A 115343-nucleotide genomic window follows, 5' to 3' on the forward strand; every position below is an offset into this window, starting at 1 on the left:
GATGTAAATAATACAAATCGATTACATCACGACCCAATCGTCTTAAACTTGCCTCACAAGAACTTTTTACATACTCAGGTGAACCACTTAGTTCTCTCACCTCCGGTTTATTCTTATCTCGTACAAATCCAAACTTTGTAGCCAGCACCAAATCATTCCAACGGTCACTATAGGCCTTTCGAAGAAGCTCTTCGTTAGCTCCTATACCGTAAACATCTGCTGTGTCAATAAAATTGACTCCAATATCTAATGCTTTATGTAATGTATTAATGCTTTGTTTTTCATCAGTTTTTCCGTAGAATTCCGACATGCCCATGGCTCCCAGGCCAATGGAAAATACTTTTAAATCACTTTTTCCAATTGTTCTTGTTTTCATTTTTTCTAGGTTAAAATGTTAATAACTCATTTCTATGATTTTTTCGGCATCGGAAGGGGTTAGGGTTTTATGTTCTCCTAGGCCAGTCCATCCACGATCTGTAAAGCGTTTTGAAACAATCCTTCCCGTTTCCAAATAGTCATCGGTGTATTCCGAAAGCTTAGTGTCAATTCCTAAAGAGTGAAAAAATTCTTCGGTTTTTTCAATTCCAATATTGGCTTTTTCCTCGACTGTTCCTTCTTCAATATTCCAGATACGTTCTGCATACTGTGCCAATTTCACTTTTTTACTTTCGAAATTGTATCGATAATGGTTTGGACCCACAATGGCCAATGTTCTTGCATGATCAATGCCATACAATGCCGTTAATTCATGTCCCATGGCATGTACTGCCCAATCCCCAGGAACTCCTTGTTGGATTAGTCCGTTCAGCGCCATTGTACAGCTCCACATAAAATTGGATGCCGCTTTGTAATCCGCTGGGTCCTTCATAATAGCAGGTGCAATTTCTACCAACGTTTGTAAAATACTTTCAGCAAAGCGATCTTGCAATAATGCTCCTGTAGGATACGTCATATACTGCTCTAAAACGTGAGTAAAAGCATCTGTAATCCCGTTGGCCAACTGGCGTTTCGGTATGGATTGTATTACTTGCGGGTCAAGAATTGAGAATACAGGGAAAAGACCTGGTCCTCCCATGGCCAATTTCTCTTTTGTTTCTTCCCTTGTGATGACCGCCCCGGAATTCATTTCAGAACCGGTAGCAGGCAAGGTTAAAACCGTAGCAAAAGGCATTCCCTCGGTTATAGGTTTATTATCGGTCAATAAATGCCAAGGGGTATCGCCTTTGTAAAGGGCAGCTGCCGATAAGAATTTTGTACCATCGATGACAGACCCTCCTCCAACAGCCAGTAAACAGTCGATATCTTCATTCTTGATCAGTTTTAAGGCTTTCATCAAGACGCTGTATTCTGGATTAGCTGGAATTCCGCCAAATTCCACCACTTCATAATTTGAAAGAGCTTCTTTTACCTGATTATAGATTCCGTTCTTCTTGATACTTCCACCTCCGTAAAGCATTAGTATTTTTGAGTTTTCGGGAATTTCTTTTGAAAGATTCTCTATTTGGCCTTTGCCAAATAATATTTTTGTTGGATTTTTAAATTCAAAATTGTTCATGTTACTTCTGTTTTAGATATTTATAAATTAAATAGATCTTGTTGATTGTTTTTTTAATGGTAACCAACCTGTCCTCGAAATAAGTTCATTCCAAAGAGGAGTAGGTATCTTCAATACATCTTGAGCACTTACATCCAGTTCTGTACTGATTTGATCAACTTCATTGTTTTTTACTTTAGTCAACCAATGCGGTTCCATTAAGAGTTCCCGGCCCATTGCTATTAAAGGGATGTTAGCAGAAAAAACTCTATCTACTTCTTCTGGTGTATGGATACTTCCTACACCAATAACAGGCAGTATATGACCTACTTTAGCTGCAATTATCATTGCACGGGCTGCTGTATCATTTTTATCCCGCATTGAACCTGCCCAAAAATCCATTACAGAAACATGTAGATAGTCTAATTGTTTTTTTGAAAGTGCTGCCACGAAATGAAGTGTATCTTCCATTGTGATACCTGGATTTTCCATTTCCTCAGGTGAAATTCGATATCCAACAAGAAATGGATGCAATGAATGTGTTGTCGCTTTTATTACAGCATCAACTATGGCTAAAGGGAAAGCCATTCTCTTTTTCAAATCTCCTCCCCATTTATCTGTTCTACGATTGGAATGGGGCGAGAAAAACTGTTGTAATAGATACGTGTTTGCACCATGTATTTCTACCCCATCGAAACCAGCCTCTATTGCCCTACGGGTAGCTTCACCAAAAGCTACAATTGTTTCCTCTATTTCAGTTGCCTTCATTTCTCTAGGAATTTGCGCACCTTCTCTCACGGCTGCTACAGCACTAGCACTTATAGATTGTCCATCAACGAGTTCTTCGGGAGGAGACATTCTTCCCCCGTGATATATTTGAAGTACAGCTTTATTCCCATTTGCTTTCAAAGCATCAGCTATCCTTTTCAAACTTGGAATTAATGCATCAGAATCGGCACCTATCTGACCATGAAAACCTTTACCATGACTTATTACATAGGCACAAGCGGTTATTAAAAGCCCAGCCGATTCGTTCCGTTCACGATAGTAGGCCACTTCGGCATCTGTAGTTGTTCCATCATCATTACCAGAAAAGGTGGTCATTGGAGCTAGTACTATCCGATTCGAGATTTCTACACCAGAAACGGGAAAAGAATAAGGAGAAAATATATTTTTATAATTTGAATTCATATTTTTTTTTATTTAAATAATTCAATCATGTTATGACTATATTTTTACAATCATTTTACCTGTATTTTTTCCTTCAAAAAGGTCTATAAATGCTTGGGGGATTGTATCAAAACCTTCAACAATAGTTTCCGTATAGGACAGCTTTCCTTCCTGAAGCCATTTTGATAATTGTTTTATTCCTTCCGGAAACTTTTCCGCATAATTTCCAATGATGAAACCTTGCATGAGTACACTTTTCCTAATCAAAAAATGTTCTACCCTAGGGCCTGTTGGTACAGAGGTTTCATTATAGGCAGAAATGGCACCGCAAACGATAATTCTACCAAACCTATTAATGTTGGCATGTACATTATCTGAAATATCACCCCCAACATTGTCGAAGTAAACATCAACTCCCTTGGGGCAAGCAGTGGCAATTGCTTTGTTTATATCTTTAGTTGTGTTATAATTGATGGCATCATCGAAATCCAATTTTGATTTTAACATCGCAACTTTTTCATCAGTACCTGCAATTCCAACTACGTGGCAACCCAGTATTTTTCCAATTTGACCAACAACACTACCAACCGCACCAGCAGCACCGGACACCACTATGGTTTCACCTTTTTTTGGCAATCCAATTTCCGTTAACCCCAAATAGGCGGTTAAACCAGTCATTCCTAAAATTCCTAAATAAGTGGATAACGGGGCTATCGACGCATCTATTTTTAAAAGGTCATTGCCGTCTGAAACTTGGTACTCTTTCCATTCTAAAGAACCAGATACAAAGTCTCCTTTTTTGAAGGATTCATTTTTGGACTCGACAACTTCGGCAATACAACCAGATGAAATAGGCTTATTCAATTTGAAAGGCTCCACATACGATTCTGCATCACTCATTCGTCCTCTCAAATACGGATCCACCGATACGAATTTAGTTTTCAGAAGAATTTCCCCCTTGGCTATCTCAGGCTTATTTTCATCTGTGAATTTAAAATCGGAGGCTTGGGGTTTTCCAGTAGGGCGATTGTTTAAAAGGATTATTTTATTCATGTTGATAATTTTTTATACTAAACTTAAATTAACTTCAATGTTGCCTCTGGTTGCATTGGAATAGGGACACACTTGATGCGCCTGTTCAAGTAATTTTTGTGCAGTTTCTCTTTCTATTTGAGGAATGGATACGGAAAGATCGACAGCAAGCGAAAAACCTCCATCATCATTTTGTCCTATACTGACGGATGCAATTACTTTAGTATCTTTTAGCTTTATTTTCTGTGTACGAGCCACAAGGTTTAATGCACTATCAAAACAAGCAGCGTAACCTGCAGCAAAAAGTTGTTCTGGATTGGTAAATGCCCCACCGCGTCCTCCCATTTCCTTGGGGATCTCCACTTTAAAATCCAACACTCCATCATCCGATTTGACGCGACCTTCTCGACCACCCGTTGCAATTGCATTAGCTGTATATAATTTTTTCATGATTATTATTTTTTATAATTGATTATTAAACTATTTTGTTGCTATGTCTCTTAATAAGCTATGTTTTACTGCCTATATTTGAGTTGTTAAATAATTTGCAACACCGACGTTATTTATCAAGCTAATTTGTTGTTTTAGCCATCTTGTATGCAAGTCTTCATCCTTTAGGAAGTCTTCGAAAACCATTCTGGTAGCACCGTCGTTTTCGGATAGTGCTATTAACTCTTCCAATCGTTTTATGGCAATAAGCTGTTCGGCGAGCTCTTGTTCGAGTTGATGCGCTACATCCAAATGGATAGGCAGGGTTTGATGTTTCGTGTTTGGTGTTCCTCCCAAATCCAAAATTCTGTTCATCAGAATTTTGGCATCCAAAATTTCCTCTTCAAATTCTGACCGCATACGTTGCGCCAATTTCGGGAACCCGTTGTATTCGTTGATCGTTGCATGTACCAAATGCTGTTCGGCCCCAGCAAAAGTTGCGGAAAGAATTTCTTGTAGACCGTTTAAAAGGATTGTGTTGTTTTCCATTATTATATTTATAAATGAATGTTCGTTCTTTATTTTAGGTAAAAAAATATCACAATTTTATGGCATCCCAAGCAGCTTGAAAAGTTTCGTCTAAAACTTTTGTGTTCAACGTGTACAGGTTTCTTTGCTGCATAGCCATTAAAAATGTCAAGGGGTATATGGTATAAGCGTAAAGGACAAAGATTGAAAGAGGTTTAATGATACCTTCCTTTTTCCCTTGATCCCATAAATCGAGTAGGGGCTGTAAATGCTTTAACCCTTCTTTCCTAATCTCTTCATCTATCATGGGAGTATTATCGCATTGCGATAAAAATGCAGCTTCATTTACTAGATTTAATTTATAATCCGCAATATTGTACCAAATTATTTCAAAACCTTTTTTAACAGGCATAGTATTATCGTATCCCTTAAAAGCACAATCACTAAAAGATGCCTTTACCTCAAGATATAGGTTGTTGATCAGATCCTGTTTATTTTCGAAATAAAGGTAGATGGTAGCTGGTGCTACCCCTGCAAGTTTTGCTATTTTGGACATTGGAGCATCATGAAAACCATGATCATTAACCAATGTTAGGGTAGCGTTCAGTAGAGCACGTTTTTTATCCGTTATTTTTTCTTTCTTAATCATATGGATATTCATTATACTTTTTTAATTGATAACATGCTATAGACTTTCCAAGACAAAGCAATTAGTACAAATTGGATCGGTAGTCTGATCAAGGCGGCGTCATGACTACCGATCGCTGGTGTTTCGGAAAACACGTCCCAGATGTGGATTGGTAAAAACAAAATCATTAAAACCAGGACGCCCAAAGCTGCCAATTTAGCGTATTTTTTGTTTACTAACAATGTAAAACCTAGGACAATTTCAATGATGCCTGAAACATAAATTACAGCTATTGGATATGGTAAAAATGAAGGCACAAACGGCATATAAAAATTCGGTTTCACAAAATGTTGTACACCTCCATAAATCATAAAGAGCGCAAGAATAATTTTAACAATGTTCCAAAATAACCTTTTCATTTACTTAACTTATTTAGTTTTACAATACAAATATATAAAAAAGAATGAACATTCATTCATGCTTTATTTTTTTAACAATTTTTTATAATGTGCGGATGTTATTTCGAAGTAATCCTCTTCAGTGAAAACGGTAGCAAATTGTTTTGCAAATAAAAATGTTGTGGCTATGGCTGGCTATTTGAAAGTACGGAATCTTCGTAATATGTTAACCTAAAGAGAGAAGTATTTGACAAAATCGATACCCTAACTACTATCCCCGGGGCTATATGTGCATATAGAAAGAAGTGATTTAAACTTTTTTCTTCTTTTTGTTTTTGAATTTTTTGAGTGTTATTACAATGAACACCAAATAGTTGAAACCCTTCCAGCTTCCCACAGTGGTATCGAACCTATTGAGCAAGGAGCGGTAGCTATCCATCCATGCATTGGTTCGTTCCACGGCATATCTTTCATCGTATAGGTCTTTGTCGAAATGTTCGTCCCTGTTCGGTATTGCCATTTCGTTTATTGAAACATATGTTGGCATTGATTTTCTTTATCTCGCACACTCTTCTGAAATCATTGGATCGAATCCGGCATCCGCGTTCAGGAACAGCCCCTCCACGGGAATATCGGCCTGTTCGATCGTTCCCGTAACAACCTCGTACTGCACCTCTATATCGTAATGGTCGTTGTGGTTGCCCGCTACGGGTTCGGACATGGCCAACGGCAATCCCTGCCTATCGGTCAGGTAGAGGGCGTTGGTGGTCTTGCGCTTCTTCCTTCCCTGATATTCGATCGCCTTACCGCCCCTGATGGCGGGGGTATGGCTGCCGTCAAGATCCACACTCGAAAGGTCCAGTCCGGCCCTGTGCTTTTTTAGGAACTTTATCCAACAGTCCTTCCATGTTCTGGAAAGACACCACTTCCGATAATGGTGGTAGACCGATTGCCAGCTAAGGCACACCTCTGAAAACAGGGCCTTTACGGGCAACTGGTTCCATTGTACCCCCGTTTTGAGCTTATATAGAATCGCGTTGATGATTTCCCCAACGGGAACCGTTGGAGGGAACCCTCTTTTTGTTTTCGGAATAAATGGCACAATTTCCATTTCTATCATATCTTTGTCAAGTACACTGTACATAAAGGGTTGTTTTGTAGTTATTTATGTTTCGCAACACAAATATCCGCAACCCTTTCTTTCGATCCAAAAAAAGTTTAAATCACTTCGAAAATAAAACTCAGTCAATACAATGGTTATTGTTAAATAAAAATATGAATATCACTCTTAGGGCAAATGACATCTTTAAATCTTCCATAGATGCCGTGGAGTCTAGGGTTAATGAAGTTTTTCAAACAGGGCGTTACTACTATGATAGTAGATACTTACAATTTTCCTTAAGTTATAAATTTGGGAATAATGATATAAGTGTAAAAAATCGAGGTACGGGTAATGAGCAAGAAAAAGAAAGAATACTAAATTAGAATTCCGTTTAAATTAGTCCTATTGGGGTTATTGTAGTTCATCTTATGCTCAATAGTAATAATACAAATATGTAGCTTCCCGAAATCTATTTATGTACCCTTGCTTTAGCTACGGACTAAGCAAGAATAGAAATGTAAATTTAAAGACATGAAAAGTAGGTTCACCGAGATTCAAAAGATTAAGATTTTAAATCAGCACGAAGAAGGTGTTTCAGTGAAGGAGTTGTGCAAGGAACATGACATCAGTGTAGCTACATTCTACAATTGGAAGGCCATATATGCAGGCGTGGATACCTCACAATTAAGAAAATTAAAGGAAATGGAAGTGGAATTATCCCGCTATAAGCAGATGTACGCAGAGTTGGCCCATCAGAACTATGCCTTGAAAGAACAGATCGAAAAAATGACCTAGGGGTATCATTTCTGTTTTTTAAAACGAATCATGTAATGTTCGATATGTATTTGTACTTAATTGATTGGGAAAATCAACTATTACTTTAATGATGCATTTAAACTTGTAGAGATTTCAATTGTTCCTTAACACATTCTAATCCAGATTTAATATTCTATAAACAATATCTTTATTTTACCAATTTTCAATATGGCTTTTATAAATTTACTCACTTATGTAAATTAAGTACCATGCAAAGACACTTTCTGACAATAATAATCGTATTGGTGCTGTTTTCTTGTAGTAAGGACCATAACATTTCCATCGATGATAGGAGCGAAGCGATTTTGGGTCAATGGGAATATGAGGCCATTGATTCTGATACTGCCGTTGACATCAATGGTGACGGCACGGTGAATATTGACCTGTACAACACAAACGAAATTCGTCAATGTATAAAGGACAATTTGACTTTCTTTGCATTCAGGGGCGAGGGGAAACTAAATGCATTTACCATCAATGAAAATGGGCTATCTTGCGGAGAAGTAGATTCATATAGCACTGTTGAAACCGACAGATATGAATTGGTCAATAACGAAATTCTACGCTTCGAGAACAGAAATGATATGCGGATCATTGAGCTTACCAAAAACCGACTTGTATTGGAACAAGATGATTTTTTGGATGATCAGGATGTTGTCATCACCTACACTTATAAACGGAGTTGATTCCTTACTTAAATGTAAGGGGCAATTGTTCCTTTTCCATTTCTATACCCTTACAATGGTGCCAGAAGTCCAGTCGCTCCATTGGCCATCGCTGTCCCTGACCCGTACATCATAGTTCTGATCTAGGTATTTCAACCTACTTTCACGGGGTTCGGTCTCCATTTCAAAATATCTGTCGACACCACTTCCCTTGGCTTCACTGTAGTTCAACAGTTTTGTATCCCAACGATTGTCCTGTCTGTTGAAAATGCGAACCTCGATCTGTTCTAGGCTTGCTCCATTATAAGCCTCCGAACAGTTAATGCTAAAGCAGGTATATATCCTGACCTGATAATCGCACCCATTCAGGCCACCACAATTGATATTGTGTTTTTCACCCTTGGCCGCAACGGTCGGCAATTTCAACATCTCAATCGATTCGCTCTCGGTCTGGGACTGACCGGTGGAATTCTGCACCAAGAAATTGATTACAAAGCTCTCATCCGTTTCGGGAAAGAACTGCATGGGTGCACTTCCATAATCCAGAGGAACGACCTCCCCTTCATTATAGGTGATTCCCTTATAACGTATGGTTCCTGCACTTGCCCCGGTAAAGGTGAACACCAATGTGTAGTCAACGCTCTGGTCATGACCCGAGGTGGCATTGGTTATGGCAGTGATATCGAATGGGTCGTTGATGTACTTATCTTGGGCCGATTGGCTGATGTTGAGTGTGAACGGTTCCTGGTATACCTCATAATTCACATTGACGTTGGCGGTCTTCTCCACATCGGAAGAGGATCGCACCGTAAAGGTCAGACTATGGTTGCCCTCGGTAACGCCGGTATATTTTCCGGAAAAAGAACCTACCGGTACCGTAAAACTTTCCCCAGCTGAATAAATGTTGCCATTATACCGGAAAGAACCGTTATTGCCACTGACAGAGAAATACATTTCATAGGTGTCCCCGCCAATGCCGATTTCGGAAATATTGAAGTTCATATCGATTTCCTCCCCGGTGTATGCCTGTTGAGCAGTTCCGGAAGCTGTGAAATTATAGTCCTTGGCCGAAACGTCCACAGCGATGTTCACCGATTTTTCAAGCCCAGTGTCATTTTTCGTATAAAAAGTCATGCTTACCGTTCCATCATCGGTTCCCTCAAAGCTCCAATTGAAGTTGCCCTTTGGCACCCCATAGAGGTTCCCCGGACTCACCACATTGCCATTGTTGTCCTTGATGGTGGCATTTCCGTTCATGCTGAAGCGCATGGTATAGTCGGAGGATCCCACGCTCTCGGAAATATTAAAGTTCAGGGAAGTGCTTTCCTCCACGGTGACGTCGGAACTCTGTATGCCCCCCGTAAAGGTGAAATCGACCTGATCAAAGGTGATGGTCGCATTGGCTGTTCGGGTAACGTCAGAACCTGATTTGACACTCAGGACAATGTTGTGCTGCCCTGGTTCAAGGCCTGTATAGGTGATATTGTTCGATCCAGGGCCCAATGGGAAATTCTCCCCTGGTCCATAGGAAACCCCATTGACCAACATGGACCCGTTCTGGCTCGACGAATAAAAGGCGGTATAGGTCTCGTTCGCCCCATCCGGGACTTCATCGATGTTCACGATGACACCAACGGGATTGTTTGAAAACTCAGTTGCCTTTGAAGGGGTCATGGCAATACTGAAATCATTGTTGCTCACCACCACAGTGACCTGTTCTTCCAAAAGCTGTCCATTGCTGTCCCGCAATAAAAAGGAGATTTCATAGGTCCCTGCCTGCTGCCCTATAAAATCATAGGAGAAACTTCCCGGTGTAACGGTGAAATATTGACTGGGCGTTATCGGGGAATTCCCATTATAGAGTTGGCCATCCCCACCCGTAATGAAATAGTTGAGCTCATAGGAAACCCCGTCATAATCCCCTTTTTCGATAAGGCTCAGGGCTACGGCCCCTCTTTGGCCCACCAATACCTCACTGTTGTTGGCAGAGGCATTGAAATCAAGTTCCAATTGTTTTGCATCCAGATCTATTTCGACGGGCCCGACCTCTTGCCCAAAATTGTCGGTCACAAGAAAACTGATCTGATGGCTCCCAAGGCTTTCCGGGGTATAGAAAAGGGAAAAGTTTCCAAGGTCGACAGGGTAGTCCGTATTGTTCTGGATATTGTTCCCGCCCGTCCCCGTAACCTTGCCATTGCCCTCGGTTATGTTGTAGGAAATGAAATAATCGATATTGGAGGTATTTCCGCTGGATCTGATGTTGAAATTGAGCTGTGTCCTTTGGTTGACAAATACCTGGTTGCTCTCCGCATTGCCACTAAAAGTGAACGGAATATTGGCGACCTCGATTTCCACACTGTCCCTTTTCATCTGGCCGTTGCTGTCGCGAACATCAAAGTAGATCTTCCGTTGTCCGAGCACATTGTCCTTAAAGGTAAAATTGTAATTGCCCGGGAATATGGATCTAAAGGCCCCGGCGTCCATTACGCCCCCGTTTTGGTCCCTAACGGTCCCACCACCCTCACTGCCCGGGGAAAAGGAATGTCCGATATCGTAGGTGACATCACTTTCCCCATCCTGTGTCTGGAGGTCGATATTGATGGCGATGTTGGTGTCGAGTTCCACTTGGGTGGAAGCGCCGGTGGCCCGAAAGGTAAAGTTCAGGTTTCCCACATCGAGGACAAGTTCCCTTGTGATGGTAGCGCCATCGGGGGCCTTCGCCACCATGGTCAACTTGTGTTCGCCCAAGGTCTCAGGAAGGTATTTGAGGTCGCTGACCCCTTTGGGGAGCGCAAAGACATCCCCAGGATCATAGGCGGTATCACCAAAATAGACCTTACCGGTCCCGTTTTCCAATTGGTAGGAAACCTCAAATTCCTGATTGCCGTTGTTTGCAGGATCTTCGGTGTCCTTGTCCCTTAACAGGGTCGCACTAATGGGGTTTTTACTGTTGATGATAAATTGGTCGGTCCCTTTGCCCAATAAAAAACCAAAGCTTGCATATGTGGTATTATAGACCAGATCCAGTTCCTTTTCGATCTTGTTGGAGTCCCAGGCAAGGACCTTGACCTTATGTGCGCCGGTATCGATGGGCATATAACGGAACGACACATCAAGATCTTCAATAGGGATGGTATCGTTCTGGTATATTGTGTCATTCCCTATGGACAGGTAGTATCCCTTACCGTTCTCGATACGGTACTTCATATAATAGGAGGTCGTGGTGACCACTTTTTCCGGTTCCAGGGAAAAATCCGTCTTGACCGCCTCAAAGACAAAGCCATCATTATTGTGGTCTTCCGTAAGGGTAAAATCAAAGGAATCCTGGACGATGCCGTCAAAATCCTTACTGCATGCCAGAACAAACAAAAAGCACAACAGAATTATGGAAACAAGGCGTAGTGGAGTAATTTTTTTCATAGTGTCCGGTTGTGTTCTAAAATAAAAAGTAGCGCAGGCCGATCCCCACATAGGGATAAAAGTTGCCTACATCCGAATTGATATGGTAATACTCATTGGCCTTTACCAATAGCGAAAGGTCGTTCCCAAGGATCATCTCCCCTTCGACACCTGCATATATTCCATAGATGAACCTGCTCTTGCCATCTATCACGGCCCCGGTATCCAGGGTGTTGTTTCCGTTGTTGATGACTTCATATCCAATGACCCCGCCCCCACCGATGTTCAGCGCATATCTCCTAAAATTGGGTTGTTCCCATACCTTTACGAAACAGCCAGGCTGGACCGTGAAAATGTTATAGGGGATATCATAATCCCCCTTGTCCTCTGCAATGGCGGCAAAAATGCTCAACTGGGCATAGGTGTTCCTGTCCAGATGGTAATTGTATGTTGCCATGATCCCCAAACCGTCCTCTGCATACCCGCCACTGAGACCTATAGAAGAGGCATAGTTCCCGCCCCGCTGCGCTGAAAGGGATATGGCCATAAACAAGAACGGAAAAAGCACCAATGATCTTCCCATAATCAAAATCGTTTAGGATTGTTTATAATGTCCTTGCCAATGGACATGGACAGGTTACGATTTCCTCCCTCTTCATCGAGCTCTACCAAAAGTTCCTTTTTATTGTCCAGGGAGAATTTCTTGAGTACGATGACAAAGTGGTTCTCGGTTCCCCCCTTTACGATCTTGGGGACCTTGTACTCAAGCAGAAGACCGTTATTTTTATCAATCGGGATTTTCTGTGCAGAAGCGTTCCTGTACGAACTTTTGATGAAGAATTTGATAAAGTTGATATCGAGGTCGACTCCCTCCTTATTTTCCAGCCTGAACTGGATAAAGAGCTCGTCGTTGTTATAGTAGACCCCTTTGAGCCACAGGAAGACATCGCCTTTCCGTGCAAAATAACGGGGGATCAGGGCTTTATCGAACTGCATGTAATAACTTCTCAATCGATAGTACTCGTTGGGGTCATGGGCATAAAGGTCGGGTGTGGCCAATTCCAACACCGAGTCCTTCGGTATTTTCACGATCTCTTGCATGGTCAACGAACGGGATTCCTCCGATTTTGGTAAAGATCCGTTATTGGATCCGGGTTCCGGACCTTGCACGGCCTTTGATCCCTGATAGGAAACAGCCCTGTCATCAATATTGGTCACCGCCATTTCGGGCCCTATGGTCCAGGTCAATTTTTTGGGGCGGGCATCCAGTTTCAGGATAAAATCAAAGAGGTTCCCGGATCTGGTGATGACCGTCAGGTTGGTGTGGTTTTCCTTTTCGGTGGCCAGATCATCATAGTATACTTTTAGGATACGAGGGTTGAACCGGCTCCCGATCTCCTTTGGGAAGTCCACTGCAAATCCGATATCGCTCCCAATGATACTTTCGGCGATATCCTCCGGAAAGATCAAAATGGTCTTGAACTTTCTGGAAACCTCGATGGTGTCACGGATTGCCTGTGCGGAAAGGCCATGGTTCATCAATAAAAAGAAAAGAAACAATAGTAGTTTTTTACCCATAGAGTGCCGTTTACGTTTTTAGGAATACCTTGTACCCGTTGATCAACAATATTTCGTCGCGATCCTTCCTTTTTTTATTGGAGAAGAACTTGCCGAATGCCCGTATCGCATTTTCCGTCATGGGAAGGTCGATCCCGTTGGAGAGTTCCCTTGAGATGTCCCCCACGGCACCCTCCTCCACATCGGCGTAGAATTCTGTGAGCAGTTTCCCAGCCCTTTCATTGTAGATACCGAGACCGCCGTCCTCCTGGTCATATGCCTTCAGTGCAATTGGAAAATTCCCTATGTTCGAAATATCCATCAACAATCTGGACCCTTGGATGTTCACGGTGGCATAGACAAAAGTGTTCTTGGGGAAAATCCGATCGGCAACCCTGAGTTCTTCCCGTAAGATCAGGGTCACCCTACTGCCGGGAACGACAAATTGGTCCCTATATACAGTGGCTTTCGCCCTTATATTGGCCAATAGGGCACTATGCTGTGAAACGCTTTCGTTCGGGGCGGAGAAATCCTGGCTTCCCGATTTGCGTTCCTCCCTGGCACGCTGTAGCATTTTTCGGTATTCGATGCGCTTTTCGGTCTCCGAAGGCCCGTTTGTGCGGGAAACATCCGTACTGTTCGGGACAGTATTCCCCATTGGTCCCGTTTCAGGTTTGGATAGGGAATTGCCATCGACCAATGAGAAACTTTCAAGGTCTTTCAGGATCTTTTCAAGGGAATCGTTCTCTTTCTCCCTGTCCACTAGGTTTGCAGGCCCATCTTTTTTTCGGGAACTGTCCAATGAATCCTTGATCGACTCCTTATAGTAGGTGTTGGGATCTTTTATTTCCAACCCGTTGGATCGGTCAGGAAGGGAATCATTATAGCCATCGGTAGTTCCTTCCTCTTGGATGGCACCCTTCAATCCATTGAAACTGGTGGACAGAAAATATATAAGGAGCAGGATGGCAACGGGAAGGGCGAGCGCGAACCCTTTATGGTCCCTGATCCAATCGTTCAATTTATGGGTGTTCAATGCCATAGTAAAATTTCTTTACCCGATAATCGAGATCTGAACGTACCGGGTTATGTTGTCATCAAATATCATTTGCGTAGGTCCCTGTTGTCCAATACATCGAAACGGACGATCTTAAGGCCGTTCAGATTATTGGGGGTTGATTTGGTCTCCATCAAATAGCCGGTCGTGACCAGGTTCCGATATTCGGTCTCGCCGTCCCTTTCAATTTTTTGCTTTCCGATGAACCTAAACCTGAACGGATAGGACGAATAGTCAATGATGATACTGTCCTTCTCCAGTTCAATGGAATAGCCACTTTTGGCGATATCCTCGTAATAGTCCTGGTCCACCAAACGGTTATAGAGCCGCATGCCCGAACGATCGACCATGAAAAGCGCCTTTCCCTCGATATTCCTTTTTATGAACCCCAGGTCCGGCTCCAGGCCAAAGAAAAGTTCATGAAAAATCCCCACATGTCCCTCGCACAGTATATCGATGGCCCTTTTGTAGTCCTTGACCCTGACAGTGGCCAATTTCTGGCCGCTGTCCAAAAGGTAAAAGTTGTTCTTTGCACTTTCATTGACCCTATGGACAACGTAGGTACAGCACAAAAAACTAAAGAGCATGAAAGTTAAAGATAGGACAACCAAGCGGTTGGATCTTTTCTCTGCCCTTGTAATATCGTTGAAAACCCTATAACCTTCGTTGAATTCCATATTTCTTACTGAATTAATGTTCTTACACCTTTTGTAGTCCCGCCTGTTTTTATATCAATGGCCGTTTGTGCGGCCTTTTTGGCATAGTGCTTGGTCCTTTCCTTCAATTGCCCGGCATTCACGTTCATTCCCTGAACAATAAAATTGGAAAGGGTAGGGGCCTTGAGATACACGAACAGGTTCATCAGCATCAAAAGGGCACTGGTCAGGACCAGCCCCAGATTGGCCTCGGTACGCAACAATAGGGAGTCAATGAGCTTTTCCATGATCTTGAGCATAAAATTGTCGATCAAGTGCAACATGGGGATCCAAAGGCAGACGGACATGAATTTCTGCAACCAGGCCTTCCACATCCCCGATAGGGCGGGGATGAAGGACAGCCCAATATTGAGGGGGCCGAAAACGATGAGTACGAACAGATAGATCACGGACATGGCCTTTATCCCGATGAAGACCACGGTGGAAACAATGGAGGCGAAGGTGGTGATCCCGGAGGTCATCCCGCTCAAGATCAGGGATTCCAGCGCCGACCAGTCCATATCGAACAGGCTCCATGAGGAACCGATGTCCCCCATGGCCCTTGTCTGGGCATGATATATCTTCAACTGTAGGATGTCCCATGAGACATCGTTGCCTTTCAACGAGTTTCCGATACCCTCATAGAATTGGAATATCGACCGTGCGAACACCTTGTACTTTAACAGGATGAACTCCAAGGGGACCCATTTGAGATAGGCAAAAAAATCGGCCCGGGTCTGTTCGTTCATGAACACCTTCAATGCGATGATGCCTATTCCGATATAAGCGAATTCCTGTCCAATGTCCATGATGGGATCCACCGCGTCAAAGGCGTCCAGGATATATTGGTCAAAGAGTTCGTTCACCTCTTCCCGGATACCCGCGTCGGTCATATTTTGTGTCAAGGCCAGCAAGGTCATCGGTTCAGGTCTATCAATGTTCTTCGTATTTCCCTGCTGGCATCGAGCTGTTTCATCCGCTTGTTGTGTGCGATTAGACCGTCCAATACCCCGTTCAACTTAACGGTGATGTCGTTGATCTTCTTGAGACGTTCCTCGGGGTGCATTAGGGATTTTGTGTTCAGGATGGTCCTGCTCTGCTGGAAAAGGTCCTTTGTCCTCAACAGCGCATCAGTGGCAATGGCCAGGAATTCCTTGGTCTCCTCGGTCTCCAAATTCTTAAGGTTCCCGATGGTTTCCTGTGATGTCCTATAGGCTTCCAAGATCTTATCCTTTAATTCTGTGATGTTGGATAGTTCCGTGGATTCCAGCACATAGTCCGGAGCGGTCTTCATGGCATCGAGTTCCTCTTTTAGGATTTCCCTTGACCTAGTGGTCTGATCGTTGTTCTTCTCCATCAGGTCGATCAACCGGTCCAATTTTCGGTTGGTGGTGGCCAATCGGTTTCCCAATGATCGAATCTGAATATGGATCTGGGCCAATTGGTTGTTCGCGATCCCGAGGGAACCATTGGTCGCCACATCGGTCACGGGGATCTGGCCCAGGGCGACCAAGGGGACCAAATTGAATAGGTAGATAAGTTTTTTCATTTTTTCTGTGTTTTATGGGAAGACATTAGGGAATAATCCTTGGCCGTCAGTTCCCAATTGTTATGGTTCTTTTTATACAGTTCATTGATCTTGTGCGATTCCATCGGGTTGGTCTCATAGATGCATTTTTCCACCAATGAGGTATCCACTCCGTAGACCTTCACCCTGTCCTTCCAACAAAAGGCCACTTCCCGATATTTTCGTTCGAGAGGCAGATCTCTGTTCAGGGAAAGGATGGATTGTCTCTGTTTTTCACTGAGACCCATCATTTCCTGGATGTTCTCGAATGCATTCTCAAAATCCCCCATGTCCAGGAAGACCTTGATATGGGAATTGACCACAATGGCATTCTTGATGACCTCGGAGGCGATAAAGTCATCCACCTTCTGGGAAATGAAGATGGGCTGGCCACCATATTTTCTGGCCATTCTGGACTGGCTATTGAAATAATCCTCGAACTCCTTTCTGGAAAGGGCCTTCCATGCCTCATCGACCACCATCATCTTGTTGATGGCCAGTTTGTCCCTATCGAGGAGTTTTTTGTCAAAAATTTCCATGACCATTAGGGCGGTAATGGGGAACAACAGTTCATTGTCGATGAGTTTCCCCAGTTTGAAATAGACCAACCTTTCCTCGCCCAGACGGGCGATCCTTTCATCCTCCCGGTTCAACAACCTTTCCCTTGGTCCGCCCTTATAGTATTTCTCCAAAAGGAACAGAAAGACATCGGGGTCGAACACTTCCTTGGAAATCCTTTTTGCACCGACAAGGACCTTGAGATGTTCTTGGCAGTATTCATAAAAGGTATCGAACCGGAAATCGTTGTTCCCGGTCTCCAACATATGGGAATAATATCCGGGCAACAGGTTTTCAAGAACGGTATTCTTGACCTCGTGGGATATTGTATCCCTAGAAACGCCACGGTCGTCACCCGTTATCAATTTCAATAGGGTGACCAGGTTGATGACCTTGGCTTCGCTTAATGCCCTGGATCCATCGTCCTTTTCAATGGTGTCATATGCGTCCAACTTGAAGGGGTTGAAGGTAAAGGGCCGCTTGTCGTCATGTTCGATGATGGTCCCGCCAAACACCCTTGTAATCCGTTCATAGGAATTGCCGTCCTCCATGATGATGGCCTCCGCCCCTTGACGGAGTTCCGAGGCAATGTAATGGTTGGCCACATAGGACTTGCCACCGCCGGATCCAGAGGCGATCAACATGCCGCGATTGAATATCCAATGGTTTCTCTCGGGTTCCCGGTAGACACTGACGGAAAGGGGCCTTCCACTGACCCTGTCGATCAACCGTAGACCATCGATTCCTTGCGAACCGTCACGATATCCGCCCTCAAAGTATACCAATGAGGCGGCCATATCGCTGGACATGGGCATGTACATATCCGAAGGGAGGCCCACGGCATTCCCCGGGACCCCTGCGAAGAACAGGTTCTTTCGGTCAATGTTGTTTTCCTTGGCATTGATCTTGAGCTTTTTGAAACCGTCCGCCACGGCGCTGCACATTTTTCCATGGTTCCCATCTGCGCTGTTGAACCCTAAAACGTTCAAATGGTAAAAGACGATCTCCTTATGGTTCTCCAAGATGTCGGTATTGAACTCCCGGATCTGATCGGCATAAATCCCGTTACTGTCATCTTTCTTTCCATTGCCGAACTGATCGAAGCGCTTAGCCTTTTTCCTCAACCCCTTAAGGGCCCTTTCCTGCTCCGGAATATAGATGTACTGGTTGATGATGTGTTCATGGGGTATCTTGAACCCAATAGAAAACAGATTGCCGACAGGGAACCGGTTGTGCCGCGTCGTGAATTTTCCGTACAGTTCATAGGGCCCCAAATATTCCTTGGTGAACTGGTCCAGGTTCTCAACGGTAAAAAACCGGGCCAGTTTTTCCCCGATCCTGATGGAATTGTTGGAAAAGTCGATATCGGGCAGGTTTTTATTGGATGCGGAAAGGCTGAAATATTTTGTGTATAGCCCTTCGTTGTCAAATAACCCATCATATCCCATTATCTCCGACCGGATAAGGCCCGACCCATTCAACAGGTTCGAGACACTTTCCACCTTCGCCTCAAAATCCAACAGGAGATCCCGGTCAAGGAATTCTTTGGGAATTGTCCTGTCCAAAAAGAAATCCCTTTTTTTCGAGAGAAAGGAATTGACCCTGGTGGGGCCATAGTTGAAGTACCCCTTCGGTGCCAAGCTGATAAACAGGTAATGCTCGGCCTTTAGAAAAGGACGCTCCTCAAAATACCGTTCATTGCCGATCTCCATAAAATCACCGTTCAACCTTTGCGGGATGGGGCCGTACCTTTCCTCAAAGAAATGGTCCTGTCGGTGCAGGATCATGTTGGGCCCCAATATGTCGATGATATTGAAGAAGATTCCGTTCAAGGTGTTGTAATCCCTTTGGTCCAAAGTGAACACCTCTGGGAGTTCCAATTTCAAGGGAATGGTCAAACAGCCCTTTTCCTTGGAAATGAGGGATTTTCTTTCATACCCATAAATGGGGAACACGTCCATCATATCGGCTATCCTTTCCATAGGGGCATATTTTTGTGCGGTCTGGAAATCTTGATCTTGTCCGGTCTGGAGGCATCGGCCATCTTTTTGATGAATCCCCTGGCCCCATAGGTCCTGGAATGGAACAATAGGGTGGCGAACATCGAAAATAGGGCACAGGTGGTCACTACTAGGGCCATGAGCGTGGGGATGACCATGGATAAAATGAACCCTAGGGAGAGTACACCAAGGCCTATATAGATGCAATGATTGATGTACCTGGCTTTAAGGCCTAGGAACAGGACCTCCTTCTGGAGTCCTTTCCGTATAAGGATAAACTTATCTTCCATAACGGCCTTTTTTAGGAACGCATGCTGTCCCCAACGGACAATAGGATCCAGAAAATGGCCAGGCCAAGTATGACCTGCCCCACCTTTTTGGTCAGGTCGCTCTGTTGGTCCCTTAAGTAAAGGAATACCAATCCACCCAGAATGGTGGATGTTCCGGCAATGGTCTTGACGGCACTGATGACGATATCCGCGATCCTGGAGAGATCACGTTCCCCTTGTTGGAGTTCTTGGGTCAGTTCGTTCAGTTGTCCAAAGGAATCATGTGGCAGGCAAAGGCCCAGCCCGATAAGGAGCAAGAGTTTAAGTTTTCGGGCCGGGACCCTTTTTGTCCGTAACATCCCTGTTACGGATGATCTTGAATTTTTCATTTTCTGTACGAGTTAAGGAATTGTTCAATGTTTCACTTGAAGAGCCTTTATTTTTGAAAGCCTCCAGGAGTTTGGAGTTGTTCTCGACTTCATCCACCTGGCTGAGTATGGTTTCCAAATCGGCTTGTTCTTCTTGTGAATTATTTACAAATTTATTATTTAAATACAAATAATCATCATTTTCTTTGATTTTTTTGCTGTCCCTTTTCTTTTTTACCAACAGGACCCAGGCCACATATATGTAATACATGGCCGTAATGCCCAATGTTATTTTCCAGAAAAGGTTCAAATACAGTTTATTATAGTTTTTCTATCAGTTTCTCCAATTTGGCCCCATTCTTATGGACGAATTCTTCCAGGACCTTCCTTAGAATCTCGTTCCGGTTGATCTTTTTTCCCATTTTATAGCCCAATCCAAGGGCCAGCCTTTCATAACCGGCGAGGCATTCCCCGCTCAAGGACATCTGGAACACATCTTTTTTGTCCCTATAAAACTCAGATTCAACGGTTTTATTGAATTCCTGCCAAATTCTTTCCTCGGATTTTGTCATTTTTTTCCGTTTGGCTGGACGGTTCGCGTTTTCCATGGGCCGTACCACGGTTTCAGCCTTCGGGGTTTCGGCACCATCCGGATCTTTGCCCAACGGTACTTTCTTCTCAGGAGTTCCCGTTATGGCATCGTTGGTAAGATCGGCCGTTTCCCCAGTTTGATCGGTCTCCATTCCGGAGGATCTTTCCTTTTTTAACCTGTCCAACATGCCATCCGTTTTGTCCATGTCCATCGTTATGGCCTTTATCAGTTGGCCCGTATCTTTACTTTTTTTCATTTGTTCATTGCTTGATTTTTGGTCATTGTCTTTTGTAGCCATATTTGGTCCGTCCTAAAAAATCCCTCATTGAGGGTTTCATGGCCATATCAATTATTGGATAATTTAAGGACTTCCTCAAAAAAGTTCCTGATATCCCGTGGTCCCGTCTCCATTTGTTCCGGGATGGGATGGAGGGTGCTCCTGTACTGTTCCCGGTATATGGTCTTCTCCTTGACCACATGCTGCATAAAGGGAAGGCCTGCCGTCAGGACATCGCCCTTTAAGTTCGCGAACTTGTTCTTCTGGACTTCCCGATATTTGTTGAAGAAAAGATGGACCGATCGCAGTACCCGGTCCCCATTGTCCAAGAAGTTTTTCTTCAATGTCCTGTAGAAATTGAAGGTACTGTCGATTTCCAGCTCGTCATGGTCGAAGGGTATGAAGATATGTTCGACGAACATAAGGCCCTGTACCATTTCGAGGCTCAGGCTTCCCGGAAAGTCGATGATGATGTAGTCCACTTTTCCATAATGCTGCAGGATCTTCTCCTTAATGGTCCTTACCGTCACCCGGATTATCGGATATATCGGGATATTGTCTTCTTCGTTTTCGCCGATAAGGTCCAGTTCGCGCTGTCTTTTCTTGAAAATGGAGAACTGGGGGTCGTCCACATCCAAAAGGACGACCTTCTTTCCATAGGTATGGAACAGGTTGGTGGCCAGCATGATGTTGAGGGTCGTTTTGCCCACGCCGCCTTTTTCCCCGGCGACTGAAATGATCTTTGTTTTCATGTTGATATGTATTTAAGTGAGTAAAGGAATATTTGTATATAGGGTCAATTACATAGGCATTTGTTCAATGGTTTGGATATTTGTTCATATGGATATCTGTATGTCCATACAGTTGGATGATTATTTAATGAAATGTTTATTTGTATAAATGAATAAATGAATAAATGAATAAATGAATAAATGAATAAATGAATAAATGAATAAATGAATAAATGAATAAATGAATATTTCAATATAGATGTCCAATGACGGTTCGTGTCAGTTTTCCATCGTTGCTTAAATTTTTGATTTGAACCCTGAAAGGGCTTCCAGGATATTGGACTCCAAGGTCTTGAAACTTTCTTGGATCCCTTCCTGATAGACAAGGTTTTCCCCGATATTGCGCTTCGGGATGAACTCATTGTCCGTGGCGATGATCCACATGGGGTTGTAGCCCAAGGAATAATAGTACAGGATCAGCTTAAAGGTGGTGGGCGATATCGTACCGCGTTCCACATTGGTCAAGGTCGAATAATCGACACCCAATCGTTCACAAACATTTTTCCTGGAATAATGGGAATTGCGCTTGTCCGTGGTATCGTCCGCTTCGACCAGATCGTCCCGGATTTCCCTGAGCCTTTTTCCGATATAATAAAAATCCTCCGCTTTCGCGTTCTTAAGTTCGTCGATGTCCTTCATGTCTATAAATTTTGAACGGGGTAGGAGGAATAGGGTTCTTCCTCGAAAAGATCGGCCCCATCCCATAGGGCGGCCATACCTTCCCCTTTGCTATTATCTTCCTTAAAAGTAGGTCTTTCCTGTGACCCGTCCATATCCTCGAACAGGTCTGGGCCGGACATTTGGTTGAAATCCTCCAAAAATTCCAGGGCGATTTCCCTGTTCGCGTCCAGTGAAGACCCGATTTCATCCGTTATCTTATCGGGATCGAAGATCGAGGACTTGGGATGTTCCCCCTTGATCTTGAAATATTCGTCCTTGACCAGATCATCAATGTCCCCGAGTACCTTGTGGAAGGACTCGTCCAGGACCCGTTCCATTTCCCGTTCCAAGAACATCCTTCCGACAAGGTTTTCCATGAAGGCCCTTATCTGGGAGCCATAGGCTCCTTTATTGTCGACCAATTGCCCCAGCTCCTTTAAATGATCGTATAGTTTCAGGTCACGGACCAAGGAAGTGAACTGCATTCGCTCCATCGGGCCATCGCAATTTTCCTTTGTGAAGCTCTCCAGGTAAACGTTATAGAATTCGATGTAATCGTTTTGGGCGAGATCAAGTCGGGCCACTTTGTCAAAAAAACCGATATCCTCCATCAATGCCAGGCGTTCCCTTATTTTTTTGTCATGGTCCGGGGTCCTAAAGTCCCTAATTACCGGAAGGGGGAATTTGTCCTGGTGTTTCTTTGACTCCATGTTCGGTCTCAACAGGCCAAAGCAAAGTTTTTGTTTGATGGGATGTTCAAAGGTATCGGCCACGATACCTCCAAAATATCCGGTTGACATCCCGGTTATCTTGCTCTTTGGCATCAGTTCCATCATTTGGGTGCCCATACTGGTTGTCGTGTCGTTCCTTGAGACCGTCCTGGACAGTTTTTCCTGGTGGATCTTCCCAAAAATGTCACTGATACGTCGGGCCGTTTCCCCCTTGGCAGCACCGCTGAAGACGTTCGCACAGTTGTCAAAGATCACATCGGCCAGTTCCTTGCCGTAATCGGCGATGAGCTGGGAGACGCTTTGGATGCCAAGGACAGTGGCCACCAAATGGGACCTCCCCGTATCGATGATCTTTCTAAGGCCCATGATGAAAATCGTGGGCACCTCGTCAAGGATCACGCCCATGGGCCTGCCCCCGGGCCTGTTGACCACCTGTAGGGCCTTGTTGATGATCAGCCCGATGGGTGCGGCATAGATCTCCGATCGGTCCGGATTGTTCTGCACGCACACAATCTTGGGCCTGGAAGTGCTGTTGATGTCCAATTGGAAATCATTGCCGGTCATCACATAGAATATCTCCTTGGTGGCGAGCATGGAAAGTGATATCTGTGCACTGGCGGTCTGACCGGCCAATTGTTGTCCCGCTTCCCGCTCCAGGGCATCCTTGAAGGGGATCATCAGGTTGCGGACCTCCATGTCCCGCAGGATAATGTCCAAGAGCACCTGTATGTTGACCGTTGAAAGGATGATGACATGGGGAAGGGTACAGATATTGGTCCCGGTCTCCTCCGCTTTCTTCTTCAGGTACCAGATGAGCCCCGAAACAAAACTGATGGCACTCCTTGAAAAAAAATCGTTCTGCTTGATCCATTCCTTATTGAGGTTCTTCATGATGATGGTGGCCGCATCCGAGGCATCGATCTGTGACTTCATCAAGTAGGGGCTGATGGGATTGTTCCTATGGGTCCTTTCGGGATCATCGAAGGAAATGGTGTAAAACCCGGGCAGGGAACCCAGCTGTTCCGGATCATCTGTGCCGAGTTGTTCCTTCTTTTTCAGCCAATGGTTATAGGCGATACGGGAGAGTGTATCGAACTTGAAATCATAGATGAGCAAAGTGAACATCTTGCCGATAAGCTGTTCGATGATCTCCTCAAAAAGGGCAAATGACTTCCCACTTCCCGGTGTGCCAATGATCAACAGGGCCCTGAAAAGGTTGACGAAGTTGACCCAGCCTTTTCTGATCTTTCCCTTGAAACGGTAATCATAGGGAATGTTCACCGAATAGGGGGTATCGATCTTTTGTTCCATCTGTTGGAACGTCTCGTTCCCGTCATTGAAAGGGTCTTCTTTGGAGAGGTCGGTAAAGGACAGCACCTGAAAGAGATGGACACTGCCCGATAGGGAAAACAGGAACCCCAGGAAATAGCACGGCACCGAAGACCAATACAAAACGATATGGGGAACCTTAAGGACATCACCGGCACCAAAGAATATAATTCCAAGGGTCAGATAGGACACTCCCTTGGTATAGGTCTTTCCCGCTACCTTTTTGGGGTGGTACAACATGACCGCCGCCCCAATGGCCATGAGCAATAACAGTTTGCTTAGGTACTTTTGGTGCAACGGCCCGAACTTCATAAAAAATCCATAGATCCATCGGAGTATCGGGCCATCGATCCCATGGTAGGCCAATAGCGCATAATGATCGATATAGCCGATCACCGTAAAAAGTGCCACGGAGAGGAACATGGCCGAATGTGCCAACCTTTTATCTTGCATGGAAGGGAAGAATATTGTCCATTAAGGAATCAACCAAAGGTCCTTTCCCTCCATCCCTCCAAAGCGATGTCGGATGCCTCCTGAAAGGAAATCCCCTTCTCCCGTACCAATTCGATGGTAGTGTCCATCAGGACCTTGGATTGGTCCCGGATGAACTGGGTATATCCATCCCCCATTTGGAGGCGGTTCTTGAGTTCCATATCATTCTCTTCGATAATTGCATCCAGCAGTTCATAGTAGTATTGGTGGTCCTTCAACCCTTCCGATAGTTCTTCCATTATTTTCATTTGTTTAAATTTAAGTCAATACATTGATATTTGTTTATTCCCCCTTTCTATGGATATTGGTGTTTGATATGTCCCAAAAAATCCCTCCGTGAGGGTTTTATATTTTTAATTGTGCGATGTTCTCCTTTGATGTCTTTTTGTGCCTAAGGTGCGCCGCAATGGCCCGAAAGGGGACCATATAGGAATACCGGAGCCCAAAATCGGCCAAGACCCCAGTGGTGCGTATTTCCTCCACGAAGCCCTCATTGGGGGCGCCCTCCGGTCCGCTGTTGGTCTTGAGGACGATCTTGTCCCTTGGGCGTATCCTATCCGGATCCACGGTCCCAAGTTGTTTGTACCTTTCCTTCTTGCTGCTTTTCAGGTCGTCGTTCCAATCCTTGCCCATCGATTTCATGATCTTGGCCCTTACAGGAAGGTACAGTCCGCCCAAGGTGGTCAAAAATGACCGTAATGTCTTGGCCATCTGTGGATCCAAGATGGTTGTGGATCTGGATTCCGAGATGGAAAATTCAAGGGCCAACTTGTCCGAAAAAAGGATGGTCTTGAAACCTTGGCCCTTTGGGAACGCATTACCGACCGAGTCTTCGATCGTACGGGCATCATGGGCCATTTGACCTCGACGGTCCTTATGGTAGTGGATGTTCATCGATACCCTCTCCCGGTTGATCCTGTTCTCGACATAGACCCCTTTTGCCATTCCATTGATGAGCTTGGTGAAAACTTGGACATCAAATCGGTGTCCCGTGGCATCGTTGTCGAAAATTGAAACGAGCTGGACCCCTTTTCTTGAAAGAAAGGGGGTGATGAGCTCATAAAAGAAATCCAGTTTTTCGGTATAGACGTTCCCTCCAAAGGAAATATAAAAATCCCCCTTTTTTCCCTCAAGTTCATGGAAGGACAGCAGGTCCACCCCGCTTTCCCCAAAAACGATCCGTTGGGTCCCTTCCTTCGGGGGATTGGAACTGAACAGAAAATGGTCTTTTCCGTTGAGCACCAGGCGGAATTTTTTGGATTCCCCCGTATGCCTGTCCCTATAGGGCCTGTTGTACAGGATATAGTTCCTGGGGGTTCCGCCGATATCGAATTTTGGAAAGGCCACATTGGCGATCTTGCCTCCATTGTCGCTATGGTGGAAGGCATTGAAGATCCTGCCCCTAAAGGGATCGGATGCAAGGGTTTCCATCGCAATGCCCCTTTCCTTGGTCAGGTATATGGCATTCCGCATTGGTACTATGTTGTAATTTTCCTCCAAGGATCTCGTTCTGCCCCTTTTTTGGGGGACCTTTGCGTTTTCTGCAACATGTTCGTGGGCACTGTCAATGATTTCCAGGCCCTGTTCGACGGCCCTGTAAAAGTTCTCCTCCCTATTCTTTAGGAACGAAAAGAAAAGTCCCTTGTCCTCCGAGTCATTGCGGTTGAAATAGGAGATGGGGTCCCTTGAGGTCATCAGGACGATCCGGTCGCCCTCCTTGGCGAATTCCATCGATCCGGCACTTTTTTTGAGCAGTACATGGCCCGTGCGCAATAGATGGCCCGCAAAGTCCACTTCCCGGTTGATCTTGCCGATCAACCGTTTATAATATTCTGGGTCTTCTTTGTAACTGATAGTGTTCTTCATGACTGATAAGATTGAAAAAAGCCGATATATCTGAATATGCCGGCTTTTGTTCATCAAATGGACCTTTTGGCCCCTATTTGCTCATGACATTATGCCGTTTCTTTTTTTTTTCGTCCCCGACCACAACGGCACCCTTGGTTTCCAGATTCTTTACATTGGCCTTTTCCGGGGATTTTGTAATGAACCTTTCTGCCCTTGGGCTATAGGTGACGTTATAGGTCTTCCTGCCCTTTTTGGTGGCGATGGAAATTTCCACGGCCTCTCCCTTGTTCATGGCATCAGCCTGCTGTTTGGTCAATTGCTGCCCATAGAAATAAGTATTCTCTGAAAGGGCGGTCTTCGTCCTGATGTCATTGAGCTTTGGTTCGTAATAGGCCAGCTTCGGGAACATTTCCCCATCCTTGGTCACCCCATTGAAGACGATGGATCTACCGTCATTGACCATGGCCTCGAACTCTTCCTTGGAGAACTGGTGGTTATAGGCGGTGGCCTGGGCAAGGGTCACGGGCTGGTTCCTTTTGATCTGGACGTCCAATTTGGACCCGCTCTGGGAACTGTACATCAATTGGACGGCCTTGACACTTTCCTTGAGTTCCCCTTCGTTGACATAGGTGGAGCGATGGATGTACTCCTCTCCCTTGACAAGGGCATCCTGTACGTTCTCGGGAAGCTTGTCAAAACTGATATAGGCACCCTCCAATTTTTCCTTGGTCTCCCCATAGGCGAACCGTTGGGCGGGGGACCGCATTTTCTCCACATAGGGACTGGTCTCGTCAATGTTGAATTCCAGGCCTCCCTGGGTCTTGATCTTTAGGATGCTTTCCTCTTTGGAGAGGATTTCCCCTTTTTGCCAAACTTGGTTCACTTTTACGAAAACCCTTTCTACTTGTTTTTCCATTTTACTGAGTATTTAATTGTTAAGGAATATTGATTTTCGTACCTTTGCGGTACTTGTTGATATTCATTTATTAATGAGTTAAGGAATATTACGGAAAGAGGGCGGGAGCGCTCTTTTTCCATTTTATAAAGCTATCCGGTAATCCTCCATCTGCACCTCCTTCCCCTTTAATGTAATACTTTGGTCAGATTCCCATTCCAAATGCCAATTGGCCATTTTGGGTTTGAGGATATCCAATGTTTTGCCCAAATAGTTCCTGTGATAGGACCAGACAAAATATTTGATGGCACCCACCTCAAGGGGTACCCTTACCGAAATACCGTCCCCTTCCTTCCCGACCACAATACTGTGGCGGTTGATGCGAAATTGATCCAGGGCCTTATTGTACTTTAAAAAACTTTTTACCAATCCTTGGTTGAAGGCCTTTATGGAATTATAAAAGCGCAGAAAGGATTTTTCGTCCCCTACCTGGAACTTGACCTTTAGGTCCCCTTCACCTAGTTTCAACATGAAATTGGTGTCGTCGATGAAGGAAATGAAACTGAGGTCCCGTAGATACCCTTCTATCTTTTTGCCTCCCGTGAACGAAAGGATGATCTTCTTCACTTTGGTCAATTTGCGGATCTCGAACAATATCTTGGTGGTCTCATAATTGATCTCCCCAAGGGCCATATAGACGGCATTGTCGAGTTGGAACTTCCTGTGAAAGGCAATGGCCTCCCTGGGATCCTTGAACACGACCAACCATTCGATGGATTTGGGGATATTGGAATACCAAAGGGAATGTTTGGCATCGGATTCCCCAAAGGGCAGAACACTCTTGTCACTGTCCAGAAAATAGCCCGAGGTCTCGTTCTGGATATTGTAGAGGGGGAACAATGGCTCTCCCGAAGGGGTCTCAAAGATACGGTCCTTGAAGGCATCCGTTCCGGTAACATCGGAATAAAGCCCTTCCGACCTTCCCTTGAACGGCATAGCGTAGGAATGGAAGTGGTTAAAGTCCTTAGTTACCCTTTCAAGGCCGACACCCTTGGACGTATCCAACATCAATTCCTTGGCCGCGGTCACCTGATGGTACCTTTGATCGACCTTGTCCCAAAGCGTTTCGCTCTTTTTCCCCTCTGTTTTGGAGACCTCTTCTATGACAAGGTCCGAAGCGGACAGTTTGTTCTGGGGGCTCTCCACGTGATAATATAGGAATCCCTTTTCGGTATGGATGACCACGCTGTAACGGCCGTTCCTTTTGAACACGACATGGGTGGGTTCCCTTTTTACAGGTTCATACCCGAAATGCCCGAACAGGGCAGGGAGGTCTATCAAATGGTCTTTGTCCAACCAACGGTCCAACATATGATTAAAAATTGTTTATTTGTAAATAATTAATAAGTTTGTAACTGACACAACAAATATATAAAACTTTTTCAAATGGCAATGGTTTTCAAAAAAAAAGGTCTGAAACGGATATTGGGACATCTGATGTCCCTCGGCAAGAAGGAGGTCCGGTACCTCATATTCCTTATCGTTGCCCTAACGGTACTTCTACTGGGCAAGGCCTTTTCCATGATGGAGGAGGATATCGGGGAACAGATGGCGGCCATGGACCGTTATAATACCTCACTCAGGGCCAGCTCGGGGAATGCCCCAATGGACAGTGTGGTCTCGGATAGGGAAAGGGAGCGATTGCTCTTTGAAATAGAGGAAAGGATCGTAAAGTATCTTTTTCAGATCCCGGACTATACCTATATGTCCTCATTGGAAACCTATTTTAGATATAGCCCGGGACTGTTGGACGAAATTCCCTCATGTACGCCCTTGGAAAAAGGGGACTATAGGTTGAGCAGTGCCTTTGGGTACCGTGTCCATCCCATTTCCGGAAAAACGAAAAAGCACACGGGACTGGATTTTGCCGCACCCCGGGGCAAACAGGTATATGCCACTGCATCGGGTACGGTGGTTTCCATCCTCCACTCCAAGACAGGATATGGGACACATATCATCATCCGGCACCGTTTCGGTTTTAGGACCCTTTACGGGCACCTGACAAAGATCTTGGTGGGCAAAGGGCAATTTGTCCAGCAGCACGAATTGATCGGGACGGTAGGCAGCTCGGGGGATTCCACTGGGTACCATCTGCATTATGAGGTCAGCAAGAACGGCGAAAAGATCGATCCCATACCCTCATTCGACCTGAAGCGTAAGATCATACTTGAACTCATCGAACAATAATTATGGAGCCATTACAGGAAAACAGATTACCGAACCCGTGGCAAAGGGCGAGAAAGCTCATGGCCAGATTATGGAACCTTAAGGAAAGATTGTTGAGCAGGGACTTTAGGGACTTTGCCACCTTTGAATATGAAAGGATCCCTTTGGAGGACATCCGGGACATCCAAAGGCTCAAGTATCACAGGAACCTGGATATGGCCAAAACGGGGCATGCGGATGCTTCGTTGAACAGCCTGATTTCCTATCATCGGAAAAAAGAAGGGTTGGTGAAACTCGACCAAGGAGTGGTTGCCATGGGAACCATCAAGATCAGGGAAGATGGCGATCTCCTGGCCTCGATCCGGTTCGGGTACGACAGACATCGGAAAGCCCCCGTTATGGCCCTGAGGGACCATGATAACATTCCCATGTGGAAACCACTGGATTGGCCGGAACTCTTGGGAAGATTGTCCAGCCTTCATCCAAAGGCAACTGACGGACTTGAGTTCGGACATTCCTTTTTTGCAAGGGACATCCAAAGGACCGTTCCATCCGATTTCGAAGCCCTCGGTAAAATGTATGACCTCATTATCGAAAAGTCCTTTGGGTCCAATAAATACTTTGGGAAGGGGGTATTGCCATTGGATACAGGGGTATTGGAGCATCCCTTGGAGCATCTGCACAGACCGATGCTGTTCCCAGCATCGATAAAAGGCCATGAGATCCTAAGGTTGACAGAGGCCAATGCACATTATCTCGTCTTTCAACCTTTTCTCAAGACCTCTGCCGATTTGCTGCACCTAACCCGGAAAGAGATTCATCAAATGCTCCAGAACGCAAGGGTCGATCGGATTGCCAAGCTCAGGTTCGGATTTGTCCTCGGCATCAGGGAGGGTCAATTGTACATTGGCAAAACGAACGTCGAAAAGACCCAGGGGATGGACTGGACAACTTTCAGGGAGGCCATTGAATCCCCTGCCCATAGTGCCAAGGTCAAGTACTATCTGGCCAAAAAGATTGTAAGGGAAAAGGACTTCATGATCGAAAAGGGTGCGATCCTATTGGAAAGCGGTGGACGGACCGCACATTTAAAAAGGCATTATAAAAATGGCCAATGGTACTTTGCCGAAACTGGTCGAAACGATAAAGAACTACATTTCAGGCCTGCCGGAGCTCCGGTCATCCAACACTTACGGACCCATTATTCGGATTCAGAAAACCTGCAAACGGCACTGGATGCCATCGAACAACAGAAATTGGACAAAAGGAAAATGGAAAACACGCTAAATATATGAACCATGAAAACAAAAACAGTTACCAGAACGGGCCGGTATGACCATTGGCAAAGGGAGATCGTAAGGGATGGATCGGGAACCCATTATGTACTTGTTGAGGGGGTGCCCCATCATACCACTAAAACGGGGGAACCTACGTTTCCGTTACGAGACTTTGTGTTCCAGGATATGGGAAAACCACGCACATTTGATGGCAATGATTACCCCTATGGATTCGATCCAATGCTATATGATCTGGAAAAAGAGCAGGTCAAGAAACCCAAAGAAAAGAACATGTTAAAACTATAGGTTATGGTGACCATCCTTTGGCATTATTGGTCCGGACGGCTGACCAGTTGTTTTGACCAGGGCAAAAGAACCTGTACGATATAATGATCTCCCTTGACATTCATGCATTCGACATTTAAAAGAACATAACACTATGGCATTATAACTTTAAAACAGGGGGGACGACCCCTACAGGGCCGACCTTAATGGACGTTCCGGAAAATTCCTTAACTCACGATCTATGAAATACTCAAAAAAGAAATATCTGGACTTTATGGTCCGGACCATCGACGCATTACGAAATTCGGACACCCTCGGGCATACCTTCATCAACAATCCGGGGTTCGGCAACATTTTCGATATCCTAAAAAATGAAAAATACAGGGAACGGTTTTTAGGTGCATTGAACCAATACGTGGGCGATACGTATACGAATACCCTTGTGGACAGCCTGAAAAAGGGTTCCCTGAACTCGTTCTATACCCCAGTGCCCGTAATCCGGGCCATGATGGATTTTTTGGCCGGGATACCCGACTTTTCCCCAAGGACCATTTTGGAGCCCAGTGCGGGGAACGGGCTGATCATCAGGGAACTTTTGCACAGATATCCCAAGGCCAGGGTCACGGCCTTTGAAAAGGAGATCCTGACCGCACGGATCTTGGAACATAATTTCAAGCACAGGGACAATGTCCAGGTGTTCGGCATCCCATTTGAGGGTATCGGGCAGAGCGATGCCACTAAAAGTTATGATCTGGTCATCAGCAACATTCCCTTTGGGGCAAACAAGGTCTTCGACCCCGACCTTGCAGACCATCCGTTAAAGGACGGGCTTACCAGCAATGTCCATAGCTACTTTGTCCATAAAAGTCTGGAACTGGCCAAACCGGGGGGGATGGTGGTATTGATATGTACCAAGAATTTCCTCGATAAGGCAAAATATGGGCAGATCCGCGAAAATATCATTAAGGACAATGATTTTTTGGGCGGGGTCAGGTTACCGGACAATGCCTTTGAGCAGGAAAACACCTCGGTGATCGCCGATATCCTGGTCTTCCAAAAAAGCCGTGCCAAGAATCCATCCTTGGAACAGAAGGAGAGGAACCGACTTTTCATGGCAACGGAAAAGGTCGATCTTGAAGGCAACGAAATCAAGATGAATGCCTTTTTTGATGCCCATCCCGAAAATATCCTGGGGATCATGGAACCGGGAGGGCTTTATGATCGTTCCGATTACACCGTAAGGAACGCCAACAATATTGCCACGATCGAACCCGCCATAAGGGAGGCCTTGGTGACCTTTAGGCCATCGAGCATAAAATCCAGGACCGTAGCGGAGAAAAAAACGGACAAGGCCGCTATACCGGCAAACCAACAACAGTCATATGAGGGTCCATTAATACCGGGGAACCTGATCGTGGCGGAACAAAAAATTGCAAAGATTACCGATTCCGGCCAGTATTACTACCTGAAGACCAAACCGGCCGAATTCGATAAACTGACCAAGATCATCTCCCTACGGGACACCTATTTGAAACTCTTGGAACCCAAGATCGTAGATGGACAGAAAATCTGGGAGGACCTGAACTATCAATACGACGTGTTCCTTTTCCAATACGGGAACCTGAACGACAAGGCCAATTATCATTTAGTGACCCTGGATGTCCAGGGACCTTTGATACTGGCATTGGAAAGCCCTGAAAAAGGGACTTTCACCAAGGGCCAATTTCTTTTGACCCCCTGGGCCCCGCAAGTGGAAGAAAGCCCCGAACGGTTGTCTCTACAGGATGCCATTTATTTTTCCCTGAACCGGTACAATCGGATCGATATCGATGCCATTGCCGGGCGTACGGACATGTCCAAGGAAACGGTGATCGGGGAATCCCTTTCCAAGGGCCTTTTGTTCATCGACCCGACCGAAGATGGGTGCAGGCTTGTCCCGAAATACCTGTTTTTGTCCGGTGTCATCCATAAAAAGATACAATGGTACAGGAACAACGAATTTGGGGAGTTCCGTTCCTTTGTGGATAAGGACATCCTCTCCCGGTCCATTTTGGAACTGGAAAAGGTCAACCCGCCGATCACCCCATTCGAGGATCTCGATGTCAAGATGCATGAGCCCTGGTTTCCCATTGAGGTGACCCAATCCTTTATTTTCGACACCTATGGGACATTGGCACACATAAGCTACAATGAGACCACGTCAAAATATATGGTCAAGATCGAAAAATATGATTATGCGAGCGTTAAAAAGTTTTACGTCAGTTCCGATCACCGATACTATGGTTTCAAGGATATCCTGGAGGGAGCCCTGAACTCCACGATACCCTATATATCGAAGGGATCCGGGGATTTTAAAAGGATCGACAAGACCAAGATGCAGGAGGTGAACATAAAGTTCGAGATCCTATACAGGGAATTCAACGAATATGTGATTGGGAACAGTGAACTCAAAAAGTCGTTGGAGTTCCAATTTTACTCCATCTACGATGCCAAGATCATGCCCAAGTACGATGGGAGCTATCTGGAATTCCAGGGATTGAGGCATTTTGAACCCTACCAAAGCCAAAAGGACACCGTGGCCGGGATCATCATCAACCAAGGGCTCTTGGTCAATAAAGAGGTCGGTTTCGGAAAGACCCTGGACATGGCGCTTTCCACAGAAAAACTCCGCGAACTCGGCCTGTCCAAAAGGACAGTGATCATCGGCCTGAGATCGACGGTGGTACAATTGGAAAAGGAGTTCCGTAATGCGTTTCCCCAAATGAAACTGTTGGTGGCCAACGACAGGGAGGTTGGTGGAATCCAAAAGCGGAACGCCTTTTTTGCGAAGATCGTTTCCCAACGGCCCGATGTGGTATTGATGAGCCACGATACCTTCAAGTTCATACCGCAGTCCCCCGAGATCATCAAGGAAATCATCCAAGAGGAACTGGATAATCTGGAAAAGGACCTGGGAGTGATCTATGAGAACAAGTACGATATCAATAAAAGGGTACTGAAGGGGCTGGAGATACGAAAGGAAAATCTGGAGGCACAGCTCCAGAACGTTTACCACCAGATCGAAAAAGGGAAGGACAGGATATTGACCTTCGACCAATTGGGATTTGAACATATCATGGTCGACGAGTCTCATAAGTTCAAGAACCTGATGTACACCACCAGACACTCCAGGGTGGCGGGCCTGAACACCAGTACCGGATCTGAAAGGAGCAAGAATCTGTACACGGCGATCAAGACCCTCCAAAGATCCAGAGGGAAGGACTTTCAGGCGACCTTTCTATCGGGTACGCCCATCTCCAATTCCATAACCGAGGTGTACGTCCTGTTCAAGTACCTTATTCCGGAAAGGCTCAAGGAAATGAACATAGCCTCCTTTGACCAATGGGCCCAGGTATTCGCCAATAAATCCTATGAGTTCGAGCCCACGGTCTCGGGGGACTATAAGGTCCGTGAACGGTTCCGTTCCTTCAAGAAAATGAAATTGCTGTCCACCCTGTACAATGAAATATCCATCATCGTCAATGCACGGACCCACCATATCGATCGGCCCAAAGCGGTAATGGATGTACATACCATCAGGCCCACCGAGGGCCAGTTGGCCTATTTTGAGCAAATAAAGACCTTTCTTGGGACCGGTAACAGTGACCATCTGTATGGCAACAAGACCTATACCGAGGATCAAAAGGGTGCACTGTCCCTGATCGCTTTGCACCATATGCGCCATGCCTCCATCGATCCCAGATTGCTCAACCCCGATCTGGAGGATCCAGGGGAGGCCAAACTGCGGATCATCGCCCGTGAGGTCTATCGGACCTATACCGAGAGTAATGGTTTTAAAGGTACCCAAGCGATTTTTTCCGATCTGGGCATCCCAAAGGACACCTTTAACGTCTATTCGGAGATCAAGCGGATCTTGACCGAGGAATACGATGTCCCGTCCGAAGAGGTGGTGTTCATCCACGATTTCAAGACCGATGGAAAAAGGCTCCAATGCTTTGATGACCTGAACTCCGGCAAGTACCGTATCATCATTGGCTCCACGGAAAAATTGGGAACCGGGACCAATATCCAACGTAGGATGGTCAGGATCCACCATGTCGATATTCCCCATCGGCCCACGGACGTGGACCAGCGTAATGGAAGGGGGGCAAGGAAAGGGAATGAAATGGCCAAAAAATATTGGGACAATAAGGTCACCATCTCCTTTTATATCGTCGAGAACTCCACCGATGCCCTGATGCTCAATAATGTCAATACCAAAAAGAACTTTATCGAACAGATCACCAATGGAACCATACAGTTCAACAGATTGGACATGGGCCCAGTGGACGACAACGGGTCCATCGATTACAAGACCTTGTTGGCCGTGGCCAAGAACGACCCGCTCTTCCTGGAAAAGGAACAATTGGGCAAAAGGCTGGAAGAGCTGCAACTGGAACGGTCCATCTTCAAGAGGAACAGGCTTGAAGCGGAGAACAATATCCGGTTCCATTCCCGGGAGAGGGAAAAGGTGTCCAAGAACATTGAAAAGCTCGAAAGGGACCTACCATTATGGCAATTGATGGAAAGTAAGGAAACTTATTACGGTATTATCAGAAATGCAATGGGGCTTCCATCAAATGCCCAGGATACGGATATTGGACAGGCCATTATCGATTTTTTTGAAAAGCACAAGGGCATGGTTTCGAAACATCAGGTCCTAAAGATGGATGGGGCAAGCCTGTGCATAAGGATAGAGGATGTGGAGACCCATTCCCTATTTGTCCGGACCGACAATGCGACCTATGGACATGGGGCCAGACGGATCGTTGTGAACCCCAAGAGTGTTGCCGATTACATGTACAATGCCCTTTCCAAGATTCCCCGGTCGATCAAGGACCAAAAGGAACTGGCCCTTGACCATGGACACCACATTACCGCCAACCAAAAGATCTTGGACCTTGATTTTGATAAATTGGACGAACTCAAGGAGATGGAAACAAGAATGGAACAGATCAACGAGGAGCTTGACAAAAAGTTCGATGTGGATATTTCGGATAAGGATAAAGAACCGGAAAAATCGGTGATGTCCCATTCGGAGTCCTTGGATGTAGGGACGGGCCGATCATTATGAACCGTTGCCAAGGCCATGGTTGCAATTTTATACCCTTGGGTACAATACCAAATGGTTAAAAAGCTTTCATGGAAAATTATTGTAACAAATATTTGCTAAATTTGTTACAAAATAAGCCTGTGGAGAGTATCGAGTCCAAAATAAAGAAAAGTATTTCCAGGAAGAAACGGGGAGAGCTATTGTTCCCTGACGACTTTCGGGGGCTGGGTTCATCCGAAGCGGTGCGTTTGGCCCTCCATAGATTGGAAAAGGAAGGTTATGTACAAAGGGTGGCCCAGGGAATCTATGCGCGTCCCAAAATAAGCAAATATGCAGGGGAGGTATTGCCAACGGCGGAGGAAATCGCAATGGCCATAGCCAAAAGGGACAAGATAAGGCTGGTGCCCACCGGGACATATGCCCTAAGTGCGTTGGGGCTCAGTACACAAGTGCCAATGAAACTTGTCTTTCTTACCGATGGAGCCCCCAGGGAAATAAAACTGGGCAAGCGAAGCATAAAACTGAAAAAGACCACCCCCAAGAATCTATCGGCCAAGGGCGGGATAAGCAGATTGGTGATACAGGCCCTCCGTGAAATTGGAAAGGATAGATTAACGGAAGAAGAGGAAGCAAAAATCATGGCCCTTTTGAAAAAAGAAGACCAAAAGGACCTGCTCCATGATATAGAACTGGCACCGGTATGGATACAGAAAATTATGGAAAAGAGCTTGGACAATGGATAAAATGACATTTTACAACATCCCCAAAGAGGATAAACTGGCCATCTATCAAAATGTAGGGAACAGAACTGGAGTGCCCGATTTTGCAGTTGAAAAGGACTGGTGGGTCGTCCATACATTGAGGACGATCTTTGAAATGGGAATAGGTGAACATTTGGTGTTCAAGGGCGGGACATCCTTGAGCAAGGCATGGAAACTGATAGAACGGTTCAGCGAGGATATTGACCTCGCCGTTGACCGTAGTTTTTTTGGGTATTCTGGGGAACTATCAAAAAAACAGCTCACGAAACTCAGGAAAGAAACAAGTTCCTACATTTCAGGGGAATTCTACCCTGAACTGCAAAGACGGTTCACGGAGAACGGATTCAATGATGTCGGTTTCAATATCGTTCCCGCCGAATCAAGCGACCAAGATCCACGTATCATAGAAATCTACTATCCCCATATCACCAAATCCCCCGGATACATACAGCCAAGGGTCCAGGTGGAGATCGGTTGCCGTTCCCTAAGGGAACCTTTTAGCCCCAAACCGATAAGTTCCTTCGTGGATGAACAATATCCTGATGCCGAATTCATGGAGCCCCCGGTGATGGTCCCATCCGTAACGCCCGAAAGGACTTTTTTGGAAAAACTGTTCCTTTTGCACGAGGAATTCCAACGTCCCAAGGAAAAGATAAGGGTGGATAGGCTTAGCCGCCACCTTTATGATATCTATCAATTGGCGAAAACGGAATTTGCGACCAATGCCATCCATGACAAAGGATTATATGAAACCATTGTCAGCCACAGATATGTGTTCACAAGACTTGGCGGAGTGGATTATAACCTGCACCAACCCCAGACTATACGGCCCATCCCGCCATCGGATCTCGAAGAAGCTTGGCAGGCCGATTATGGGACAATGCAGGAACAGATGATTTATGGGGATTCCCCGACGTACAAAGATCTGATACAAGGAATCCATGGTTTTTTAGAAAAGATGAATGCCTTGGATTGGAAAATGAAAATGGAATTTTCCCCTCCCAAAAAATAAGAACAGAATGGGCAGGATTATCATAATGAAGTATTTTTTATGCTGTCATCCCTGTTCCTGCGGAAGTTGAAGACCCTTCCCTTCGGTCCGGGCGTTCAACCTCCTCGGAACCGCGCATAAAAGCAAGCGGGCGAAAAAACGCCCACTTGCATTTATCTTCCCGCCGCTCGGATCATTCTTTTCCCTACCCATAAAATGGGACTACGACCCCTATCGACCCATGGATGCTGTCATGGGACATGGCACCCTGACGGGTGCTTTTTTTGTGGAAAGGGAGGAAGAAGAAAAGGGTGGATATTTCCTCGGATTACCCTGCCCTGCCCACCCCCTGATCGTATATTTACAATAGTTAATCAATTGTAAAACAGTTAAATACATCGTTTATGAACCAATTTTTTTCATCCCTTGAAAAAACGGGGATACGACAGTTGGGGCTGAGCATCACCTTTTCCGATGGAGAAGTATCGGTGTCCGTACTGCCCAAGAGCCATGCCGATGACAAGGGACTGAAATCCCTAAGACCATTGAGCCTACGGGCAAGCGTTGAGGAAATGGACAGCAAGTTCTTCGAAGCCGTCCAACGACCATTGGAGCGTACAAAGACCATGTTCGACAGCGTGGAGGCCTATGAGGCATCCTTGATAGCTTCCGAGGGCAAGACGGCAAAGGCCAAGAAGCATAAGGAATCCGTGGGCAAGAAGACCACCGCTTTGCAGAACCTTATCAAGGAAAAGGACTTCAACCCGATGAAAGACCATGAGAGGGCGATCAAAGCCGCCAAGGAAATCTTGGCCATTGACCCCTATCAGAAAGAGGCCAAAAAAGTCTTGGAGCAGATGTCCCAATATGAATCACCAAACCTTTTCCAAGATGCAGATCGCTAACATAACGAGAAAGTACCTTTTCCTGAACGGTAACAGGGAAAAGATTGAACTGGAGGACATAGACCCCGAAATGGGGCATGAACGAATCATGGAACATTATTCCGCACTATATCCCGAACTGACCAATGCCAATGTCATGGACAAGGGCATTATCGATGGGTTCCATGAGGTGCACTTCCAATCATTGGCGGGAACCAAAGGTTAATGATATGAACGTGGATGAATTTTTAAACAAGGGAAAATGTACAACACCATCAAAGACCATCACCTCACGGGAACTCACGGAGTTCCACAACGACCTGTTCAGGGCGTTCCAACAGGACAGCCACCGTACAGGGACAAGGCGGATGAAGACATTGTCAAAAAGAACGGACTGCTTCCTGACGTGAACACATGGCCCATTGCCATGAACGATATATCGGAAAAGTATTCAGGGGACGGACTTCGCCAATTGGCAGGGCTGATGGTGGAGGTTACCCGAAAGTTCACGGGGAGCATCGATTCTTGGAGGTTCGATGAAAGGGACAGTCTGCAAGACCTTATCCTTAGATGTGCGAACAGGCTCAGGGACAGGGCAAGGGTCGATCTTATCGATGTATATCGCAATTGCGATGGGGAGTTGGAACTTGACCTGAAACGGTGCATCGGGAACAAGGGCAATATCTACTGTATCAACCTAAAGCCATTGTACGGGATGAAGTGCAAGAACAGAAAATTGTTCGAGGTACTCCTTTCCTTTATCAAGGGACTTCCCTTTGATTCGATCTTCGATACGTGTGAGGACAGGATCGACTGGATATGGACTTTTTTGATCGAGGAAATGGCATATTGCAGGGAAGCCCCCAATGAGGATTATGGGGAGAGATTGAAAGGTTCGGTGGACTTCCTTTCACGGTACGAGAAGAAGTACAACGACTTTGAGGTAAGGGACTGGAAATCCCGATTGGAAAGCTATAGACCCAAAAGGGAGGTGTACAAGAAACTAAAAGAACTCCTTTTGGCCTCGGAAAAGTTGGATTTTCAGGTGGTACAACGGGTATCCGTTCGTGATGGATATGAGAGCATGATCGATTTTTACCATACTTTCTTGATAACCGATGATGGCGAGAGTGAATTTACCCGATCGTACATCAACATGCTCAATGATTGCTCCAATGAGTACGACCTGCTCTCAACCTATGCCCATGCGACTGTTAGCAATGATGGGATGGAGGTCTTTGAGGAAGGGCTTGAGGAAAAACTAAAGGAAGTGGAAAACTTTATTTGTGAACTGAACGAACTGATAGAACGGATTTGATATGGAAAAGATCATGGAATTGGACATGGACGATCATTTGGTGCCTAGATTTGCATTAATAGGCTATGCAAGTACACCGAGTCATTACAATACGGAGCATTATTTTGCCTACCATAGGATAGTTGGGGAATGTCTTACAGCGGGGATGCCCCTGACCAAGGACACCGCACGGAACCTCTTCAGGTGCTTGGAAGAGGAATTGATAAAATTCTCCTTTAAGGGGCTTTTACCCAAGAATTTGGTACACTTTGATTTTAAGGGAGATCTGCATTTGGTGTGGATTGTCCACCCAAAACGGCACACCCTGTATTTTGATGAAAGGATGGGCATCCCGATAGGACAGTACCCCCTCCCCAAACTGGTCTTTTCGTTGAAGGGGAACACGTTGAACGTATTCGCATTAAAACGGAGCGATGCCCTTGACGGGGATACAGGACTATGCCATGCCCCCTTGCCCAATGTCAATGCACAGGGCAGGGTCTGCATGGGCAATGTTTCCATGGACTATGACGGATTCGAGTATTATGAGGACATCATGGGGTTTATGGAAAAACAGTTTTTCTCCTCGGTGTTCACGGAAACCCACCATAACGACCTGATCAAGGGAAACCTTGTGCAAACAATGAAACGCCTCAATGGAAAGCAGCGTTTCGACGATACCCTACTTATTGCGAACAACATGACCATAAAACAACTCTATGAAAGATAGGATACATATCGCCCCCAATTATTTCTTCAATCCCACACACCCGATCACGATGTCGTTGATAGGGGTAGGTGGAAATGGCTCCCTTATGCTGGCAAGGTTGGCAAGGATGGACCATGCCCTTCGCCAAACGGGACATCCCGGACTGTACATTAGGGCATTTGACAGGGATGTTGTCGAACCCATGAACATCGGTAGGCAATTGTTCACCCCGCATGACCTTGGACAGAACAAGGTGGTCAATGCCCTGACCAAGATCAACCGTGCCTTTGGGCTGCAATGGGAAGGAATACCGATGAATGCCATGACCTTTGGCGATGACATCAGATCGAACATCATAGTGACCTGTGTGGACAATGCCAAATACAGGACGGCACTTTCTTTGGCCTTGCAGCACCCACATAGAGGCTCTGAACATAGGACAATGTTCTACTGGCTCGACATCGGCAATAGCAGGGACACGGGGCAGTTCGTTCTTGGTAGCCTGTTCGAGGAAGATAGAAAATTGGACGATGGTTCGTTGGAGTGCGTAGGCAGACTGAAGAAGATAACCGACCTTTTCCCGAATTTGGAAGATCACGATACCGAATCCCAACAGGGAAGGGGATGTGCCTATGCCGATCGGTTGATGGAACAGTCTCTTTATATCAATGATGTCCTGACAGCGCACGCATCGGACTGTCTGTTCAGATTGTTGTTGCATAGACAACTCTCCGTCCACGGGGGATTTGTGAACCTCAAAAGCGGAATGGTCAACCCCATAAAAGTCTAGGGAACTATGGAGGACAATAAAAAAGTGTTCATAAAGACATCCAATTACTGGGCGATCCATGATGTTGCCCTGTTGGGAAACTGGAGCAGGGTACAGGGAACAAAACTACAGGCCCTTTACCATCTTGTACAGTGCAGGGGCAAGGTATTGGATGGCCCCCATGACAGTAGTTACAAAGGGATTAAGGTACTGGAATATGGGGACGGGTGCTACATTGGCTTTATCCGTACCGCCTTCAAAGCTGACACTTTTTTCCCCTGCAAGCTCCATGTGGTAAGCTTACAGGAACTGGTAAAAAAATAACGAAAGGAAAATCAATATCGAAGTTGCCCATCTGTCAATGATTGGGTTTTGTGAACCAATCTTTTTACATATGGGGAATGAACAAAAAAATCAAAGAATATGACATTTTCGGAACTTTATAACGACCTTCCCTTGGTGGGTTTTCTATGGGTGCTTCTTTACACTTATTTGGGGATCCTACGTATCAAACGATTGTTGAGGTTGCCATTCTTATTGGTGATCATCCTTATCGGGCTTATCCCAGGCATCTGGTTTGTCCTTCCCATATTCGCCATTTTTGAACTGACCATGCAGATTATGAGGGCGCTTATTTATTTCAGGTTGATATGAATCTCTATGTTAAGGCCGCTACCCCTTGCGACCTTTCTTTTTTCTCCCTTTCCATTGTTAGGGTATCCCCTCTGCCCAAAAAGTGATCAATGATTATGTTGTGAATTCTTGATGGTAAAAGATGAACATGGGTCTTTTTACCGATAAATCAATTGTCTTTGTTGGAAAAAAATAATAAGGAATACTGATTTTTGGACTAAGTATTATGTATTTTGAGAACAGTTTGAACAAAACAAAGGGTTTGGTCGATTTGATGGAAACATATTTGTGCTTCCGCAGAGGATTAAGATAAATCTATCATCCAATTGGAAAGTTGCAAACCGTAAGGAACAAATGTGGTTTTGAAAACCGTTTGAAAACTACTGTTTTTATGTATGGAGCCACACTAAAGCATTCATATGGCAGAAATTGTTTACGACATATTGAATTTTGATAAGCCTATTGGCGAAAAGACTTTTTGGGACACGTTGAATGAGCTTGGGGGCAAAGATTCCAACACCTTAAAAACAGTCCTATCCAGAGAACAGTTGAACTCACTTGTGGCAATCTTATTCGCTTATGGCCTACACTATGATGAATTGGTGGAGGAAAAACGCCAACGTTTTTTAAATACCCTCATAGAGAAAAGGCTCCCGTTGTTTCAAGTATCCCAAACATTCGCTGGACACCTATTGAACAATTTGGACCAAGAATCAGAAGCAGAGCTCCAACAGCTACTCCAAATGGAACACAATATTGAGAAAATTCTTTCCAATGAAAGGTTGTTGGATTTTGTGGAACTGGAACTTCTGGATCCTGCTACTACTTTTCGAAAATGGGAGTATGGCCGTTTCGCCTTGGCTTATATGGCATATTATTTTTTTAGTGATGTCAAATGGGACAAAGTTGAAAAGATTTCGAATTTGGGGGATTGCCTGGAAAGAATAGGAAAAAATTTGGATAAAAAGGAAGGGAACTTGGATTCCCAAGAAAAACTGTTCCTACTGATTATGGCCAAGGGAATGTTAATGCCAGAAAAGACAAACATGGCTGAATTTCTGCTTGTTGGTTCCTATGTGCAGGAAAATATGATGAGGCTTTCTTCAAGGATAAAGGATTTGTCCAAGATATTGGAAAGTGCCGTCCAAAAGGAAATATCAAGACAAAAGGGCAAGGAAGGGCCAAATCTATGATCGGTTCGGATGTGTTGCTCAGACATCTTCAAAAATTGGGAGAAGAGGAAACCCCCTTGATAGGGAGCAATAAATACACCCTATCCCAAGTCAGATTGGCTGAAAGAATTGTTCAAGACCTACGATGTGATTTGGAAAAGGCCTCAAGAAAACCCAAACTATCCCGTAGAAGGGCATTTATTGTGATATTGGAAGACCTCTACTACGACTTACCTGAATATCCAAGCGAACTTACCCTTGAGAATATTCATAAAAGAGCTTCACAGCGGTTTGAATATATGAACCGAAATATCAAAGCATTTACGACCCCGACAGAGATTCACCCCAAAAATCCATGCATGTATTATGAGGACAATTCCCATGGAAAGGCTAGATATAGGGCCGCATTAGAACATTTGGTCAGTGGGTCATCCATATACTTTCAAGAGTACAAAGCGGAGGTTTCGATTAGGCGCATTTATGAAGATGTGCAGTTGTGTTGACTTAAACATGATTTATCCATAATTCAATTAAAGGATTTTCAATGTACAATAGAATTGCACATATCTCCTTGGTTGTAAAAGACTATGATGAAGCTATCCACTTTTATACAAATAAACTGGATTTCACACTTCTTGAAAACACAAAAATTGATGAATTTAAAAGATGGGTAGTTATTGCGCCATCTGGAGCGAAAGAATGTTCTTTATTGCTCGCAAAAGCTGCCAACGAAAAACAATTGGCCAGTATAGGAAACCAAACAGGAGGTCGGGTGGGATTTTTCCTTTTCACAGATGATTTCAATAGAGATTACGACAAACTGGTCAATCGGGGAGTAACATTTGTAAGACCTCCTAAAAAGGAGCCTTATGGGGTTGTGGCCGTGTTTAAAGATCTTTATGGCAATTTATGGGATCTATTGGAGCCTAATGAGAAGAATAAAGGTGTGATTATACAATAGAAATATAAGTTCAAATAAACGATATGCAAAAAAATATTTTTTCATTATCTGTTTTATATTGTTGGACAAAATTGCATGTTCGCAGGCCAGCATTGGGAGTAAGGAAAGTATTATCGATTATTTGAATAACATTACCTATCCAGAGTTTTCAGATGTAGTACTTTTAGCAGAAAGGGACAGTGTTCTTTTTGAAAAGGCGTATAGCTATTCTAGTATTGAATATGAAGTTGAAATAAAATCAATACACTTTTCAACATAGCATCAATAACAAAAGCAATGACTGCTGAAGCAGCTCTTCAATTGGTTGACAAAGGTCTATTGGACTTGGATACTCCAGTAGGTAAGTACTTGCAGGTTATCCCAACACGACAGTACATGATTCTGTAACAGCGTATCAACTTTTGACCCATACCGCTGGATTGAACAATTTTCTGATTGATGATGTCAGGGATATGGGTAAATTAAACCTAAAGGCTCTTAAGGGTTATCTGCCTCTGTTTGATTCTCTTAGTAAAAACGATTCGTATCTTGCTTTAGCTAATCCAGCAGGTTTCTATTACTTAACAGCAAAGGACTTTTTGAGGTGTTGACGGATTATCGACTGATTTCTGAGTCCTTGACCAAAAAAATGGAGGAAAAGCAACACACAAGATTGAAAAAGAAAATCACCACATATCCTGAAATCCGGAGAGGTCAGCTTTGGAGTGTAGATGGGGAGGCCTATGAGCTTATCGATATGCGGGTCACCGCAGTGGAGTCGCCTACCAAGTTTTTGACCACCGCTTTTTTCAGCAGCAAGGAACCAATGAGCACCAATCCCTTTTTTGAGGAAAAGGTAAGCAAGGTGCTTTCCGATCCCGCCTTCAGGTTACTTGTTCCTTGGGGCACAAAGGAGCTGGGTGAATGGGTCCAAAAGATTCCCGGGGGGGTAAGCACAAGACTGCACAATATATTGTGGAACCTGTGCAAGGAAGCCCATATCTCCCCTTTGGACCTTTCAAAGGACGAATTCCTCTCATTGGATAATGCTGGCAAAAAGACTTGGCAAGAGTACGAGAGTATTAGGAAAATAAGATAAAGACGATGGAAAAGAAAAAATGGGAACGCAAAGAACAGGTATTCGATTATAACATTGATTTCCTAAATGTGACCCAAGAGATCAAGGTGGACTTCATCAATTCAGAGGTTTCGGCCCAGCTTTGTGGACTATCCCAACGAGAAAAGTTTCAAGTTACAGTACCTGCTGGATGAGGATTCCCGATTGATGAGATGGTGGTTGACAATCTTCCCATGGTACTTGTGGTCATGTGGAAAGGTATTGGAACGGTTCGACGATTTTGAAGTTTCCCATAGGCTCAAGTACCTAGAGAGAAATGCCCTGTTGTTACGGGTGGGGAACATATGAAGAGGAAGACCCCTGGCTTTTTCAAAATGCAATGATTATTCTTTGAGCCTGTAAACCAATTCAGCTCCATCACATGCTAGCGCTGATATTATAAGAATATTATTTGATTTTAGAATAGCTTTTTCAACACTCTTGTTTGAACAGCTTTGAATGAACACGTTTTCATTTTTATATTCTAGGGTAATGATCGGTATTTTTTGGTCATAATCGATAGTAAAGGAGCCTTCCATTTTTTGGGTGTCTCCATTTTGTACAATTATTTTGAAAAATTGGGTACTTGAATTGAATAGAAATGTCTCATTTCTCCCGATTGAGGCTTTATCCAGAACTTCTCCAGAGAGTCCATAGGTTATTTGTTCGAGTTCAAACCTTAAGGGAAAATCTTCGGACAATGCAATCTTCATATTTAGATCATTTTCACTTGAACAAGATTCCATGATCAGCAAAACACAAAAAAACATTAGGATACTTCTCATATCCTTATGATGTGTATTTTATAAAAAGTTGCTAGATTGGAGTAGTTTTTTAAGAAAATCTTTGGGAATGATGAAAATCAGGACATTGTATAATAAGGAGTTTAAAAAGGATTTTACTAAAGGATTTTTATGATCAAAAACTTAAAATTGGTCTTTATAGCGATAACAATGCTATTATCTTCGTGCAGTAAGGAGACTGAAGAGCCCAAGCCACAAAAATTTGCCGTATTCATTGAAACGGTGTGTGAGCAAGGGTCTTCCATACTTTGTGTGTCGGAAGATGAATTCAGGCGTGTCCTGAAAATTTTTACAGAGTATGAAAATGGGCCTGATCTTGATTGCTGGCCGATTACGGTCACGGATATAGATGGTACCGTCCATGAGGGGTTTTTAAGGGGATTGACCCCGGTCCGGGACGACGTGCCTTGTGTTCAACAAGCGAATAATTGAAAAGATTTTTTAAAAATTCAAGTAAATAATCCCAACCAAGTAAATAATCCCAACATGGAAAATAAAATAGTGATCGATCTAGAAAAATTCAAAGGCCAATCACCACGTGATCTAAAGGCCCACATAGAACAAACCCTTTCCAATATAAAATGTTATGTAGAAGTTCCCGGGCCAAATCAAACAACCAGACGTATTGATTTCAGGCCATTCAGGACCATTGACATAAAAACGGACTATGAACAGTACAGGTTAGTTGATGTGGTCAACGAGAATTAAAGTCCAATGAAACGATGAAACTGATCAGAGAAGGCGCTTTTTTAACTGAATTGATTTTCCAGGCCGAACTTGTATCAAGTTCTTATCGGCGATTGAAAGGTTCTGCGGATGGCTTTGATAAAATCTCTGTTTGGTCGGATATTCAATCCATCTTGATATCATCTGGAAATATCTCTAAAATTCTTTGGCCAACATGGAAATATAGAGAAAGGGGCGAACAACTTAGGCAACTTCTGGAAATCGGCTCTGAAAGTGTTTTGAAAAGTAGAAAAATCAGGAACCGATTTGAGCACTATGATGAATTTTTGGATGATTTTTTCAAAGACAAGGATATTTGTTCCTATACCGATCTGGCAATGAACCCCTCGTTAAGCGCATCCATAGGGGGATCTTGTCACAGAGGGTATAACTCCTACAACAATACCCTTGTGATCCATGGAGAAACCCTGAACTTAAATGATATTGTGGACGCTGTTGAACAGGTAAGGCTTAAGTGCAAAAGCTTATTTGTCTGATTTTACATTTCTTGACCATCAATTATAAGTTTCGTGTAACTTGAACAAGTAAATGCTTTAAAATAGGGGGCATTACAAGTCTAACACTCGATAAATAATGAAGATGGAACTAAAAAAGGGAAAACGTGCAAGGGGAATACCCATTAAAACTCTTCCCTATCCTGTGTGGTTTCCAGTAAGATCTTGAATCGCAAAATACATTTTGAATCTTCACCTGAACGAGATTTATAATTTAAAAGCAAAAGGTTTGGCGATTTTTTATAAACTCAACAACAATAATATCATCAACCCATGTAAATCAGTCATAGCTTTTGTAATTGAAATTTGGTAGAGGCTTCATTCAACCTTGATGGTTACATACAAGGTTTGATTGACAGGATGAAAGGAAAATAACAATCACCAAAATAAAATACAAAACGAACACAGATCTCTCGTGTTCTTCTAGAATTCATAAATTTTTAGTATGCCCAATGGCCAAAGAGTAAGCGTAATTGAAAAAAGGCCCATTCTTTATCGAAATGATGAATTAGCTTAAGCCCGACAACCTATCAAAGACATTTTAAGAGGCTTTAAAGAAAATTCTGTCTTCTTGTTCTTCCAGCCATTATTGTTGTCTTGGTTCAATAATCTGATTTTTAACTTTTTTGCAGAGATTGTCATGTAACCGATTTCGTATGGTTTGATCTATTATGCAATAACCTTCTATTTCAAAAATGTCAATGATAAATTCTGGCTCTTTGCCTAACTGGGTTTCAAAAGTGACGACATCGAAATCCATACAGTTCGATTCAAGCAATGTATCCAAAGAATTGTGGTACAACATCAATGCCTCATCACTTCCATATAATATATATGTGGTCACCTTGACATGGGAAATCTGCTTTAATTCTTTCAAAACCTCCAAAGTTTTTGATGACAAGCTCACTGATTCGGTAAGATTTTACGATTTTATATTAAAAAATGTAGCTCTTAATTGTTAAAAGGGGGAGAAGTTTAACAATCTAAAAGCTACATTGTTTGATGTATTCCCAAATTTACGATTTAAAAAGTAAAATGTTGTAATTATTGGGGTCAACGACTCTAAAAACCAGATAAATACTGCGAATTCCTTTATGATCCTAGACCAAAACCTTACCTTGAGTTGTATATGCAAGAAGAAGGAGGATTGTATTTAGATTTCGATAATGATCCGGAAGGGATTATTTCTCGAACGGTTTCCATAATGGTTATATCCTTGGATACTACGTCGGATGTATTGCCAGACCCTTTATTAAAGGATCTTTTTGACAAGACCAATCCAAGGGATGCGAACTTAGACCAAGTCTTCATGTGTGAGCTTTTTGATGCGTTATATACAACCTACCATTTTTTAAAGGGGTTGCCGGAAAATGATTTGGATGAAGCGGAATTCAACAAGATTTTCTTCTCTTGGCACATTTTGTTATGGGTGGAGACATTACGTCGTGCAAAGGTTGTCTCGGTTACCCCTTTCCCAATTTTTGATTTTGATAATCTTCCAGATTTACAGATAGACTTAAAGCTGGACAAATCTGTACTGTCGGCCCTAATGAATTAATCTACATGGGTTAAGTAAAAGTTCAATTCGAATATTTTGTTTCAAAAACATCTCTAGGAACAGATATAGTTGAATGACAAGTATTATGTCTCCATACGAATTTGAGAGGGCTATCAAGTATAAATTGGTTCATGGTTTTGAATTTTAAAACGGTGTTCCTTTTTTTTCCCTTCCAACAGAAATACACCTTTGCGATTTCGCCCAATCCTTGATTTTTAATTAAGAAAATACGTTGGATAGATTTACCGTACATATAACCGTGTACGGCAAAACCCTTGCAAGTAATCCATTGGCCATAGGTTTGTGATATAGTTAATCGGAGGTCACGAAGCAAGCTATGTTTTTGATAACAAAAACTGCTCACTGTGTTCGCAAGCTTGTTGGGGATCCTCCCCAAACCCCTAAGATATGGCAAGACCAAAAAAGGACATAAGATATATCAGACCCATACAGGTAAATGTCAGGATGTCGGTGGACGAATATCTGATATTATCAAACAATGCAGACAACTTGGGGATCGGAATCCCAGATTATGTACGAAGGAGAGCCACCGGCAAGTCGCTGCCAAGGGTTAAGGTATTGCCGGAGAACAGAAAGCTTTTTGTTGAACTGAGCCGAATCGGGAACAACATCAACCAACTTGTCAAGAAAAACCATTTGGGAATGTACGATCCCCAAGGACTCCAGAAGGAGTTGATGGAACTGAAAGGTGTATTGGATACCATAAAGTCAAACATTCTGGGCAAATGATAGCAAAGATCATAAAGGGGAAGGATTTCTATGGTGTATTGGCCTATAATGAAAAGAAGGTGGAGCAAGGGCAGGGCAGCGTGATCGATGCCAATATTTCCCATGGAAATACGATTGACAGGACCAAGGAGTTCAACCTTATCAGGCAATTACGTCCAAGATTGGCCAAAGCGGTCTGTCATGTTTCCCTGAACCTTCCCCATACCGATAATTTGAAAGACCGTGAGTTTGCCTCACTTGGATTCGATTATCTGAAGGGAATGGGATTTGATGACAACCAGTATATCATCTACAGGCATACCGATCAGGAACACCACCATATCCATATTGTGGCCAATAGGGTAAAATTGTCAGGGGAAGTGGTGGATGACAGCAGGGACCTTTACCGTAGCAAGCAACTTGTAAGGGAACTGGAAAGGAAATACAATCTGACACAACTACTGGATAGGGAACTCAAGAGCAAGGCTTCCTTGACCCAAAAAGAGGTGGAAAAGGCGATAAGGACATCGAAACCACCCATAAAACTGATACTCCAACAACATCTTGAGAATGTATTGACTGAATCCAAGGATGTGGCCATATTCATTGATGGATTGAAACAAAGGAACATCTTTCCAAAGTTCAATATCAGCAAGACCACAGGTAGGGTGACCGGGATTTCATTCAGGTATGGGAACGTAATATACAAGGGAAGCACCTTGGGAAGAAAATACTCATGGAACAACATTATAAAACGAATTGATTATGGGCAAGACAGAGATCGTTCAATTATTCTCCAAAATAATATTGCAGAACGAAGAGCTGAAAGAACTTATGGAGAAATCATTGGAAGGGCAACGGGTACTCCAGGAAAAACAACAAATGCTCCGGGAGGGCCAGTCCAAACTTTTGGGCAACCAAAAGATTATCTGGGAAAGGCTCAAACCGTAGTGTCTGACCAAATCGAGGAGATTCCTTGGACTCCGTTCAAATTGGAACTTGAGGACAGAAAGAAGAGAGCGAAAAGAAAGGGCAAAGGAAAAAGGTTGTAATATATCATGGAAGGTAGCTTGGTCAGTGATAAATTGCTAAATGCCCTGCTGGATAGCTTGTCCGTTGAGGATTTGGAGGCCATTCTATCCCAGAAAAAGGCAAAGGCATGTCCTGACCATAAACCAAAACCAATGACCGAAAGGGAGAAATTAAAAAAATATTATAGGGACCTCTTCATTTCCACCGGAAAGCTCCACCTGAACAAATAGCATATGGGCATAATAATCACATGGCCAACTTGTATAGAACCATTCCAGTTTGTTGGTTCAGATCCGAGAGAATCTTAGTTCAAGGTCAATAAACCGCTATAATCCTCAGGAAGCTCCGCATCAACATCCCTCAAATAAGACTTTAGCGCATCCAAGGTAGAATGGCCTGTAATGAGCATCAGTTTGTCACAGGTTTCCGTATAGGTGAATTCCTTTCTGAATTTCCTGAACAGGAGCGTGATAAAGGTATGTCTAAAGGAATAGATAGTATATTCACTCCCCAATTGAAGTGTTTCACCTTGTGCCAGGAGATGTTCATTGTATTTCTTTTTGAGCCTCCAAAAACGTTTTGTGAAATAATCCCTTCTACTGGTTTCCGTAGCATCCCATTCCCCGATACCATCTGGCGTGAACAAAAAATGCTCTTGTTCCGAAAGGTCAAGGCCCTCAATTTCGTTTAGGACAATATCCGGTATAATCTTGACCTTTTCAGGTTTGTTCTTTGCCTGGAAGCGTAACAGTTTTTGTGTGATAAAGACATCCTTGACCTTTAACCTGCACACTTCTATGGGTCGTAGAAAATTATAGGAAACGAACTTGACGAAGAGCAACAGAAGGGGGTCGGTTTTCTCCATATAGGTAAATAGGCCTTCCAAAACTTCCAGAGAATATGTCTTATGGCTCACCGACTTGGTATCCAGTACCTTGATGTTCTCGATAAAATTCCGTGGGATGATCTCATTGTCCTCCAGTTCGCCAAAGATTGCGCTCAATACGATACGGGTATTGTTACGGTTCCTGGCACTGCTGGTCTTGGTTATTCCATGGAGATATTCATTGACCACCTGTTTGGTTATGCCCAGTATGCTCTTGTCCAGCAAGTTCCTTTTGTCCAAATAAAGCTTGAATCGATTGTACCGACTGCTATAATCCTTTATCGAAGTTTCGGAAAGCTTGCTGATCTTTATGGCATAGGCATAGTCCAACGCTGCTTCGGTTGTATATTGTAATGAATCGGCACCGAGTTTAAACTTGTCCCTATATGGTGAATAGCCCTCCTTGAGCATTTCCAGCAGGACCTCCCTAACCACTTCCAATTGCATCAATCTTTCCGCCTTAGTCCGGTACTTTCTATTGATGTTCATCGTAATGGGTGTCTGACGGACCATCACGGGGTTACCGAGCTTATCTTTTAGATCCGGACTGGCAAAAGAATAGTAGACGTACCATCTCTTGGAGAGGTCGAAATTCTCCCCGCCATGATAGATCTTCGGTTCCGTGTACTTTTTTTTACCCAATCCGTTTTTGTATGCGGTAGCGTATGCGCTTTGCAATATATCAAAAAAAGAACCCATTGGCAACAGTTTTAAAACACTGTCAGTCAATGGGTTATCCTAGTAGCGGGGACTGGACTCGAACCAGTGACCTTCGGGTTATGAGCCCGACGAGCTACCTACTGCTCTACCCCGCGATGTGGACGGCAAATATACAACCCTTTTTACATCTTTTCCAAACTAAAATTAATATTCCTTTTCCACTAGCGCCAATCCCGGCCAAAATCCATAAATTCGGCCTTTTTACCTTATGGACGCAATCAACGATTTTATATCCTCACTTTTGCCATATACCGAGTGGCCCATGTTTATCCTGCTTATTGGGGGAGGACTGTTTTTGGCTTTTTATTCCAAATTTGCGCCTTTTCGCCATTTTGGACATGCCATTGCGGTGGTTTCCGGAAAATATGATGATAAAGATGCAAAGGGAGATGTAAGCTCGTTTCAAGCGCTTTCAGCAGCCGTAGCTGCTACAGTTGGACTGGGAAATATATCGGGCGTGGCCATTGCCATTCACGATGGAGGACCAGGAGTGGTGTTTTGGATTTGGATGACTGCACTTTTAGGGATGGGCATCAAATATTATTCCGGTAGTTTGGCTATTATGTACCGTGGAACCGATTCAGAAGGTCATATGCAGGGAGGTCCTATGTTCTATATCACCAAAGGAATGGGGAAATGGGCAAAGCCCATGGCCATTTTTTTTAGTATATGTGGATTGTTCGGATTTTTAGGAGTGTTTACTGCCAACCAATTTACCGAAGCATTTATGGGTGTGGTGGAGCCACACAAGACACTTTGGGCAACCAGCGAATACAACTGGAAACTCGGAATAGGATTTTTTCTTGCCATAATCACATCCATTGTAATTTTTGGGGGACTTTCTAAGATTGCAAAAGTAGCATCCGCAATTGTTCCTTTTATGGTGGGGATTTATCTGTTGGCGGTCATTTTTGTGATGACAAGTCATGCTGGGGAAGTTTGGCCAGCATTAAAAATGATATTGGTAGAAGCCTGGAATTTCGACACCATGGCCACAGGCGGATTCTGGGGCTTGGTGATTGTTGGTGTCCGTAGGGCTATGTTCTCCAATGAGGCAGGTTTGGGCAGTGCACCCATGTACCACGGACAATCCCGGAACGATGAGCCTGCCAAGGAAGGACTTGTGGCAATGCTTGGACCATTTATCGATACAATTTTAGTATGTACCTTTACCGCGGTAGTAATTATTTTGAGTGGTGCTTACCTAGAGGATGGTAGCGGCATCACCATGACGATGTCCGCTTTTGAAACAACCCTTTACGGCATCGGAGATGTACTGCTGATGGTTATTGTTGCAGCATTTGCATTGTCAACATTGTTCACTTATTCCTATTATGGTGTAAAGAGTTTGTCATTTTTGACCAATGCCAAAATTGGAAAATGGTACAATGTGTTTTTTATAATTATGATTGTTTTTGCCGCAATTGCATCATTAAAATTGGTAAAAAATCTGATAGACCTATCATATGCATTGATGGTGATACCCAATATGATTGCTGTGTTGTACCTTTCACCAAAGGTGAATGCAGCATCCAAACAATATTTTGAAAAAAGAAAGAAAGGTGGCGCATAAAGCAGGATTTGTAAATATTATTGGTAATCCCAATGTGGGGAAATCTACATTGATGAATGCCTTTGTGGGTGAAAAATTGTCCATCATCACCTCCAAGGCACAAACCACCCGTCACCGTATTTTGGGCATCGTAAATGGAGATGATTTCCAAATGATTCTCTCCGACACCCCAGGAATTATAAAGCCAGCATACGAACTGCAAAGCTCCATGATGGATTTTGTGAAATCTGCTTTTGAGGATGCCGATGTGTTGTTGTATATGGTGGAAATAGGAGAAAAGGCACTTAAGGACGAATCGTTCTTAAAAAAAATACAGAACAGCAAGATTCCTGTTCTGTTGCTCCTCAATAAGATTGATACATCCGACCAGCAAAAGTTGGAAGAACAAATGCAATATTGGCAAGAACAATTGCCCAACGCAGAGATTCATCCCATCTCCGCTTTGGAAAATTTTAATGTTACCGAAGTGTTCAATCGCATTTTGGAACTTCTGCCCGAAGCACCGCCTTTTTATCCAAAAGATCAAATTACTGATAAGCCCGAACGCTTTTTTGTGAACGAGACCATTCGTGAAAAAATCTTGCTACACTATAAAAAGGAGATTCCCTATTCCGTTGAGGTGGAGACCGAAGAGTTTTTGGAAGATGAGGACATTATCCGAATCCGTTCCGTAATTATGGTGGAACGCGATACCCAAAAGGGTATAATTATTGGGCATAAGGGCACCGCTATAAAAAAAGTAGGGGTAGAAGCTAGAAAAGACCTCGAAAAATTCTTTGCAAAGCAAGTACACATCGAACTCTATGTAAAAGTAAACAAGAACTGGCGCAGTAATTCCCAGCAGCTTAGGCGCTTTGGGTACAATGGCTAAGATTCGTTGTTGATTCGCTCAAAAGGGGTAATGGTATCTCTTACAAATTGTTTCAGTTGCTCCATTTGACCTTTTCCTTTAGCTCTTCCCAAACGGCCAAAGGCGTAGAGCGCGAACCAAATCACGACCAAAAAGAACATGCCCACTAAAAAAAGGGTAATATCCTTTTCCAAAGAATAATTGGAATAAGCAAAGATTCCCAAAATCACAAAAAGGGTGCCCACACCAAAGTGCAGGAACATAAAAAATGTCCATAGGGTAGGGTTGGGTCCGAAGACACCACGAATGTTAGTTACACCTTCCTCGTAGGACGAAAGTTCCAAGTGAAGTTGGGGGGACCAAAAGGTTATTTCCGTCTTTTTAAATTTTATAAAGATGTGCTCATCCAGCCTTTTGATTACAAAAGAATTGGTCGTAGGGGTATCAAAAATGGCTTCTAATTTCTCCAAATTGGTTCTTAGGGAGACACGAAAACGGGGGCGTAAAACTATCTCATTGGCCAAGTCGCTCATAATCATTTGAAAATGATTGAAAAAGGTATCATTTTTTCTTCATAATAAATGGTATTTTTGCCAAAAATTAAACCTGATGGGAGCTATCGTAGCCATTGTAGGAAGACCCAATGTTGGGAAGTCCACCTTTTTTAACCGACTCATTCAACGCCGGGAGGCGATAGTGGATGCCGTTAGCGGTGTTACGCGAGACCGTCATTACGGCAAAAGCGATTGGAACGGTAAGGAGTTTTCTGTGATTGACACTGGTGGTTACGTATTAGGTAGCGACGATGTTTTCGAAAAGGAAATCGACAAACAAGTTGAATTGGCCATTGATGAGGCCGATGCCATCATTTTTATGGTTGACGTTGAATCTGGCGTAACGGGAATGGATGAAGATGTCGCCAAATTGTTGCGAAGAGTCGATAAACCTACTTTTTTGGCCGTAAATAAGGTCGATAATAGCAAACGTATGGCCGATGCCGTGGAATTCTATTCCTTGGGATTGGGTGAATACTACACCCTGTCGAGTATTAATGGTAGTGGTACAGGAGAGTTATTGGATGCCCTTGCTAAAGTACTTCCAGAAGAGAAAGAGGAGGAAAGCGAATTGCCTCGTTTTGCGGTGGTAGGAAGACCGAATGCAGGGAAATCGTCCTTTATCAATGCATTAATAGGTGAGGACCGGTACATTGTAACCGATATCGCTGGAACTACACGAGATAGTATCGATACCAAGTATAATCGGTTTGGGTTTGAATTCAATTTGGTGGATACGGCAGGTATTCGACGTAAGGCCAAAGTAAAGGAAGATCTGGAATTTTACTCCGTAATGCGTTCCGTTCGTGCCATAGAACATTGTGATGTATGTATTGTGATGTTGGATGCCACAAGAGGTTTTGATGGACAGGTACAGAACATTTTTTGGCTGGCCCAGCGTAACAATAAGGGAATTGTGATTTTGGTTAATAAATGGGATTTGGTCGAAAAGGAAACCAATTCTGTAAAAGAGTACACTGCCAAAATAAAAGAGATTATTTCACCTTTTGAAGACGTGCCGATTCTTTTTGTTTCGGTCATGAACAAGCAGCGTATTTATAAAGCAATAGAAACTGCCGTGGAGGTATATAAGAACCTTTCAAAGCGGATTCCAACCCGCAAACTGAACGATATTATGCTGCCCATTATTGAAAAAACACCACCACCTTCAACCAAAGGGAAATACGTGAAAATCAAATTTTGCACCCAGTTGCCTACACCATACCCGCAATTTGCCTTTTTCTGCAACTTGCCCCAGTATGTGAAGGATCCTTACAAACGATTCTTGGAGAACAAAATCAGGCAGAATTTTGACTTTACCGGGGTTCCGATGACCATTTTTATGCGGAAGAAGTAATTATTCGCCCGAAGCGGAGCCAATTTCACTACCGTTTGATTGTTTTGAGAAAAGAAATTTGTGTCTAAGAACTTCTTCGACCCTAAAACTTGGGTCCAGGTGTCAGTTCGAGTGATTTTGAGCAACGAAAAATCGTATCGAGAACTTTTTTAGACAAAAATTCTTTTCTCGATACAGATTTCACTAATGCTGTCGTGAAATCCACTCGAAATGACGAATTTTATCGAAAGGCACAACAGGTTGATTTGATTTAAACTGATTGTTCTTTTTTAGCATTTCCTTTTGTGTCAATAAAATAAGTGTGTTGTTTGTCAGCAGAACATTTATTCGCCCGAAGCCGAGCGTACTTCTACCAACTGTTGAATTCGGTTACCCTGATTGTCAACTGCGGTGAGCATATATTCGCCCGATTCGATGTTTAAAATGAGCTCGTGGAAATTTTCGGTCTTGCCCACAAAAGTGTCATCCAAATACCAATAAATAATAGCGTTGGATTGCTGGTGTGCCAGTTTTAGAATGACTTCTGATGTTTTGGTGCCCAAATCTTTTGGAAGCAGAACGATTTCATTTTTTTTTGGGTAGATGAATTCCATTAAATTGTTTTCCAAAGCAGAGCAATCCTCCAAATAAGATGGTAAAGGTTTATAGTTTGGATTGGAAGAAGCGTAGTAATATTCCAAAATGGGAGGGAGCACAAACCAGTTTTTGGCCACCATATCTTCCAAAGGATAGCAAGCTGAATTCACCCTAAACCGTTCCGAAGCATCTAAAAATACTTGTTGATGATAAGGACACGGGCCACTTCGGGTCCCGTGTATGGGCACCCATTCTTTACTGACATCATCACAGTATACAGAGGCTCGAAATCCACTTTGTTCACAAACCTCAATCTCAATAAGGTCATCAAAAGGTTCTTGGAACCAACCACTATTTGGGAGCGCATCCAACACATTAAATAAAAGGGGGGCAGCGGCGGTTATTCCTGTAAGTCCGGGCCTTCCTTCACCATCAGCATTGCCCGCCCAAACCCCAATGGCATATTTAGGCGTAACTCCTACGGCCCAAGCATCTTTAAAACCAAAACTCGTCCCAGTTTTCCAAGCAATGGGCTGTGAGGAATCAAAAAACTGCCAATTTTCATCACCTTCAGGTCGGTTGACCTCATACATGGACTGAAATGTGCTATAAATTGCACCTGCACCCAAAACCAACGGGTCAAACTGTTCTTCCCCAAAATCCTTTGCTTCATTTTGCAAATAGGTGGCTTCTGTAAACTCTTGTTTTCTGTAAGTGCTGGAATGGGTCAAAAAATAATTCAAACTCGAGCCCATCGAGGCATAGGTCGAGGTCACTTCCCAAAGGGAACTTTCCGCGCCACCAAGAATCAAGGATAGCCCATAGTAGGAAGCGGGCTTGTCCAACGATTCTATCTTCATTTTGTGGAGTTTGTTATAGAACTTTTGAAGTCCATATTCCCTCAACAAGCGGACGGCAGGGACATTCAAGGAGCGGGATAATGCTTTGCTGGCAGGCACGGCGCCTACGTGTTTCAAATTAAAATTTTGAGGGTTGTATCCGTTGATTACTGTTGGAACATCCTCCACTAAGCTATGGGGCAGCAATTGACCTTCATCCAACAATGAAGCAAATAGGAAAGGCTTCAACGTGCTGCCTGTACTTCTTTTTTTGGTAATGATATCCACATAGTTGGCGTGTGTTTCATCCGAAGGAGAATTTCCGACATATCCCAAAACTTTTCGTGTTTCCACATCAAGCACTAAAATGGCCAAGTTGTGTATTTCGTTGCTTTGCAATTGCCGATAATGTCGCTCGGCCAAAAGATTCAATCGTTGCTGTAATGGTCTTTGAATCGAAGTGGTCACACGTTTGCCCGGATGCTCGTTTCGGATACGCTCGGTAAGATGAGGTGTCACATCGGGCAGGGGAAAAGGTTTTTGCGGAAGCGGTTCGGCTATGGCCAATTCGTAGGTAGTTTCATCAATGACTCCTTTCTCCCATAATTTTCTCAATAATCGGTTCCGTTTGTCCAAAAAGGCTTGTTCGTTTCTTCCTGGGAAAATTAGCGAAGGTGCATTGGGTAAAACTGCCAAGGCAGCGGATTGCCCCCAGCTCAGTTCGTGGGCTGGAATGCCAAAATAGCGCCAAGCAGCGGTTTCCAAACCCACGACATTGCCCCCGTAGGGTGTATGGGAAGCATAGCGTTTCAAAATTTCTTCCTTCGAGTACCTAAATTCCAGCCGAGTGGCCATAAATATTTCGATGATTTTTTCCCAATACGTCCTGCTTTGGTTTTTACGGCTCAAGCGGATGACTTGTTGCGTGATGGTACTGCCACCTCTTCGCGTTTCCTTGTTCAGATTGTGACCGATGGCTTTAATAATGGAAATGGGGTTGAAGCCAGGATGCTGATAAAAATACTCATCTTCAAATAGTAGAATACTCTGTTTGAAGCGTTCGGGAACAGAATCAATCTGAGGAAACCGCCATTGGCCATCATCGGCAATACGTGCACCAATCAGCGAACCCTCGGAACTGTCGACAACCGTTGATGTTGGGTCTTCGAACAGGTTTTGGGGCAGGCAAAACATCCACAAAAGCAGAATGATGAAAAATACACCAAACGTGATTTTATGGTTGACAATGTATTTTTTTACTGGCGATAAAAACTCAATCATTCAATAACATTACTGAACTATTTTTACCCATTGGCCTTTGTTTCGAGCTTGGTAGTTGTTGTCGTACATAGCTTCGGCTTGGGCACCGGGCAAATAATAATCACCTAAGAACGATGCATTCAACTTGATGGTAAAGGTCTTGGATTTTTTCGCATCCAAATCAAAATACAGATGGGTTCTGTCGTCCCGTGTATCTACATAATCCGCTTTCGATGCATTTTCATTGTCCCCGCTTACAAAAGAGGTGTCCACAATTTCCCATCCGCTGGGTACGATATGGGTCAGTGCCACATTGTCGATATAATCATCAGAACTGTTGAAAATGGTCACTTTTGCTTCGAATTCTGTTCCCTGCCTCAGTTCATTTATATTGACGGAATTGCCCAATGGATCTTGGTAGTTCACGGACAACCTTAAGTTTTGCTGCTGTGCCAACTCCTCGCCGACCGGCAATTTTCCAGTTTGGGTAAGGGTCGCATAAATGATGTTGACTTCATTGTTTTTCAGCGTAATTTCCTCTTTTAAAGAAGTGACTGAAAGCTCTCGCTCTGCTATGGCCTTGTCTGTTTTGACATTAATGTCTTTCCCATTATTGGTAAAGGTCACATCGATGGATCTTCCTCCATTCTTCATAACCATTTTGGACATTGCCAAGAGGGCGTAAGCAGTTTCTTGTGTACTGTACCACCGTTGTGATGATAAATTTTTGGCCAGGGAAACCGCCAATTCCCTTTGTTGCGCGTCACCCAAAATCACCATAGTCTCCAAGGCCATGGCCCGGTTTCTGAAAACGGAACCATAGGTTCTATAATTGTAGTTATTGGGTTTAAAGTTGATATTGGCCTTTTGCGCGATGGCTTGGGCCACCTCTTTTTTGCCGACCAAGGCATAAGCAGCTGCCAATCTCCATTTTGCCTCATTGCTGAGGTTTGCGGTTTCCCGTAAACGGTTCATTGCAGCCAGTTCGGGTTGTTGTGCCAAGGCCAAGGTGTACAATCGGTACGCTTGTGAAACATCGTCGTTGTAATAGGTGCTCTGGTTGCTCCATTGGCGTGCGGCATTTTTCTGGTATCGCAGCCAATTGCTCAAGAAGGTTAACGGTAATTGATACCCTTGCTGTTTGGCCTCTAACATAAAATGACCTGCGTAGGAGGTTCCCCAATCATCGGCATTGCCATAACCGGGCCAGTAACTCAATCCACCATTGGGAACTTGGAAGTCGTCAAGTCGGTCAATAGCAGCTTTTATATTTTTCTCTATGTCTTTCTTTTTATCAAAAGTGATGTCCAATACATCCGCCAAGAACAATTGTGGAAATGCTGCGGAAGTGGTCTGTTCTACACATCCGTGCGGGTAGCGTAGCAGATAATCCATTCGTTTGGAGAAATCCATTGGTGGAAGCGTCGAGAATTCTATGAAGGCTTCGTTTGTTCCCGATGTACCAAAAGTTTCCATTGCGATGGTCTGCGATCCGTTGGGGTCGAGCGTGTACAATTCACTTTTGGTGGTTGCCGGATTTGGATTTTCCACATCGATTTCGGTCTCGTTGCTCGCATTTTCGCCCGCTCCCGTAGCGGTAACTTTTATAGTTTGGAATGATGATGTTGGATTGACCTTAAAATCAAAATTGACGATTTGCTCCCCAACCGCATTGAAGCTGATATTTTTGGAAGTACCGTTGAGGGGCTCCAATGCTTTTCCTGCATCAATACTGACCTTTACGTTTTTCACTTTCGGCTCCATGGCAAATACGGTAACAGGTATGGTCACGGTCTCTCCGGGAGATAATTTTCGCGGAATGGAGGTTAGTACCATTAACGGTTTACGTACGGGTGTGGTTTTTTCGGCATTGCCGTATGCACTGTTTAGGTTTCCGGCTACTACCATTGTCCGCACCGAACCTACATAATTGGGCATGTTGATGGTGTGTGATGCTTTTTCCCCAGCCTTCAGGGTAAATGGGCCCAGATACGTGACCACAGGTTTAAATCGTTGCGCCTTTCTGTTTTTGGCACCCGCACCGATGCCACCACCACCAATAGCATAGATATTATCGACACTTATGGAGTAGGCGCCCATCACATCATCAAAAATATCGAAGGTTTTTACGCCCAACGCTTGTCTGGCATAGAAGGAACTGTGGATGTCGGGAGTGGTAAAGCGTGTCAAGTCCAACAGGCCTTCGTCTACCACGGCCAACGAATAGGTCATCGGTTTTTTACTGGCTTCGGACACAATAACCTTGTATTCGGTTTCTGGTTGCAGTAGATCGGGCATATTTATTTGCGGTTCCAAGAATGTTGCCGGATTTTCCACCAAGAGAGGAACAACGCCGTACAATCGGATGGGCAGGTCATTTTTGACCTGGCTATGTGGTTGCAGCAACGAAATGTTTATGTAGGCATTTGGAGCCATATCCGCGGTAATTGGAATAGTGGCCCTGGTTTCTTTGGCAGAGGTCTCAATCCATTGTTGGGATAACACTTCAGTCCCGTTTTCGATACTGATCAGGGCGCGACCACCTTTATCTGATGGGAAAGTGACCGTTGCTTCTTCCCCAAGGGTGTATTTTTCTTTGTCGGTAGAAAAAATCAGAATTTTGGAACTCTCGGCATCAGCAGATGCTGGTCTTCGCCACCAATTGCGGTAAAAATAAGCGGTGCGGCCTGTTGCGTGTCCTGAAACCTCGTCCATAACACGAATCAAGTAGCGTCCTCCTTGTTCATCAGGAACATTGATGTTGAAGTTGGCCTTTCCGTCGCTTCCCGTAGTTATATTCATTTCTTTATAAGGTCGGTGGACGGTAGCATTTTCATAGCGAGATAAATTGTCGTAACCCCGGTTCCACCACCAGCGCCATTCAATTTTGAAGACCTGTACTTTTAGTTTTCGATTGCCTGATGGATTTCCTTGCGCATCGACGGTTACCACATCAAAGGTATTGTTGTCATCGGTCAAGAAAGAGCCGTATTGTTTTGGGTCGGGAGAACGAAGTCCCACAAAATTTGAAAATGGTGCCAAATTTTTGGAGAACACATCTATGGAAAAGTCACCGCCTCCTTCAAACACCTTGGTGGTAAAAGTTGCCTTCAACATTCCTGGCGCGTTGCCGTTCACATCTATTTTTTTGTTGATGTCGAGTATTCCATTGGCATCCAAATTTGATGAAATCCATTGTAGTTCGGTCTCATTGAAAGTGCGAGCAGGGTCTTGGAAAATATAATTTTTATAGTTTGGAAAGGCGGTTGAGGTCTGACTCAATGTGGCATTGATATTAATTTTTAGGTTACGGGCGGGAGCACCGTGCAACCATTTTACCTCGGCTTTTCCGCTGTTGAAGGAGTTCGCTTCCAAAACTTCGTCATCAAAAGTAAAATTCACCTTTAATCGGTTGGGCTTAACCGTAGCCACTTTTAAGGTTTTACTGAATTGCGCTCCACCCACAACCACTTTGGTCGTCCAATTTCCCGTTGGGGCCGTAGCTTCTGTTGGAATGGGGAAATAGTAAAAATTCTTTTCTTTTTTGGCATATAATCCATCCGAAACGGGAATACTTCCTTCTTTTAAAATATGGCGTTGTACCAATTTTCCTCGCGCATCGCTGACTTCTAAAGCTACGGGATGCCCTTTGGGCAAAGGGTTGGCATTGTCATCCAAAACAAAGGTCAAATGGATTACATCGCCTGGTCGATGTACCCCTCTTTCGGTATATAAATAGCCTTGCAATCCTTTTTGGAGCTGCTCGCCGGAAACATCAAACTTGCTCAGGGACAATGCGTTTCCATCCGCTAGCTTGGCGTAGGCAAAATTGTTGCTATGCTCGGCCACGGCAAAGGCAATGCCCTTGTCGCTATCGTAAACTGATAATCCCTTGGCATCGGTTGTGGTCTCCCCGATAAGTTGTTGTTGGTAATTGTAAAGCTTTATTTTGGCACCGGCCACGGGTTGGGTTGTGAGCAAGTTGGTCACGGCAAAATGATGGGAACGATTGCTACCTTTTTTGACGATAAGTCCCAAATCACTTCCCAAGAGATTGGTCGCGGCTATTCTATCGTAATTGTAATAAGCGGAGTGACAGGGATTGTCGCGCTCCTCCCAATTATAATTAAAGTTTCTGTAATTGTAGATTTCGTTGTCCCAATAGCGTTCTTCTTGGGAGGCTTCATCAGAACTTTGTTCCAATGCATATTCGTTTTTTGATTCTTCAGTTTCAGCACCATCGCCACAATCGTAAGTGGTATGTTCCTTTTTAAAACTGAATTCCACTCGATACAACGAACCGGGATGAACCTTAATCAATTCGGATAAATCAAGACCATGTGCCTGCCAGTAGCTAGTGTTTTCCTTTCCGTCCTCGGTCAAGGGGATTACCTTGTATGCCACCCTTCGCCCTACGGGCCTAAAATCAGGATTGTAATTTTCCGTTAGGTCATAATTTTGAAGATATTGCAGCATATTGTCCTGATACACTTGAATAATGCGAACTTCAACTGCCGCAAGGTTGACCGTTTCAAAATAGATGGGGGTAGACGCTGCATTGGGCAAAATGGTTCCTTTGGAAATAAGTCGCACTGCAGGTTTTAATTGCTCAAAGGAAACTAGTTCGGAAAAGTTGTTTTTCAGAGTAAAACCATATTCGCTTTTAATACCTTGAAATGCATTTACACGGACTTCTCCCAAAATTCGGTTGGAGGGATAAACGCTCAAGACGTTTCCATTGATTTCGTATCGCACACTTTCAGCATTTTCAATGGTCACCAAACCATTCAGGTTTTGATCTTGTTTTAGGGGTTCTGAAAAGTTTAAAGTAAGCACGGCATTGGGAGCGGATGTTGTTTTCGCATCAACAATCACAAACTTGTTTTTACCTGGAATTGGATAGGTTTCTGAGCCTTCGTTGTCAATATTATAGGCGTCGCCCGTCCAATTTATTGTGAGTTCACTGTCCTCTGTTTTTCGGGAGATACTGTCAATTTTAAAACTGAAATATTGTGCATTTTCAGTAGCATTGTCCCACTTTACAGGAATGTTTTTGTCTCCTTGTTTTACGGCGAGCACCGAGTTTATTTTTGATGCATCCAGGATATCCGAAGCATTTAGTGTTCCTGTAACATATTGCCAATCTTTACTGTAGGATTGCAAATTGCCCAGATTGACCTTGAAATTTGGTGCAATTGTTTTAAAACTGAAGGTATAGGTTTTAAACTCACTCTCAATATCCTCAAAAAGTTTGTTGAGCTTTACATTTACAGTGTATTCTGTATTGGACTCCAAGTATTCCGAAGGCTGAAAGGTAAGTTCCCTGCCATTTTCGATTACCAATGTTCCGCCCACTTTTGGTGAGATTTCCAAATATTCTGGTGGTAACTCTTGGGTCAGTTCAAATTGTTCCAATTGTTGGGCCAATGCAATGGTAATCGGTGTGGAAATACTTTGGTTCCCGTTTGTGTGATAACTGATGTAGTCCTTGAACTTAAAAAGATTGTCGGTTTCGGAACCGTTCTTTTTTTTACAGGAAGCAGCTAGCACAAGTAAGGCGATGATTAGTGTTTTATAGGACCGGGACATGTAGAAGAGAATATTTTAATTCAAAAATTTAACTATTAGCAAGATAGTTAAAAATGCTCATTGGAAATCTTATACTTTACGGATAGCCACTTTGAATTTATGAATGGAGGAAGCTTCCAACTTTTTCTGCTGCCATCATCTTTTTTTGTGCGGGTTTTCTGAAAATTTCGTTAAACAGGCTTCTATTAAAAAATGAAAACAATATTTTGGTCATTGATTCAACCAAACTATAAACACACTACCATTTGAAAAGATTTTACTTCTGTCTCATTTCTATTTCCCTATTTTTCTCTTTCAATTCTTATGGCCAAGAATTTATGGTCAAAGGAAAAATTGTTGATGCGGCTACCGGTTCACCTATTGAAGCGGCCACCATTTACGTAGAGACATTGAAGGATAGCACTTTGATTACCTACACCATAACCAATGCCGAGGGAATTTTTGCCCTAGAGGGTAAAACCGCTTATAAGAAAGCTCGATTGGCATTTTCCTCCAATGGATTTAAGTCGCAATCCAAGGAAATTACATTGAAACCTGTAATTGAAATAGGTTCCATAAGAATGGAAGAACAAGTACAGCAGCTGGAAGGTATAGATTTAATAGGGGAACGGGTGCCTATCACTGTAAAAAAAGACACCCTTGAATTTAATGCAGATTCATTTAAAACCAGACCGGATGCCACTGTGGAAGACGTTTTAAAAAAGCTGCCTGGTGTAGAAGTAGATAGTGACGGAACCATAACCGTAAATGGTAAAGAAGTGAATCAAGTCTTGGTCAATGGCCAAGTATTTTTTAGTACAGACCCAAAGGTGGCCACCAAAACATTGTCCAAGGACGTAATCAGTAAAATTCAGATAACCGATACGAAAACCAAGGAACAGGAGTTTGTCGGGGATGATGGAGACGGTGAGAACAAGACTATCAATTTAACCTTAAAGGAGGACAAGAACAAAGGATATATGGGGCGTTTATCGGGTGGTTATGGAACCGATGACCGATACCAAGCCAATGGGTTGGTCAATTATTTTAACGAAACCCAAAGAATCAGTGTGCTGGGTAGTTCCAACAATATTAACAACCCTGGTTTTTCTTTTGATGAGATTTATGAAATGGTCGGTAATTCTGGTGGTAGGAGCGTAAGATTTAATGATAGCGGTGGTTTTTCCGTAGGAAATATGTCATTTGGCTTTGGACAAGGAATTACCACATCATCTACCGTGGGCACAAGCTATGCCGATCAGGAAAAGGGAAAGTACAGAATAGATGGAAATTACTTCTATTCCTACAGTGATTCTTATAACGACGAAAAAATTGCTAGGGAAAATATCTTGCCCGATGGTAGTTATTTTACGGATACTGAAACCAGTTTTGTTGGGAATACAAACTCCAATCAAGGTTCGGCCAATTTAGAATTTGATGTAGATAAAACAACACGGATTTCGGTAAGGCCCAATTTGAGTGTGAACAACACTAATTCATCCAATGCAGAAAATACCGTTTCCACCGATGAAGATGGAAACCTTTTAAATGATAACACATCGCTACAAAAAACAGATGGTTTTCAACGGAATTTCAGAAATAGAGTAGAAATCATGAAACGTTTGGACACTATGGGGCGATACGTGCGGGTGTATTTCAACAACGATAATCGTGTAAGCGACTCTGAAACTTTGCTAAATTCCGAACGAAATATTTATGGGGATAATGCTAGTCAAAATATTTTGGACCAAAGGACTATTATTGATAACTCCAACGATAGCTATGAAATCGGGGCATCCTACCGACAGCCTATGAACAAGGATTTATATTTGGATTTTAGATATAAATATGAAAACAACGAGCAGAAAAATGAACGTTCTGTTTTCGATTTTGATGAAAGCACAGGCGGATATACTTTTAATTCGTCACTAAGTTCAGAATTTGATTTTAATGTAAAAAAACATGTGCCCGAAGTTGGTTTTGGTTCCAACGGTAAGAAGTTTCGTTTTAATGTAAGGGCCCGTCTGGAACAAAATGATTTAAAAAATGAAGATTATATTCAATCCACTTCATTTTCTAAGGACTATAGTAATCTTTTGTTTAGTTCGTACGCCAATTATGATTTTGGAAACAACAAAAGGATGGGTTTGCATTATCGGTCGCAATTAAGCGTGCCGTCGGTTAACCAAATGCAGCCTGTTCCCAATGTGAGCAACCCCTTGAACATTATCCAAGGTAATCCAAACCTGGACCCACAGATCAACCATAATATCTATTTGAATTTCAATAATTACAATTGGAAAGACAGAACAGGTTTGTTTTTATGGGCGAATATGGGAATCCAAGAAGATCAGATAGTTTCCGTAACCACCACAGATGAAGACTTTATCCGAACGACCACCTATCAAAATGTGAAGGGGAATTATAATAGTGCTATGGGGATCAACTATTCCAAACAAATAAAGAAAGACAGTCTTTACACCCTAAAGTTTACATTGCGACCCAGTGCCAGTCTAAATAATCGCGTGGGCTTTACCAATGGAAGTAGGTTGGAAGCTAGAACTTTTGCTTTTAGGCCTAGGGCTGGCATATTGTTCAATTACAAAGAGATGCTCGAACTGGAACCGGAATATACACTGGTACTAAATACAACGAGATATAATCTGGACAATGTGGAGGATGTTGATTTTACTACTCACAATCTATCCTTTAAAGTAACCTCTTATTGGCCAGAAAATTTGGTGTGGGGTAACGATATCACCTACAGTTACAATGGAAATTTAGGTGATGGTTTTGACAAAGATGCTTTATTTTGGAATATGAGCCTTGGACTCCAAATGTTTAAAAAGAAAGCTACCCTAAAAGTACTTGCTTACGATTTACTCAACCAAAACATCAATACACGAAGGACAACCGGTCAAGATTTTATCCAAGATTTTCAAGGAACTGCACTTCGACGTTATTTTATGGGCAGTTTGACCATTAAGTTTGATTCCTTTGGAGGTAAGGGGGCTCCAAATAAACGAGGAAGAAGATTTATGAGGTTTTAATCAGGATTTGAAATATAAACAGTGCTGAAAATAGGCAGAAAAGAAGGCTCTATCAACTCATAAGAATAGTTGTCAATGTTAAAACGTTCGACAATTGTATAGGGACCGCAACATTCCCCACCCTCGGAGAAACTCGTTTCAAAATCAACTGTGAACGAATTGCCTTCTTCAAAATCAATTGTAAAGGATTTTTGTCCAAACGATTCCGTAGAAACAGGAATGGCCAAAAAAACTCCCATTCAAGAAAATTCTTCAATTGTAAATGTTACTTCATCGTTTTTTTCATTGACAATCTCTATTTGGTTGGTGTCGATGCTTTCATCGCTCAATAAATCGGCATCATTTTCGGGATTTAAAAATTGAAGATAAAGAGTGTTTTCGCCAACAATGCAATCCACTAAAGAACAATCTACAGGATTGTCATCCGATTTGCACGATAAAACGAATACGAAAATAAATACAAGAAGCAACTGTTTAGTCATAACTTCTTTTCCAAAAAGATGGGGATATGATGCTTTGGTTGCTTTTTTGTTTACCACCCGCCGGAAGCACCGCCTCCGCCAAAGCCACCTCCGCCGAAGCCGCCACCAAAACCGCCTCCTCCGCCAAAACCACCACTTCCAAAGCCACCGGAGGAACCAGAGCTACGGCCCATATTGCTCAGAATAATCATGTCCCAAATATCCAATCCACGTCCTCTTCTACCGCCATTGCGTCCGCCGCCTTTGTTTTTACGGCTCCATAAAATAATGATAATGACGATAAAAATAATTAATGGGAAAATGGCATCAATTGGAAATTTTTTTCCATTTCCAAAAGTCCGGTCTTCTGTAAATTCTCCAGTAAGTACTTTAAAGATGGCATCCGAACCCTTGTCCAATCCACTATAATAATCTCCCTTTTTAAATTCTGGGATAATTACGGATTCAATAATGCGCTTCGACATTAAATCGGTTAGGCTTCCCTCTACACCATAGCCCGTGTTGATTGCAATTCTTCGGTCATTTCTAGCGAGTAGAACAAGAACGCCATTGTCTTCATCGGCTTGTCCAATGCCCCATTTTTGCCCCCATTGCGCGCCTAAATAATTGATGTTCTCACCTTCGGTGGAACTTATTATCGCGACAACAATTTGGGTAGAGGTACTGTCCGAATATCGAATGAGTTTTTGTTCCAGTGCGCTGCTTTGTGAAGGAGATAATAAGTTCACATAGTCATAAACACTGGTCTGTTTTTGCGGTTTTTCGGGTATGGTAAACTGCCCCCATGCTAGGGAAGCCCATAAAAAAACCAGTAAAAAACTACCCTTTGGATATTGCATCGTTCAGTTCATTGGTGTCATCGTGGTCCCATGGAAAATGAGCTTCAAGTTCTTTGCCGGCCATTAGGATGCCTTCGGTGATACCTTGTTTAAAATTTCCTTTTTTAAAGTGTGATGCAATTACATCCTTGGTAGTATCCCAAAAACCTTTGGGGACAACCTGGTCTATTCCGTGTCCTCCGTAAATGACAAATTTTTTATCGTCCACGGCTACGTAGAGAAGTACACCATTACCTTCTTTGGTGTTGTCCATTTTAAGGAAATGGAAAATCTGTTGTGCCCGGCTAAAATGGTCTATTTTGGCCGTAGCTTCAATATGTACCCTTATTTCGCCAGAAGTATTTTTCTCAGCTTCAACAATGGCATTTACAATATCGCTTTCTTCCTCAGTGGTCAAAAACTCCTCTACGTGGGACATAATCTAATTGAATTCGAAGTTTACATCAGGAGCGTTTTCCGAACCTGGGTCTGCTTGGTATCTGGGCATATCTTCGAAACCAAACCATCCAGCAAGTATTGTTCCTGGGAACTTGCTAATGTGAACATCATAAATATTCACTTTTTCATTATACCTGTCCCTTGCCACATTGATTCTATTCTCCGTGCCCTCCAATTGGGACTGAAGCTCTAAAAAGTTCTGATTGGCTTTTAATTCGGGATAGCGCTCAACGGTAACCAATAATCTGGAAAGTGCAGAGGACAGCCCTGTCTGTGCTTGTTGAAATTCTGCCAACTGCTCTGGAGTGATATTGTTTGCATCAATATTGGTGGAAGTTGCTTTGGCACGGGCCTCGATAACATCGGTCAAAGTACCTCTTTCAAAATCGGCAGCACCTTGAACGGTCTTTACCAAATTTCCTATGAGGTCGTTTCTTCTTTGATATGAACTTTCCACATTGGACCATGCTGTTTTGGCATCTGCTTCATATTGTACGGCTGTGTTGTTGAAGCCAACTGCCCATCGGTAGAGACCAAAGACAATGACCACAACAATAATTAAGGGGATTAACCATTTTTTCATTTTTCTATGGTATTAGTATTTATAGTTGTTCTTTTATTTTCAGAAGCTCAGCTTTCACTTTTTGCAGTTTTTGAATCACTTCAAAATTGGAAAGGGCTTTTTGTTTCTCTTCTTTTAAATGCGTTTTGGCACCATCCAAGGTAAACCCGCGTTCCTTCACCAAATGATAGATCAATTGAAGGTTTTGGATATCTTGAGGTGTAAACTTGCGATTCCCCTTCGCATTTTTTTTTGGCTGTAGTACATCAAACTCTTTTTCCCAAAAACGAATTAGGGAAGTATTCACTCCGAAGGCTTTGGCTACTTCGCCAATGCCATAATATCGTTTTTCTGGAAGATCTATGTGCATTAATCCAGTGATTGGTTCTCTTGGTTCGCCAATCTGAGCATGTTTTCAAACTCTTCGGCCGATAAACTTCCGTAGTAGAAGTTAATGGGGTTGATGCGTTCCCCGTCCTTGAACACTTCATAGTGAACGTGAGGCGCCTCGGAGCGTCCCGTACTGCCAACAAAGCCGATAAGATCACCTCTTTTGACTTTTTGACCTACGGTCACATTGTATTTGCTCATGTGTCCGTATAGAGAAATATAACCGTATCCATGATCTATTCTCACATGTTTTCCATAACCGGAAGACCTGTTGTCCGCACGAACCACTTTACCATCACCTGATGCATAAATAGGTGTTCCCCTTGGAGCGGTAAAATCCATTCCCCAATGCATTTTTCTTGCCTTGGTAAAAGGATCTGAACGCCATCCGTAACCAGAGGCCATTCGGGTAAGATCTTCATTGCTTACAGGCTGAATAGCTGGAATAGAGGCTAAAAGCTTTTCTTTTTCTTCCGCCAATTTGGCAATTTCATCCAAGGATTTGGATTGGATTACCATCTCTTTTTGGATGATATCTAGTCGTCTCGTAGCATCAATAATAATTTCTGAATTATTGAAACCTTCGAGGTCCTTGTATCTGTTAATACCACCAAAACCAGCTTTTCGCTGTTCTTCGGGTATTGGGTTTGCTTCAAAATATAATCTGTAAATATTGTTGTCCCTATCTTCAATATTGGCCAAAACCTGTTCCATTTGGTCCATTTTTCGGCTCAAGATATCATACTGGAGCTCATAGTTTCGAACCTCACGTTCCAGGGAGAGTTCCTTAGGGGTGTTTACCCATCGGGTATTTAAAAGAATGATCAGTCCAAGGAAGCCGAATAAAGCGGAGCCCAGTAAGAACAAGAAAATGTTCCTGTATCTTTTAGATTTCTTCGGCTCAATCTTTCTGTATGAAAGTGTATCCGGATCGTAATAGTACTTTACTTTAGACATGAATGGATTTTATCCTATTTTTGCTCTCTCATTTTAAACAGAACAGACAAATATAAAAATTGTTTTGCTTAAAATGTTAAATTTAAGAAAACCCTAGGAATTCAATGACATCCCAAGAAGTTAGAAAGCAGTTTTTAAACTTTTTTAAAGAAAAGAATCACAAGATTGTTCCATCCGCACCCATGGTAATGAAGGACGACCCTACGTTGATGTTCACCAATGCAGGCATGAACCAATTTAAGGAGTACTTTTTGGGGAATTCCGTTCCAAAGAACAAACGTTTGACGGATACTCAAAAATGTCTTCGCGTAAGTGGCAAGCACAACGACTTGGAAGAAGTGGGAAAAGACACCTACCATCACACCATGTTCGAAATGTTGGGGAACTGGAGTATTGGCGATTACTTTAAAGAGGAAGCCATTGAATGGGCATGGGAATTACTTACCGAGGTTTTTAAAATTGATAAGGATAGTCTTTATGTTTCGGTTTTTGAAGGAAACGAAGATGATGGGTTACCGCTCGATCAAGAAGCCTATAATCTTTGGAAGTCAATCGTCCCCGAAAATAGAATCATAAAAGGGAATAAAAAAGACAATTTTTGGGAAATGGGAGATCAGGGGCCTTGTGGACCCTGTTCCGAAATACATGTGGATATCCGCTCCAAAGAAGAGAAGGAGAAAGTCGATGGGGCTTCCTTGGTGAACCAAGACCATCCACAAGTGGTGGAAATCTGGAATTTGGTTTTTATGCAGTTCAACCGTAAGGCCAATGGTAGTCTAGAACCGCTTCCAGAAAGACATATAGATACGGGAATGGGCTTTGAACGACTGTGTATGGTGCTTCAAGGAAAGCAATCCAATTACGATACAGATGTCTTTACCCCACTGATTCGCGAAGTGGAAATCATTACCGGAAAAAAATACGGCAAGGACGAAGAAATTGATATTGCCATTCGCGTAATTTCGGACCATGTGCGTGCCGTTGCTTTTTCCATTGCAGATGGACAGTTGCCAAGCAATACAGGGGCTGGTTATGTAATCCGAAGGATTTTACGTAGAGCTATTAGATATGGCTTCACCTTTTTGGATACCAATAAACCATTTATCTACAGATTGGTGAAGGTGTTGAGCGAACAAATGGGTAAAGCTTTTCCGGAGTTGAAGGAGCAGTACCAATTGATAGAAAATGTAATCAAGGAAGAGGAAAGTTCTTTTTTGAGCACTTTGGAACAAGGGCTGGTGATGTTGGATTCCGTGATAAAATCATCCAAGGACAAAACCATTGAGGGTGAAAAGGCTTTTGAACTTTACGATACTTTCGGTTTTCCAATAGATTTGACTTCCCTGATTCTGGAAGAAAAGGGTTATCAATTAGATACAGCAGGGTTTGAAAAAGCATTAAAAGCACAAAAAGACCGCTCCAGAGCAGCTTCCGAAGTATCCAAAGATGATTGGAACGTATTGATGGCCGATGCCGAACAGGAATTTATTGGTTATGATAGTCTCGAAGCCAATGTTAAGTTGGTGAAATACCGAAAAGTGACCAGTAAAAAAGAAGGCGACCAATATCAATTGGTGTTCAATCTTACGCCATTTTATGCCGAAGGCGGTGGTCAGGTAGGGGATAAAGGTTATTTGGAGGCCCCCAATGGCGATGTAACCTATATCGTGGACACCAAAAGAGAGAACAACGAGATCGTTCATTTCGCAAAATCCTTACCTAAGGAAGTTTCGGGGTCTTTTAAAGCCGTTGTGGACCAAAAGCAACGTTGGAGAACTGCTTGTAACCATACCGCCACCCATTTATTGCATCAAGCATTACGTGAGGTATTGGGAACCCATGTGGAACAAAAAGGTTCCGCGGTACATTCCAAATATTTACGTTTTGACTTCTCCCACTTTTCCAAGTTGACCACAGAAGAACTCAGGAAAGTAGAGAATTTCGTCAATGCAAGGATTGATGGGCACCTTCCTTTGGAAGAAAGCCGCAATATTCCTATGAAAGAGGCGATGGAACAAGGTGCTATGGCTCTTTTTGGGGAGAAATATGGTGATACCGTCCGTACCATTCGCTTTGGACAATCCATTGAGCTTTGCGGGGGTACCCATGTTAAGAATACCGGGGATATCTGGCATTTTAAAATAGCTTCCGAAGGAGCGGTTGCTGCGGGAATCCGTCGAATAGAGGCGATTACTTCAGATGCTGTTAAAGAATTTTATTTCAACAATAACCGAATGCTTTTTGAGATCAAGGATATGTTGAAAAATTCCCAAGATCCCGTAAAATCGGTGGCTAGTTTGCAAGAAGAAAACCTTGCCCTTAAAAAGCAAGTGGAGCAATTGTTGAAGGATAAGGCCAAAGGCCTCAAAAATGAGCTGATTGCTGAACTGGAAGATGTGAACGGAATTAAATTTCTGTCCAAAAGGGTGGATTTGGATGCAGGCGGCATTAAAGATTTAGCCTTTGAGATGGGGGGGCAAGTTGACAACCTGTTCCTATTGCTGGCTTCGGAAAAAGATGGGAAAGCAGTATTGTCTTGCTACATCTCCAAGGATTTGGTGGCCGAAAAAGACCTGAATGCAGGAACCATTGTCCGTGAACTGGGCAAGTATATACAAGGCGGTGGCGGTGGTCAACCTTTCTTTGCCACTGCTGGGGGCAAGAACCCTGCTGGAATTCCAGAGGCTTTGGATAAGGTTAAGCAGTACATCCAATAATGTTTCGCATTAAGATGTCATCCTGAGCGCAGTCGAAGGAGTCATCGAGATGTTTATAGGTTCTCGACTACGCTCGAACTGACATTTTTAGCAAATCAAATGGAACTACAAACCAAGATACCTTTAACGCCCAGTGATAATTCCATCGATTATCAGAGTAAATCAGTGCTTTTGGGTTCTTGTTTTGTGGAAAATATAGGCGGGAAGCTAGCGTATTATAAGTTTCAGCAATTCCAAAATCCCTTTGGGATATTGTTCCATCCCTTGGCCATTGAAAATTTGATTCAAAGAGCCATTGCCGGACAAACCTATCAGCAAGAGGAAATTTTTGAACAAGACGGAATCTGGCGCTGTTTTGATGCTCATTCCGAATTGCGCTCCGAGGATTCGGAAGTATTGTTGAACTTGCTCAACCAAAGGTTAACGGAAACCAAAACAAGTCTAGAAACTTCTTCCCATATCATCATTACCTTGGGAACGGCCTGGGTTTACGAGCATCAGGCTTCAGGAAAAGTGGTGGCCAATTGCCATAAGGTGCCCCAAAAACAATTCACCAAAGAATTATTGAGTCTAGCCAAAATTGAGTCAACTCTTCAAAATGTGATAGCGTTGATTCAAAAAATGAATCCCAATGCACAAATCGTCTTTACCATTTCGCCCGTTCGTCATTTAAAAGATGGCTTTGTTGAGAATCAACGGAGCAAGGCACATTTAATTACCGCGGTTCATTCGCTATTGTCATCTCGAGCGCAGTCGAGAGAGCTGTTTTATTTTCCGTCTTATGAAATTATGATGGACGAACTCCGTGATTATCGTTTTTACGGGAAGGATATGGTGCATCCCAACGAATTGGCTGTCGATTACATTTGGGAACGCTTCAAATCGGTTTGGATTTCTGAAAATGTTTATCCTGTGATGGAAAGGGTGGATGCCGTTCAAAAAGGCTTGCTTCATCGACCATTTAACCCTGATTCAGAAGCACATCAAAAGTTCAAAACATCGCTCGGCACAAAAATTACGTATCTTCAAGAAAGGTATCCTTTCATGAAATTCGTATAAATGAAGAAAGTTTTAGTAGGAGCGGTAATAGCATTGGCGTCTGTATTGATCTATAAATCATGTACTGATGACCGTCACCAAAAATCAGTTCTGGAAGAAAATTCGATGTTGATTCAGCAGGAATTGCGAAATGTTTCCAAGTTGGTGGTCACCGAAGGACATTTTGCAGAAGTCTACAATTACAAAGACTCCAAAGAGTTGTTTGGTCCGTTGATTACAGCCCACAAAAAAGCCTTGGTGGTTGTAAATGCAGATGTCTCCATTGCCTACGACATGTCGAAAATCGGCTATGAAGTGGATAAGGAAAACAAGACCCTTAAAATTAGCGAGATTCCGGAACCAGAGATAAAGATCAGTCCCGATTTTGAGTATTATGATGTAACGGCCGATTACTTAAACCCGTTCAATGCAAAGGATTACAATGCCATCAAACGGAATGTAAATGCTTCTTTAATGCAAAAAATAGAAGCTTCCTCACTGCGTTCAAATGCTGAAAACCGATTGGTGAGTGAGCTTTCCCGAATTTTGGTACTGACCAATTCTATGGAATGGACCTTGGTGTATAACAACACTCCTGTTGAAAATGCGGAGCAACTGGAAAGTTTTTTGGATTAAGCTGTCACATTTTCTGATTTTATGCGTCTTTTAGATACATTCAATCAATCAAAATCACCATGTTTAAAAGAGTACTACTAACCGCCCTTTTAGCCACTTTTCTATTTTCCTGTCAAAAAACACCCGAATCAGATATTAGCTACGAGATTTCGCCTGTAGTAGTAGATAGTATTGCGCAACTTAAAATTAAAATGACATTGGATGCCAATCCCGATGGCACCACAATCTTGTCTTTTCCGAATGATGCTTGGGGACAGACCGACCTATATAATTCTTTGGGCACGATGCAATTGTTGAATGTTGAGGGAGTGGTAGAGAAGGATTTGGATAGCGGAAGAATTGTGCTTATGCATCCCAAAGATGCAAAAGAATTGGAGTTTGAGTATTTTCTGAAACAAGATTTTGAAGGAGACATTTCAACACAGGAAATTTACCGCCCCATCATAAACAAGGACTATTTCCATGTGTTTTCCCATAATATGTTTATGGTGCCCGAAAATACAGAAGAGAATTTGGATATTGTTCTGGATTGGTCTGCCTTTCCAGAGGAATACACCATTCATAACAGTTTTTCGAGTCAAGAAAAAGTACAATTGTTGGAGGGGATGAACCTAGAGCTTTTTGGAAACGCCATTTTTGTTGGAGGTGATTTTAGAATCTTCAATGGGGATATTCAAGGGAACAAGATTAGTTTGGCCACTCGTGGCGAGTGGGTTCCATTTAAAGATGAAGATGTTTTCAAAGTTTTGGAAGAAACCTTGACATATCAACGCAATTTTTGGAACGACCACTCCCAAGAATATTTCACGGTAACCATGCAGCCCTTTCCGCAAGAAAATGGAAGCAGCTTTCAGGGGACCGGGCTCACCAATTCCTTTGCCACCTCGGTTTCAAATAACGATTTAACGGATATTGGTCAAATGGTGTATTTGTTCAACCATGAGTTGATGCACAATTGGATTGGACATACGATTACTAATGATAACGAAGAAGAACAATATTGGTTTAGCGAAGGTTTTACGGAGTATTATACCTTCAAGAACATTACCAAGAACAATATCAATGGTCTGGATGGTGCTTTTTTTATTTCGGAGCTGAATAGGACCATTCGTGATCTTTATGCTTTATCTGTTGGAGATGTACCCAATACAGAAATCAATTATGATAACTTTTGGACCAATTACGAATATTCCAAGCTCCCGTATTGGAGAGGGGCCATTTTTGCTTTTTATCTAGATCAAAAAATTCAACAAGCAAGTAAAGGCAAACAAAGTTTAGATGATGTTATGCATCAAATTTATGCGGATGCAACTTCCAAGGAACAAAAATTGACCCACGATTATTTTATGGGTGTGATGGATGTGTATTGGAATGGTGATTTTGAACCCGTTTTCCAAAAACATATTGAGGAGGGGCAAAAAGTTGACCTGGTAACCCTATTTGAAGAACTTGGCTTGGAGTATAGCCCCGAAAGCGATATTTACGAGCTTGGTTTTGAATTCACTGAGGACCGAAAAGAAATACAAAGCGTTACCGAAGGCAGCAAAGCTTGGGATGCAGGGGTGCGAGTTAGGGATGAGGTATTTTCTCGAAGCATTTGGCAAGGCAACATTGAGCACGAGGTGAAACTAGGATTACGAAGAAATGGAGAAGAACTCAACATTTCTTTTTATCCGGTTACCAAAGGTCAAGTGCCACAGTTGAAACCTACCCCAGAAAACTTGAAAAAATTAGGCTTCTAGCTTACCAAAGCGGTATCCACTAGCGCAATGCCATCATCAATTAAGTGACCTACCTTGGGGTTGTCCCTTTTTATGTTTTCCAAGTGTGCCAAAATCTCTTGCTGAAATTCTTGATTGTTGTCCTGTTTGGCAAGCTCGTACAATTCTACCGGTAACAACCAATCTTGTGGATGGTCTTTAATGAGTGCTTGGAATACCTTGTTTCGGGAAATCGTAGTATTTTTTCCTTCTCTAAAGTGTCTGATTTGCTCATAAAATCGCTCTAACTGCAATCTTTCTTCGTTCTTTTTTGGTCTAATGGTAGTTTCAGTAATCTGATGGCTTATCAGGTTGAAGCTGTTCAAATCGGCCGGGCCATTATAGGCGGAAACAATTTTTTGTCCAACCGCCATATGGTATAATCCCCATTCGGGTTGGAACAAGACTTTGTCACCGTGGGTAACCGTGCAATTTTCAAAAGTGATGAGAATGATTTCACCCATTAAGTTTCGCGTTCCAGTGATAATGGTTCCTTCAACCTTAACACCTCCTTCAAACTCCAGGGCAATTTGTTCGCCCTCATAAATTTTATAGGCCTTGAGGTCGCGGGGTCCCATATTTTCAATGGCAATGTTAATGCCTTTTAGTTTACCAATTGGGGTGCCAAAGCCCTCTGCATGGTGATCGGTACCGTGGCCAACCAGTTCCTTTTCGCGATAGGCCAGTGCCGTTCCTCCCGTGGTTTGTATGTAGATGGGCTTTCCTTCGTTTTCAATCACATTGCTGAACTCTCCGGAGATTTGAAGTCCCGTGCTCAGTTCGATAGTTCCCAATGCTTTGGAAGCAATCAATTTTTTAATTCCTGAAAGTTCACCGGTCCTTACCGCCATGGTATTGGCGAAATCTTCCAAAACCTGACTCAAAAAGGCAAAATCAGGAGTCACAAAAAGCTGTGGCTGTGGCTTTGTGATGTCAAATTCGGTATGTGCCGCTTCAATGGAGTAGGGTATCTTTTTTACCTTGTCCGTCATGCACCAGGAACTTTCCCCTATTGAAGAAAGGAGTCCGGCACCATAAATTTTTGGATTGTCCACAGTTCCAATCAAACCATATTCAACTGTCCACCAATGTAGGTTCCTAATCAAGGCCATTTCACTGGGCTCACCCATATTTTCCTGAAGGTGCTCAATTTGCTTTTCGGCCTCGTCTATTTCATTTTGAGGCGTGCCATGCGCTTCTTTAATAATGGAAAGATGACGCACGGCATTATACAATTCGTAATCTTTGGCACTGGAAATGGCCTTGCAGCCAATTTCACCAAACCTACGTAAATACTCGGCGTATTCGGGATTGGCTATAATGGGCGCATGTCCTGCACCTTCGTGAATAATGTCCGGGGCAGGAGTATATTCAATATTTTCAAGCTGACGAATGTCCGAAGCGATTACAAGTACATTGTATGCTTGGAACTCCATAAAGGCAGAGGGTGGAATAAAACCATCCACTGCAACGGCGGCCCATCCAATTTCTTTCAGGATTCTGTTCATCCCGTACATATTGGGAATATGATCAATGGAAATCCCGGTCTTTTTTAATCCATCCACATAAGATTTATGGGCCACTTTACTGAGATAATCCACATTTTTTCGCATCACGTACCGCCAAACCGCTTGATCAATGGCGGTGTACTCTTCATAATTTTGGGGTTTTATGAATTGTTTAAGGTGCTTCGGCAGTTTGTCCAGTATAGGATTGGATTCGTAGCTCATAAGTTAATTTTTGTGCGACCTAAAGATACAAAATAGGGAATGGATTTTCTCTTAAGGAAAGTTAAGTGCAATAAAAAACCGCCCAAGTGGGCGGTTTATATTTTAGTTGGAGGCCACCGCCATTTGGGGTGGGTACTCTTTAAGGATATGTGAAACAAATTCCCTTATGCGCTGTTCTTTCTTTTCGATGTTTTTGGTGTTGTTCAACGAGCCCACGCCACGTCCTTGCCATACCAATTCTTTTTTATTGGCATCGATGACGTCGATATACAAAGAACCTTCGGTGCGGGTACTCACGTTGTTGCCGTAGCCCCAGCCCCAACCAGGTCCCCAGGCCCATGGGCTATAGAATCCACCCCAGCCCCAACCGTAGTTGTTGTAAACATCCACACGTTCACGCTCTTTGGTGAAAATACTGATCAATACATCCGGGTTATCGGATTTTACAAATCCACGTGACCCCATTTCAGCCTCAATGGCCCTTAAAATTCTTTTCTTGTCCAAATCCGAGATTTGGGCTTTGTCTATTCCAGTTTTGTAAAAGGCATAGCTTTTATAGTTGTTGAAATCGGCTTTTTGATCGTAATCGGAAATCACCCGTACAGAAGAACAGGAGGCTAACAGACCAAAGGCGAAGACGGCCAGAGCAAAACGTTGTAAACTTTTCATAGTACTTTTTTTAAATTCTTGAGATTCGACTAAATAAACCACAAATATTATGCCGAATCCTTAATTTTGGGTATTGGTTTTAGGGTCGTATCCATAAGGACAATGACGGCATCCACTCTCGCAACAATAACCGCGTTTTAAGTGGTATTTCTCGGTAAATACCCGATATCCTTGTTCCGATAAGTAATAATCACCCTCTTCCAGAGGAATGTGTTCTTTCATGTGCTGCCTTCCATTTTACTATATAAATTTAAGGTTTTCACTGCACAACGACTAAGATTTTAAGATTTTGAAAACAATGTTATTCACCGAAAATGTTGATTGAATTATCGTAACTGTCCAATTTTGAGCACTTTTTGCACTTATATTTGTTGGGTAACCATTGATAGCAACCATTTGATACTTGTCTTTAAACATTTCTTCTATAAAAATTATGTGGGGCTCTCGCTATGGCCTTTCATTATTCTTAAGGAAGATTCCCTTAAGACCGATGAGGTGCTTATCAACCACGAGCGTATCCACCTAAAGCAACAGCAAGAATTACTCATATTACCTTTTTATATGCTCTATATTTCGGAATGGTTGTTCCGAACCGTACTTTATCTGGATAGTTACCGCGCCTATCAGAACATCAGTTTTGAACGTGAGGCCTATGCCAATGAAAAGGATATGCAGTATCTTGCCAAACGCAAAACCTTTGGCTTTTTACAGTACCTGACCCGTTAATTTTTTGGATTGAACATACCCAATCAGCATGTTGATATGCCGCTTTTAAGAGAAAAAGGCATTACGTTGTATCTAAAAAGAGAAGATACCATACACCCATTTATCTCTGGAAACAAGTACCGAAAACTTAAATACAATCTGTTCGAAGCCAAAAAACAAGGCAAAGAAACTCTGCTCACCTTTGGTGGGGCCTTTTCCAACCATATTGCGGCTACGGCCTATGCGGGTCATGAACAAGGGTTGAAAACCATTGGTGTGATTCGGGGTGAAGAGCTGGCGGACAAATGGCAAAACAACCCCACTTTGCAATTGGCCCACGAACACAGCATGCAGTTTTATTTTGTATCCCGAAGTGATTATCGACTCAAAAATGACATTTCGTTTATTGAGGATTTGAAGGAAAAGTTCGGAGATTTTTATCTATTGCCCGAAGGTGGAACCAACGATTTGGCGGTAAAGGGCTGTGCCGAAATATTGACCAAGGAGGATGCACAATTCGATTACATCTGCAGTGCAGTGGGAACGGGCGGAACCGTAGCTGGACTCATCAATGCTTCCCAACCACACCAGATGGTTTTTGGTTTCCCGGCATTAAAGGGCGATTTTTTAACCGAGGAGATTCGTACCTTTGTCCATAACGACCGTTGGCGGCTTGTAACCGATTATCATTTTGGAGGTTACGCCAAAGTGGACCAACAGCTAGTATCTTTCATTAACCTCTTTAAGCAAAAAACGGGTATCCCTTTGGATCCGATATACACAGGTAAGATGCTTTTTGGTATTTTTGACCTTGTAAAACAAGATGTTTTTGAACCAGGAACCCAAATCTTGGCAATACATACAGGGGGATTGCAGGGCATAAAAGGCATGAACCTTGTACTGAAAAAGAAGAATTTACCGTTATTGGACGTATGATCAGGCGAATAGGATATGTATTGATAGCGGCACTTTTGCTCTCTAGCTGTGGTGCCAAAAAAAGAAGGGCGACCCATCGGAAGGGTGCTCCCGTAGTCCGTAATTCGGAAAACACCGACCGTAAGGGCGACACCAAAGCGGATAGCGGTCTTTATCCTATGCCCGAAGACACCGGACGTTTTGAACGCTTTCCCATTTCGGATACCCAGGATTATATCGAGACCTTTGCCGAGATTGCCCAGTACGAAATGCGTGCCTATGGCATCCCCGCCAGTATTACTTTGGCACAGGGTATTTTGGAAAGTGGCTCGGGTAGGGGTGAGCTGACCCTAAAAACAAACAACCACTTCGGTATCAAATGCCATACAGGTTGGCAGGGTGAGTTCGATTTTCATGATGATGATGCCAAAGGCGAATGTTTCCGTAAGTATAACCACCCGATGTATTCGTTTCGGGATCACAGTATTTTTCTGTCCACTCGGTCACGCTATGCGTTTTTGTTCAACTACAAGCGGGACGATTATAAAAAATGGGCGCATGGACTTCGGCAAGCCGGCTATGCCACCGATCGTAAGTATCCGCAAAAGTTGATTGCGCTCATTGAGCGGTACGATTTGCATAAGTATGATGAGGCAGTGGTCGAAAGTGGCCTGTCCACCGTGCGCGAACCCAAACAATACGAAGTGTTTACCCATGAAGTGAGAAAAGGGGACACGCTGTACGGCATTTCCAAACGCTACGATATTTCAGTGGACGAGCTTCGCCGTCTCAACAATCTGAACGACAATATTATTTCCATTGGGCAAATATTGAATATCCGAAGGGCGCAGTAACCACAAATCCGTTTCCAAGAAAGTTTAATCCTCATTACCTTTGCGGCGAGTACGTCAATCTGATTATTTTAGGTACTCTTAAGACCAATGCCAATGAGATGCTGAACTAAATTCAGCATGACGGCATGAATAAAAACAAAATATGATCTACCAACGAAGCAGTGCCTTGTTTGCAGAGGCCAAAAAATATATCCCCGGAGGCGTAAATTCCCCTGTACGAGCGTTTAAAGCGGTAGGGGGCGACCCTATTTTTATCAAGGAGGCGAAAGGTGCCTACCTTTACGATGAAGACGGCAACCAACTTATCGACTACATTGCTTCGTGGGGACCGCTTATTTTGGGACATGCGTACCAACCGGTAATCGATGCCGTAATCGATAAGGCCAAAAAAGGAACTTCCTTTGGAACGCCCACCGAAATTGAGACTGAAATAGCCAAACTGGCGGTATCCATGGTGCCGAACATTGATAAAATCCGTTTTGTGAACAGCGGAACCGAAGCCTGTATGAGTGCAGTGCGCCTCGCACGCGGGTACACGGGCAAGGAGAAGATCATCAAATTTGCCGGTTGTTACCACGGGCACTCCGACTCTTTTTTGATACAAGCGGGGAGTGGTGCCGTTACTTTTGGTAGTCCCAACAGCCCTGGGGTAACGCAGGGCACGGCCAAGGATACTTTATTGGCGGATTACAACGATTTGGAAGGGGTAAAAGCCTTGGTGGAAGCCAACAAAGGTGAAATTGCCGCCATTATTTTGGAACCCGTAGCGGGTAACATGGGCTGTATTATCCCCAAGGATGAATTTATACAAGGATTGCGCGAAATCTGTACCCAAGAAGGCATTTTGTTGTTGTTTGATGAGGTAATGACAGGCTTTCGCCTTGGCAAAGGAGGCGCACAGGAAGCCTTGGGCATTGATGCCGATATTGTGATGTTCGGAAAAGTGATCGGTGGTGGACTGCCCGTAGGCGCGTTTGCGGCCCGAGCGGAGATCATGGCGCATTTGGCACCTGAGGGACCCGTGTACCAAGCGGGTACCTTAAGCGGAAACCCTTTGGCCATGAGTGCCGGACTGGCCATGCTCACCGCCTTAAACAGCCAGCCGGAAATCTTTACCAGCTTGGCCGAAAAAACGGAGTATCTCCACAAGGGCATTGCACAAACCTTGACCGAAAAAGGAGTGGCGCACCAGATCAACCGGTATGGTAGTATGATCTCCGTACATTTTACGGACGAGCCGGTGGTGGATTTTGCCAGCTCGGCGAAGGGAAACAACGATACCTTTAAGAAATACTTCCATGGGATGTTGGAGAACGGGGTGTATTTACCACCATCTGCTTTTGAAAGTTACTTTTTAAACGATGCCCTCAGCTATGCCGATTTGGACAAGACGATTGAAGCGGTAAACAACGTATTTTAAGTTATCATTTCGATATGAGGAGTGCGGCGACGATTGAGAAATCTAGTTACGTTTGAGATTTCTCCCATTCGGTCGAAACGATTTTATGGTTGTATAGTGTTGCTTACAGATTTTTCTCATAACAAATAAAGAGATTGTCCATTTAGAATGTGGGCAATTAAGCAGCGTTTGAAAGGGATATGTACAGAATGCCAACTTTAAAACTAAATCACTGAATATTAAACAGTTAATAATAGGTATTAGGTTTTCTTTTTTGTACCTTAAAAGGATTAACAACTTAAATTCATAATCATGAGAATGTTAGTTAATGTTAGCTGTCCTATTGAACCATTCAACACAATGGTTAAAAATGGTACTGCGGGTGAAGTCATTGGCCGGGTGGTTGATGAAATTAAGCCTGAGAGTATTTACTTTACCGAACAGGAGGGGAACCGCGGCGTCGTAATGGTGGTCGATGTTCCGGATGCCTCCCACATCCCATCAATTGCGGAGCCATGGTTTTTAAATTTTGAAGCAATATGCGAATTCAGAATTGCAATGACCATGGAGGATTTAATGAAATCCAACCTTGCCGAACAATCCCAAAAGTGGAGCGAGGTCCACATGAATTAAAGTGATGTAATGGATTACGTGAACCACTTCAATTGGTTTGGAGTGGTTTTTTTATGTGAAAATGTTGGGGATGGTCAGTTTGAAATGACGCTTGTGTTATGACTTTGTAGATACCAAAAGTTCCCGAACATCCACGTCCAGTACTTTGGCTATATCTCTTAAGACTGGGATACTTGGTTGCGTATTGTTGTTGCAGTAATTGGTAACTACCACATAGCTTTTGCCGATTTGCTCCGCCAACCATGTTTGTGTCCTGCCCTGTTGCTTTAAAACTTCCTTTATTCTATTCATACGGAAAAGTGATACACTAACATATTACTTTGTAATATGAAATTGTAGCATATCACAAACTTGCTTTTTTAACCTATAGCAAAATACAATACATAAAAATGTTGTGAAATAATATAAAATAATATATTTTTATATTGAAATATGATAATATTTATTTGTAATGCATAACAAAACCTTGGTGATACGGCTTATCCAGCAAGATTTAAAACATAGCCAACTTTCGGAGAATTTACGACAATTGAGTTTGGATGATGGTGGGTTGTATGCCTTGGATTTAATTACCATTGTGGCAGAACTCATGGGAGTATCCGCTGCTCAGATGGAGCGGTTTACAAAAATATATGGTAGTTACTTGGATAAAGCTGCCGAGTATCCGGTTACTTATTTGGGCGAACATCTTATGCCTGTTGCAGAGGGTTGTTATAACCAATTGTTGAGGGTGGTAGAGTAAAGGTTTAAGCGGAGGAGGGGTGGTGTATTAAATATAACGGTTGTGTATAAGAACGGTAGGGCGGAAAAAGCGCAGTTACTATTCGGTTTTTGCACTAATTGTCCTATTTTTTTACTTAGTTACACAACGTTATTCTATCGAGTTTCTAATATCGGCAATGAGTTTTTCATCGTAACCAGTCCATATTTTTAATAGGTTTCCATGTTTGTCAAACAAATAGTAAGTTGGTGTTCCTACTATTCGATATTTGGTATAAGCATCACTATATCTTCCATTTTCATTCCATAAAGTTGTCCACGTAATTCCGTTTGATTTGGTGGTTTTTAGCCAATCTTCTTTGTTTTTGTCAACATTGTATGTAACTACTTGTAGTTTCTCATTCTCAGCTTTTTCCAATTCCTTTATTTCAGGTAACGCTTTTTTGCACCACCCGCAATGAGGTGAGTAAAATTCAAGCAGAGTAAATTCTTTATCGCTGTTGAAAAATGAAGCAAAGTCAACTGTTTGTCCATTTTGGTCTTCTGCTTTAAAATTATAAAAAGACGCACCGTTTTCTAATGGTTTGTTTGCCAAATAGGTCTTGAGAACGTTTACATATCTTGTATCCAAAAATTTTGGTTCAAGCCTATCTAATTGATTTTTAATGAACTCTTTTGAGAAATCATTCTTGTTAGTTACAAGTTGAGATAGTGCAAAATGTGAATTTATGTTGTCTGCAATAAACTGTTCTGTGATTTTTGAAGTTTCCTTGTCAATTTTAGTTATCAAGCCCGTTTTTGACCAATAAGCGGATTGTAAACTGTCATTCCATTTTCCATCATTTCGCAGGGTAAACATTTGTTGAATTTTCTTGTCTCTCTCGTCGTAAAGGGGATTAACCTGTTTATCAAAATCGGCTTTTAGTCCGTGATAATTCGAGCCTACAACTATAATTTTATTGCTAAAAGATGATTTGTTGCCCGATATGGATATTTTTTCGTTACCCATAAATATAGAAGTGTAATTTCTCTCTTTTCCATCGTCAGATAAAATCATTAGACTAACTGTAGATGGATCATTTTCTAAAAATCCACTTAACACAAATTTTCCATCAATTACAGTTGTAGAGTCCAATACCTTTTGGCTTGCAATGTCTGATATCAAAACCTTGGATTTATCCTTAAATCCATCAAGATTGGCAGATATTTCAAATCCGCTTTGCTTCTTTTGACAAGAAATTAAAGTTAGGATTAGTGCACTGACAATAATGTGTGCAAAATGTTTCTTCATAATGTTGTGCTGTCGTTATTTTTGGATATTATTTTTTCTTAATTCCTGTTCTATTTCAACTACCAATTCTTTGCTATTTGTAAGTATTTCTGTGATGTATCTTCGTTTAATTCCATTAACAGCTAGGATCACATGACTATAGAATCTAGATAAGGCTAAATAAGTAAGTGAATTATGGTTGCTAATCCAGGTTGTATCAAGCCTTGTAATATCGAATGATTTATTTCTATAGTGCTTCTTTATAAAATCGAAAGGGTCTAAATTGGATGCTTTATAATGCCCTCGTCCATCTTCATTAATCTCTTGATAGTTTTTTTGATATGTTTCTATTAAAGCATAATGATCACTTAAATGATTTAGTAATTCTCTATTTTTAATAATGTAAATGCCGCTAGTAGTAAGCATTTCATCATAGGTCTTTCTATTTACTACAAAACTTTGCCAACGGTATTGAATGAGAGAGTCTAGGGTTAAAATATCCTTTACTGATTTTGCTTCAAGTAATAATTCCAATCCTTTTTCCTGACTGGATTGATAAACAGCTAAAATGGAATCTCTCAACGTTAAATCCCGTATATCCGAATTGATATCATCTTTTAGTTTTAGAAGAAAGGATAACTCCTTTTTGCGTTCTTTTCTATCTTCGTTAAAATCGTTTAGTTGAATGGCTATTAGAATACCGATTACTACAAGAATAATCTCACCGATAGCATAAATCAAATATTTACTGAATTTGTTTTCCGAAAGAAGTCGTTGCCGGATTCGACGAAAGAATTTGATCATCAGAGGTTGGTTTCTCTAAAGATAGGGTATTTATCAAATTGGTGAATTCAAATAATGAAGCATAACGGTTTAGTGTATGAGTAGTAGCGGATTTCTAGTCACAAACCTTTCGGTTTTGTACTAACCTTTGTTTTATGTTTATACTTTCGGTTTATCACTTTACCCGCTATTACTTATACACCGTGTTATGTAGCGTTTTTATTTATTTTGTCAATTATTCTGTTTGAAATTTGATTTAACTTTTCTTGAGCATCAGAAGTGGAAACATTTGTAACAAGAAATATTCCGATATTTTTTTTAGGATACAACGCTATCCAAGATGAAAAACCAAAAGTGCCTCCACTATGATAAAACATTGGATTTGCTGTATTGTACTGAAATGTGTTCCAAACATAAGCTCTTCCTAATCTATTATTCTTTTCTGTGAGTAAGTTCAATGATTGTTTCACAGCTGCATCCTGACTTTCCATATACATTTTAATGTAATTCAACATTGAACGTGTATTAGACTTTAATGCTCCATCACTTGCATAATATTCACTTGAAATAGGCATAATTACTCCGTCTCTATTTTTTCCCAAAGCCATTTCCAATTTTAAATTTTCGTTTAGTCTATAGAACGTATTTTGTTCTCCAGATTTAGAAAAAACATATCTTTTTAAAAGATTAGGAAAGGTATCGTTATATACTTCTTCCAAGATGTACCCAATAAGTCTAATTCCCGCATTTGAGTAATTATAGTTTTTGCCTGAATCGTCCAGTAATTTTACTTTTAAAAGTTTATTAAAGAACACTTCTCTTGAATAGGATTTGATACAGTCAAATTTTTGGGGATATTCCAAATCATTGCAATTCAAGTTTACAGGCAAACCCGATGTATGCGTTGCCAAATTTCTGAGTGTTATTGGTGAATCTTTAAGTTTTAAGTTTTCATAATTACCATTTGGAAGATATGCTCTTATATCAGATTCCAAATTAAGTTTTCCGTCAGTAACAGCTTGAGACAAGAGTAATCCAACATATGTTTTTGAGATTGAACCAATTTCATAAAGTGTTCTATTATTAGGCTTAGTTCCATCTGTTAATTCACCAAAATGAAATTGATACGCTTTCCCATTGACATAGATTGAACCAGATAGAGCAGAAAATTCAGGGGCTTTCATAAACTCGGTAATTTCCACATTTACAATCCTTTCAATACTATTCTGAGTATTGTTTGATTGCTTACTTTTTTCTGTAGTTGTATGCCTATTTCTACCGCAAGAAGTAGCAATAGCAAGTACTATTAGTAAACCTATTATCTTATTCATAAACAACATAATTAACTTTATCAACCCCTGTATTTCCACTTTTAGAATTATAGGCATAAACGATGAGTTCATATTGACCAGCTGAAGTGAGTTTTATAGTTCCTTCAAAAAGATTTGTCTCTGTAAGCGACATGGTAACATCTTTAAGATAAGAGCCATTTTTTTTAAGTATAGCCTTAACTTCTATATTTTCAGAATCCCAAACCCCTCCTTTATTTATGGTACATCCACACATCATTACTATGTTTGCCTTTATTTCAAATGGTTTATTTTTAATAGACTTTAAGGCAATGTAATTATGAGTTCTGGGTTTCAAAATATCTATAATAAATCCTGGAATTTCTAAAATAATTCCGTCTCCTAAAATATCCTTACCAGGAATTAGCCATAATTCGGTGCTCACTTTACTTTGAGCTTGTTTATTGTTAAACGGTGAAATGACTTCTATAATAATAAAAGTTGGTTCAACAATATCAATAGTTGCTAAGAATTTGGCTGCTTGCTCATCCGAAATTGAATTTCCTCTTTCTTTAGGGATATTCATTATTAAATCAGTGTTTCCTGTGCTGCCTATTGTTTTACCTTCGGCTAATATTCTATTATTGGTTTTATTTCTAATGATAACATAAGCACCACCAAGTGAGCTACCAATAAATTTAGCATCTTTGGCTTTTGCCCTTACTATGATTTTAGTTTCTGTAGCAAATGAAACTATGCTTGAAAATAGAAGTACTATAATAAAAATTGATTTTTTCATAATTATTGTTTAATTGATTTTAGGTATTCTTGTTTAAATCTGTAGTGAAATGAAGTTTTTTCTAATTTTAAATCTATATTGTCCAAATATGTTAGAATACTTAAATCGTTATCTAGGATATCTAGGATTGCCTTTTCACAACTACACCAAAGCGTTTCAAGTTTGGGCATCAATTTATTAGCTTTAGCGGATAATGAGATTACCTGCTTTCTTTTGTCTAAGGGGTCTTGTTCGGTTTTTAAATAACCCTTTTTTGACATTTTTTGCACGATAACAACTATAGATGGATGTGCATATCCCAAATGTTCAGCGATATAGGATATTGAACATTTTTCTTTTTTTTGTAAAAGCATAAATATTAAATACCAATTTGGTTCGACATCAACATCTAATTCTTGGTATAGCTTTCTTATATCACGAGACATTCTGTCGCTTACTCTTTTCAATCGGCTATCTAAGGCTTTGTAGCCAAGTTCTTTTATAAAATCGTTGTCCATATTTAAATTATTATGAGGACAAATATAATAAAAAAGTAACCAACTATATAGTTGACTACGTAAATTATTAAATGCTGCATAACTTATTTATAAAACGTAAAATATACTTCTATACACCCAAATAAGGATGTAACCGATGTTTTTACCTTTTTTATGCAAAGCATTGTACTGTAAAGTTCTAGGGGGAAGGGGCTGTGCGCAGCAAAGTACCAATTACTCAATAAAAAGCATTGTGGAAAAACCTTAAAAAAACTGGGGGTCTTCTACAATTTGCAATGAACAGTTGACAATTATCAATTTACAATGGGCAATCAACAATTAACAATGGACAATTGGGGTGAAGGGTGAAAGTGGAACATCTGCCCCACTTTTCATACAAACTAACTCAATTAAATGTTAGGAGATAAAAAGATTGCCTTGACAATTACCCGTTATGCATCTGACTACAAAATCAGGTAATTTAAAACAATTCTAAATAATATTTTTTGGCTATCTTTGTGTCGGCATGCTACGATGCTAATCCCAATAAGTACAAAGTGTTTAAACAAAGTAGATTTTTATTCGGAGAGAGCCGTCCCTTTGGGACGGTTTCTTTTTTTAGGCTTTAATCAGGTCTGCCAAATACAAATACAGCATCCCCGATAGTATGGCCAGGCCAAAACTTAAGAGTGTGCCAATAAGGACATATTCGGTCAGCTTTCGGTTTTTGCCCTTGTTGAGGTCCCCAAATCGGAACACGGATTTTGCCGCGATCAAAAGTCCAATGGCAGCCCATTGCTGCATTAAAATAAACCCGAATACAAAGAGGCGCTCCAACATGCCAATGTAAGTGCCTGCATTTTTAAGGGAGCCACCTTCGCCAGGTTCGTCGCTCTTGGCCACTTCATCAATATATGGTGCCAACAACATCCGCATAATGATGCCGCACACGTAGGTGACAAATGCCAAAAATGTGATCAGCAGTAAGGTGCTTTCGGAAAAAACTGAAGTGAAATCCAACGCAAACGGGGATATCCAATACAAAACACCAGCTAACACGAGCAAGTGAAGTACTTGGTCCACTACAAAGAGCCACCGATAGTTTTTGGGATTTGTAAGGGTCAGTTTTCCCAAATCGATACCGTAATGCGTCACCACAATAACCGCAATGGCACCCAGATGCTGAAACTGCAATAGGAGCAAAAGCGTCAGTGCATGCACTCCAATATGAAAGTAGAGGTATTTGGACCGGCCTTTCTTTTGGTGTTTATCGGCTACCCAATGTGCCGGTTGAAGCACAAAGTCTCCTATAAAGTGGGCGAGTATCAGTTTTAGGGCCAAGAGCATCATAATTGGGCGAGTTGTGTTCTGTAAAATTGGATCATTTTTTGGACTTCGTCAAATCCTGCCCTGATCAATGCCTCGCTAATCGTACTTTGTGACTTGCCCAACAGGCTTGCCAGTTCCTTTTGGTTGGCTTCGGGATGCTCCATGGTGGTTTTTACCACCGTAGCGGTGGCCGGCAACCAATTGTCCATGTTCAAAGCAGCCAATTGTAGCATGGTGTTCAGGGTTTCGTTAAAAAGGGTAGAGCGGGACTTTAGGGCCAAGGTCTGTTTTTTTAGTTGGTCAAAACATTCCCCTGAATGTACAAAAGCTTCGCCATTGGATTCCGTAATTTTTGCCGCGGTATGGTTTTTTTCCCCCAGGCCTATGGCAATCCGTACATCCAATTGTCGTATTTGTTTGATGCTGGCCTTGATAAAAATAGCGGCTTCCAAGGCTTGCTCGGGAGTAGTTTGCAACTGAAAGCTATCGCCCCGATAGATCTCCCAGTCGGAAGGTTCGAAGCCATAATGGTCCAATGCCTGTTTTAGAACGGGCAACCATATATCGGCTTTATGATCTTTGGAGTTTTTGATGTCTCCGGTAAGTACGGCAATCATTGTATATTTTATCGTTTAATTAAGCGATTAATACAAATATCGTTAAAAAAGACGATAAACGAAAATATCGTTTAAAAAAGCGATAAAAAAAGAAGCCGCGACCATGGCAGGCGCGGCATCTTAAAATCAACAAAAAACACTATCCTCTTCTCCCTCTCTTCTGCATTTTCTTTTTGCCTTGCATGGCTTTTCTGCTTTTCTGCATTGTTTTCCAAGTCTCGTACTGTTTTTCATCCAGTACTTTTTTCATTTTTTCCTGCGTTGCAATTTGACGGTCCAAACGGGCGTTTTGCATTGCAAATCGTTCCTCGGAAGTCGGCCTTTTCCATTCGCCGCTTTCCTTTAGCGCTTTAATATTATCCCATTTTGCTTTTCTAAATTGGGCGTTTTCCAAATTAATCTCATGAACCTTATCCTGCTGTGCCTCGGTCAGATCCAATGCCAAGGTCATGTGTTTTGTTCGCAAGGTGGCCATCTCTTCTGCGGTCATGTCCATTTGAGGACCTTTGCGCATTCTGGGGCCATCATTTCTTTGAGCGACCATGCCAATACTCATCAGCATGACCAATACTACCGCTAATCGTTTCATATCTCTAAATTTTAATGATTTATACCTTGGACAAGCTGTAGGTCCAAAGGTTTAACCATCGCAACATAGTTTATGAAGCTTTTAACAGTAAAAGTGTGTTTAAGGGAAATTACTTGCGTTCTTCTTCCAAATCTTCTGTGGTATCATCAGTGTAATCGTCGGCATCTTCGAATTGTGTCTCGACGTAAGTTTCTGAGTTGATCTGATCTTGGAATTCATCGTGCTGGTCCACTACATAGTAAAGTGCAGAGGCTGCCACGAAACAGGAAAAGTAGATTAGGCTTTTTGTCTTGTAGGTCATGATATTGAGATTTGGGATTACTAAAATAATGAATCCGAATGGGAATCTCAGTGATATGTTGTGAAATGCGCTTGATTGGATGTGAATGTGAAAAAAAACAAGGTGTAACCGATAAACGTATCGATTACACCTTTGCAATTTGTACTTTATTTAAAAAGGCGCCTACTTTGCGGGCTCCAAGATAAGGTCGATACGCTCCAAGGCGTCTTGTAAATGGTAACGACTCATAGTGTCGGATATTCTGGCAAGACCACTTCTAATATCCCTTTTTAAATTGTTGAGCTCAGCACGTGCCACCGAACGAATATCGGATTGACTTGTGTTGATGGGTGTGGATTTTCTATACCCTCCAAAGTCGGGTAATTTACGCTGACTATCCGCTGTCATTAAATATTCCAAACGGTCGATGTGCGCTTTTTGAAGGTTTCTTCTGTAGGTGTCTATGGTTCTGCCACTTCTGGTTTCGGACCAGATTCCTCTACGAAGATCGCGCATCATCTCTACCAAACCATAGGCTTCATCACCGTTCAAGGTTTCGTTTTCAATGATCCGTGCCAATTTGCCCAATTGCAACATGGTGTTCAAATAGCGTTCTTGGGTAGCGCGGATGCGCTCCACGGAACCGGAATATTCAATTTTATTGAAAATGTTTTGATCTATCAACCATTCAGGAGTTTCGAACAATTGTTCCTGCATAAAGTTCATGGCATCTTTTTGGTGCTCCTTGCTCACATGGGTATATACAGCACCTTCTTGATCTGCAGTTTTGTGATATTCGTAAACACCTCCAATGTTGTTGGATACGTGTCCCATATACCTGCGGAACTGTGCGACAACATGTCCGTACATGGTTTCCAGATCATCATAATTTTCACCATCCTCAGTGGTCCATTCCATTAATTTGGGAACAATACGTTTTAGGTTTTCAATACCGTACAAGCTAGCTTTTATGGCATCGTCGCCTAAATCTTCGGTCTGTGAACTTGGATCGTGGATATCGCCCACTTGTTGGTGACCAAAGCGATACATTGGGTCTCCGGCGTGTTCCAAAATCCAACTGTTTAGGATTGGTTTTTCTTCTTTGGCCGCTTTATCCAAAATAGGTTTGTATCCCCATTTAATGGCATATTTATCATAAATACCAATGTTTGGCATCAATGCTACACCTTCGTCTCCTGGTTGTGCCACGTAATTGAAGCGGGCATAATCCATAATGGATGGTGCTGTACCATATTTTTTAGTAAAACTAGCGGAGCGAAGTGAATCCACAGGGTAGGCAACACTGCTTCCCATATTGTGCGGAAGTCCCAAGGTGTGCCCAACTTCGTGGGAGGATACAAAACGTATCAAACGTCCCATAACTTCATCTTTGAACTGTGTTTTTTGTGCAGCTGGATTAATAGCGGCAGTCTGTACAAAAAACCAACCCCGCAATAGGCTCATTACATTGTGGTACCAGTTAATATCGGATTCCAAGATTTCACCACTTCGCGGATCGCTCACGTGAGGTCCGTTGGCATTTGGAATAGGAGAGGCCAAATAACGCACCACAGAATATCTAACATCTTCTGGAGACCATTCTGGGTCTTCTTCGGGTGAAGGAGGGTCTTTGGCAATAATGGCATTTTTGAAACCTGCAGCTTCAAAAGCTACTTGCCAATCTTCAATACCTTGTTTAATAAAAGGAACCCATTCTTTTGGCGTGGCACGATCTATATAATATACAATTTGTTTTTTGGGCTCCACCAATTCACCGGCCTTATATTTTTCTATGTCCTCATCTTTGACTTCGAGCCTCCAACGATCCAAATAAGTAACGGTTTTACTTTCTTGTGCATCTAGTCCGTAATCTACTTGACCTCTGGCAAACCAACCGACACGTTCATCAAAATAACGACGTTTCATAGGTTCTTTGGGCAACAAGATCATAGAATTGTTTATTTCCAACGAAATGGATCCCAAGCTGGAATTGCTTGGCGGGTCGTTGGACAAGTATGTTTTTACATGACGCGCCTCAATGTTCAGCGGGTAACTTTTAATGGACTCGATATAACTTCGGTCGCCATCCATACGGGTAACCTTGAATCTTTTTCTGAAACCATCTGGAAATCCAAGGGCTTTTACATCCTTAGTGAACAATGGATCTATTTCTATTACCGTTGCCGGGTTCAAGGAATCTTTTTTGTTGATGGCCTTAATATCAAAGGAAAAGAGTACTGGTTCAAAGTTGGAGTTTACCACGGCTTCGTGAACAGGTAATGAATCCGCCGCTACGTTTTCATAAGAGGCTACACGGACCAATACTTTTTTGTCATTTTTCTCCCAACGCAGCACTTGCGTATTGATTTTTCCTCCACCAAAACCAATTCCGGTTGCAGTTTTGGAAATTCTACTCACCATGAGCATTTCACGGTTGAACAAGGAATCAGGAATTTCGTAGTAACGTTTATCATCAACGGTGTGTACGCTAAAAAGTCCTTCGTCCGTTTTTGCATCTTTGGTGATTACCTTATCGTAAGGTTTAATGTCACCAGGTTTGGACTTGTCTTCCTTTTTTTGTTCGGTTTCTTTTTTCTTCTTTTTGAAAAGTTGGGCTTCCGCAGTTTGGAAAGCACCCAATAAAAAAACAACTAAGACTAGTCGAGGTAGTAAATTTTTGATCATTATATGTCAGTTTGAATAGCTAAGAAGATTCAAAGAACCTAAAATTCATTAGAATTAACTGTTAAATAAATATTAACGGTTATTTTTTTAACGGTATGCCCCAATCTTTGGGAGTCCTGCGTTTTACTGATAGTTTGGAGTGTATCGCCCCGTATAGCTGGGCTCAGCGGGTATTCTATTTTCGTAAAAAAATCCTAAATACTGTAACGTTTTGGTTTTTGAATAGTCTTATAAGCATAACATCAATCAAAAAATTCAATCAAAAAATGAACAAGTTATTATTAATTTATGGCAGTGTATTATTGAGTAGTACCGCCATAGCGAACGACCAACAAAATACTAGGGTTGTCGAGGGTCAAACCGAGACTCCTGGTAGTTTAGAGAACAGTTTAACCACACTAAACATTAGTGCAGAGTTAAACGATTCAACTTCCGAGGTGGCAGATTATGCATCCTACGAGTTGGATTTGAACGAAGTAGCCTATATAGAGGAAGAACCTGAAATTGATTTAGGTTTTGATACCTCTGATTATCTCCCCGAGGGTTTTAATCCTTACGAAAGCTACTTTGATTTGAATTCCATCATATACCTCGAAAGCGAAGTTGAACCAGCATTAGGTTTTGATACCCAAAAGTATTTACCTGAGGACTTTAACCCCTATACCGATGTTGTGGATGTACATTCTATCAATTATATGGAGGAAGAGGATATGTATCTAGGTTTTGATACCAAAGATTATCTACCGGAAGGTTTTTCTCCTTATGAAGTGTATGTGGATTTAAAGGCTATTCCTTATGTGGAAAGTGAAGTTGAACTTGAATTGGGAATCAATAGTAAGTATTTATTGCCAGAAGGTTTTGATCCTTACACCGATGTAATCGCAATTACTTCCGTTAACTACATGGAAGATGAAGAAATAGAATTGGGTTTTGATACTTCCAAGTATCTCCCAGAAAACTTTGATCCTTACACAAGGGTCAATTAGTAAGATGGTTTAGTTTTTCATTTTACAAATTTTTGAGTTGGTTAATAAAAGCCCTCGCGAGAGGGCTTTTTATTTGTTAATAAAAACCTATAAGAGGCTGGTTAACAAAAAAATAACATTGGTTTTGACAGAGCGTAATTTTTAGTAAAATGCTTTTTAATGTGCGGATTGTGCAATGTTTTGAGTTGTTGACTGAAATTACCGCACTGTTTTTAGTTTAAAGCTGAAAAACAAATCATTTTCCTTTTTAAACCGTTGCGTTAACAAAAAACTAATTACAATAAAATTTATAAAAAAGGGTTATAACTTTGTACCTAACAAAGAGTTACGCTTCACTTGCTTAAAAGCGAGTAGCGTTGGTTAAGTTAGTTTCTTACATTTTTTTGAGTTAGTTAGTTTGTAAAAATGCCCCTCCGCCCGGAGGGGCATTTTTAGTTTAGAACAATAGCGGAATCACAAACTGGAATACTAGAATAAGCAATACTACCGCTATAAGGTTAAGTACTACCCCAACACGTGCCATCTGTGGAATTTTTACATAGCCACTGGCAAATACAATAGCATTGGGTGGTGTGGCCATGGGCAACATAAAAGCACAGCTACTGGCTATGGTAACAGGAATCAGTAAATGAAGCATTGGAATATTCAGACCAATGGCAATGCCTGCGACCACTGGGGCCAAAACTGCAACCAGGGCTACGTTGCTCATCAATTCGGTCATGAACAACATTAGGAAAATTAATAGTGCTGCTGTAAATAAAATACTTATCTCGCTTTGGGCTATGGCATTTGCTACCATATCCACGATACCACTTGTGGACATTCCCTGGGCCAAAGCCAAACCTCCACCAAAAAGCACTAAAATTCCCCAGGCCAGTTTGGAAGTATCTTTCCAAATTATGATAAAATCACCCTTTTTAATATTATAGGGTATGCCAAAAAGAGCTAAGGCCGCAAGAATACTGATCATGGTATCCGTTAGTCCCAAATTCGGGAAAATGCTATTGATCAAGGTTCTGAAAATCCACAGAAAAACGGTTACTCCAAATATGACCAAGACCATTTTTTCTTTCCCTGAGGTAGGACCCAATTTTACAAGTTCAGATTGTATCACATCTTTGGAAGCACTAAAAACCAAGTCTCGGTTGGGAAACATCCATTTCACCAGAACCAAGTAACAAATTGTAATCAAGATTATGGAGAACGGTAACCCAATGGTCATCCATTTTAGAAAAGAAATTTCGGTATTGTATTCATTTTCCAGTAATCCTATCAATACAGAGTTTGGGGGTGTCCCAATAACAGTTGCGATTCCACCTGCATTGGCAGAAAAAGCTATTCCCAGCATTACGCTCAAAGCAAAATTTTGGTCACTTTTGGTAAAACCGTCCTCGTCGTTGATCAATAGGTTTATAACAGAAATAGCAATGGGAAGCATTACTACTGTGCTGGCTGTGTTACTGATCCACATGCTCAAGGTGGCTGTGGCTATCATAAAACCTAAAATCACCTTATTGGGTGTGGTTCCGGTAAGTTTTATGATGTTCAGGGCAATCCTTCGGTGCAGGTTTACCTTTTCCAAAGCAAGGGCCATAACAAATCCGCCAAAGAAGAGAAATACAATCGGGCTACCATAATTGGCTCCAACTTCTGCAATGGGCAATATTTTTAAAATGGGCAATAAAAGTAAGGGGAGAAGTGCTGTTACAGAAATGGAGACCGCTTCGGTAATCCACCAAATCAGCATCCATGCCGCTACTGAAATTACGGGGTCACCTTTTTCCGATAAAAGTTCAAAAGGCAACAGGTTTAATACAAGAAAAACAGCGGGTCCTAGAACCAGCCCAATTTTTTTACTTAGTTCCATCGGGGTTCTAAGCTATGCTTTTTTGTTAAAACATAAAAATATAGAAGCCCCGTGATGGGGCTTCCGTATTAAATAATTAAAATATGGCAGAATTATTTTATTTTGAATGTTAGCCTTCCAAAAATATAACGCCCGTTTTGCCCAAATTGCACAGACCTTCTGGAATAGATAAATCTTCCGTTGGATCTGAAGGCAGGGTCGTTCTCATCAGGATAAACATCCAACAAGTTGTTGGCTCCAATAGTTAAAGTAGCAGTTTTAGCGAAATTGTAGCCTATGGTAAGGTCCGTGACCACTTTAGCGCCAAAAGTGTAATCGATGGTCGGGTCGACTTCATTTGTAGCTTCTCTCACCTCTCCAAAATATCCATTTCTTAAAAAGAAATTCCAGTTGTCTCCCACTTTTACATTGTGCGAAAGATTTCCTTTGGTGGTAGGAACGGCGGATTCCAAATAAATTCTGCTTGTTGGATCAAAATAGGTATTGCTTAGACCAGCATTGGCAATGGCTTCGGGCACTTTTACTTCTTCCACGGTGGTTTCTGAAAAAGTAAAGGCCAAAGTGTTGGTCAACGAAACATTGTCCGAGATGTGAGCTTTGTGGTCCACTACAAAATCCAGTCCCATGGTTTGGGTATCAACAGAGTTTGCAAAGAAAGCTGCTTGCGTGGCATTGGCTTGTTGAAACAAGTTGGCCAATTCAGCGTTGCCATTATCGTCGAACTGTCCCGTTAGGATAACTCGATCATCTATATTGATCAAATACCCGTCCAAAGTGAACTTAAGATTTGCACTGGGAACCCTAGCTGTGAAACCTGCGGTCGCCCCAATAGAAGTTTCCTCCTTTAAAGGTTCTATACCCAAAAGTCGTGCTACCCGCGACGTATTCGGAAAAATTCCAACCTCGTTTGGAATTCCATCAACAAACAAAGTGGAAGTTGAACTATAATGGATTTGGTGTAAGGATGGTGCTCTAAATCCAGTTTGTCCTCCACCTCTAAAATTGATGTTATCAGAGATTTTGAGACGTGTCGCCAATTTAAAATTCAAGGTTCCACCAAAGTCGGAGAAATTCTCATAACGAACGGCTCCACTAAGCAAGATTGACTCGGTAAAATCAGCTTCTACGTCCAAGTAACCAGCTATGGTATTTCTAAAAGCGTTTACCTCATTGTCCGGTTTAAACCCAGGGAATACTTGAATGCCACCAGGTCTTGAATTACCAAAAAAGTCTGTTGGCACTTCGGAATTCGGGTCGGTAGGGTCGTGTGGGTTGCCCAATGTGTTGTATTGGGTATAGGATGCCTCTTCACCAGCTACAATAGCATAGTTTTCGACACGGTATTCTCCTCCAAAGGCTATGTTCAGTCCAGCCATAGTGTCTTCAAAGAAACGGCTCATATCAAAATTCGTAGTGTTCTCACTGTAATTGAACCCGCCAGAATCTGCTTCAAAAGCAGTAGAGTTTACTAAAGATGCATTGTTTGAATTGGTGACACGATACAAGAACTCATTTTTACCGTAGGAATTACTAAAGTCAACATTCCAATCCCCGAGCATTCCCTTGATTCCAAATGCAGCAGATTTATCTACAATATTGGAATTAATTTCTGGTAAAAAACCATTTAGATAAGCAGGTGTATACGTTCTGGATTGATTGGGCAAGCGGTAAAAACCTGCGGCATTACCATTTTTAAAACTCAGCCCACCAAAACCATAGAGTTCCAAATTTTCATCCAACGGTATGGAAAGGTTTGCAAAAAATTGGGCGCCTCGTAATTTGGATTGCCCGACTCTCATATTAAAATCGCTGCGAACCAGATTCCGTGCCGCTAATTCGGAATCAGTATTGTTGAATCCTAAAGGTGAGTTTGTTTGGAATTGTTCCAGTAATTTTCCGAATTGAGAACTGTTAATGTTGTTGGGTAAACCATTGTAGAATTCCTCTATTTCTGTTGCTTGGTTTGCATTTGTATAGGACAGGGAATTGAATGAATTTAACATGTCTTGAAATGTAAAAACCCCATTTTGAAAATCATTATAATTGAAAGAGTTTCCAAAAACCCTTTGCGATCCTGTAAGAGCGTTGATATCATGAAGCTCCGTATCTGAAGCTGCATTGATCAATGACAATTGTTCGTTTGTAAATCCTGTGGTTTGGGCATATTGCCTTACTAGGGCTTCATTCGTAAATAATGTGGATATGTCAACGCCTGCTGACGCTGCTGCTCTTTCAACAGAATTGTATCCATTAAAAATAGATCCTTCCCACTCTTGCATACGGTTGGTCCATCCACGATGACTAAAGTTTCCCGTAAAGTTTATAAAACCACCATCTTTTCCTATCGGTAGACCATAATTTAGGCCTAAACTTACCTTTTCACCATCGATAGTTTTTTGTGGGCTGTGTTCACTGGTAAAGTTGGCTCCTGTATTGATGTCTACCTGCAATTCATTCACAGTGTTTTTTAAAACAATGTTGATGACTCCTGCAATGGCATCGGAACCATACTGTGCCGCAGCACCATCTCGGAGAATTTCAATTCTGGATATAGAGTTGGATGGAATAGTGGTCATATCAGTTCCCACACTTCCTCGACCAAAGGTTCCGTTTACGTTAACCAATCCTGTTTTGTGTCTTCTTTTCCCATTGATGAGCACCAAAACCTGATCAGGACCAAGTCCTCGCAAAGAAGCAGGGGCAATGTGGTCCGTACCATCGGAAATGGTCTGTGGGTTGGAGGTAAACGAAGGTGCGGCATAATTCAGGATTTCGGTGACGGTCACCTGGGGAGAAGATTGTGTTAGTTCTGTTACATCCAACACGTCAACTGGAACAGGGGTATCGGTGGCTGTCCTATTGGCATTACGTGAACCAACGACCACAACATTTTCCAATTCTAGTCCTGCTTGTAAGGTGACATTAAGAGTGCTACCTGTTACTGTTGCTTCTTGGGTGTTAAAACCAACGTACGAAAAAACTAAGATGTCCCCTGGACTTGCTTCGATGGAGTAGTTGCCATCAAAATCGGTGATGGCTCCTGTTTGAGTTCCCTTTACTTGGACCGAAGCTCCCGGTAAGGGCACATTTTGGTCGTCATAAACGGTTCCGGTTACCTCTTGTGCCATGCCAGCAAACGATACCAACAGCACAAAAAGGAATGCTAATTTCATTCTTTTCATTTTTAAATAGGTTTTAGTAAGATTATTGGGGTATGCTGCTGGAAATTTCCCTCAGTTTAGAGGAAAACTGGCGGGAAGATAGCATTTTTTTAAAAATAAAAACCTCTGCACTCGATTCAAAGTGCAGAGGTTTAATTATTTATGCTACGGTAATTTTGATTTATCCTGTGTACCTGACTAAAAGTGTGTCTTCTGTTTTTTCCACTTTGATAAGTCCGTGCTTATTTAGACCCTTGGTACTCTTATCCCATTTTTTATTGCTCAAACCTGATTTTGTTTTTAAGTCATCCAATGGCATTTCTCCTTGTGGTTTAAGAATGTCCAAAACAATTTTTTCCTCTTCGGTAAGTTCTACCTGCTTTTTCTCTGGTCGCATTTGCGGGAAGAACAATACTTCTTGGATGGATGAATTGTTGGTCATAAGCATCACCAAACGGTCGATTCCGATTCCGATTCCGGAAGTAGGTGGCATACCGTATTCCAGAGCACGTAAGAAATCTTGGTCAATGAACATCGCTTCGTCATCTCCTTTTTCAGAAAGCTTGAGCTGATCTTCAAAACGCTCGCGCTGATCAATAGGGTCGTTCAGCTCGGAGTAGGCATTGGCCAATTCCTTACCGTTCACCATCAACTCAAAACGCTCCGTAAGTCTTGGATTGGTTCGGTGTTCTTTGGTCAACGGACTCATCTCCTTCGGATAATCTATGATGAAGGTCGGTTGGATATAGTGGTGCTCACATTTTTCACCAAAAATCTCATCGATCAATTTACCCACACCCATGGTCTCATCCACTTCAATATCCAATTTCTTGGCTACTTCGCGGAGTTCGTCCTCTTCCATATTAGCCACATCGTAACCGGTATGAATTTTAATGGCTTCCAAAATAGGAACCCTTGGATAGGGCGCCTTAAACTCGATTTCGTGATCGCCCACTTTTACTTTGGAACTTCCTGTGGCGTCAATGGCCACTTTTTCCAATAGTTTTTCGGTGGTATCCATCATCCAGTTATAGTCCTTGTAGGCTACATAAAGTTCCATTACGGTAAACTCTGGATTGTGGGTGCGGTCCATTCCTTCATTCCTAAAGTCTTTGGAAAATTCATAGACACCATCAAACCCACCAACAATCAATCTTTTAAGATAGAGCTCGTTGGCAATTCGCAGGTACAATGGAATGTTCAATGCATTATGATGCGTTAAGAACGGACGTGCCGCCGCTCCGCCCGGAATAGGTTGCAAAATTGGGGTCTCGACCTCTAAATACCCTTTTTGGTTATAGAACTCCCTGATACTGTTGGTGATTTTTGTTCTTTTGATGAAAGTGTCCTTTACGTGGGGATTCACTACCAAATCCACGTACCGCTGACGGTACCGTAGTTCTGGGTCGTTGAATGCATCATATACTTTCCCCTCGTCATCTACCTTTGGTAGTGGCAATGGTTTTAAACTTTTGCTCAAAAGTGAAAAGTGCTTCACCATCACGGTTTTTTCGCCCACTTGGGTCGTGAAAAGCTCTCCTTCAATACCGATAATATCACCGATATCCAACAATTTTTTGTACACATCGTTGTATAAGGTTTTGTCATCACCAGGGCAAATTTCATCACGGTTAAAGTAGACTTGGATTCGTCCTTCGCTATCCTGAAGTTCCGCAAAAGAAGCTTTTCCTTGAATTCTTCGTGACATCAATCTACCGGAAATAACCACTTTCTTTCCTTCTTCAAAATCATTCTTGATGCTCTTGGAAGTAGCATCAACAGGATACAATGCTGCTGGATATGGGTTGATGCCCATTTCCCTGAGTTTGGTCAATTTTTCCCTTCGAACGATCTCTTGTTCCGATAGTTGCATAATCTGTAAAAATTTAAAGCGCAAAATTACACTTTTGCGCTTTAAATCCTTAGCGTTGGCCAAACTTAATATGCATAATTGGGCACATAGTCCTTTTTAAATACTATTTGGGCGATATCTTGCTCTAAAGTTTCCAAGGGACTTTCTACAATTCGGTTGACTTCTTTTCCATCTTTAAAAAAGATAATGGTTGGCACTTTTATAATGTTCAAGCCTTTTTCTTCTCCGGTGGGACTGGTTTTGTAATGCCCTTTACGGTAATCCAAGGCAATGATTTCCAATTGCTCCATGGGAAAATCCGATGCTTCTAAAATTTTCATCAATCTAGGGCTCTCCCTTTTGCTGTCGCCGCACCAAGTTCCCAAGAATAGTTTGATGTTGTATTCCCCTAATTTTTCTTTGAATAGCGCAACCATGGTGTCATCCGGATGGTAGTTGTCATGCCTGCTTTGGAACCAGTTGCTGTAGGGTTGGGATTGCAATCCTTCCAGATTGATTTGTCCCACCATGAATTGTAGACCGTTTTCGGTGATGATTTCCTTGTTGAATTCTTGCGCTGAAGCACCGATGATGCATAGCAAAAATAATGTTGTCAATACTCGTTTCATGATTTTATATGATTTATGGTTTGATGGCCAAATTCATTAAAATCAATAGCTGAACGAGCTTTTAGGCGTTGGAAATAAGGACTAGACCGGGGGTTGAAATTTATTTTTTGAAGCGAACGGTCATCTCTTCGCGCGAAGAAACATCCAGTTTTTTATAGAGATTGTTGATGTGTGTTTTTATGGTACTTACGCTCACAAAAAGTTCCGAAGCAATCTCTTTATTGGTCTTATTTTCTAAAATCAAATTGACGATTTTTTGCTCTTGGGGGGTGAGTTTTTCAAGCAATTGAGAAGTTTTATTTTTCTTTTTGCCCAAGAAAAATAAAACATTGCCCAATAGCGAAACCGCTAAAAGTGCAATTATGGTCCGGTTCCATTTGGATAATGTAGGTTTATTGAAATTAGCCAATTCTTTGTCCGTAGTGATTTCAGCTTGGTACTGTTGGGCGAATTCTGTATTAGGATAGGTGTTGCTCAGTCTTTCAGATAAGTTTTCGTAATAATTGTTTTTGGTGAGGTCTTCCAGATAAAACTTAAAGGTTTCGTTTCTTTTATCCGATAAAAAATCATAGATGTAAAGTTCTGCAAGTGGTTCATCGGTTTCCTTTCCAAAATTGTGCATGGCTGTAAACCATTTATCCAGATTCAGTTTTTTGTTGGCTTCACTCGGGTAGTCCGCAAAATCGTAGGCCATATGCTCTTTTAAGCCTTCAATTTCCAAAAGCAAGCCTGATTTTGGATTGGTAGAATTAATAGTGCAAAGCGATTGGTCTTCAAAAGAGGTGGGAAACACCAGTGTGTCTTTGTTGTTAGCAATAAAGAGTACATTTTTACTGTTGTTGCACTGGCCCAAAAAGTGATTGGCACCAGTATTGTCGGAACAGCCATCCAAATGAATGCGGTAGATACGGTTTTGCTTATTGAGGTTGTTTCCTTCAAAAGAAAAGTGTCCCAAGGAATCAACTTCCGATTTCTGAACTATCTGGTCCAAGTACACTCGAGAGGATTTTCGGTAATCCTCTACCAATGATAAATAAATGGCGTTGCCAGTATTTTCTTGGGACACTTCCCCAGAAAAGCGGTATTGCCCAAAGAGGGCAGATGAGTTAATTAAAAGTAAGATAAGGACGAAAAATCGCATTTTTTGGTCGATTTTGGTTAAAAATAATGGTTTTCTGTAACAAAACACGCATTTTAACTACCTATAAATGTCATCAATCAAATCTTATAATCATGAGTTTCTGGAGAGTTTTATTGGCCATTTTATTTCCTCCATTGTCTGTAATCGGTAAGGGATGCGGCTCTATTCTAATTGTTTTTCTATTGACCCTTTGTGGATGGGTGCCCGGTGTAATTGCCGCTTTGGTCATTTTGAACAACCCGAATTAAAATTCGTCAATCTATTTTGGCATTAATTGATAGGACGATTGATTTTTGTGCGGTTTGTCCAAAATCCGCTACTGTCGTTTTAGATATTGGTCGATTATGGTATTTTTGGTTTTTAGTGAGATTCTTTTTGAATCAAAACAGATAGTAGAATACACTAACCATTAAGAAAATACCATGAAAAAAATCCAATATGCACTCATTGTTGCCATCATCTTTGCGGTGACTTCATGCAATTTTACCGAAGAAATCCATTTAAATGAAGATGGCTCAGGTAAATTATCCATCAATTTTGATGGCTCCGAGATGATGGATATGATGGGCGACGAATTGACCAAAACCGATGAGAAGCCGATTGATTCCATTATTTCTTTCAAGGATTTTTTAGAGGAGAAAAAAGATAGCATTGCTCAATTGCCGATTGAAGAACAAGAGAAGCTAAAAAAATTGGAACCCTTCAATATGCGGATGGTGATGGATCCTGAGAAAAAGCTGATGATGTTCGATTTGTTTAGCGAATTTAAAAATGTAAACGAGGTGAACGATGCTTTCAGTGCTTTTCAAGATGCCAGTTCCATTGGCGGTAAAGCGAATCCCCAACAAGGACAAATGAAACCCGCCGAACAACCCACGGAGGTGAATTATACCTTTAAGAAAAACAAGTTTACCCGTACCGCTAAAATTGTGGACCAAGAATTGTTTGAGCAACAATTGGACAGCTTGCAGGGAGCTGAAATGTTCCTTTCGGGTTCTACGTACACTTTAAAATATCACTTTCCGAAAAAGATAAAGTCTACCACCGCTGAGGAAGCTACGTTTAGCCAAGATGGCAAAACTTTGATTTACGAGGTGAATTTCTTGGACTTGATGAAAGACCCTTCAGTACTAGATCTTGAGGTGGAACTGGAGAAATAGTTTTCCATTGTTGGGCTTCGTATCTTTGTGGCATGAACAAGAAAGTTGCCCTACAGGATTTAGGATTTAAGGATTATAAAGAAACCTGGGATTACCAAGAGGTTCTTTTTAAGAATATTGTGGATACCAAAATCCGCAACCGACGTGAAGATGCATGCCTTGAAACTCCCAACCATTTTTTGTTTGTGGAGCACCCACACGTGTATACTTTGGGCAAGAGCGGCGACATCAACAACTTGTTGGTGGATGAAAAAAAACTGGCCGAAAAAGGCGCCACTTTTTATAAGATAAACCGTGGAGGCGATATTACCTACCATGGCCCCGGACAAGTAGTGGGTTATCCCATTTTGGACCTTGATAATTTTTTTACCGATATCCACAAATACCTTCGTTTTTTGGAAGAAATGGTGATTCTCACTTTGGCCGATTATGGACTTAAGGGGCAACGTTCCGAAGGAGAAACAGGGGTGTGGTTGGATGTGGGTACTCCCTTTGCCCGTAAGATTTGTGCCATGGGCGTACGAGCCAGCCGTTGGGTGACCATGCATGGTTTTGCCCTTAATGTAAACACTGACCTTGGTTATTTTGATATGATGATTCCCTGTGGCATCAAGGATAAGGCAGTTACCTCCCTCAATGTGGAACTAGGCCAAAAGGAGGTGGATATGGAAGAAGTAAAAGAAAAATTGCTAAAGCATTTTACCACCCTTTTTGAAGCGGAATTGGTGAGGGAAAAGGCTGATGCATAACTTATCTTTTATCTGTCAATTCAAAACCACGACACATCAATTACTGGTGGAATTTTAACCAGAAAAAAACTAACTTCACTTATCGGTCGATATAATTCATATAAAAACGAATCATATCTTTAAACGTTATGCGCAATATGAAATACCTTATAGCTACACTAACCATTCTGTATTCAATAAGCGCATATTCCCAGTCCGATTCAATGATGGATATTCCTGATTACAGCTATTTCCTTTTTGAAATGAGAAATAATGACATGAAGCAAGGGACAGGATTTTTTATTAAAAAAGATAATAAAACTTACCTCGTTACTGCAGCTCACAATTTTCATGTTGACAAAACCGCTACCAATAAAACTACAAACGAGTTTTATCTAAGACTAAAAAAGAAAGGTAAAACCGCACTTCTTTTAATTAATAACAATCCATTACCAAAAACAGAGGTAACAAAAAATCTAGACATAAATTTCTACGAAATTAATATTCCTTCAGATTATGAAATAAACATAATCGACTTAGTGCCTGACAAAATAGTGACTCCAGAAAATATTATCTGTTATGGATATGCAGTAGTTGATGGAAATGAAGACAATCCGCAGTTGTATGTGGAAAATTTGAAGCCTACTGAATTTAAGGGTAAAGTGAAATTTGAATATCAGAAACCTATTAAATATTTTGAGACTCAAGAAAAGGACTATCATAATTATGTGGTTAAGTATGAAGTGGATAGTTTAGGACGCGGGACTTCCGGTGCGCCAGTTTTTTCGATTAATAAAAAGAATGGATTTATCACCTACCATTTTGCAGGACTAATACATACTAGAAATGAATTGACTAAAATAGCAACCATTCTAAGGCCGGAGAAGATAGTAGAACTAATCAAGGGAATAGAATAAAGCGCATAACAACACCTATAGCAAATAGGGCGAAAAGTGCTAAATTTAATGGCTTGGGTTTGTTTGCGTAGTCCGCCAAATCTTTTGGATTTGGCAATTAAAAAAGAAAAATAATTACAAAACAAAAAGCTCTGGCTCGCAGACCAGACGGAAACAAAAAGTTTCCTTGCCTGCCCTACTTGCCATAGCCAAACCGATAAGTGCAATATCCCTAACTATTAACAGAAATACGGATGCGTAAGTGCCTATTTCAGTGCTTATGCTTCCTATTTATATCTTTGCCAAATATTTTATACCTTACTACTTGCACTAAAAAGGTACATGTGGGGTGCAAATCGGAGTATGAAGTAAGTTCTGCTGTTTGGTCTTCATATTCCAAAAACTAAATTCAACATACCATGAAAAGATTTCTCGTAGTAATTGCCCTAGCAGGAGTTTTGATTTCCTGTAAGAATACCAGTGAAAACAAAAACGATGCGAACGATTCGGTTGTTGCTGAAACAGTTGATGATAGTGAGGTTAAAACCAACTATGTTCCCATCGATTCCGATGAGGCCTTGGTCGCAGCATCATTAATGGCCGCTCCAGCGGAAAGCCGAGATGGATGCAAGGTCATAGGTTATAATATGGTGGGTGAATTTGTAACGTTCAGAGAAGGGGATAACGAATTTATAGTGCTCACCGACGACCCTAAAAAATCAGGGTTTAATGCGGCTTGCTATCACAAAAGCCTAGAACCTTTTATGGCAAGAGGTCGTGAATTGAGGGCGGAAGGTAAAACAGGACCTGAAATTTTTGATATTCGCGAAGAAGAAGCAAAATCGGGCAAATTGGATATGGGGAAACCAGGAGCTACCCTCCATATTTATTATGGGGAGAGCGATATGTACGACCCAGAAACAAATAAGGTAGAAGGAGCACATTACCGCTATGTAGTCTATTTACCATTTGCTACGGCAGAATCCACAGGGCTTCCTGAACAACCTGTAGGAGCAAACCATCCTTGGATCATGAACCCGGGCACGCATAGGGCCCATATTATGATTTCACCTTTGTATAACGACGAGAAAGAATAGGAATAAAAAAACCGAGGTGAAAGCCTCGGTTTTTTAAAATCTGATTTCAGATTAATTCATTTTGTAAACGATCAAGGAGTTGTCCTGGTCTTTGGCAACCAGTTCCAATTTTCTATCATTGTCCATATCGGTAAGGTCTATCAAAGAACTACCGAATACAGGGAAATTGGGAATAGGTTCCGCTTGGCTGTCGAACAAATAAACTTGATGGTTCTGAATATCCGTTACGCCTACATAAATTTTATCGTAGATGTAAAATATTTTGGGCTTTGAGTAAACTCCGAGTTCCAGTTCAACCTTTTTACCTTTATTGCTGAGGATATTGTCGTCCATAAAAACCAAGGTATTGCTAGTGGCATAAAAACCATGGTCTGGATTTAGATTGAAATTGGTAGCGGTCAACTTACCTTTGGTGTCAATTTGGTGGAGCACCCCTTTTTTATTGGTGACCGATAACTTGTTTTTGTACAGGAACACTTCGTTGTTGGAGAAATCTATCTTTTCGGACACTTTAATTCTGTCGCTCCCTACACGATGTAAGATCCTAATGGTTCCGTTATCCTGTTTAAACACCAAATAATCTTTATTGCCCACTCTAAAGTGTTTCGGTGCTCCCAAAATATTGCTTGGAGCTTCTTTAAAAGTAAATCCGTTAACAATTTTAGCTTGGTTATTGTACATATAAACTTTTCGGCCTTGGGTAATTACAAAGCGGTAGTTCCTACTTCCATCATAATCAAAAACAGCCAGTGGGTTAAGGTTGCCACCCTCAAAATCTATTTTAAATGGAGATACTACATCCCCATTGCGGTCCAAAATCAAAAATTGGTCGTTGGTACAAAAAGCGAGCTGTAGTTTCCCGTTCTTATAAATGTCCACTTGCTGAATTTCTCCTTGGATTCGACCATCCAATTGTTTGGTCCAAAGCACTTTTCCGTCGGAGGAGATCAGGTAAAGCACATTGTTCTGGTCTTGCACCACAATCTCCTGTTGTTTGGTCCTGTGGTTTTTGACAAACTGGGGGTCTGTTGCCAAATCCGTGTTAAGTTCCAAAGTGAAAAGCGGCGATACCGTATTTTTTTCTTGTTTTTTACCAATTTTGGAAACCAGAATGTTAAAATGACCGAAACCATGGTCGATTACCATTTGCGATGCAAAAACTTGTTCCTTGAAATCATTGTTTTTGATGTCATCAACTATATCGGACGAAAGTTCTTGTTCTGCAAAAAAGTCAATACCCGATGTGTTGGAAACAAATAACATACTGGATTCGTTGGCCAAGGATGCTTTTGCAGTTTTGAATCCTTGGTTATTATCAAAGGAAGACGAGCTTTTGTGACTACTTATGACGGTGTGCAGCGCTTCCTTTTCTTCGGAAAAAATAAAACTGTTCTCTATAATCGTGCAAAAGTTGGATTTAAAATTTTTAACCAACGGAGTAAAACCCGCTTCTACTAATTTTGGGTCTTGGAGTTCCAAAATTTCGCTGCCTTGATAGTTTTGTGAAGCTTTTTTGTGACTGTCCAAATAATCATACAGGCTTTCCGTCCCAAAAGATTTTAGCAACACCACTTTTTCGTTGTTCAAATAAATTACCCCGACCTCTTCAACGGTATTAAAAAGCGAATCTAGTTTCTTTACCCGGTCCAAGTAGGTGTTTTGGTTTTTTGCAAATACCTGATAATCATCAAAAGTATAGGATAGTATGGCTTGAGCATTCATCGGGGCGTATGATGCTGTTTTGTTGGCTAGGGGAGAAGTTCCTTTAAATAAATTGATGAAATTTTTCGTAGAATCGGGGGCCATTGCCACTCCTCCAAGGTTGACTTCGTCCGAGTTCGCCGTAAAATCCAAGGAAACCCATGAAGAGAACGGCGGATTATTGTTCTCGTTTTGTTCTTTGAGTGATAATAGCGATGCATTGCCACTTGGGTTGATGAACAGTGTGGCGGATTTATCAGGGGAGCTTGCTTGGTAAAGTTTTTCCAAAGTGGGATCCGTTGGGCTATTGTCGTTAACCCTAATGATGTTTTCCATCAACATCATAGAAGAACTCATCAATACATCCTTATTTTTTTTCACGCTATACACTTCTAGGCCATCAAGATTATATTTGGTGATGTTGGTTCCCTCGTAGGTCAAAGTTTCCACAGTCTTGTTGGCTACACTATCCACATTGAATAGATCAGCATCATTTTTGGCCACTAAAACATAATCGTAGTTGTCCTTGCCAACTTCGTAAAGTGCAAGCAGAGCGGTTTTGTCCGTGGATAAATAGTCCAATCCCTGAATTTTCTCCGAAATTCCCTTGATGTTCGAAAAGTCCTCCACGTTTTTAAGGAGGGCGTTGTTTTTGAGCTCACTTTTAAAATTAGTGAGGTTGGTAATTTTCAAAACTAGCGAAGGGTTGGGCGGTAAATGTTCTAATAGGGAATTTTTGGTTTTAACCTCTTTTGTGCAGGATGCTATAAAAATAGGGAGTAAACAAAAAAGTGCCTTTAATCTCATTCTTGAAGTTTGACACAAAGTTAGGGTTTTTAAATATCCAGTGTCAGCTGTTCGGGGAGTTGCCTAAAGCTTTTTCTATGATATTTGGTGAGTCCATATTGTTTTATAGCCTCTCTATGCTCCTTGGTAGGATATCCTTTGTTCTTTTTCCAGTTGTACATAGGGAATTCTTCATGGATTTTGGCCATATACTCATCACGATACGTTTTAGCCAAAACAGAGGCGGCCGCTATGCTCATATATTTTCCGTCTCCTTTTATAATGCATTCGTGTTCAATATTGGGGTAGGGCTTAAAACGGTTGCCGTCCACTATGATGAATGAAGGCAAAGGTTCTAATTTGTCTATGGCCCGGTGCATGGCCAAGAAAGAGGCATTTAATATGTTGATTTCGTCGATTTCATCTTCGAATACATGACAAACGGAAAAGGAAATCGCCTCTTTTTCCAAAATTGGTTTCAATAATGTCCGTTTTATTTCAGAAAGCTGTTTAGAGTCGTTTAATACAGAATTACGGAAATTCTGAGGAAGAATTATAGCAGCTGCAGTCACTGGCCCTGCGAGGCAGCCTCTACCTGCTTCATCGGTTCCGGCCTCGGAGAATGAACGATAACATAAGTTTAACATAGTTACTGAAGTTTTAGCAGATTGACCATACAAAAAATGAAATTGTCAATAAAATAGTTAAAAATTTTCCTACATGTAAGATAATCGCTTGTTTACATAAAAATGTCATGTTAAAATTATGAAAAAGTATGATTTGCATAGTTGTTGAAGCGGATGTTTGGGGTTGTTAATTTTTTTGCATATTAACTTTTTATACTGATTTTTGGGCCGGACTAATTCAAAAAATGAAATAAATGAGAGCTAAGTTAGCATGGATGCTGACGCCTTTTTTGGTGTTATGCATGTCTTTCTCTTTTGGACAAGAGAAAACAGTTTCAGGTAATGTGACGGACCAAGATGGTTTGCCTCTACCTGGTGTAGCCGTAGTCGTTGTAGGAACGGCCAATGGTACACAAACAGATTTTGATGGTAATTATACAATTACCGTTAGTACTGGTCAGGTATTGCGTTTTAGCTATATCGGTCAAAAAACAGCTGACATTACAGTCGGCGCTTCTTCAAGTATAAATGTTCAAATGGAACAGGATACACAGGCTTTGGAAGAAGTTGTAGTGGTAGGTTTTGGAGAACAAACCAAAAAGTCATTAACAACTTCAGTGGCTAAGGTTGATGCTGAAACCGTTAAGAACATTGTTACACCTACAATTTCTGGTGCGCTACAAGGTGCGGCTAATGGATTGCAGGTTAACCAAAACTCTGGAGCACCTGGTACTGCATTCTCAGTTAGGGTTCGTGGTGCGAGTTCGATTAACGGGTCCAATGAGCCTTTGTATGTTGTTGATGGTGTGCCAATTTTATCTGGTTCTGTTGGAGCCAATGCTTTTGGTGGTCAGGATAATGACGTACTGGCAAATTTAAATTTTAACGACATTGAATCGATACAGGTTTTAAAAGATGCCTCTTCATCTGCAATTTATGGAGCAAGGGGGGCTAACGGAGTTGTGTTGATAACTACGAAACGAGGAAAAGCTGGTAAAGTAACTGTCGAAGTCAACTCTCAGATTGGTTTTCAAAAAGAAATCAATAGATATGAGGTCTTTACTGCGGGTCAATTTTATCAATTTGGCGATATCGCTTTTGAAGATGCATTTGGGGCACCAGGATTAATGTCTACAGGACAAATTCTGGGTACCAATATATTAGAGCAGCAGGGTTTTGATACTCTTGAAGAATTATATGCTTCTGATTGGGGGGATAATTATGTTGATGCCATTTATAGAGGTAGCCCTGCAGTTGTTAAGAGTACGGATGTGACTGTGTCAGGTGGATCTGAAAAGGCTCGCTTTTATGCGAATTTTTCAGACTTTAATCAGGAAGGTGTGATTAAAAACCAAGGATTCGATCGTAGGTCTTTGACTTTCAATGCTAATTTCAAGGCAACCGATAAATTGGACTTGGATGCAGCCGTAACTGTTTCTCAATCGGATAATTCAAGGATTAACGGTGATAACAACATTTATGGAGCTTTGACTACATCTGTTCTTGAACTTCCTGGAAATAGTTTGTTTAATGAAGACGGTACTTATAACATAGGTCCTTTTAACTTTTCTAATCCTTTGCAAAATGCAGTTGTGGATAAGTCGGATACAAGAATCTTTAGAATGATTTCAAATCTTGGTTTGAGATATAAGGTTACTCCAAAATTAAATGTTTATTCTAAAGCTTCCCTGGAAAGATTGGATTATAAAGAGTTGGTTTTTACCCCGGCAACTACTAGAAGAGGAGTGGCGTCTGGAGGTGATTCTAGAAAGGAAATCAACCTTATCAGTCGATGGAATGTTACCAACACTCTAAACTATAGTGATACATTTGGTGATTGGGATTTAACTGGATTGTTGGGCTTCTCTTTTGAAGGTACCAACACAGATGATATTGTAGCTCAAACGCAAAATATTCCTGCAGGTTTTGAATTGCCTGGTGCTGGAGCGGTACCTATTACAGCAACCAATGAAATTAGAGAAAATAAGCTTTTTTCATATTTTAGTAGATTGGGATTGTCTTATAAGGAAAAGATATTTCTAGAAGGTACAATGAGAGCGGATGCATCGTCCGTTTTTGGTCAAGGTAATGCTATAGGTTATTTTCCAGCGGCGTCTGCCGGATATTTGATTTCTGAAGAAGATTGGTTCAGAAATAATGTATTGACATCCTTTAAATTAAGGGCATCATGGGGTAAAACAGGTAACCAATCCGGTATTGGTAATTTTGGCTCAAGATTTTTGGCCGGGGTAACTAACTATGGTCCAAGACCTGGTACAGCGATTACCCAGTTAGGAGCCCCTGAATTATCATGGGAAACTACTACTCAATACGATTTTGGTGCAGATTTGACCTTATTTGGTAAAGTAGATATAGCTTACGATTATTATAGTAAAGAAACATCAGATGTCCTATTGGAAAGACCATTGAGAAATTCATCTGGTTTCACTACCGTTAATGCCAACGTTGGAGATATTTCAAACAAGGGTCATGAAATTGCCATTAATGCTAGAATATTTGAAGGAGATTTTTCATGGACTTCACAATTCCAAGTGGCTTATCTTAAGAATGAAGTAACATCTTTGCAAACGGATGCAGCTGGTGAGTTTATTCCGATTGATCAAGGTTTCGCAAACAGGATTGCTGTTGGTCAACAACTTGGTGCATTCTTTGGTTTACAAGCGGATGGACTTTGGCAAGAAGGCGAGACAATTCCAGAAGCATTGGTTGCTAGGGGGGTTGAAGCTGGAGATGTTAAATATGTTGATCAAGATGGAAATGGGAATATTGATGCAAATGACAGAGTGTTCATAGGTAATCCTTTGCCAAAATGGACAGGTAACTTTAGAAATACTTTCAGGTTCAAAGGTTTTGACCTTTCTGCAAACTTCCAGTTTGAAGAAGACAAGGATATCTTTAATAACTCTTTGGCCTTTGGCGGAGCTTCTGGTTCATTTTTGTTTAATAAATTTTCAAATCAAATAAATTACTGGACACCGGAGAATACAGACACGGA

The 115343-nt window shown here is 42.1% G+C and carries 110 protein-coding genes, 1 tRNA gene and 2 pseudogenes (2 of these 113 running past the window's edge); 50 read left to right on the top strand and 63 right to left on the bottom strand.

Features of this window, described 5'->3' with window-relative positions; genetic code table 11:
• The 9 genes and pseudogenes from ACQQ5U_RS13730 to ACQQ5U_RS13770 form a co-directional block, all read right to left on the bottom strand.
• A protein-coding gene (locus ACQQ5U_RS13730) for an aldo/keto reductase (protein ID WP_437398342.1) crosses the window boundary here: on the bottom strand, positions 1–376 show its beginning. Its footprint begins 608 nt before the window's first position; only the first 376 of its 984 coding nucleotides appear in the window; its start codon is at positions 374–376; the stop codon falls past the left edge of the window.
• Between the two features lie 18 nt (positions 377–394).
• Positions 395–1555 (bottom strand): iron-containing alcohol dehydrogenase, encoded by a 1161-nt coding sequence (locus tag ACQQ5U_RS13735; protein WP_437398344.1) that lies wholly within the window; start codon positions 1553–1555, stop codon positions 395–397.
• Positions 1556–1582: 27 nt separating this feature from the next.
• Complete coding sequence (locus ACQQ5U_RS13740; RefSeq protein ID WP_437398346.1) at positions 1583–2725, bottom strand: NADH-dependent flavin oxidoreductase; 1143 nt, start codon at positions 2723–2725, stop codon at positions 1583–1585.
• A 36-nt stretch (positions 2726–2761) separates the two neighbouring features.
• Entirely contained in the window at positions 2762–3757 is a 996-nt protein-coding gene (locus tag ACQQ5U_RS13745; protein WP_437398348.1) for an NADP-dependent oxidoreductase, read from the bottom strand.
• Positions 3758–3769: 12 nt separating this feature from the next.
• Positions 3770–4186, bottom strand: coding sequence for an organic hydroperoxide resistance protein (locus ACQQ5U_RS13750; RefSeq protein ID WP_347374015.1), 417 nt, complete (start codon positions 4184–4186; stop codon positions 3770–3772).
• Positions 4187–4258: 72 nt separating this feature from the next.
• Positions 4259–4714 carry a ferritin-like domain-containing protein gene (locus ACQQ5U_RS13755; RefSeq protein WP_437398350.1) on the bottom strand — a complete coding sequence of 152 codons (456 nt, stop codon included), beginning with the start codon at positions 4712–4714 and terminating at the stop codon, positions 4259–4261.
• A gap of 49 nt (positions 4715–4763) precedes the next feature.
• Positions 4764–5342 carry a TetR/AcrR family transcriptional regulator gene (locus ACQQ5U_RS13760; protein ID WP_437398351.1) on the bottom strand — a complete coding sequence of 193 codons (579 nt, stop codon included), beginning with the start codon at positions 5340–5342 and terminating at the stop codon, positions 4764–4766.
• An 11-nt stretch (positions 5343–5353) separates the two neighbouring features.
• Positions 5354–5740, bottom strand: coding sequence for a DoxX family protein (locus ACQQ5U_RS13765; protein ID WP_437398353.1), 387 nt, complete (start codon positions 5738–5740; stop codon positions 5354–5356).
• A 289-nt stretch (positions 5741–6029) separates the two neighbouring features.
• Positions 6030–6863, bottom strand: a pseudogene (locus ACQQ5U_RS13770) (IS5 family transposase).
• Positions 6864–6886: 23 nt separating this feature from the next.
• Here ACQQ5U_RS13770 and ACQQ5U_RS13775 point away from each other — a divergent pair.
• The 3 genes and pseudogenes from ACQQ5U_RS13775 (at position 6887) to ACQQ5U_RS13785 (ending at position 8323) form a co-directional block, all read left to right on the top strand.
• Positions 6887–7204 carry an outer membrane beta-barrel protein gene (locus tag ACQQ5U_RS13775; RefSeq protein WP_437398355.1) on the top strand — a complete coding sequence of 106 codons (318 nt, stop codon included), beginning with the start codon at positions 6887–6889 and terminating at the stop codon, positions 7202–7204.
• Between the two features lie 148 nt (positions 7205–7352).
• Positions 7353–7607: pseudogene (locus ACQQ5U_RS13780) on the top strand (transposase); the annotation flags it as partial.
• Between the two features lie 239 nt (positions 7608–7846).
• Complete coding sequence (locus ACQQ5U_RS13785) at positions 7847–8323, top strand: hypothetical protein (protein WP_437398356.1); 477 nt, start codon at positions 7847–7849, stop codon at positions 8321–8323.
• A 42-nt stretch (positions 8324–8365) separates the two neighbouring features.
• On the opposite strand, the gene ACQQ5U_RS13790 is transcribed toward ACQQ5U_RS13785, so the two are convergent.
• From ACQQ5U_RS13790 to ACQQ5U_RS13880, 19 genes are all read right to left on the bottom strand, one after another.
• Entirely contained in the window at positions 8366–11722 is a 3357-nt protein-coding gene (locus tag ACQQ5U_RS13790) for a TraQ conjugal transfer family protein (protein WP_437398358.1), read from the bottom strand.
• Between the two features lie 16 nt (positions 11723–11738).
• Complete coding sequence (locus ACQQ5U_RS13795) at positions 11739–12284, bottom strand: conjugal transfer protein TraO (RefSeq protein ID WP_437398359.1); 546 nt, start codon at positions 12282–12284, stop codon at positions 11739–11741.
• Positions 12285–12286: 2 nt separating this feature from the next.
• Positions 12287–13279, bottom strand: a complete 993-nt coding sequence (locus ACQQ5U_RS13800; RefSeq protein WP_437398361.1) for a DUF4138 domain-containing protein — start codon at positions 13277–13279, stop codon at positions 12287–12289.
• Between the two features lie 10 nt (positions 13280–13289).
• Positions 13290–14300 carry a conjugative transposon protein TraM gene (gene traM / locus ACQQ5U_RS13805; RefSeq protein ID WP_437398363.1) on the bottom strand — a complete coding sequence of 337 codons (1011 nt, stop codon included), beginning with the start codon at positions 14298–14300 and terminating at the stop codon, positions 13290–13292.
• Between the two features lie 62 nt (positions 14301–14362).
• Positions 14363–14992, bottom strand: a complete 630-nt coding sequence (locus ACQQ5U_RS13810) for a hypothetical protein (protein WP_437398365.1) — start codon at positions 14990–14992, stop codon at positions 14363–14365.
• 5 nt (positions 14993–14997) lie between these two features.
• Entirely contained in the window at positions 14998–15930 is a 933-nt protein-coding gene (locus ACQQ5U_RS13815) for a type IV secretion system protein (RefSeq protein ID WP_437398366.1), read from the bottom strand.
• A complete protein-coding gene (locus ACQQ5U_RS13820; protein ID WP_437398367.1) occupies positions 15927–16559 on the bottom strand; it encodes a hypothetical protein in 633 nt (210 codons plus the stop codon). Before ACQQ5U_RS13820 ends, ACQQ5U_RS13815 begins: the two co-directional genes overlap by 4 nt.
• The gene (locus tag ACQQ5U_RS13825; protein ID WP_437398369.1) at positions 16556–19117 is read right to left on the bottom strand and encodes a TraG family conjugative transposon ATPase; all 2562 of its coding nucleotides are present in this window, start codon (positions 19115–19117) and stop codon (positions 16556–16558) included. The genes ACQQ5U_RS13820 and ACQQ5U_RS13825 overlap by 4 nt, the downstream gene beginning before the upstream one ends.
• The gene (locus ACQQ5U_RS13830) at positions 19105–19425 is read right to left on the bottom strand and encodes a DUF4133 domain-containing protein (protein WP_437398370.1); all 321 of its coding nucleotides are present in this window, start codon (positions 19423–19425) and stop codon (positions 19105–19107) included. The genes ACQQ5U_RS13825 and ACQQ5U_RS13830 overlap by 13 nt, the downstream gene beginning before the upstream one ends.
• Before the next feature lie 11 nt (positions 19426–19436).
• Positions 19437–19793: a hypothetical protein gene (locus tag ACQQ5U_RS13835; RefSeq protein ID WP_437398372.1), complete on the bottom strand. Its 357-nt coding sequence runs from the start codon at positions 19791–19793 to the stop codon at positions 19437–19439.
• Positions 19726–20082, bottom strand: a complete 357-nt coding sequence (locus ACQQ5U_RS13840; RefSeq protein WP_437398374.1) for a hypothetical protein — start codon at positions 20080–20082, stop codon at positions 19726–19728. Before ACQQ5U_RS13840 ends, ACQQ5U_RS13835 begins: the two co-directional genes overlap by 68 nt.
• Before the next feature lie 10 nt (positions 20083–20092).
• Entirely contained in the window at positions 20093–20620 is a 528-nt protein-coding gene (locus ACQQ5U_RS13845) for a hypothetical protein (RefSeq protein ID WP_437398375.1), read from the bottom strand.
• An 89-nt stretch (positions 20621–20709) separates the two neighbouring features.
• The gene (locus ACQQ5U_RS13850; RefSeq protein ID WP_207025756.1) at positions 20710–21393 is read right to left on the bottom strand and encodes a ParA family protein; all 684 of its coding nucleotides are present in this window, start codon (positions 21391–21393) and stop codon (positions 20710–20712) included.
• 276 nt (positions 21394–21669) lie between these two features.
• Complete coding sequence (locus ACQQ5U_RS13855) at positions 21670–22071, bottom strand: helix-turn-helix domain-containing protein (RefSeq protein ID WP_207032629.1); 402 nt, start codon at positions 22069–22071, stop codon at positions 21670–21672.
• A gap of 2 nt (positions 22072–22073) precedes the next feature.
• Complete coding sequence (locus ACQQ5U_RS13860; protein ID WP_437398377.1) at positions 22074–24605, bottom strand: TraM recognition domain-containing protein; 2532 nt, start codon at positions 24603–24605, stop codon at positions 22074–22076.
• A gap of 29 nt (positions 24606–24634) precedes the next feature.
• Positions 24635–24892, bottom strand: coding sequence for a hypothetical protein (locus tag ACQQ5U_RS13865; RefSeq protein WP_207032627.1), 258 nt, complete (start codon positions 24890–24892; stop codon positions 24635–24637).
• Between the two features lie 97 nt (positions 24893–24989).
• Entirely contained in the window at positions 24990–26510 is a 1521-nt protein-coding gene (locus tag ACQQ5U_RS13870; RefSeq protein ID WP_437398378.1) for a hypothetical protein, read from the bottom strand.
• A 73-nt stretch (positions 26511–26583) separates the two neighbouring features.
• The gene (locus ACQQ5U_RS13875; protein WP_437398379.1) at positions 26584–27408 is read right to left on the bottom strand and encodes a hypothetical protein; all 825 of its coding nucleotides are present in this window, start codon (positions 27406–27408) and stop codon (positions 26584–26586) included.
• 123 nt (positions 27409–27531) lie between these two features.
• Positions 27532–28758 (bottom strand): hypothetical protein, encoded by a 1227-nt coding sequence (locus tag ACQQ5U_RS13880; RefSeq protein WP_437398381.1) that lies wholly within the window; start codon positions 28756–28758, stop codon positions 27532–27534.
• A 75-nt stretch (positions 28759–28833) separates the two neighbouring features.
• Between ACQQ5U_RS13880 and ACQQ5U_RS13885 the strand changes: the two genes are divergently transcribed.
• The 20 genes from ACQQ5U_RS13885 (at position 28834) to ACQQ5U_RS13980 (ending at position 45695) form a co-directional block, all read left to right on the top strand.
• Complete coding sequence (locus ACQQ5U_RS13885) at positions 28834–29634, top strand: M23 family metallopeptidase (protein ID WP_437398382.1); 801 nt, start codon at positions 28834–28836, stop codon at positions 29632–29634.
• A 2-nt stretch (positions 29635–29636) separates the two neighbouring features.
• The gene (locus ACQQ5U_RS13890; RefSeq protein WP_437398383.1) at positions 29637–30908 is read left to right on the top strand and encodes a hypothetical protein; all 1272 of its coding nucleotides are present in this window, start codon (positions 29637–29639) and stop codon (positions 30906–30908) included.
• A gap of 3 nt (positions 30909–30911) precedes the next feature.
• The gene (locus tag ACQQ5U_RS13895) at positions 30912–31196 is read left to right on the top strand and encodes a hypothetical protein (RefSeq protein ID WP_437398384.1); all 285 of its coding nucleotides are present in this window, start codon (positions 30912–30914) and stop codon (positions 31194–31196) included.
• Between the two features lie 220 nt (positions 31197–31416).
• Positions 31417–36288, top strand: coding sequence for an N-6 DNA methylase (locus ACQQ5U_RS13900; RefSeq protein WP_437398386.1), 4872 nt, complete (start codon positions 31417–31419; stop codon positions 36286–36288).
• A 68-nt stretch (positions 36289–36356) separates the two neighbouring features.
• Positions 36357–37010 (top strand): DUF6088 family protein, encoded by a 654-nt coding sequence (locus ACQQ5U_RS13905; protein WP_437398388.1) that lies wholly within the window; start codon positions 36357–36359, stop codon positions 37008–37010.
• Positions 37003–38040, top strand: a complete 1038-nt coding sequence (locus ACQQ5U_RS13910) for a nucleotidyl transferase AbiEii/AbiGii toxin family protein (RefSeq protein WP_437398389.1) — start codon at positions 37003–37005, stop codon at positions 38038–38040. The genes ACQQ5U_RS13905 and ACQQ5U_RS13910 overlap by 8 nt, the downstream gene beginning before the upstream one ends.
• A 383-nt stretch (positions 38041–38423) precedes the next feature.
• A complete protein-coding gene (locus ACQQ5U_RS13915; protein WP_437398391.1) occupies positions 38424–38924 on the top strand; it encodes a PRTRC system protein E in 501 nt (166 codons plus the stop codon).
• Positions 38911–39129 (top strand): PRTRC system protein C, encoded by a 219-nt coding sequence (locus tag ACQQ5U_RS13920; protein WP_366590961.1) that lies wholly within the window; start codon positions 38911–38913, stop codon positions 39127–39129. Before ACQQ5U_RS13915 ends, ACQQ5U_RS13920 begins: the two co-directional genes overlap by 14 nt.
• A 36-nt stretch (positions 39130–39165) precedes the next feature.
• On the top strand, positions 39166–40221 hold the full coding sequence (locus ACQQ5U_RS13925) for a hypothetical protein (RefSeq protein WP_437398393.1): 1056 nt from the start codon (positions 39166–39168) through the stop codon (positions 40219–40221).
• Between the two features lies 1 nt (position 40222).
• On the top strand, positions 40223–40930 hold the full coding sequence (locus ACQQ5U_RS13930; RefSeq protein WP_437398395.1) for a hypothetical protein: 708 nt from the start codon (positions 40223–40225) through the stop codon (positions 40928–40930).
• A complete protein-coding gene (locus ACQQ5U_RS13935) occupies positions 40920–41699 on the top strand; it encodes a PRTRC system ThiF family protein (RefSeq protein WP_437398396.1) in 780 nt (259 codons plus the stop codon). Before ACQQ5U_RS13930 ends, ACQQ5U_RS13935 begins: the two co-directional genes overlap by 11 nt.
• 6 nt (positions 41700–41705) lie before the next feature.
• Positions 41706–42002, top strand: coding sequence for a hypothetical protein (locus ACQQ5U_RS13940; RefSeq protein WP_437398398.1), 297 nt, complete (start codon positions 41706–41708; stop codon positions 42000–42002).
• A 99-nt stretch (positions 42003–42101) separates the two neighbouring features.
• The gene (locus ACQQ5U_RS13945; protein ID WP_437398400.1) at positions 42102–42332 is read left to right on the top strand and encodes a hypothetical protein; all 231 of its coding nucleotides are present in this window, start codon (positions 42102–42104) and stop codon (positions 42330–42332) included.
• A gap of 398 nt (positions 42333–42730) precedes the next feature.
• Complete coding sequence (locus tag ACQQ5U_RS13950; protein WP_437398401.1) at positions 42731–43504, top strand: hypothetical protein; 774 nt, start codon at positions 42731–42733, stop codon at positions 43502–43504.
• Positions 43501–43986 carry a hypothetical protein gene (locus ACQQ5U_RS13955; protein ID WP_437398403.1) on the top strand — a complete coding sequence of 162 codons (486 nt, stop codon included), beginning with the start codon at positions 43501–43503 and terminating at the stop codon, positions 43984–43986. The genes ACQQ5U_RS13950 and ACQQ5U_RS13955 overlap by 4 nt, the downstream gene beginning before the upstream one ends.
• Positions 43987–44027: 41 nt before the next feature.
• The gene (locus tag ACQQ5U_RS13960; RefSeq protein ID WP_437398404.1) at positions 44028–44444 is read left to right on the top strand and encodes a VOC family protein; all 417 of its coding nucleotides are present in this window, start codon (positions 44028–44030) and stop codon (positions 44442–44444) included.
• 61 nt (positions 44445–44505) lie between these two features.
• Entirely contained in the window at positions 44506–44703 is a 198-nt protein-coding gene (locus ACQQ5U_RS13965) for a hypothetical protein (protein WP_437398405.1), read from the top strand.
• Positions 44704–44720: 17 nt separating this feature from the next.
• Positions 44721–44831, top strand: a complete 111-nt coding sequence (locus tag ACQQ5U_RS13970) for a serine hydrolase (RefSeq protein ID WP_437398407.1) — start codon at positions 44721–44723, stop codon at positions 44829–44831.
• 241 nt (positions 44832–45072) lie between these two features.
• Positions 45073–45522 (top strand): hypothetical protein, encoded by a 450-nt coding sequence (locus tag ACQQ5U_RS13975; RefSeq protein ID WP_437398408.1) that lies wholly within the window; start codon positions 45073–45075, stop codon positions 45520–45522.
• Between the two features lie 5 nt (positions 45523–45527).
• On the top strand, positions 45528–45695 hold the full coding sequence (locus ACQQ5U_RS13980) for a hypothetical protein (RefSeq protein ID WP_437398410.1): 168 nt from the start codon (positions 45528–45530) through the stop codon (positions 45693–45695).
• A 189-nt stretch (positions 45696–45884) separates the two neighbouring features.
• Here the strand turns inward: ACQQ5U_RS13980 and ACQQ5U_RS13985 are convergent, their stop codons facing one another.
• The gene (locus ACQQ5U_RS13985; protein ID WP_437398412.1) at positions 45885–46253 is read right to left on the bottom strand and encodes a hypothetical protein; all 369 of its coding nucleotides are present in this window, start codon (positions 46251–46253) and stop codon (positions 45885–45887) included.
• A gap of 576 nt (positions 46254–46829) precedes the next feature.
• On the opposite strand from ACQQ5U_RS13985, the gene ACQQ5U_RS13990 reads away from it, so the two are divergent.
• On the top strand, positions 46830–47051 hold the full coding sequence (locus tag ACQQ5U_RS13990) for a hypothetical protein (protein WP_437398414.1): 222 nt from the start codon (positions 46830–46832) through the stop codon (positions 47049–47051).
• Between the two features lie 14 nt (positions 47052–47065).
• Positions 47066–47566 carry a hypothetical protein gene (locus ACQQ5U_RS13995; RefSeq protein WP_437398415.1) on the top strand — a complete coding sequence of 167 codons (501 nt, stop codon included), beginning with the start codon at positions 47066–47068 and terminating at the stop codon, positions 47564–47566.
• A gap of 604 nt (positions 47567–48170) precedes the next feature.
• Here the strand turns inward: ACQQ5U_RS13995 and ACQQ5U_RS14000 are convergent.
• Entirely contained in the window at positions 48171–48461 is a 291-nt protein-coding gene (locus ACQQ5U_RS14000; RefSeq protein WP_437398417.1) for a hypothetical protein, read from the bottom strand.
• A 252-nt stretch (positions 48462–48713) separates the two neighbouring features.
• Between ACQQ5U_RS14000 and ACQQ5U_RS14005 the strand changes: the two genes are divergently transcribed.
• The 4 genes from ACQQ5U_RS14005 (at position 48714) to ACQQ5U_RS14020 (ending at position 51133) form a co-directional block, all read left to right on the top strand.
• Positions 48714–49142: a hypothetical protein gene (locus tag ACQQ5U_RS14005; RefSeq protein ID WP_437398419.1), complete on the top strand. Its 429-nt coding sequence runs from the start codon at positions 48714–48716 to the stop codon at positions 49140–49142.
• Positions 49143–49550: 408 nt separating this feature from the next.
• Complete coding sequence (locus ACQQ5U_RS14010) at positions 49551–49892, top strand: plasmid mobilization protein (protein WP_437398421.1); 342 nt, start codon at positions 49551–49553, stop codon at positions 49890–49892.
• A complete protein-coding gene (locus ACQQ5U_RS14015; RefSeq protein ID WP_437398422.1) occupies positions 49889–50923 on the top strand; it encodes a relaxase/mobilization nuclease domain-containing protein in 1035 nt (344 codons plus the stop codon). The genes ACQQ5U_RS14010 and ACQQ5U_RS14015 overlap by 4 nt, the downstream gene beginning before the upstream one ends.
• Before the next feature lie 6 nt (positions 50924–50929).
• Positions 50930–51133, top strand: coding sequence for a hypothetical protein (locus ACQQ5U_RS14020; protein WP_275617145.1), 204 nt, complete (start codon positions 50930–50932; stop codon positions 51131–51133).
• Between the two features lie 74 nt (positions 51134–51207).
• Here the strand turns inward: ACQQ5U_RS14020 and ACQQ5U_RS14025 are convergent, their stop codons facing one another.
• A complete protein-coding gene (locus ACQQ5U_RS14025; protein ID WP_437398423.1) occupies positions 51208–52488 on the bottom strand; it encodes a tyrosine-type recombinase/integrase in 1281 nt (426 codons plus the stop codon).
• Between the two features lie 43 nt (positions 52489–52531).
• Positions 52532–52604: transfer RNA gene (locus tag ACQQ5U_RS14030), tRNA-Met, on the bottom strand.
• A 113-nt stretch (positions 52605–52717) separates the two neighbouring features.
• Here ACQQ5U_RS14030 and ACQQ5U_RS14035 point away from each other — a divergent pair.
• Positions 52718–54082, top strand: a complete 1365-nt coding sequence (locus ACQQ5U_RS14035) for an alanine/glycine:cation symporter family protein (protein WP_437398425.1) — start codon at positions 52718–52720, stop codon at positions 54080–54082.
• Positions 54072–54953, top strand: coding sequence for a GTPase Era (gene era, locus ACQQ5U_RS14040; RefSeq protein ID WP_437398513.1), 882 nt, complete (start codon positions 54072–54074; stop codon positions 54951–54953). Before ACQQ5U_RS14035 ends, era begins: the two co-directional genes overlap by 11 nt.
• Here era and ACQQ5U_RS14045 read toward each other — a convergent pair.
• Positions 54950–55471, bottom strand: a complete 522-nt coding sequence (locus ACQQ5U_RS14045; RefSeq protein WP_437398427.1) for a GTP-binding protein — start codon at positions 55469–55471, stop codon at positions 54950–54952. The genes era and ACQQ5U_RS14045 overlap by 4 nt on opposite strands.
• Before the next feature lie 70 nt (positions 55472–55541).
• Here ACQQ5U_RS14045 and der point away from each other — a divergent pair, with 70 nt between their 5' ends.
• Positions 55542–56843, top strand: a complete 1302-nt coding sequence (gene der / locus ACQQ5U_RS14050; protein WP_437398428.1) for a ribosome biogenesis GTPase Der — start codon at positions 55542–55544, stop codon at positions 56841–56843.
• 323 nt (positions 56844–57166) lie between these two features.
• Here der and pbpC read toward each other — a convergent pair whose 3' ends face one another.
• Together pbpC and ACQQ5U_RS14060 are read right to left on the bottom strand one after the other, a co-directional pair.
• On the bottom strand, positions 57167–59539 hold the full coding sequence (gene pbpC, locus ACQQ5U_RS14055; protein WP_437398430.1) for a penicillin-binding protein 1C: 2373 nt from the start codon (positions 59537–59539) through the stop codon (positions 57167–57169).
• A gap of 9 nt (positions 59540–59548) precedes the next feature.
• Positions 59549–65107, bottom strand: coding sequence for an alpha-2-macroglobulin family protein (locus tag ACQQ5U_RS14060; RefSeq protein WP_437398432.1), 5559 nt, complete (start codon positions 65105–65107; stop codon positions 59549–59551).
• A gap of 245 nt (positions 65108–65352) precedes the next feature.
• Between ACQQ5U_RS14060 and ACQQ5U_RS14065 the strand changes: the two genes are divergently transcribed.
• Positions 65353–68136: an outer membrane beta-barrel protein gene (locus ACQQ5U_RS14065; RefSeq protein WP_437398433.1), complete on the top strand. Its 2784-nt coding sequence runs from the start codon at positions 65353–65355 to the stop codon at positions 68134–68136.
• Here the strand turns inward: ACQQ5U_RS14065 and ACQQ5U_RS14070 are convergent.
• Genes ACQQ5U_RS14070 through ACQQ5U_RS14100 form a run of 7 tightly spaced genes read right to left on the bottom strand, consistent with a single transcriptional unit; the run spans position 68133 to position 71804 of the window.
• The gene (locus ACQQ5U_RS14070) at positions 68133–68375 is read right to left on the bottom strand and encodes a hypothetical protein (RefSeq protein ID WP_437398435.1); all 243 of its coding nucleotides are present in this window, start codon (positions 68373–68375) and stop codon (positions 68133–68135) included. The genes ACQQ5U_RS14065 and ACQQ5U_RS14070 overlap by 4 nt on opposite strands.
• Positions 68376–68618 (bottom strand): hypothetical protein, encoded by a 243-nt coding sequence (locus ACQQ5U_RS14075; RefSeq protein ID WP_437398437.1) that lies wholly within the window; start codon positions 68616–68618, stop codon positions 68376–68378.
• 50 nt (positions 68619–68668) lie between these two features.
• Positions 68669–69457: a TPM domain-containing protein gene (locus ACQQ5U_RS14080; RefSeq protein ID WP_437398439.1), complete on the bottom strand. Its 789-nt coding sequence runs from the start codon at positions 69455–69457 to the stop codon at positions 68669–68671.
• Positions 69438–69875 (bottom strand): TPM domain-containing protein, encoded by a 438-nt coding sequence (locus tag ACQQ5U_RS14085; protein ID WP_437398441.1) that lies wholly within the window; start codon positions 69873–69875, stop codon positions 69438–69440. The genes ACQQ5U_RS14080 and ACQQ5U_RS14085 overlap by 20 nt, the downstream gene beginning before the upstream one ends.
• Before the next feature lie 3 nt (positions 69876–69878).
• Complete coding sequence (locus ACQQ5U_RS14090; protein ID WP_437398444.1) at positions 69879–70478, bottom strand: LemA family protein; 600 nt, start codon at positions 70476–70478, stop codon at positions 69879–69881.
• Between the two features lie 19 nt (positions 70479–70497).
• Positions 70498–70827: a MerR family transcriptional regulator gene (locus ACQQ5U_RS14095; RefSeq protein ID WP_100816308.1), complete on the bottom strand. Its 330-nt coding sequence runs from the start codon at positions 70825–70827 to the stop codon at positions 70498–70500.
• Entirely contained in the window at positions 70827–71804 is a 978-nt protein-coding gene (locus ACQQ5U_RS14100) for a M23 family metallopeptidase (RefSeq protein ID WP_437398447.1), read from the bottom strand. Before ACQQ5U_RS14100 ends, ACQQ5U_RS14095 begins: the two co-directional genes overlap by 1 nt.
• 104 nt (positions 71805–71908) lie before the next feature.
• Here ACQQ5U_RS14100 and alaS point away from each other — a divergent pair, with 104 nt between their 5' ends.
• The 4 genes from alaS to ACQQ5U_RS14120 all read left to right on the top strand — a co-directional run bounded on the left by alaS (position 71909) and on the right by ACQQ5U_RS14120 (position 77937).
• Positions 71909–74521, top strand: coding sequence for an alanine--tRNA ligase (gene alaS / locus ACQQ5U_RS14105; RefSeq protein WP_437398449.1), 2613 nt, complete (start codon positions 71909–71911; stop codon positions 74519–74521).
• Between the two features lie 99 nt (positions 74522–74620).
• Positions 74621–75580 (top strand): GSCFA domain-containing protein, encoded by a 960-nt coding sequence (locus tag ACQQ5U_RS14110; protein ID WP_437398451.1) that lies wholly within the window; start codon positions 74621–74623, stop codon positions 75578–75580.
• Positions 75581–76195, top strand: a complete 615-nt coding sequence (locus tag ACQQ5U_RS14115; protein WP_437398453.1) for a DUF4230 domain-containing protein — start codon at positions 75581–75583, stop codon at positions 76193–76195.
• 59 nt (positions 76196–76254) lie between these two features.
• Positions 76255–77937: a M1 family aminopeptidase gene (locus ACQQ5U_RS14120; protein ID WP_437398455.1), complete on the top strand. Its 1683-nt coding sequence runs from the start codon at positions 76255–76257 to the stop codon at positions 77935–77937.
• On the opposite strand, the gene ACQQ5U_RS14125 is transcribed toward ACQQ5U_RS14120, so the two are convergent.
• The 3 genes from ACQQ5U_RS14125 to ACQQ5U_RS14135 form a co-directional block, all read right to left on the bottom strand.
• On the bottom strand, positions 77934–79685 hold the full coding sequence (locus ACQQ5U_RS14125) for an aromatic amino acid hydroxylase (RefSeq protein WP_437398457.1): 1752 nt from the start codon (positions 79683–79685) through the stop codon (positions 77934–77936). The two genes, ACQQ5U_RS14120 and ACQQ5U_RS14125, sit on opposite strands and share 4 nt — an antisense overlap.
• 102 nt (positions 79686–79787) lie before the next feature.
• Positions 79788–80354 carry a DUF4136 domain-containing protein gene (locus ACQQ5U_RS14130; protein ID WP_437398459.1) on the bottom strand — a complete coding sequence of 189 codons (567 nt, stop codon included), beginning with the start codon at positions 80352–80354 and terminating at the stop codon, positions 79788–79790.
• A 60-nt stretch (positions 80355–80414) separates the two neighbouring features.
• Positions 80415–80576: a DUF5522 domain-containing protein gene (locus ACQQ5U_RS14135; RefSeq protein ID WP_437398461.1), complete on the bottom strand. Its 162-nt coding sequence runs from the start codon at positions 80574–80576 to the stop codon at positions 80415–80417.
• A gap of 174 nt (positions 80577–80750) precedes the next feature.
• On the opposite strand from ACQQ5U_RS14135, the gene ACQQ5U_RS14140 reads away from it, so the two are divergent.
• The 5 genes from ACQQ5U_RS14140 (at position 80751) to ACQQ5U_RS14160 (ending at position 84860) form a co-directional block, all read left to right on the top strand.
• The gene (locus ACQQ5U_RS14140) at positions 80751–81080 is read left to right on the top strand and encodes a hypothetical protein (RefSeq protein ID WP_437398515.1); all 330 of its coding nucleotides are present in this window, start codon (positions 80751–80753) and stop codon (positions 81078–81080) included.
• Between the two features lie 36 nt (positions 81081–81116).
• Positions 81117–81995, top strand: a complete 879-nt coding sequence (locus ACQQ5U_RS14145; protein ID WP_437398462.1) for a 1-aminocyclopropane-1-carboxylate deaminase/D-cysteine desulfhydrase — start codon at positions 81117–81119, stop codon at positions 81993–81995.
• On the top strand, positions 81992–82828 hold the full coding sequence (locus ACQQ5U_RS14150; protein WP_437398463.1) for a glucosaminidase domain-containing protein: 837 nt from the start codon (positions 81992–81994) through the stop codon (positions 82826–82828). Before ACQQ5U_RS14145 ends, ACQQ5U_RS14150 begins: the two co-directional genes overlap by 4 nt.
• A 142-nt stretch (positions 82829–82970) precedes the next feature.
• Entirely contained in the window at positions 82971–84248 is a 1278-nt protein-coding gene (gene hemL, locus ACQQ5U_RS14155; protein ID WP_437398465.1) for a glutamate-1-semialdehyde 2,1-aminomutase, read from the top strand.
• A 291-nt stretch (positions 84249–84539) separates the two neighbouring features.
• Positions 84540–84860 carry a panthothenate synthetase gene (locus ACQQ5U_RS14160; protein WP_437398467.1) on the top strand — a complete coding sequence of 107 codons (321 nt, stop codon included), beginning with the start codon at positions 84540–84542 and terminating at the stop codon, positions 84858–84860.
• A 96-nt stretch (positions 84861–84956) separates the two neighbouring features.
• Here ACQQ5U_RS14160 and ACQQ5U_RS14165 read toward each other — a convergent pair whose 3' ends face one another.
• On the bottom strand, positions 84957–85151 hold the full coding sequence (locus ACQQ5U_RS14165; RefSeq protein ID WP_437398468.1) for a helix-turn-helix transcriptional regulator: 195 nt from the start codon (positions 85149–85151) through the stop codon (positions 84957–84959).
• Between the two features lie 160 nt (positions 85152–85311).
• Here ACQQ5U_RS14165 and ACQQ5U_RS14170 point away from each other — a divergent pair, with 160 nt between their 5' ends.
• Positions 85312–85602: a hypothetical protein gene (locus ACQQ5U_RS14170; protein ID WP_437398470.1), complete on the top strand. Its 291-nt coding sequence runs from the start codon at positions 85312–85314 to the stop codon at positions 85600–85602.
• 129 nt (positions 85603–85731) lie between these two features.
• On the opposite strand, the gene ACQQ5U_RS14175 is transcribed toward ACQQ5U_RS14170, so the two are convergent.
• The 10 genes from ACQQ5U_RS14175 to ACQQ5U_RS14220 form a co-directional block, all read right to left on the bottom strand.
• A complete protein-coding gene (locus tag ACQQ5U_RS14175) occupies positions 85732–86871 on the bottom strand; it encodes a redoxin domain-containing protein (protein ID WP_437398472.1) in 1140 nt (379 codons plus the stop codon).
• A gap of 15 nt (positions 86872–86886) precedes the next feature.
• Positions 86887–87654, bottom strand: a complete 768-nt coding sequence (locus ACQQ5U_RS14180; protein WP_437398474.1) for a DUF6090 family protein — start codon at positions 87652–87654, stop codon at positions 86887–86889.
• 185 nt (positions 87655–87839) lie between these two features.
• Entirely contained in the window at positions 87840–88964 is a 1125-nt protein-coding gene (locus ACQQ5U_RS14185; protein ID WP_437398475.1) for a serine hydrolase domain-containing protein, read from the bottom strand.
• Complete coding sequence (locus tag ACQQ5U_RS14190; RefSeq protein WP_288936182.1) at positions 88957–89721, bottom strand: hypothetical protein; 765 nt, start codon at positions 89719–89721, stop codon at positions 88957–88959. Before ACQQ5U_RS14190 ends, ACQQ5U_RS14185 begins: the two co-directional genes overlap by 8 nt.
• A 2-nt stretch (positions 89722–89723) precedes the next feature.
• Entirely contained in the window at positions 89724–90218 is a 495-nt protein-coding gene (locus ACQQ5U_RS14195; protein WP_288936184.1) for a MarR family winged helix-turn-helix transcriptional regulator, read from the bottom strand.
• A gap of 597 nt (positions 90219–90815) precedes the next feature.
• Positions 90816–91547, bottom strand: coding sequence for a DUF3307 domain-containing protein (locus ACQQ5U_RS14200; RefSeq protein ID WP_437398477.1), 732 nt, complete (start codon positions 91545–91547; stop codon positions 90816–90818).
• Entirely contained in the window at positions 91544–92143 is a 600-nt protein-coding gene (locus ACQQ5U_RS14205) for a transcriptional regulator (protein WP_437398479.1), read from the bottom strand. Before ACQQ5U_RS14205 ends, ACQQ5U_RS14200 begins: the two co-directional genes overlap by 4 nt.
• A gap of 139 nt (positions 92144–92282) precedes the next feature.
• Positions 92283–92732 carry a hypothetical protein gene (locus ACQQ5U_RS14210; RefSeq protein WP_437398481.1) on the bottom strand — a complete coding sequence of 150 codons (450 nt, stop codon included), beginning with the start codon at positions 92730–92732 and terminating at the stop codon, positions 92283–92285.
• A 109-nt stretch (positions 92733–92841) separates the two neighbouring features.
• Positions 92842–93033 carry a hypothetical protein gene (locus ACQQ5U_RS14215; RefSeq protein WP_437398482.1) on the bottom strand — a complete coding sequence of 64 codons (192 nt, stop codon included), beginning with the start codon at positions 93031–93033 and terminating at the stop codon, positions 92842–92844.
• A 162-nt stretch (positions 93034–93195) separates the two neighbouring features.
• A complete protein-coding gene (locus ACQQ5U_RS14220) occupies positions 93196–95697 on the bottom strand; it encodes a zinc-dependent metalloprotease (RefSeq protein ID WP_437398484.1) in 2502 nt (833 codons plus the stop codon).
• A 266-nt stretch (positions 95698–95963) separates the two neighbouring features.
• Between ACQQ5U_RS14220 and ACQQ5U_RS14225 the strand changes: the two genes are divergently transcribed.
• A complete protein-coding gene (locus tag ACQQ5U_RS14225; protein WP_437398486.1) occupies positions 95964–96683 on the top strand; it encodes a hypothetical protein in 720 nt (239 codons plus the stop codon).
• 436 nt (positions 96684–97119) lie between these two features.
• Here the strand turns inward: ACQQ5U_RS14225 and ACQQ5U_RS14230 are convergent, their stop codons facing one another.
• The 5 genes from ACQQ5U_RS14230 to ACQQ5U_RS14250 form a co-directional block, all read right to left on the bottom strand.
• On the bottom strand, positions 97120–98550 hold the full coding sequence (locus tag ACQQ5U_RS14230; protein WP_437398487.1) for an SLC13 family permease: 1431 nt from the start codon (positions 98548–98550) through the stop codon (positions 97120–97122).
• Between the two features lie 92 nt (positions 98551–98642).
• The gene (locus ACQQ5U_RS14235; protein WP_437398489.1) at positions 98643–101723 is read right to left on the bottom strand and encodes a TonB-dependent receptor; all 3081 of its coding nucleotides are present in this window, start codon (positions 101721–101723) and stop codon (positions 98643–98645) included.
• A gap of 169 nt (positions 101724–101892) precedes the next feature.
• Positions 101893–103584, bottom strand: a complete 1692-nt coding sequence (gene lysS / locus ACQQ5U_RS14240) for a lysine--tRNA ligase (protein ID WP_437398491.1) — start codon at positions 103582–103584, stop codon at positions 101893–101895.
• Between the two features lie 65 nt (positions 103585–103649).
• Positions 103650–104192 carry a thioredoxin family protein gene (locus ACQQ5U_RS14245; RefSeq protein WP_437398493.1) on the bottom strand — a complete coding sequence of 181 codons (543 nt, stop codon included), beginning with the start codon at positions 104190–104192 and terminating at the stop codon, positions 103650–103652.
• Between the two features lie 100 nt (positions 104193–104292).
• Positions 104293–105333 (bottom strand): response regulator transcription factor, encoded by a 1041-nt coding sequence (locus tag ACQQ5U_RS14250; RefSeq protein WP_437398494.1) that lies wholly within the window; start codon positions 105331–105333, stop codon positions 104293–104295.
• A gap of 92 nt (positions 105334–105425) precedes the next feature.
• On the opposite strand from ACQQ5U_RS14250, the gene ACQQ5U_RS14255 reads away from it, so the two are divergent.
• From ACQQ5U_RS14255 to ACQQ5U_RS14275, 5 genes are all read left to right on the top strand, one after another.
• On the top strand, positions 105426–105581 hold the full coding sequence (locus ACQQ5U_RS14255; RefSeq protein ID WP_090291467.1) for a YqaE/Pmp3 family membrane protein: 156 nt from the start codon (positions 105426–105428) through the stop codon (positions 105579–105581).
• Positions 105582–105755: 174 nt separating this feature from the next.
• Positions 105756–106493 carry a hypothetical protein gene (locus ACQQ5U_RS14260; protein WP_437398496.1) on the top strand — a complete coding sequence of 246 codons (738 nt, stop codon included), beginning with the start codon at positions 105756–105758 and terminating at the stop codon, positions 106491–106493.
• Positions 106494–106525: 32 nt separating this feature from the next.
• Positions 106526–107242: a lipoyl(octanoyl) transferase LipB gene (gene lipB, locus ACQQ5U_RS14265; protein ID WP_437398498.1), complete on the top strand. Its 717-nt coding sequence runs from the start codon at positions 106526–106528 to the stop codon at positions 107240–107242.
• Between the two features lie 137 nt (positions 107243–107379).
• A complete protein-coding gene (locus ACQQ5U_RS14270; protein WP_437398499.1) occupies positions 107380–108138 on the top strand; it encodes a trypsin-like peptidase domain-containing protein in 759 nt (252 codons plus the stop codon).
• Between the two features lie 398 nt (positions 108139–108536).
• Positions 108537–109214, top strand: coding sequence for a hypothetical protein (locus tag ACQQ5U_RS14275; RefSeq protein ID WP_437398500.1), 678 nt, complete (start codon positions 108537–108539; stop codon positions 109212–109214).
• A 51-nt stretch (positions 109215–109265) separates the two neighbouring features.
• Here the strand turns inward: ACQQ5U_RS14275 and ACQQ5U_RS14280 are convergent, their stop codons facing one another.
• Both ACQQ5U_RS14280 and ACQQ5U_RS14285 read right to left on the bottom strand, forming a co-directional pair.
• Positions 109266–111608 (bottom strand): ribonuclease HII, encoded by a 2343-nt coding sequence (locus tag ACQQ5U_RS14280; RefSeq protein WP_437398501.1) that lies wholly within the window; start codon positions 111606–111608, stop codon positions 109266–109268.
• A 143-nt stretch (positions 111609–111751) separates the two neighbouring features.
• Positions 111752–112348 (bottom strand): ribonuclease HII, encoded by a 597-nt coding sequence (locus tag ACQQ5U_RS14285; RefSeq protein ID WP_437398503.1) that lies wholly within the window; start codon positions 112346–112348, stop codon positions 111752–111754.
• A 281-nt stretch (positions 112349–112629) separates the two neighbouring features.
• Here ACQQ5U_RS14285 and ACQQ5U_RS14290 point away from each other — a divergent pair, with 281 nt between their 5' ends.
• Positions 112630–115343 carry the 5' portion of a SusC/RagA family TonB-linked outer membrane protein gene (locus ACQQ5U_RS14290; protein ID WP_437398505.1) on the top strand. 310 nt of this gene lie beyond the right edge of the window, so 2714 of the gene's 3024 nt are visible here — the first part of the coding sequence; it begins with the start codon at positions 112630–112632; its stop codon lies off the right edge, out of view.

The sequence above is a fragment of the Flagellimonas lutimaris genome (genome assembly GCF_051494225.1).
GTDB classification, from domain to species: Bacteria; Bacteroidota; Bacteroidia; order Flavobacteriales; family Flavobacteriaceae; genus Flagellimonas; species Flagellimonas lutimaris_A.

Excerpts from the sequence above, each read along its gene's own strand:
- ACQQ5U_RS14035 (WP_437398425.1), top strand. The coding sequence starts at position 52,718 with ATGGACGCAATCAACGATTTTATATCCTCACTTTTGCCATATACCGAG.
- ACQQ5U_RS14005 (WP_437398419.1), top strand. The coding sequence starts at position 48,714 with ATGCAAGAAGAAGGAGGATTGTATTTAGATTTCGATAATGATCCGGAA.
- ACQQ5U_RS13815 (WP_437398366.1), bottom strand. The coding sequence starts at position 15,930 with ATGACCTTGCTGGCCTTGACACAAAATATGACCGACGCGGGTATCCGG.
- ACQQ5U_RS13740 (WP_437398346.1), bottom strand. The coding sequence starts at position 2,725 with ATGAATTCAAATTATAAAAATATATTTTCTCCTTATTCTTTTCCCGTT.
- hemL (WP_437398465.1), top strand. The coding sequence starts at position 82,971 with ATGATCTACCAACGAAGCAGTGCCTTGTTTGCAGAGGCCAAAAAATAT.
- ACQQ5U_RS13845 (WP_437398375.1), bottom strand. The coding sequence starts at position 20,620 with ATGAAAAAAAGTAAAGATACGGGCCAACTGATAAAGGCCATAACGATG.
- ACQQ5U_RS13850 (WP_207025756.1), bottom strand. The coding sequence starts at position 21,393 with ATGAAAACAAAGATCATTTCAGTCGCCGGGGAAAAAGGCGGCGTGGGC.
- ACQQ5U_RS13955 (WP_437398403.1), top strand. The coding sequence starts at position 43,501 with ATGATCGGTTCGGATGTGTTGCTCAGACATCTTCAAAAATTGGGAGAA.
- ACQQ5U_RS14215 (WP_437398482.1), bottom strand. The coding sequence starts at position 93,033 with ATGACCTACAAGACAAAAAGCCTAATCTACTTTTCCTGTTTCGTGGCA.
- ACQQ5U_RS13760 (WP_437398351.1), bottom strand. The coding sequence starts at position 5,342 with ATGATTAAGAAAGAAAAAATAACGGATAAAAAACGTGCTCTACTGAAC.
- ACQQ5U_RS13830 (WP_437398370.1), bottom strand. The coding sequence starts at position 19,425 with ATGGAAGATAAGTTTATCCTTATACGGAAAGGACTCCAGAAGGAGGTC.
- ACQQ5U_RS14285 (WP_437398503.1), bottom strand. The coding sequence starts at position 112,348 with ATGTTAAACTTATGTTATCGTTCATTCTCCGAGGCCGGAACCGATGAA.
- lysS (WP_437398491.1), bottom strand. The coding sequence starts at position 103,584 with ATGCAACTATCGGAACAAGAGATCGTTCGAAGGGAAAAATTGACCAAA.
- ACQQ5U_RS13980 (WP_437398410.1), top strand. The coding sequence starts at position 45,528 with ATGGAAAAGAAAAAATGGGAACGCAAAGAACAGGTATTCGATTATAAC.
- ACQQ5U_RS14220 (WP_437398484.1), bottom strand. The coding sequence starts at position 95,697 with ATGATCAAAAATTTACTACCTCGACTAGTCTTAGTTGTTTTTTTATTG.
- ACQQ5U_RS13890 (WP_437398383.1), top strand. The coding sequence starts at position 29,637 with ATGGAGCCATTACAGGAAAACAGATTACCGAACCCGTGGCAAAGGGCG.
- ACQQ5U_RS14080 (WP_437398439.1), bottom strand. The coding sequence starts at position 69,457 with ATGCAATATCCAAAGGGTAGTTTTTTACTGGTTTTTTTATGGGCTTCC.
- ACQQ5U_RS14130 (WP_437398459.1), bottom strand. The coding sequence starts at position 80,354 with ATGAAAAGTTTACAACGTTTTGCTCTGGCCGTCTTCGCCTTTGGTCTG.
- ACQQ5U_RS14085 (WP_437398441.1), bottom strand. The coding sequence starts at position 69,875 with ATGTCCCACGTAGAGGAGTTTTTGACCACTGAGGAAGAAAGCGATATT.
- ACQQ5U_RS14015 (WP_437398422.1), top strand. The coding sequence starts at position 49,889 with ATGATAGCAAAGATCATAAAGGGGAAGGATTTCTATGGTGTATTGGCC.
- ACQQ5U_RS14075 (WP_437398437.1), bottom strand. The coding sequence starts at position 68,618 with ATGACTAAACAGTTGCTTCTTGTATTTATTTTCGTATTCGTTTTATCG.
- ACQQ5U_RS14020 (WP_275617145.1), top strand. The coding sequence starts at position 50,930 with ATGGAAGGTAGCTTGGTCAGTGATAAATTGCTAAATGCCCTGCTGGAT.
- ACQQ5U_RS14190 (WP_288936182.1), bottom strand. The coding sequence starts at position 89,721 with ATGAAAAAATCAATTTTTATTATAGTACTTCTATTTTCAAGCATAGTT.
- ACQQ5U_RS14250 (WP_437398494.1), bottom strand. The coding sequence starts at position 105,333 with ATGCGATTTTTCGTCCTTATCTTACTTTTAATTAACTCATCTGCCCTC.
- ACQQ5U_RS13825 (WP_437398369.1), bottom strand. The coding sequence starts at position 19,117 with ATGGAAAGGATAGCCGATATGATGGACGTGTTCCCCATTTATGGGTAT.
- ACQQ5U_RS14195 (WP_288936184.1), bottom strand. The coding sequence starts at position 90,218 with ATGGACAACGATTTTATAAAAGAACTTGGCTACAAAGCCTTAGATAGC.
- ACQQ5U_RS13905 (WP_437398388.1), top strand. The coding sequence starts at position 36,357 with ATGGAAAATTATTGTAACAAATATTTGCTAAATTTGTTACAAAATAAG.
- ACQQ5U_RS13910 (WP_437398389.1), top strand. The coding sequence starts at position 37,003 with ATGGATAAAATGACATTTTACAACATCCCCAAAGAGGATAAACTGGCC.
- ACQQ5U_RS13915 (WP_437398391.1), top strand. The coding sequence starts at position 38,424 with ATGAACCAATTTTTTTCATCCCTTGAAAAAACGGGGATACGACAGTTG.
- ACQQ5U_RS13895 (WP_437398384.1), top strand. The coding sequence starts at position 30,912 with ATGAAAACAAAAACAGTTACCAGAACGGGCCGGTATGACCATTGGCAA.
- ACQQ5U_RS14025 (WP_437398423.1), bottom strand. The coding sequence starts at position 52,488 with ATGGGTTCTTTTTTTGATATATTGCAAAGCGCATACGCTACCGCATAC.
- ACQQ5U_RS14260 (WP_437398496.1), top strand. The coding sequence starts at position 105,756 with ATGAAAAAAATCCAATATGCACTCATTGTTGCCATCATCTTTGCGGTG.
- ACQQ5U_RS14165 (WP_437398468.1), bottom strand. The coding sequence starts at position 85,151 with ATGAATAGAATAAAGGAAGTTTTAAAGCAACAGGGCAGGACACAAACA.
- ACQQ5U_RS13935 (WP_437398396.1), top strand. The coding sequence starts at position 40,920 with ATGAAAGATAGGATACATATCGCCCCCAATTATTTCTTCAATCCCACA.
- ACQQ5U_RS14205 (WP_437398479.1), bottom strand. The coding sequence starts at position 92,143 with ATGATTGCCGTACTTACCGGAGACATCAAAAACTCCAAAGATCATAAA.
- der (WP_437398428.1), top strand. The coding sequence starts at position 55,542 with ATGGGAGCTATCGTAGCCATTGTAGGAAGACCCAATGTTGGGAAGTCC.
- ACQQ5U_RS13810 (WP_437398365.1), bottom strand. The coding sequence starts at position 14,992 with ATGGAATTCAACGAAGGTTATAGGGTTTTCAACGATATTACAAGGGCA.
- ACQQ5U_RS13990 (WP_437398414.1), top strand. The coding sequence starts at position 46,830 with ATGGAAAATAAAATAGTGATCGATCTAGAAAAATTCAAAGGCCAATCA.
- traM (WP_437398363.1), bottom strand. The coding sequence starts at position 14,300 with ATGGCATTGAACACCCATAAATTGAACGATTGGATCAGGGACCATAAA.
- ACQQ5U_RS13835 (WP_437398372.1), bottom strand. The coding sequence starts at position 19,793 with ATGAAAAATTCAAGATCATCCGTAACAGGGATGTTACGGACAAAAAGG.
- ACQQ5U_RS14145 (WP_437398462.1), top strand. The coding sequence starts at position 81,117 with ATGCCGCTTTTAAGAGAAAAAGGCATTACGTTGTATCTAAAAAGAGAA.
- ACQQ5U_RS14100 (WP_437398447.1), bottom strand. The coding sequence starts at position 71,804 with ATGTCTAAAGTAAAGTACTATTACGATCCGGATACACTTTCATACAGA.
- ACQQ5U_RS13945 (WP_437398400.1), top strand. The coding sequence starts at position 42,102 with ATGACATTTTCGGAACTTTATAACGACCTTCCCTTGGTGGGTTTTCTA.
- ACQQ5U_RS13790 (WP_437398358.1), bottom strand. The coding sequence starts at position 11,722 with ATGAAAAAAATTACTCCACTACGCCTTGTTTCCATAATTCTGTTGTGC.
- ACQQ5U_RS13950 (WP_437398401.1), top strand. The coding sequence starts at position 42,731 with ATGGCAGAAATTGTTTACGACATATTGAATTTTGATAAGCCTATTGGC.
- ACQQ5U_RS13940 (WP_437398398.1), top strand. The coding sequence starts at position 41,706 with ATGGAGGACAATAAAAAAGTGTTCATAAAGACATCCAATTACTGGGCG.
- ACQQ5U_RS14270 (WP_437398499.1), top strand. The coding sequence starts at position 107,380 with ATGAAATACCTTATAGCTACACTAACCATTCTGTATTCAATAAGCGCA.
- ACQQ5U_RS13860 (WP_437398377.1), bottom strand. The coding sequence starts at position 24,605 with ATGCAAGATAAAAGGTTGGCACATTCGGCCATGTTCCTCTCCGTGGCA.
- ACQQ5U_RS14200 (WP_437398477.1), bottom strand. The coding sequence starts at position 91,547 with ATGATGCTCTTGGCCCTAAAACTGATACTCGCCCACTTTATAGGAGAC.
- ACQQ5U_RS13875 (WP_437398379.1), bottom strand. The coding sequence starts at position 27,408 with ATGGAAAAACAAGTAGAAAGGGTTTTCGTAAAAGTGAACCAAGTTTGG.
- ACQQ5U_RS14125 (WP_437398457.1), bottom strand. The coding sequence starts at position 79,685 with ATGAGCTACGAATCCAATCCTATACTGGACAAACTGCCGAAGCACCTT.
- ACQQ5U_RS14110 (WP_437398451.1), top strand. The coding sequence starts at position 74,621 with ATGGAACTACAAACCAAGATACCTTTAACGCCCAGTGATAATTCCATC.
- ACQQ5U_RS14120 (WP_437398455.1), top strand. The coding sequence starts at position 76,255 with ATGTTTAAAAGAGTACTACTAACCGCCCTTTTAGCCACTTTTCTATTT.
- ACQQ5U_RS13930 (WP_437398395.1), top strand. The coding sequence starts at position 40,223 with ATGGAAAAGATCATGGAATTGGACATGGACGATCATTTGGTGCCTAGA.
- ACQQ5U_RS13745 (WP_437398348.1), bottom strand. The coding sequence starts at position 3,757 with ATGAATAAAATAATCCTTTTAAACAATCGCCCTACTGGAAAACCCCAA.
- ACQQ5U_RS14175 (WP_437398472.1), bottom strand. The coding sequence starts at position 86,871 with ATGAAGAAACATTTTGCACACATTATTGTCAGTGCACTAATCCTAACT.
- ACQQ5U_RS14235 (WP_437398489.1), bottom strand. The coding sequence starts at position 101,723 with ATGAAATTAGCATTCCTTTTTGTGCTGTTGGTATCGTTTGCTGGCATG.
- ACQQ5U_RS13985 (WP_437398412.1), bottom strand. The coding sequence starts at position 46,253 with ATGAAGATTGCATTGTCCGAAGATTTTCCCTTAAGGTTTGAACTCGAA.
- ACQQ5U_RS13970 (WP_437398407.1), top strand. The coding sequence starts at position 44,721 with ATGACTGCTGAAGCAGCTCTTCAATTGGTTGACAAAGGTCTATTGGAC.
- ACQQ5U_RS14135 (WP_437398461.1), bottom strand. The coding sequence starts at position 80,576 with ATGAAAGAACACATTCCTCTGGAAGAGGGTGATTATTACTTATCGGAA.
- ACQQ5U_RS13755 (WP_437398350.1), bottom strand. The coding sequence starts at position 4,714 with ATGGAAAACAACACAATCCTTTTAAACGGTCTACAAGAAATTCTTTCC.
- pbpC (WP_437398430.1), bottom strand. The coding sequence starts at position 59,539 with ATGATTGAGTTTTTATCGCCAGTAAAAAAATACATTGTCAACCATAAA.
- ACQQ5U_RS14010 (WP_437398421.1), top strand. The coding sequence starts at position 49,551 with ATGGCAAGACCAAAAAAGGACATAAGATATATCAGACCCATACAGGTA.
- ACQQ5U_RS13775 (WP_437398355.1), top strand. The coding sequence starts at position 6,887 with ATGTTTCGCAACACAAATATCCGCAACCCTTTCTTTCGATCCAAAAAA.
- ACQQ5U_RS14045 (WP_437398427.1), bottom strand. The coding sequence starts at position 55,471 with ATGATTATGAGCGACTTGGCCAATGAGATAGTTTTACGCCCCCGTTTT.
- ACQQ5U_RS13900 (WP_437398386.1), top strand. The coding sequence starts at position 31,417 with ATGAAATACTCAAAAAAGAAATATCTGGACTTTATGGTCCGGACCATC.
- ACQQ5U_RS13750 (WP_347374015.1), bottom strand. The coding sequence starts at position 4,186 with ATGAAAAAATTATATACAGCTAATGCAATTGCAACGGGTGGTCGAGAA.
- ACQQ5U_RS14090 (WP_437398444.1), bottom strand. The coding sequence starts at position 70,478 with ATGAAAAAATGGTTAATCCCCTTAATTATTGTTGTGGTCATTGTCTTT.
- ACQQ5U_RS13855 (WP_207032629.1), bottom strand. The coding sequence starts at position 22,071 with ATGAAGGACATCGACGAACTTAAGAACGCGAAAGCGGAGGATTTTTAT.
- ACQQ5U_RS13870 (WP_437398378.1), bottom strand. The coding sequence starts at position 26,510 with ATGAAGAACACTATCAGTTACAAAGAAGACCCAGAATATTATAAACGG.
- ACQQ5U_RS13795 (WP_437398359.1), bottom strand. The coding sequence starts at position 12,284 with ATGGGAAGATCATTGGTGCTTTTTCCGTTCTTGTTTATGGCCATATCC.
- ACQQ5U_RS14060 (WP_437398432.1), bottom strand. The coding sequence starts at position 65,107 with ATGTCCCGGTCCTATAAAACACTAATCATCGCCTTACTTGTGCTAGCT.
- lipB (WP_437398498.1), top strand. The coding sequence starts at position 106,526 with ATGAACAAGAAAGTTGCCCTACAGGATTTAGGATTTAAGGATTATAAA.
- ACQQ5U_RS13820 (WP_437398367.1), bottom strand. The coding sequence starts at position 16,559 with ATGAAAAAACTTATCTACCTATTCAATTTGGTCCCCTTGGTCGCCCTG.
- ACQQ5U_RS14180 (WP_437398474.1), bottom strand. The coding sequence starts at position 87,654 with ATGATCAAATTCTTTCGTCGAATCCGGCAACGACTTCTTTCGGAAAAC.
- ACQQ5U_RS13785 (WP_437398356.1), top strand. The coding sequence starts at position 7,847 with ATGCAAAGACACTTTCTGACAATAATAATCGTATTGGTGCTGTTTTCT.
- ACQQ5U_RS14225 (WP_437398486.1), top strand. The coding sequence starts at position 95,964 with ATGAACAAGTTATTATTAATTTATGGCAGTGTATTATTGAGTAGTACC.
- ACQQ5U_RS13885 (WP_437398382.1), top strand. The coding sequence starts at position 28,834 with ATGGCAATGGTTTTCAAAAAAAAAGGTCTGAAACGGATATTGGGACAT.
- ACQQ5U_RS14210 (WP_437398481.1), bottom strand. The coding sequence starts at position 92,732 with ATGAAACGATTAGCGGTAGTATTGGTCATGCTGATGAGTATTGGCATG.
- ACQQ5U_RS13800 (WP_437398361.1), bottom strand. The coding sequence starts at position 13,279 with ATGGGTAAAAAACTACTATTGTTTCTTTTCTTTTTATTGATGAACCAT.
- ACQQ5U_RS14150 (WP_437398463.1), top strand. The coding sequence starts at position 81,992 with ATGATCAGGCGAATAGGATATGTATTGATAGCGGCACTTTTGCTCTCT.
- ACQQ5U_RS13920 (WP_366590961.1), top strand. The coding sequence starts at position 38,911 with ATGCAGATCGCTAACATAACGAGAAAGTACCTTTTCCTGAACGGTAAC.
- ACQQ5U_RS14095 (WP_100816308.1), bottom strand. The coding sequence starts at position 70,827 with ATGCACATAGATCTTCCAGAAAAACGATATTATGGCATTGGCGAAGTA.
- ACQQ5U_RS14275 (WP_437398500.1), top strand. The coding sequence starts at position 108,537 with ATGAAAAGATTTCTCGTAGTAATTGCCCTAGCAGGAGTTTTGATTTCC.
- ACQQ5U_RS14255 (WP_090291467.1), top strand. The coding sequence starts at position 105,426 with ATGAGTTTCTGGAGAGTTTTATTGGCCATTTTATTTCCTCCATTGTCT.
- ACQQ5U_RS13995 (WP_437398415.1), top strand. The coding sequence starts at position 47,066 with ATGAAACTGATCAGAGAAGGCGCTTTTTTAACTGAATTGATTTTCCAG.
- ACQQ5U_RS13960 (WP_437398404.1), top strand. The coding sequence starts at position 44,028 with ATGTACAATAGAATTGCACATATCTCCTTGGTTGTAAAAGACTATGAT.
- ACQQ5U_RS14160 (WP_437398467.1), top strand. The coding sequence starts at position 84,540 with ATGAGAATGTTAGTTAATGTTAGCTGTCCTATTGAACCATTCAACACA.
- ACQQ5U_RS14230 (WP_437398487.1), bottom strand. The coding sequence starts at position 98,550 with ATGGAACTAAGTAAAAAAATTGGGCTGGTTCTAGGACCCGCTGTTTTT.
- ACQQ5U_RS13975 (WP_437398408.1), top strand. The coding sequence starts at position 45,073 with ATGGAGGAAAAGCAACACACAAGATTGAAAAAGAAAATCACCACATAT.
- ACQQ5U_RS13735 (WP_437398344.1), bottom strand. The coding sequence starts at position 1,555 with ATGAACAATTTTGAATTTAAAAATCCAACAAAAATATTATTTGGCAAA.
- alaS (WP_437398449.1), top strand. The coding sequence starts at position 71,909 with ATGACATCCCAAGAAGTTAGAAAGCAGTTTTTAAACTTTTTTAAAGAA.
- ACQQ5U_RS13865 (WP_207032627.1), bottom strand. The coding sequence starts at position 24,892 with ATGAAAATAATGGAAGAACTATCGGAAGGGTTGAAGGACCACCAATAC.
- ACQQ5U_RS14070 (WP_437398435.1), bottom strand. The coding sequence starts at position 68,375 with ATGGGAGTTTTTTTGGCCATTCCTGTTTCTACGGAATCGTTTGGACAA.
- ACQQ5U_RS13880 (WP_437398381.1), bottom strand. The coding sequence starts at position 28,758 with ATGTTGGACCGTTGGTTGGACAAAGACCATTTGATAGACCTCCCTGCC.
- ACQQ5U_RS14170 (WP_437398470.1), top strand. The coding sequence starts at position 85,312 with ATGCATAACAAAACCTTGGTGATACGGCTTATCCAGCAAGATTTAAAA.
- ACQQ5U_RS13925 (WP_437398393.1), top strand. The coding sequence starts at position 39,166 with ATGTACAACACCATCAAAGACCATCACCTCACGGGAACTCACGGAGTT.
- ACQQ5U_RS14245 (WP_437398493.1), bottom strand. The coding sequence starts at position 104,192 with ATGAAACGAGTATTGACAACATTATTTTTGCTATGCATCATCGGTGCT.
- ACQQ5U_RS13765 (WP_437398353.1), bottom strand. The coding sequence starts at position 5,740 with ATGAAAAGGTTATTTTGGAACATTGTTAAAATTATTCTTGCGCTCTTT.
- ACQQ5U_RS14115 (WP_437398453.1), top strand. The coding sequence starts at position 75,581 with ATGAAGAAAGTTTTAGTAGGAGCGGTAATAGCATTGGCGTCTGTATTG.
- ACQQ5U_RS14185 (WP_437398475.1), bottom strand. The coding sequence starts at position 88,964 with ATGAATAAGATAATAGGTTTACTAATAGTACTTGCTATTGCTACTTCT.